A 113,119-nucleotide genomic window follows, 5' to 3' on the forward strand; every position below is an offset into this window, starting at 1 on the left:
TGTGGGACCCAGCGAAAGACTGGATCCGTACGGTGGATTGGGAGAAAGTTCGCTCGGAACAGAGCGGGAAAACCGTCAGGTTTGCCGTAGGCGCTGCCGACCAGGAGTCGGCTGCCGAGGGGCTGAAGCCCTTTGAACAATTGTCGGGCATCAAGGTCGAGCTGGTTCCGATCCCCGACGACAGCTTCTATGACAAGGCGGTTTCCGAATTCATTTCCGGAAACGCATCCTTCGACGCCCTGCAGTTCTTCTCGCCGTGGCTCGGTGATTTCGCCGGCCCAGGCTTCCTCGCCGATCTCAGCGAATATGCGGACAAGTGGAAACTGCCGCTGGACGACTTCTATGATACCTATCGTCTGAACTACGGCTACGTCGGCGGCAAGCTGGTCGGCATCCCGTTCGACTGCGACGTCCAGATGGTGCATCTGCGCAAGTCGATCATGGAGAAGATTCTCGGCGGCCCCATTGATCGAGCCCAATCCGTGCCAAGCTACGACGAGCTCATTCGCGTCACGGCCGAAGCAAACAAGCTGGGCGGCGGCGTAGCGGGTGTTGGCTTGATGGCGGCCCGTGGTTTCTGGGCCACCTACACCTGGGAGCATATCGCGGCGCAAGCTGGCCTTACCTTGTTCGACAGTCAATGGAATCCGCAGCTCACAAGTGATGCCGGGATGAAGGCCATGGATATTATCATGGCTCTGCAGAAAAATGCCATCGAAGGCGTATCCGGCGCCGGCTGGGGTGAAAATCGCGCAGCGTGGCTTGGCGGGCAGGTTGCAGCGAATATCAGCTGGCAGGACAGCGGCACCCAGGCCATGCGGCCCGATCAGTCGAAGATCGTCGATGATTTTGTTACCATCTACGAGCCCCGCATTTCAGGCGGCGTCTTCGCTCCGCCGAATATTGCCGGGTCGACCTCCTGCGTTGCAGCCACATCGCAAAACCCCGAGGGCGCGTTCCTTATGCTCGCATTCCTCACGACTTCGTCTATCATGGCGATGAACGAAGCGAATGCGAATGGTGTTGCTCCGGGGTACCGGTCCGTTCTTGCCAACGAACGTCTCCGTGCTGTCAGCCAGCCCATGAAGGTGTGGGCGGACAGTCTGGAACATGCGTGGTGCGCGCCGCGCATTCCCGGGATGTTCGAGATGGAGCAGGCGCTCGGGAATGAAATCAACCGGGCGGTCACCGGTCAGATTTCAGGGAAAGAAGCCCTCGAGAACGGGCAAAAAGCCTGGAAGAGTATTCTGGAGAAGAATGGCTTCTCCGGTGGAAGCGCCCCGATTGCTTACTCGGACGCGGAGCCAGGCCTCTATGTAGGCAAGGGCAAGGCACTGCCTTTCTAAGATCATGACACATTCAACTCAAAGACTTGAAACGGAGGCGGCGTTCGCCGCCTCCAACGTAAAGTTACCCGCAAGACCTCGTCCCCGTTCGGCTACGGCGAGGAAGGTCTTCCCGTATCTCTTGGTTGGACCTGCTGTAGCCTACCTACTCGCGATCACCCTGTATCCTGGTCTTTTCGCGATGTATCAAAGCCTCTTTGTCGTCAAGTTTGTCACTTGGTCTTGGGTCGGGCTCGGCAACTACACACGGATCATCCAGGATCGTGAATTCTGGGCTGCTTTGGGAAATACCGCTGTCATCGGCGGCATATCCTTGGTCCTGCAGTCGGTGATCGCGATGGCTGTGGCCTTCTTCTGTTACCGGGATCCGTTTGTCCGCGGATGGCGCATCATTTTCCTGATGCCGATGCTGTTCATGCCGTCGGCGGTGGCATTCATCTGGAAACTCGCCTTCAATGATGGCCGGGTGATTTCCGATCTGCTCATGTCGGTTGGAATCGTTTCCAATAATGTCGACTGGCTTGCGTCTATCTGGCTAGCCAGACTTACGCTGATTGTCGCGGACGTGTGGCAGTGGACACCGTTTCTTTTCATCATCTTCGTCGGAGCTCTTCAAGGGCAGGATGAGGAAATAGAGGAAGCGGCCCGGTTGGACGGGGCAAGCTGGAGCAGCATTTTCTGGAACATCTCACTGCCGATGATGAGGCCCATCATCGCGGTCGCCGTAACGCTGCGCGGCATCGATATCACGACGATGTTCACAAACGTCTACATCATGACCCAGGGCACACCGGGCGGTGCAACGGAGACGATGAGCTACTTCATCTACCGTCAGGGCTTCAGGATGTTCAATTTCGGATACGCGTCGGCGGCATCGGTGCTGATGCTGATCTTCACGATCGTCATCGCCCAGACTGTCGTAAAGCGCGCCTTCAAATCCGGGAAATCATGATATGGCCAGCATCCGAAAAAACGGTGGTGAAAGCCTCCTTCTTCGCTACATCATCCTTGTCGCCTGGGCGCTTGTTTGTCTTGTCCCGATCATCTGGTTCCTCACAATAGGGTTCAGACCGAGAACTGAGATCATCGTCCCACGGCCGATCTACTGGCCGACGTGGAGCTTGGACGCCTGGCGCCTGCTCGTCAGCGACTGGCCGATCGCATCATATCTGCGAAACTCGGTCGTTGCCGTGGCGGGCTCGGTCGTCATTGATCTGCTGCTGGCAATTCCCGCAGCCTTCGCGTTGGCTCGTTATGAGTTCCGCGGCCGAGAGGACATTGGTTTTTACATCCTGTCTACGCGTATGATGGCGCCGGCCATCGTTGCGGTGCCGATCTTCTTTCTGTTCAAGAATATGGGTTTGCTGGATTCCGTCTGGGCTTTGATGCTGATTTACGCAGCTATCAATCTCAGCCTCGTCACCTGGATCATTCGCAGCTACATGCTGGATATCCCGAAGGAACTGGAAGACGCGGCACGAACAGACGGCGCCGGAGACCTGACCATTCTTTGGGAGATCATGATCCCTGCTTGCCTGCCCGGTATCATCACTGCGGCGGTAATAGCAGCGATCTTCGCTATCAACGAATTCTTGTTCACCCTTCTCATCGCCTCGACCTCCAAGGCTTACACGATGTCCGTTGCGCTCGCCAACTTCACAGGCGGCTCCGACGGGGTGATTTACAACGCAATCGCACTCGTCTCGTTCCTCGCATTTGCTCCGATCTTGATCCTCGTCATCCTGATCCAGAAGCATCTCTCGCGCGGCCTGACCATGGGCGCTGTGAAAGGATAATTCTATGGCTTCTATTGAACTTAAGAACATCGTGAAGAGCTTTGGCTCCTTCTTTGGAGTCCAGGATGTCACTCTCGATATCGCCGATGAGGAGTTTCTGGTTCTTTTGGGGCCGTCGGGCTGCGGGAAGACCACGACCATGCGCATGATTGCTGGTCTGGAGCACCCGACGGGCGGAGAGATACGTATCGGCGGCAATATTGTGAACGAGATCGATGCCCGCGATCGAGACGTTGCGATGGTTTTCCAGGGCTACGCCCTGTACCCGAATATGTCGATCTACGAGAACATCCGGTTTCCCCTTAGGATGCGGCGCATCCCCAAGGACAAGCATGATAGCCTCGTCCGCCGTGCCGCGGATATGGTTGAACTTGGGGCTTTTCTGGAGCGCAAGCCGGGCGCGCTTTCGGGCGGTCAGAGACAGCGCGCTGCGCTGGCGCGCGCTATCGTCCGCCAGCCGCAAGTCTTTCTCATGGATGAGCCGCTTTCCAACCTCGATGCGAAGCTGCGTGCCAGCATGCGTGTCCAGATCAAGCACATGCAGCGCGACCTGAAGGTGACCACGGTTTACGTGACACACGACCAGATCGAGGCGATGACGCTCGCTGATCGGATCGTGATTATGAACAAGGGCATCATTCAGCAGATCGGCACCCCCGATGAGATCTATTCGAATCCGGCGAATACCTTCGTAGCCGGCTTCATCGGCTCGCCGCCGATGAACCTGGTATCTGGCAGTGCAGATAATGGGGTTTTCTCGGCTGCCGGCCTGAAGGTCGCCTGCCCAGCAAAGCTGTCCGGCCAGATTACCCTCGGCTTCCGGCCGGAGGATTGCGTGATCGGCGGCGAAAATCTCCACGGCACGGTTTTTGGCGTCGAGCCCACCGGTGATATCACCTACCTGTCCGTCCGCACTCCAGAGAAGATCTTCGAAATCAAAGCTGGCCGGGAATTCCGTGCAAAAATAGATTCTTCCGTATCGATCGGGTTTGATCCCAGCCGGCTTTACTTCTTCGACAGTGATGGCAACAGGATCGGAGCCCAGTGATGTCGGCGACCTTTGATTTCAGCTGCGTCGGCTTTTACACCTTCGATGCTCTTTGCCGACCGATCGCGGAAATCCCGGCGGGCGGTCAGACCCTTTTCGTGGAAGACTTTACCTTGGCCGTATCCGGCGCGGCCGGTTCGGCGGCGATCGTGGCCGCCAAGTATGGCCTCTCGGTACAAGCTGTCGGCGGAGTGGGCTATGATGATATGGGCGACTGGGTCCATATGAAGCTGCAGTCTTTCGGCATAGACACCACGATGATGCGGCGCTACGAGGGCTACACGACATCGTCCTCAATTGTGACGACACGGCCGAACGGTCAGCGACCGGCACTTCACAAGCGCGGTGCGACCGACGCATTCTTCGTATCGGATTCGGAAATAGATCGGGTTCTGGACACCAAAATCCTGCATGTGGGCGGTGTCGGCCTGATGAATCGGATGGATGATTCCGGCCGTACCGCGGAACTTATGGCGGAAGCGCGCCGTCGAGGTGTGATCACCACGCTTGACGTCTTCGCTTCAACGCCGGCCGACCTTCCCAAAATCGAAGCTCTGTTGCCTTATACGGATTATTTCCTGCCTTCTGAAGAGGAAGCGCAAGCACTTTCCGGATTGACCCACAACAAGGACCTGGCGACTTTCCTTCTCAGCAGAGGGGCAAAGTGTGTCATTCTGACTTTGGGTGCCGAGGGCGCCTACTATCACGACGAGACGGGCTTGGAATTCCACTCGCCGGCGTTCCAGGTCGATGTAAAGTGCACATGCGGCTGCGGTGACTGCTTCAATGGCGGTTTTGCGAGTGGATTGGTAAAGGGACTGTCGCCTCGTGACGCGGTCGAACTTGGTCAGGCGTCCTCCGCATTGAACGCCACGGGCCTGGGAAGTCAGGCTGGTGTGGCGAGCTATGATGCGACCCGCGCATTTATTAACGCGACACCTAGACGCGAATTGCGATATGATATTGTGGCCTAACAGAGGCGCAATGAGGCAAGAGGGTAGGTTGGCATGTCGCCAGAATTTGCTCCACAAGCGACGCAGCTGAAAGACGTATTGAGGTCGCTGCGCTATACCCTCAAAAAGGGGCGCGACACGGTGAAGGAGACTGCGCCGCGCCGGCTCCCGGCACCGGCATCGGGGATCGCCCTTTCCGCACTGAGCGAGCTCGAAGTCCTTGCCCGGAATGTCGATCATTTCGTCTGCGATTTTGCACATTCCGTCTTGAGTGATCCCGCGACGAACTCCGAAACTATGCGCGAAATCGCTGCCTCTGCGCGGCCCGACCATAAGTTCTCGGCCGCCTATTATCAAACGATGAAACTCGTCTTGAATCGGCTTGGCGCCAAGAGAGCGTTGGTTAGCCAAACTGCCGGCCGCCGTGCCTTCGCACGACTGGGTCATTCACAGGATGTTTTCGAGCTTGCGGCCCAATTGACGTTGCAGTTGGCAGATGACGGCTCGATAACAATCGACCAGTTGGACGAGCAATCACCGGTTACGCACTCCAGGATCATCGTCGTCGCGATTTTTGCAGCAATGCTCTCGTTGCTCGCGGAGTCGGACGACGCCGACAGAGACGCGATCATCTCCGCCGCAACCGATCTTGCAGCCGCTGTTCAAGTGACGATCCAGGATCTCTACCAGAAGAAAGACATCTCGGCTCTGGCGTCGTTTCTGAAACGGTGCGCAAGCCATGTTTGATTTGTCCCGGTCCGTGCACAATCTGCCTGGAACCAACAAGCCGCTAAGGGTGGCGGTCAGGCAGCTACACTGGTTCAACGCAGCCTTCCATAAACACGTCGCGCTCGGCGGCGAAGCAATGGCGTGCGAATTCGCCATTGACGACGTCAAGCTAGCCAGCGCCTTTGTTCGCTGGCTGGATAGTGTCGATCGTCAGAGGCCGAAAGAGAAGGCGGAACGGCGCGAGTTTTTTCAGTTTGCACCTTCTCTGGTATTACGCGAAATCGTAGCCGACATGCCGATCAAGGCGGTTTGCGCTCCCGCCCGCGTCGCCCCGAACTCGCCAGCAGCCTTCTGGCCGGAAGGTTATGTGGCCACGACATTTTGCCTGACTGTCTATGCTGCCACGATGGACCAGGAATTCCACATCGATGTCCCCATCAATCAGATGGTGGATGATCTTCGCAGCTGGTGGTCCTTTCGTGAAAATGCGAACCAGGACTTGGACTACGCAGCCGGCTTTTTCCAGATGTTGCTCGGCAGCCAACCCAATTGGTGGATGCCGAGCAATTTCAGCGCTCGCATGCGCTCGGCAGGCGACGTCGAGGCGTTTGAGCTCGTACCACCACCAGTCTAATGGACGGTGGAAATAGCGTATCCTCACTTGGCGTAGGTACTTAACCGTGCGAGCCGCAAACAACGGCCTCGCCCGGCTTTGAAGAAGTTGTATCCGGGGGCCGGATCTCAGACTGAGTTGGGGAAGGTTTAGCCATTCACCCGCATCAACGTGCGAGCGTCAGCCAATCGCCGATGGTTGTCCCGAAACGTCGCATGGAACGTGTCGCGGGGATGGCCGGGTGCTCGGTTGCTATGGTCTTTCGGACTTCACGCGGGCTGAGGCCGAATTCATGGCTGAACGCGCGCGTGAAATTGGCTGCAACGTCGAAGCCGGCGGCCTCGGCAATCTCCGAGATCGGCCTAATGTCTGTCGGGTTGGTAAGATCCGCATAGGCCTGCAGCAATCGACGTTTGCGAATGTAATTGAAGACGCCCCCGCTCGTTTCGAACAATTGGTAGAGCCGCGTCCGCGAGATGCCCAGTGCACGGCACATGACGTCAGGCGTCAAACTATCTGAATGGAGATTGAGGTGAATATAGCGATGCGCCCGCTCCATCAGCCCCATATTGCTCTGTTCCTGACCGCGATCCAAACTTGTGGATGAGGCAGCGCATGCAACGACCATATCGCCGATCGTCCGTATGATCCGCGGCACCTCCTCCACCGTCAAATTGCTGAGGTTCGCTTCCAGGCCGTTGATGTAGCTGACGAGCAATTCGGCCAGGCTGCCGGAAAGGGCGATGTTGTTGGCGTTCTGCAGAAGAGAGGCATCGCGGGTCAACAGTTCATAGGGTAGGAAGACGAGCACCGCGGCTGAATCGGTTATGCGCCCGCGGTAGGGATAACCAAGAGACCTGAAAAATATCTCACCCGGGCCGGTCTCCGTTACATGCCGATTGGCCTCGGTCCAGGCCCGGCCGCTGCGCAGTACGCCGACGTTCCAATGATCGATCGGGCTCGATCGCAGCATGGCCTGATCGCGAATATAGCTGCAGGCCTGCGTGCGCTGCTGGACGATGAGAATTTCGCCGAGATTCCAGCCGGTCTGTTCCGCAAGAAAACCGTCGTCCTCCGATTTTCCGTCCGGCAGATGAACGTCGACTAGCGGCGCCATGTGTGAGCGCCAGGACTGGAACTGTTCTTTCGGCGGCAGGTCTTGCGTCGAAAATCGCAAGGGCGCCAGTGCAGGCGGAACGTCCGCCCGATGTTCTTTCTGCGGGGACGGTTCACGCGGCCAGCGTCGACGCTCCAGGTGGGCCGGCCATTCCTGTCCGGCAGCGGGCTTATCTCCAGACTCCGTAGCCATCCACTCCTCCAGCACGTGCATAAGCTACTTATCATATTCCCTAACGAGCAGAAATGGACGGACCGATAATTTTCAGGATGCGGCGATAACGACAATTGGCTCCTGCTCCTGTATCTAAATAAGCAATGGTTGTTCCGAAAGACGTTCGGAAATTCCAAAATTCTCACTTGCCGGTGCGATGTAGTTTCAGAGCACTGTCACCGTGAAACGACACTAATCAAAACAAAATATGCAAGCAGAGGAGGATAGTCGTGAACTATCGGGACCATATTCGTGCGCGCTTTGCGCGAGCACCGTCAGGCGCCAGAAAACTCCCAATCGTGCGAGTTCCCCTGCTCACCTTCATGCGAGACGCTCCTGAGGCCGGCATCGGCCAATAAGAGCGCGCGAAGGGTTGCGCGCAGCCGCGGTCATCTGTGTCAATGCGTAATGACCCGGCTTGCGCGCAACCCTAACCATATCCACCCACTGGTGAATTTTGTAACGCTGCCTTTCCAATGGCAGAACGGAGGCTAAGATGACCACCGCATGTGATGAGAAACAAATCGAAATGAAGCCGATTTCGAACTGCAGACGAGAAGTCGAAGTCGCGATGGTGGAAATGCTCGTCAGTTTGCAGAAACGTGGATGGTCGGCTGCGGAATTGGCATTGGAGCTTGCAGATGCCTCCGAAGATCTCGTCATGCTGATCGCGACCAAGAAGCTTCGACCGCATTAATGCATGTCGCCCGGAAGTGAGGGGCGGTTCCGGGCTAACTGATGCGCATCGCATGAAGCAAGTTTCATGCGATGCGCATTAGAAAAGATCGCGGAATTATGCTGTTTCTGTCTCAATGGGGATGGCAGCAGTGTCGCGCCGCACGGTAATTTCCATTACCCCATCCCGTCGGTCGCTGCGCCGCCGATGGCTTGACCATGTTTCCCTGCGCCGCATCGATGCGGTGCCAGACCTGCCGTCGGCGGCGGTTCATCCAGAGCTGAATCGTTTCTGCCGTAGCTTTACGACCATCACTTGTCTATAATTTTCGATGCGCTAAATTACAAGAATGAGTTGCATCCGTTTGTGCCGGCTCGATGGGGACGGATGGCTGCAAAGCGATACCTTCGGATGCCAACATGATCTGGAACCATCGCATCACGCGCATCGTTGTCGGCCTGCTGTTGCTGACACTCGTGGCGGTCGTCTCATTGCCGACGATTACCGGCTTTACCAGCCTTGATGGCACGGTGAATGCGCGGTTTGCTGTCGTTAATGCCCCGATCGACGGCACGATTGCGGAAGAACCCCTCAAGGCCGGCAGCCCGGTCAAAGCGGGACAAGCCCTCGCAGAAATCAGAAATACGCGTGTCAATCGCGCAATCCTCGCTTCGCTCGAGGCAGATCGCAACACGGCGCTTGACCGCGTCGCCGCCCTTAAAAAGGAACGGGAGGAACTCACCGCCCTACGCGAGGAATTGTCTGCCAGATTGGAAGTCTACAAGCAGACCACCATTGCCAATCTCGAACGCGAAGTCGAAATTCTCAGGAAAAAAGTCGAAGTGTCGCAAGCCCAGGATCTGGTCGCGCAGGTCGACCTGAGCCGCCGGGTGCAGCTCGAGTCTAAGGGCATTCTGACGCAGAGGCTGGTTGATGCCGCGCGTGCCGCCGGGGCTGCGACCGGCGGCGAGGTCGAAATCAGCAACTTGACTGTCGATCAATTGGAACAGAGGCTCAATGCGGTTCGCCAGGGTATCTTTGTCTTCGGCGACGGACAGAATGATGTGCCCTATTCGCGGCAGCGTGAGGACGAGGTTGTCGTTCGCATCAACGACTTGAACTCGCGCATAGCGGAAAATGAGACACGAGCGACCGAAGTTCAAAAACAGCTGGTCAAAGAGGCAGACCGTGTCAACAGCCTTGAATCCGCAACGGCAACCGCGCCGTTCGATGGCGTTGTCTGGACCAGGAGTATCGTCAGCGGTTCGAACGTGGTGCTGAATGACGAACTGATGCGCCTCCTCGATTGTCGAGAGCTGTTCGTGGATATCCTTGTTCCCGAGGTCAATTACGACGAGATCTACCCGGGACTTGTTGCGCAGGTGCGCTTGTTTGGCCGCAGCGATATCTTCAAGGGCACGGTCATTTCGGTCAGAGGCAATTCGGCTTCGGTCGAGGCCGATTCCTTTGCCGCCAGTTTGCCGCCGTCGACTCAACGCAATGCCCGCATTCGGGTTCGCCTCGATCCATCCTTCATGAACAACGACTTTGCCAACTCCTGCCAGGTGGGGCGCACAGTGCAGGTACGGTTTTCCAAACGCGGCATCAACCTATCCAACTGGGTCAAAAGCCTGTGGTTCAGTATCTTGTAGCGCTGGTTCCGACCTTTGTCGTTTTGGCCTTCTTTTTCCTGGGGCCGTTCAATTGGTCGCGCGATCACAGCTGGACAAGGGCGGTGACCTGCGCGTTCGTCGCAGCATTCGCATTGCGATACATGTTCTGGCGCTTGACGGAGACAGTGCTTCCCTATCCCAGTGACGGTCCGAGCATCTACTGGGTCTGGATCCTCTTCATCGTCGAGGTTCTGGCCTGCTTCGAAGTCATCCTTTTTCTTATATTGATGAGCCGCTATGTCGACCGGAGCGCCGAAGCGGACAGGCTGGGCCGTGTTTTCTTCGCGCGCGACAAGCGTGAGCTGCCGACCGTCGATGTTTTCATTCCCACCTATAACGAGCCGCTCGACGTGCTCGAGCGAACCATCATCGGTGCCCGCTCGCTGGATTATCCTGCCGACAAATTGAATGTGTATGTGCTTGACGATCAACGCCGCGACTGGCTGAAGGCCTATTGCGAGGAAAAGAACGTCATCCACGTCACGCGCGGCGACAACAGCCATGCCAAAGCAGGCAATATGAACAATGGGCTAAAGGTCAGCTCGGGCGAGTTTATTGCGATCTTCGACGCTGATTTTGTTCCCTATCGACATTTCCTTCGCCGGACGCTGCCCTTCTTTTCCGATGAAAGCATCGGCATCGTTCAGACACCTCAGCATTTCTTCAATGTCGATCCGGTGCAATCAAACCTCGGCCTGGAGAATATCTGGCCGGATGAGCAGCGCTTGTTCTTCGACGAGATCGCCCCCAGCCGAGACGCCTGGGACGTCAGTTTCTGCTGCGGGTCATGCTCGATCGCCCGCCGCAAGGCGATCGACGCAATAGGCGGATTTCCGACGGAGTCGATCACGGAAGACCTGCTGACCACTCTTTCGATGCTCAATAAGGGCTACAAGACCCGCTATCTGAACGAGCGGCTATCGATGGGACTGGCCGCCGAAAACCTGACCGGTTATTTTGTGCAGCGCGAACGGTGGTGTCAGGGGGGTATTCAAACCCTCTACCTGTACAACGGCCCGCTGCGCGGCCCGGGATTGACGCTCTTTCAACGGATCATGTTCCTGCCGGCATCATGGCTGGTGCAGTATCTGGTCCGCTTCACGATCTTGCTCGTCCCCATCGTCTATCTCTGGTTCGGCCTGCTTCCGCTCTATTTCACCGACGTAGCCGATTATGTCTCGCATCAGGTGCCGCTGCTGGCGGCGTATTTTCTGCTTATGCTGTGGATCACGCCGACGCGCTATCTGCCGGTGGTTTCCAGCGCCGTCGGGACCTTTGCGACATTCCGCATGTTGCCGACCGTGGTCTCCAGCCTCGTGAGACCGTTTGGCAAGCCGTTCAGGGTGACGCCAAAGGGCAGTGGCAACGAGGCGAACCATTTTGACCGCTACAGCTTCGCCTGGATCGCAAGCATAATGACGATCACCGTCCTCGGTCTGCTGCTCAACATCGTACCGGAAACGTCGCATGTACAAGGCCAGTTTTCGCCGGTTGCGGCCTGCTGGTCAGGGATCAATATCCTCGTCCTGCTCATCGCGTCGCTCATCTGCTTCGAGAAACCCCGGCGGCTGTTTCATGCGTTCAAGCTCGATGAACCCGCTGTCGTAGACGATGTCCCCGGCCAAATCGTCAGCCTGGCACTGGACAAGGCGGTCGTTGCAGTCCCCAGCATGGCCAGATTTCAATCCAAATCGGTGACGCTGAAATTCGCCGGCTTCGCCCCGATCCAAGCAGAGCTCCGACAGGTCACCCAACGACGGAGTAGCATCAGTCGCAGCGGCGACAAGCAGGCCTATTACCTGCACCTCTATTTCGAACTCAGCGGCGCAGCGCGCGACAGCATGATTATCAAGCTCTACACTGGCCGATATTCGCGGGACATTCGCGACATCGACAAGGTTGCCGTCTCTATCAATCTGCTGTTGCGGTCATTCGGGCGAACGCGCACGTTGTAGCGCGGCTCATGAGAGCGTTCGTCCTGTCTTTACTCAGCGCTTAGTCGCCTGGCCACATTCATAAGCGTGCTATCGCCGCCCCTTACGCCCAATAGGGAAAGCGAACCGTTTCCCGCGCAATTGGCGATTGGAAAGGCCAACTGTGGGCAGCCGCTAAGGCCCGAGAGACACAGAAGCTTGATACAGGCGGAACGAAATGCGGCAAGACTTTCCGGTTCGGCATCGCGATTTGGCGGGCTCATGGCCAAGGTCGGAAGAGCGAGGACTAGATTTTCGCCGAGCAATCGGTCGATCTCTTGGGAAAAGTGCTTGGCAATCGCACGCGCCTCGCGCACTTGCCCGTCGCCGAGGCGAGATCCTGACCAAAGGCGCGCGGCAATATCGGGCGCAATGGCCTCCGGGGCCTGCTCGAAGAGCGTTTTATTGCTTTCCCAGGCCTCACTTTGGAGAATGGTGGTGAACGCCAAAGCAAGATCCGCAAGGCTGAACGAGGAGATCGCACCTGTCCTGCGAATAGGCATGCCCGCCGATCTGAGGCTGGCGACCATTTTGTCGGCGACGCTGCTGTCGATGGTTTCGAAGATATCCTCGGCAATGACAATAGATTGGGGTTGGTCATTTGCCGCTGGCGTGCCGACGACGCTCATGACCTCGGACATTGCTTCCAGGCTTCTCGTCACGAAGCCCGGCGTATCGAAGCTTGGCGCCAGCGGACGCAATGCCTTGTCGTCGAGGCTTCCATGGGTCGGCCGCCAGCCGATGAGGCCATTGACGGCGGCAGGCAGCCGGATGGAGCCGGATGTGTCGGTTCCAAGGCCGATATCCGCAAGGTCAGCGGCGACCGCGACGGCTGAGCCCGACGACGATCCGCCGGGAATGAGGGTGGGATCGCGTGGATTGATCGGCATCCCGAAATGGATGTTGCCGCCGATCAGCGAATAGGCAAGCTCGTCCGTTTTGGTTTTGCCGACGAAACAGGCGCCGGCATCGAGAAGTTTCTGGACCAGGGGCGCCGTCAATGGCTTGATGCCGGAGGCGGCGAGCACCGCGGCACTACCGGCCGCGGTCGGATATCCGGCAACATCGAAAAGGTCCTTGACCGCCAGGCGCAAGTGGGAAAGCGGACCGGTTGCCGCGTGCCCGACATCTGCATCCGGATAGGGCATGAATGCATTCCACCGATCCTGCATTTGCCCCGGCTCCCTAAATCTTCAGATGCTGCAGCACACGAGCGCGGCTCTCTGGACGATTGAGGTTTTCGTCTTCGATTGCCCCGAGTTTGAGAATCGCCCAGCGGTCCGCCACCGAAAGGGCGAAATCCAGGTTCTGTTCGACCAGCAGGATGGTCGTGCCGCGTTTCTCGCGGTCGTCCCTCAACGCCTTGGCGATGTTCTGGACGACGGAGGGCTGCAGGCCTTCGGAGATTTCGTCGATCAGCAGCAGCTTTGGCTGCAGCATCAGCGCCCGGGCGAGGATCAGCATCTTCTGCTCCCCGCCCGAAAGCGTGCCGGCCTTCTGCGCCAGCCGGTCCTTCAGGAACGGGAAATAGCCGTAGACCCGCTCCAGGGCGGGTGCCAGATCCCGATCGCCTTTAAGCGCCAGGCGCAGATTGTCGCGGATCGAAAGATCCTGGAACAGCGGCAGTTCCTGAGGGGCATAGCCAATGCCGGAAGCGATCAGCTCGGCGGGCTTTCTGTCGGTGATAGGGACACCATCGACCTCGATCTTGCCTTTGGCGACACGCAAGAAGCCGAGGATCGTCTTCAGCAGCGTGGTTTTGCCCATGCCGTTTTTGCCCATGAGGGTGAAGATCTCGCCGGGCAGGATGGCGAGCGACACGCCGTTGACGACATCGACCGCGCCATATCCGCTCGATACGCCGCTGAGCTTGAGTTTGAACGCCTCAGCCATGAGCGCCTCCTGCGTAGATGGTGCGAACCGTTTCGGAATTGACCACGTCATTCACCGTGCCATCGAGAACGAGCTTGCCCTGGTGGAGGACCACGATGCGGCTTGATATTTCGCGCACGAAATCCAGATCGTGTTCGACCAGGATGGCGGCGAAACCCATCTGGTCCGTCAGCTTCTTGAGAATGGTGCCGATGGTCATGCGCTCGGTCTTGGTAAGACCTGCGGTCGGCTCGTCGAGAAGAATGATGCGTGGCTCCAGAGCGACGACCATCGCCAGTTCGAGAGCCTGCCTTTGACCATGCGACAGCAGCGAGACCGGCTTTTCCAGCATATCGGCCATGCCGGTCAGCGTCAGGATTTCGGCCGCCGCTGCCGGCAGCATGATCTCGGCAGCCGATCGCATCGGGTTGGGTGTCTCGCGGCTGAGACGCGCCATCTTCAGGCATTCGCCGACGGTCATGCTGTCGAAGATGCTGGCGACCTGGAATTTGCGGCCGACGCCGAGCGCGACGATCCGTTCGGGTGCACGACCGGCGATATTCGTGCCGATGATATCCACTTGACCTTCGATCTGCTCGGTACCGTCCGACAGACAACGCATCAGCGTGGTCTTGCCGGCGCCGTTCGGGCCGACCAGGCTGACCAGTTCTCCAGCGCCGATCTCAAGGTCGATGCCCTTGAGGACGGAGAGGCTGCCATAGGACTTGCCGAGACCGCGGATCGACAGAAGGCTTTTGCCTGCCGAGGCAGCCTCCTTGTTGACGATGCGGGTGGGTAAGGACGTCAGCGTGTTGCTGGAGTTTGCGGACTGCAGGAAACGTCTCACAAGCGAGGCTAGGCCGCCCGGCAAAAGGATGATCATGATGACGAAGAGCGCCCCGACGATCAGTTGCCAGAGGAAGGGCAGATCGCCCGAAAGACTGGCGCTCAGATAATCGATGCCGATTGCACCGAACAAGGGTCCGATAATCGTTCCCCGGCCACCGAGCGCCGTCCAGACGACGAGTTCGGTTCCGAAAACGAAACCGGTATTCTCTGGCGCGACGACACCGGATGCGTTGGCATAGAGGAAGCCCGCCAAGCCGCATACGCCGGCGAGAACGCCGGTCAGGACTATTTTCAACCGGGCCGGGTTCATGCCGAGATAGGCGACGCGGGCTTCGTTGTCGCGGATGGCGATGAGCAGACGGCCGGCGTCCGAGCGGACAAATACGATGGCAAGAGCGGCCAGCACCAGCAGGCAGGCGCCCGACAGGCGGAAATAGCCGGGAAGCCCGAGCGGGAGGGTTTCGTAACCGACAAGGCCGCTCGACGAACCGGTCCAGGTGCCGCCGGAAAAGACGAGTTGGGTGACGACGATCGGCACCACGAGCGAGACCACGGTGGCATAGAGCGGTGTCGATCCGTGATAGAACGACAGCCAGCCGACGGCGAGGCCAAGCAGGAGCGGAACGAAGATGGCGGCGGCAAGAGCGACGATGAAAAGCCCTGGGCTTGCGCCGATATGCGTGAGAACCATGGCCGTGGCATAGGCGCCGACGCCGAAAAATGCCGCCTGCCCGAAGGTGAGAACGCCCGTATAGCCCCAGAGCAAGTCGACGGTGATCGCCAGCATGGCGTAGATCATCGAACGCGTCAGTACGTTGAGGCTGAAGCGGCCGAGAAACATCGGTCCGAAGACGATCAGCAGGAGAGCTGCGAGCGCCAACGCCAGAAGCAGGACAAGCCGGAGTTTCGATCGATTAGGCACGGGCAAATCCTTTCGGACGTATGCGCAGTGTGACGGCGCAGAGGACGGCCACGGTGATGCCGCCGAGAATTGGACTGAGATAGATGCTGACGAGCACCTGAGCGGCCCCGAAGATGAGGCAGGCGGCGGCAAGCGCGGCAAAGGAAGAGCCTGCGACCATCACCAGCATGAAGGCGCCGGTCAGCCAGGCGACGCCCATATTGGGATCGACGCTGGTCAGCGGCGCGAGCAGCACGCCGGCAAGGGCCGCAAGGCCAGTGCCGATCATGAAGGTCGCGAGCCGCACTTTTTCGGTATCGATACCGAGTCCGCGCGCCAGCGTTTCGTTCATGATGACTGCCCGGGCTGAAAGACCAAGCCTTGTGCCATCGAGCAGCAAGGTGAAGCCGAGACCCAGGGCGAGCGCCGCGACGATGGCGAAAAGACGATAGGACGAGTAGCCGGTGCCGAGGAGATCGAAGGTGCCGGGCAAGAGCGCCGGCGTGAACTGCACGTCACGGCCAAACCAGAGCGTGATCAGCTGGCCGATGACGATGCCAAGGCCCCAGGTTGCAAGAATGGCATCGAGCGGGCGGCGATAGAGCGGCCGTACGATGAACCGTTCGGCAACACCGCCGAGGATCGCTCCGACCAGGAAGGCGAAGGGAATGGCAAGCCAAGGATTGAGGCCGAACCCGCTGACCACGACAGCGCAGTAAGCCCCGATCGTCAGCCATGCGCCATGCGCGAAATTGATGATCTTCAGCACGCCGAAGATCGCGAGCAGCCCGGCGGCAACGATGAAGAGAATGGCCGCAGTGCTGACGATATCGAGAAAGAGCGTCATTTCTAGAACTCCGATGCTGGAGGCGGGGCGCCTGCCCCGCCACGCTGGTTTCAGAGATTCGGGCACTGATCGCCGGGATCGACGTCCTTGAAGCTATCGACGACCGCTACGCTGCCGTCGTCCTTCACCTGCCCAAGATACATAGTCAGCGGCGCATGGTGCTGCTTGTTCATCGAGATCTTGCCGCGCGGACCGGTGAAGGAGACGTCGGGAAGGGCTTTGAGCACGTCCGCCGTATCGGTGCTGCCGGCCTTCTCGACGGCTGCCTTGTAAAGGTAGATCGCCTCATATTGCGGCACGGAAAGGTCGTTCGGCGTGCGCAGTTCCTTGCCGAACTTCTTTTCCATGGCCGAGAGAAAGGCCTTGTTCTCGGGGCTATCGATGCCGGTGACGTAGGATGCGGAGAGAAAGATGTCCTTGGCATCCGCGCCCATGCTCTTGGCGGTGCCTTCGTCGACCGCGAGATTGCCGTAAGGCAGGGTGACGCCAGATGAGCGCAGCTGCTTGGTCAAGGTCACGTTCGGTGCGCCGCCGGCCGTTGAGGTGATGATGGCATCGGCGCCGGAGGAGCGGACCTTGGAAATGATGGCCGTCCAGTCGCTGCCGTCCATCGGCAGATATTCTTCGCCGACGACCGCTCCGCCGGCTTTTTCGATATAGGCCTTGGCGAAGGTCAGCATGCCGCGCCCGAAGGCATAATCCGATCCGATCAGGAAGAACTTCTTTGCACCCTGTTTGCCGATGAAATTGTCGACGACAGGCGGCACCTGCTGTTCTGGAACCCAGGCATCGACGAAAAGATTGGCGTTGCAGGATTTGCCTTCGTAGAACGACGTGTAGATGTATGGCACGTCACCTTTGGAAACGATCGGCAGTCCGGCATTGCGCGCAGCGCTCGTCTCCATGGAGATGATGACGTTGACCTCCTTCTGGAAAACCAGGGAATCGAAGGCCTTTTGCGCGCCGGCAGCACCTGATGCGTCGTCGGCGATCTCGAGTTCCAATGGCCGACCGAGAACGCCGCCTTTGGCATTGATTTCTTCGACGGCGAGTTCCGCAGCCTGGACGACGGACGGCGCAACCACGCTGTTTGCGCCCGATAGCCCGACCGGCACGCCGATCTTGATCGGATCCTCGGCGAAAGCTGCCGTGGCGAATGCCGCCGATGCCAGTGTCAGGATGATGGTTTTCATTTGCATTTTTGTTCCCCTTTCTTGAGTGGGTCGATGTTACCCGTAGACATCGGCTCGGCGGTCGCCGAGCAGATGATTGAAGCTGTTGAGCGTGCGGGTCTCCGTCACGCGCGACAGATCGATTTGCGCAAGGAGGATTTCCTCGCGATCGGCGCTGGCCGGACCGGATATCGGCCAGCCTTGCGGGCCGACGATAAGGCTGCGGCCAATGAAGGACTGGCCGCGCTCGACGCCGATCCGGTCGGCGCAGGCGATGTAAAGACCATTGGTATGGGCGGCCGCCTTGTGCAGGATATTCGCCATCGGTTCGGCCGCACTTTCCGCACTCGCCATCGGCACCCAGTTGGTGGGCACGCAGACCAGTTCCGCGCCGGCCAGCGCCAACTCGCGAAATGTTTCCGGAAACCAGCCATCGTAGCAGATGGCGATGCCGATGCGGCCGAAGGGCAGGTCGAATACCGGCAGCCCAAGATCACCTTTTTCGAAGAGACGGTTTTCGTTGTTCCACAGATGGAGCTTGCGGTATTTGCCGATATATCCCTCGGGACCGCAGAGGAGAGCGCTGTTATAAAACCGGTCGCCATCCTGCTCGGCAATGCCGCTGACGAGGTAAAGGCCAAGCTCCTCGGCAAGGCGGCGGAGCGTCTCGGCACTCGGGCCGCCGGGCACCGGGCCGGCCAATGCGGCAACCTCTTCGCTGTCACGGAAGCTGTAGCCGCTATCGGCGAGTTCCGGCAGAACGACGATCTCCGCGCCCTTGGCCTTCGCCGCTCTCGCCAACCGCTCTATGGCCGCAAGATTATGGCCGCGATCACCGACGATCGGTTCGAACTGGACGGTTGCGACGGTTACCGTCCGCGCGGTTGAGGTCTTGACGCTCAATCTAGTCTCCAAACGCAAAAAACCTCTGGCACGGAATTCAATCCGTGGACCAGAGGCTACATAGCCATGATGTGAATGCGGCAGCCCTGCCGCTGAGGAAACCCGCTCGTTATCTTTAGGCTTGCACGAAAGAATGTAACCGTCAAGCCGCTTTAGCAGGCATTTTCGAAGCGTTCAAATGCTGCTACTTAAGGCTGATTTTTTGCACCGATGGAAAGTCCGAGGCTTTTCATCGTGTCTTGCGCGGCAATGATGGATTCGGCGATCGTCGCCATCGGAACGCGCTTCGACGTCGCCTGATCGCGCAAGAGCTTGTAGGCCGCCTCCTCGTCGAGACCGTTCATGGCCCGCAGCGCTGAAACCGCTTTTTCCACAAGCCGACGGCTTTTCAACGTTTCCTCAAGTTTTTGCACCTTGCCGGCGAGGCGTTTTTCGTAGCTTTGGCGATAGCGTGCAAGCGCAAATTGCGTCAGGATGCCGAGTGGCCGCAGCGGTTTGCTGATCACGCCGTGAGCGTTGAGATCGATGATGGCCTGGAGGGCGGTCGGGCTCTCATATGTCACGATGGCGATGATTGCCGTCTGCTGGAGGTCGATGATCTCAAGCGCGTGCTCGACATGCACATCCTCGATATGCAGGAAGACGGTGTCTATGTCGGGAGGCAAGGATGGCGGAAGCGGCCAGGTCGCCCGGACCTCGCAGCCAAGGCGCTTGAGGTGAGCGATCAGCACGTTGCCGTCCTCGTCGCGCGGATGGACGACCAGAACGCGTGCGCGCCGCAGATCCTGAACGATCCTGCTCGGTCCTGCCATCTCAGGCCTCCAACCAAACGTCTTCGAACCGCGACGCCGTCAGATACGGATCCGGCCGGACGGGGCCGGGCGCCTGCCAGGCAATGTCGAAAAGCCCGTCGGCCCGCGCCACGCCGATGCGGGGATGCAGCCAGAGATGACGGGTATCGGTGTCGAAGTTGATCCGGCCCTCTGGAGCAAGAAAGTCTTCCAGGAGAATTTCTTCGGAAATCCGATGGGTATCGAGCGAGCCGGCCCGGGCAAGCGCACGGGCGAAGAGGTGAACTTGAGCATAGGCCGGCTGCGACCAGACGCTCGTGGTGAACTCCTGGCCGAAACGGGCTTTGAATGCGCTTACGAAGCGCTCATTCGCCTCGTTCTCGACCGTCTGGAAATACGTCGCCGAAAGAATATGACCGGTGCAAGCGTCGGCGCCGATCTCACGAATCTCGCTCTCGGCCATGGTCAGGCTGGCGATCGGAACCTTCTTGCGATCGATTCCGGCTTCGGCATACATGCGGTAAAAGCGCTGCGCAGGCCTGCCGACGATCGTCGAGAAAATGGCGTCGGGCTGAAGACGGACGATATCGGAAATAACCGAACGCAAGGTTTGTTCGTCGGCATGAAGAGGAAGGTATCGCTCGCTGACGACTTCGCCGCCCTTTGCTTCTACCACATCGCGCATCACCCGATTGGATTCGCGCGGATAAATATAATCCGCGCCGACGAAGAGGATCCGGCGTCCATGGTGGCGGAGAAGGTATTCTGCGAGCGCGAAAGTATTCTGATTGAGGGTGGCGCCGGTATACACCACATTCTCCGAATATTCGAAACCTTCATACATCGACGGATAAAACAGCAGTCCATTGTGCCGCTCGACGATCGGCAGCACGGCCTTCCGGCTGGCCGACATCGAGCCACCGAAAATGATGTTGACGTCATCGTCCGCCAGCAGGCGCCGTGCCAGATTGCGATAAGCGGTTTGGTCCCCGCCTGGATCATAGGCGATCGGGACAATGGGCTTGCCAAGCACGCCCCCGGCCGCATTGACTTCCTCGATCGCAAGCGCAGTGCCAAGAAAGTGCTCGGTTTCCGTGACTTCGCTAATTCCGCTTCTGGAAAACAGCACTCCCACCCGCCATTCGGAGCTTGTCATCTTTGCCTTTTCCGACATGTTGGAGGTTCGAAAGCGGTGAATGCCTCAGTTCCACGCCTTCGACTTCCATACCCTTAGTGCTTTTTAATGGGATGCTGCAAGCGGGTACCACGCAGGTTGCTGTTCCAATGGACGGAGACGGGACGACATCGGAATCCGGCCCGGAAATCGCGGTACAAATTTTGCTGAGTGCAACCCAACGAATGTCGGAAACCATCGACCCCTATCTATGGCCGGTCCCCATTCTCATACACCTGCATCAAATCCGATATAGGCGAGCGGCGTTATGATGAAAAAGGGCAAGCTGCTCGTCGCCGGTATAGTTCGCCGTGATCACCTTGAAAGCGTCCATGATCTTGTCGTAGCTGCCGAACAGCTTGTCGACCGGGAAGTTCGAAGCGAACATGCACCTCTCGACACCGAACGTTGCAAGCGCCTCCTCCACATAGGGTCTGATGCTTTCGACCGTCCAGGTCCAGTCGCCCATTCCGAGGCCTGAGATTTTGCAGGCCACATTGGGTGCCTGCGCAAGCATGCGCATCCCACTTCGCCACCCCTCGAAATGGCTTGGGCCGTCAACCTGCATGCCTGTGTGGTTCAGGATGATCTGCACGTCGGGAAAGGCGCGGGCGAGATCGAGAAATTCTTCCATCTGCCAGTAGTAGAGCTGGAGGTCGAAACTGAGATCCCGTCGGGCAAGTTCCTTGAAACCCCTGCGCCATTCCGGCGTGCCGCTAACGCCAGGTTCGGTCAGGTAGGTCTTGGCGGGATCCTGGTGATAGTTCATCGACTGCCGGATGCCGCGGAAGTTTGCGTAAGTCATGTGCTCGTCAAGGAGGTCGCCGACGTCGGGTCTGCGGAAATCGGCATATCCGACGATGCCGTGAGGAAAACCGTGCTTGTCGGCCACGCCCTGCAGCCACCGCGTCTCGCCGGCCGGATCCTTCGGATCGTATCCGACGTCGAGGTGGACTGCCTTCACGAGGTTCTGATTCCTGGCGTCCGCCAGGAAGTCGTCGATGAGGTAAGTCTTGTTGATGGCGGTATAGTCGCCGAAGGCAGACGGTTTCACGCCGTCCGACAGCCAGGGATAGTAGTTGTTGTCGAGATCCCACAGATGAAAATGCGGATCGATGATCGGGAGGTCTTTCATGCCTGCTGCCCTTCAAGAGATCGCTGAAAAGGACGCCGGCCAGAACAGCCGGCGTCCGCATCACCTTAGTTGGCGGGCGGGAACACCCGTGCGATGACGGCCTTCGCTTCCGGCGAGTCAACCTTATCGGCCGTCACCAGCGGCATGACGAGAGCGAGGTCTTTCTTGACCGGCGCACCCGAGATTGCGTTGAACACCTGCTGCGTCCCGTCGATTCCTTGTCCGACCGCCTCCTGGAAGAAGATGCCCTGGATGGCGTTCGACTTCAGCAACGAGATCGTCGTCGGGCTACCGTCTGCAACCGCAATGCCGACCTTGCCGGTAAGGCCGCGGGTCTGCAGCACTTTCGCGGCACCTGTGCCGGCCTCATCATACATGCCGTAAATGGCCTTGATGTCAGGATGGGCGGTGAGCATGTCATTGGCCTGCGTGACCGCCTCGTTGACGGTAAGGCCCCTGGTCTCCAGCATCTGCGCCAGATCGCAGCCGCTCGCCTTGAACGCCTCTTCTGCACCCTTCAGATATTTCTGGGCGTTCTCGCGGTCCTGCGGCAATGAGAGCATGCCGACCTGGTTGCCGCCGCGGTCCTTGGCAAGCTTGCAGACGAATTCGCCCTGCGCCTTGCCGGTCTCGTAGTTGTTAGCGGTCACCGACGACGTATAGTCGGTTTGGCCGGGCTGCGGGCCGATGCCGGCGAAGGCGATCGGGATGTTCTGCGATTTCAGATATGCGAGAAGCGGCGGCGTGCTCGTCGAGCTCACGGGGCCGATCACGATCGCGTCGACGCCCTTGGTCACGGCAGTGCGGGCATTGTCCATCTGCTTGGCCGGCGAATTTTCCGACGTGTACTCGACATAGTCCATGCCGAGTTCCTTGGCCTTCTCCTTCACGCCGTAGCCGACCCACTGCCAGTAGGAGATGTCAAGCGACGGCGCGAGGTACGCCACTGTCTTCTTTTCCTCAGCATGGGCGGCAGCCGAAAGTGAAAGGGCCACCATTGCAACGCCGGCAAACAACCTCACTGCGTGTTTCGTGCTTTTCATTTTCATTCCTCCTCCAAAAACCGGCTCTCGGGCCGGGTTGTTGTCAAACGGCCCCCCGCCGCGACTTGCTGAAGCGGTCGATGAGGACCGCGATGAGAATGGCGACGCCGGTGACCGACCCCTGCCAAAAGCTGTTGATGCCGATAAGATTGACGCCATTCTGGATGACGGTAATCATCAGGGCTCCGAGCACCGCGCCGACAGCGGTGCCCGTGCCGCCGAGCAGGCTTGCTCCGCCGATCACGACCGCCGCGATGGCCTGGAGCATCAGGCTCGACCCAGCCGTGGATTCCGCGTTCAGAATGTAGGAGATCGTCAGGAGGCCGGAGAACGATGCCAGCAGCGACGACGCGACATAGGCCATGAATTTTGTGCGCTTGACCGGGATGCCAAGCAGATAGGCAGCCGTCGAACTGCTGCCCACAGCATAGAACCAGCGGCCCGCCACCATCTTCTTCAGGAAGAGCTCGATCGCGATCAAGAGGATTACGCAGAAGAGGATGTAATTCGGAACGCCTGGTATCAGGCTGCCGCTGTTGAGGAGCCAGAAGTCCGGATCGCCAATCGGCATCGAGCGCCCGTTGGTAACGATGAAAGCGAGCGAGCCGGCAACGGCAAAGGTGATGAGGGTTACGACGAACGGCGCCAGACCGGCGATCGTGACGAGGAAGCCGTTGATCGATCCGAAAACAAGTCCGACGCCGAGACCGATCAGGCTTGCCGAGATGCCGCCAAACCCGTTTGCCATCGCCTGCGCGGTCACCATGCCGGTCAAGGAGAAGACCGAGCCGACGGATAGGTCGATACCGCCGGTGATGACGACAAGCAGGACGCCCAGCGACATGATGATAAGAGGTGCACCGGCCTGGGTGATATTGGCGAAGTTGCCCCAGGTGAGCGCCTGCGGAACCTGCGAGCCGACTGCAAGGGCCAGCAGCACGATGGCCAGAGCGATCGCGATCTCGGTCCTGTAGGCGCTAAAGAGGCTTTCCCTCTGCCTGATTTGTGTTGTCGACGCCTCAGTCGGCGCGATATGTGCCCGGGTCCCAGTCATGCGGCCATTCCAGTCAAGGTGACAAGTTTCTCTTCACTGAAGTCGTCGCGATCCATCACGCCGGCACACCGTCCCTCGGTGTCGAAGGCGATGACGCGGTCGCAGACTTCCAGCAGTTCGACATTTTCGGTGGACCACCAGATGATCACTGTCCCGGACGCGGCCATCTGTCTGATGAGTTGATAGATCTCACGCTTGGTTCCGATATCGACGCCTCTGGTCGGTTCCTCGAGGACCAACAGCCGGGAGGGCAAGCCCAGCCAGCGGGCAAGCAGCAGCTTTTGCTGCGTGCCACCGCTCAGAGTGCTCGGCAGATCCCAGACGGAAGCCGCCTTCACCCTCAAGGCCTTCAGCAGATCGAGGCATTCGCCCCCTTCAGAGCCGCCGGCGAGGAGCGCGCCTCTGGTCACACGGCGGGACGCCATCACGTTATCGATGATCGGAAGACTGTGGAGGACTCCCTTGTGTGCCCGATCGCCGGTCACATATCCCGCTCCCAGGCGGGCGGCTTTGCGCGGCGATCGGAGCTGGTCCGGCCATCCCGCACGCGCAACTGTCCATCGCTTCTTCCGGGCGGCGCCTGTCAGCGCTTCGATCAGTGCCGCCGGTCCAGCCGGTGCGCCGGCCACGCCGAGGACGGTGCCCGGCAGCAGTTCCAGCCTGAAACCTGCCTCCTCGATGGTAATAGTGTCCGTCGAAGCGAAGGCGCCCGACCCGTATTCGGCCCGCGGTGCCCGTTCCGGTGCATGAGAGGCTGCCACCTGCCCCATCTTTTCGATGATGCCGGCGTCTGTCAGCTCTGCCATCGGCTGACGATCGGCTACCGTCCGGCCGTCGCGGATGATCGTGCAGACATTGGCGATCTGCCTGATCTCCTTCATCCGGTGCGAGACGAACACGACCGACAGACCGGTATCCCGGGTGAGCCGCCTCAGGACCGCAAACAGCCTCTCCGTCTCAAGAGCTGTGAGATTGGCAGTCGGCTCGTCGAGGAGGATTAATTCCGCACCCGAAGACAGAGCCCGGGCAATTTCGACCATCTGACCTTCGTGGAGGCTCAGGCTGCCCACCAGCCGGTATAGAGACTTGCCGGCGAAATCCTGGTCGATCATCCTCAGCGCATCGTAGGCCTGTCCCGCTGCGGCCGCACGCCGAAACAAGCCCGCACCTCTCCTTTGATGCGGCAGGGCAATGTTTTCGGCGACGGTCAAATGCGGCAGGAGCGCAAGTTCCTGGTGCACGACCGCGACCTTCGCCCTGCCTTCGGCCTCGCTCCGTTCGCTGCCCTCGCTGTCGAAGAAGCGGATCTCTCCATCGTTGCGCGCGGCCGCGCCCGTGATGATCTTGATCATCGTCGACTTGCCGGCCCCGTTGCCGCCAAGCAACGCATGAACCTCCCCTCGCGCAACGGAGAAGTCGACGCCTTTGAGGACCGGGGTCGCACCGTAGGACTTTGTAAGTCCTCGGACGGTGATGACGTTCTTGGACGTTTCGCTCATCGGACGCTCCTCAGTAGATCGTCAGCGCGGGCACGAAGCTGACCGCCAGGAGGAGGAGCATGGCCATGCCGAAAAACGGCCAGAGCTCGTTGGTCGTGGTGCCAAGCGGCGCCTTTGCGATCGACGACGAGATGAACAGGGTCGTGCCGATCGGCGGCGTGTAGAGCCCGATCCCGAGGTTGATCACCATCATCAGGCCAAGCTGGACCCGGTCGAGACCGATGGAATCGGCCAGAGGAACGAAGATCGGTCCGAGCAGGAGGATTGCCGGCGGCATGTCGAGCGGCATGCCGACTACCAGCATGATCAGGTTCATCATGAGAATGATGACGATCGGGCTGGAAATGTGCGTCGAGACCCATTCGGCCATGTGCTGCGGAGCCTGATCGAATGTCAGCACCCAGCCGACCGCCGCGCTGCCCATGATCACGAGCATGACGACGCCCGTCGCGACGCCCGCCTCCACCATGTTTTCGCAGAAGCGTTTCCAGGTCAGGTCACGGTAGAAGAGGATGCTGAGCAGCAGCGAGTAAACGACCGACAGCACCGAGACCTCTGTCGGCGTCGCCAGGCCGGAACGCAGACAGACGATGATCAGGATCGGCAGCAGGATTGCCGGGAAACTTTGCACTGCCAGCCGCGCCAGCTCGCGCTTGTGGACCTTCACGGCCTCAATGGCATACCCTCGCCTTACTGACACGTACCAGCAGACGAACACGAAGCTCGCCGCCATGATCAGCCCCGGAACAATGCCGGAGATGAACAGGTCGCCAACGCTGACGCCGCTGATCAAAGCGTAGAGGATCATCGGGATCGAAGGCGGGATGAGGACGTCGATGACAGCGGAGGTCGCGTTGTTGGCGGCGCAGAGCGCCGGCGGGTACCCATGCTTCTTCTGCCAGGGGATGAGGACGGAGCCGAGCGCACTCGCATTCGCCACGGCCGAACCGGATACACCGCCGAACACGACCGAGGATACGACCGTGGTCGAAAGCGGTCCGCCCCGCCACCGCTGCATCGCGCGAGAGGCGAGTTCCAGCAGCTGACGCCCCAGTTCACCGCCAAGCATCAGCGTGCCGGCAAGCATGAAGAACGGGAGCGCCAGCATCGGGAAAGACTGGGTCTGGTCGTAGACCTGCTGGGCGACGACAGAGAGCGGAACGTAACCGTTGAACAGGACTCCAATTCCCGCTGCAATGATCAGCCCATAGCCGACGGGGACGGCGAGGACCATGAGGATGCAGAAGGAAATAATCATGACGAGTGTCATAGCGCGATCTCCTCGGGCTTGATCTCGAGGCGGTGATCCCAGCCCAAGCGAAGAACGCGGACGGTCGCGGCGATGGTGACGATGGACACCAGCACCGCGCCGATCGACAGCGAGTAATAGCCGATGCTGTTCGGAAGCTGCAGAACGGGGCTGTGTTCTGCCCCGGCGATCTCGGCCACCACGGTCGCCTGATATGCCAGCACCAGAAATGCGGCGACGCTGATCGCGTTCGCCACGATCAGCGCCGTCGTTCGAGCAATGCCGTCGAGCTTTTCGTAGAGCCATTCGACGGCCATATGCCCGCCCGCATGGGCCGCAATGATGATCCCCCCGATGATGAACCATGGAAACATCAGCATCGGCAGCTCCTGGGCGAACGACAGTCCCCCGCTCGCCGAAACGTATCGAGCCACGACGTTGGCCGTGGTGACCACCGTCAGCGCGATGCCGCTGACGATGATGACCAAACGGGCGAATAAGACGATGATACCGGCGACCAGATCGACGGCTGAATAAAACCTGCTCATGGGGCCTCCGGATCGTGAGAGGAGCCTCAGCCCCTCGCAGCCGCTTCCACCTGGGTGACAAAATCGCCGAAAGGCTTCTTCTTCCAGGTGTCCGCGACGGACGCGGTTGCCTTGACGAAAGCGTCGTGGTCGACGTCCACCACCTCGACGGCGGAGTTCTTCTTGAAGTTATCGAGCACTTCAGCGGCCTTCTCGCTCGAGAGCTTCCGCTGCAGAGCACCCGCCTCCTTTGCCGCGGCCTTGACCGCCTCTAAATCAGACCCCAAGCGGGCCTCAGCGATCTTCGACATCAGGAACGGTGTGGATTCCCATTTGTGGGCGGTCAGGCTGATGTATTTGTTGACCTCGTGAAGTTTCGAGCTTTCGATATTGGCGAGCGGATTCTCCTGCCCGTCGACAACGCCCTGCTGCAGGGCGATGTAGAGCTCGCTGAAGGCGATTTGTTCAGTGCCTGCTCCCAATGCCTGGAAGATATCGATGGTCATCGGATCGGCCGGCGTCCTGATTTTCATGCCCGCCAGCTCAGCAGGCGAAGTCACCTTCCGCTTCGAGTTCGTCAGGTGCCGGATGCCGTTGTCCCACCAGTCGAGCGGTACGACTCCGACCGCTTCGAAGCGGCGGTTGAGCTCGGCCCCCACCGGACCGTTCAGGACAGCCACGGCCTTGTCCGTGTTTTCGAACAGGAACGGCAGGCCGAGCGCGCTGAGTTCCGGTACGATCGCCGAAGTTGCGCCCTGGCTGTTGGCGGTGAAATCCAGCGCGCCTGTCCTGAGACTGGTGAGCATCGCGGAGTCGCTGCCAAGCGTCTCGGCGCCTGCGACATTGATCTGGATACGACCTTCGGTCTTCTCTTTGACGAGTTCCGCGAACTTATCCGCGGCCACGGTTCTGGGATTGCCGGGAGCGGCGCCATGGCCGAGCGTCAGGGTCGTGGCGGCAGCGCTGGCGGATCGGCTTGAAAGCACGATTGCCGGGGCTGCAAGCGCAGCAGTGGCGGTCGCCAGGAAAAATCTTCTGTTCATCTGCAAGCTCATTTCATCCTCCATCACAAGCTTGTTTAAACGGCCGGCGTCTCCTCAACCGGCCGACGTCGTCAGGTCGAGAGCCAGGCCTTGACCGCCTCCGTCACCTTGAGGGTCGACAGGCCGTATTGGTCATGGAGCGTCGGCAAGGCGCCCGCCTCCAGGAACTGGTCGGGCAAGCCGATCTGGCGGAAGGCCGGCGGTGCGACGCCGGAACGCAACAGCGTTCCGGCGACTGCCTCTCCAAGGCCGCCAATGACCGTGTGGTTCTCCGCCACGACCACCAGCCTTCCGCCTTTGCGGCACTCGGCGACGATCGTCGCCTCGTCGAGCGGCTTTATGGTCGGGACGTGCAGGACGGCAGCGTCGACGCCGTCGTATCGAAGCTGTGCGGCAGCCTCGAGCGCGCGCATCGTCATCAGGCCCGACGAGATGATGAGCGTGTCCTTGCCATCCCGAAGGAGCTTGGCCTTGCCGAGTTCGAACTTGTAGCCGTATTCGTCCAGGACCAGTGGAACGTTGCCGCGCAGCAGGCGCATGTAGACCGGCCCCTTATGAGCGGCGATCGCCGGAACCGCCTGCTCAATCTCGCTGGCGTCGCACGGATCGACGATCGTCAGGTTCGGCATGCCGCGGAACATTGCGAGATCCTCAGTCGCCTGGTGGCTCGGCCCATATCCCGTCGTCAGGCCCGGAAGGGCGCAGACGATCTTCACATCAAGCATCTCCTCGGCAATCGCCAGGCAAATGAAGTCGTAGGCCCGCCGGGACGCGAAGACGGCGTATGTCGTCACCCAAGGCTGAAAGCCTTCGCGCGCCATGCCCGCCGCCGACATCATCAGCAGCTGTTCCGCCATGCCCATTTGGTAGAAGCGGTCGGGATGGGCAGCGCGGAACACATGAAGGTCGGTGTATTTCGCAAGGTCGGCGGACATGCCGACAACACGCTCGTCCTTCCGCGCCAGGGCGGCAAGCGCGTTGCCGAAGGGTGCCGGTCTCGTCGGCTGATCGGGACCGGCTATCGATGCGATCATCGCCGAAGTCGTGAGCCGGGGCTTGTCGATGCCGCTTTCAAGATGCGCAGGCCGGATGTACTTCGAACGCCTCATGCTTCCGCTCCCGCATCGATGATTCTGAGGGCCTCGGCCCATTCGTGGGGTTCCACGCGCAGGAAGTGGTTTCGATCGCGTGCCTCCAGGAAGGGCACTCCCTTCGCCATTTTCGTGTCGCAGATGATGATGCGAGGCTTCGCCTCGGCGTGGTGACGAGCTGCGTCGAACGCCTTTACGAGCGCATCGAGATCGTTGCCGTTGACCCGCTGGACGAACCAGCCGAAGGCCTCGAATTTGGGGCCGAGCGGTTCGAAATTGAGGACGCCGATCGAGGGCCCGTCGGCCTGCATCTGATTGACGTCGACGATGCCGATCAGATTGTCGAGCTTGTAGGAGCCAGCCGACATCGCGGCCTCCCAAGTGGAACCCTCGTCAAGTTCGCCGTCGGAAAACAGATTATAAACAAAGGAAGAGGACTTCTTCCGCTTCAGCGCCAAGGCCATGCCGACCGCGATCCCAAGTCCGTGTCCGAGCGATCCGCCGGTGATTTCCATGCCAGGCGTGTAGGCGGCCATGCCGGACATCGGCAGCCGGCTGTCATCCGTGCCGTAGGTTTCCAACTCGTCCTCGGGAATGATCTTGGCTTCGATCAGAGCTGCGTAAAGCGCGATCGCATAGTGGCCGATCGACAACAGGAACCTGTCGCGGCCTTCCCATTCCGGATCTTCCGCCCGGTAGTTCGTGGCGTGGAAGTAGGATACGGCAAGGACGTCGGCGACGCCGAGCGCCTGGGCGATGTAACCCTGCCCCTGCACTTCCCCCATGCGCAGTGCGTGACGGCGGATGCGCCGGGCGCGCTCTGTCAGGCTGATATTGTGGCCGATCTGGCTCATGTCGGTGTCTCTCCAGATGGACCTCAGTGGATCAGCATGCCGCCGTTGACGTCGATGACCGCGCCGGTTACGTAGGCCGACAGATCCGAGGCGAGGAACAGGTAGATATTCGCGACGTCGGCGGCGTCTCCGAGCCGGCTCAGTGGGATGCCCTTGATGATGTCGGCGCGCATCTCATCGGTGAGCTTGCCACCGGTGATATCTGTCTGGATGAGGCCAGGCGTGACGGAGTTGACGCGAATGCCGGCTGGACCGAATTCGCGAGCCATCGCTTTGGCGAGGCCGAGCACACCTGCCTTGGCTGCGGAGTAATGTGGCCCGCCGAAGATGCCGCCGCCACGCTGTGCCGAGACAGAGGACATGCAGGCAATCGATCCGCCACCATCGTCGCGCATGTAGGGGATGAAGGCTTGGCTTAGGAAGAGTACGCCGGTCATGTTGACCGCCACGATCCGCTGCCAGTCGGCTTCGGTGATATCGAGCGTGCCGACCGGCTGAGTGATGCCGGCATTGTTGATGAGCGCATTTACCGAACCGAACGAAGCGATCACCTTGGATGCGGCATCGGCGCAGGACGCCTTGTCGGCGACGTCGCAGCGCAGGCCGACATGGTTGCCGGACTTGACGCTCGGCAGCGCCGCGGCGGCGTCCTCAGCGGCGTCGGCATCGATATCGAGGACGGCGACGCGGGCGCCATGCTCGGCGAAAAGCTGCGCCGTTGCACGGCCGATGCCGCGCCTGCTCGCCGCGCCCGAAATGACCGCGGTCTTCCCATTCAGTAGCATGTGATCTCCTCCCGATGCGTCCCGAGCATCTGGCAAATCTTCGACAAGTCAGTTGGCTTGCGGGATCGAAACTGATCGAGTTGACGCCGTTCGACAAACGCGAAGTTTACAACGGTGGGTGAATCTGGTTCACTAATCCGATGTTACAGATGGCCTCACTTTCCGCGGTCCGCATCTTTGAAGCCGCAGCGAGGCTGGCGTCTTTCCGCGCTGCAGCCGAGGAGCTGCACCTGTCGCCCAGCGCCGTAAGTCACGCCATTGCAAAGCTCGAGCGTGACCTTGGCATCTCGCTCTTCGAGCGAAGCACGCGAAAGGTCACCTTGACTCTGGCGGGGCAGACGCTCCTCTCCCATGCCTCCAACGCCTTTGAAGAGCTTCGTCGCGGTGTTGAGATGATTTCATCCAACAAGACCCACCTACTGCGGGTTCACTGCGCGCCGAGCTACGCAGCGCAGGTGCTCTCGGCACGTCTTCCAGACTTCCTGGGCAAGAACGAGGGGGTTGAGGTCCGGGTGGCGGCAAGCACAAACTACGCGCGTTTCGTGGACGGCCTCTTCGATGTCGACATCGTTTACGGCGAACCATCGAACAGAGAAGATTTGATCGTCGTGCCGCTTGGAGAAGAGATCATTTCTCCGCTGTGTTCTCCAAAAATGGCTGAACGACTGAAAAACCCGCGCGACCTGGCGCGTCTTCCCCTCATCCGCAGCGACCTGAAAAGGATTCAGTGGATCGACTGGTTCGAACTCAACAATCTCGGCCCCCCGCCGCTGCCCGCCATGAGCTTCGATAGAAGCTTTCTGGCAGTCGACGCCGCGGCGAACGGGCTGGGGGTGGCGTTGGAGTCCAACACTCTGGCAAGGCGCGAGCTGGACAGCGGGCGTCTGGTCCGCCCGTTCAGCAACAGCCGCGACAACCGCTACATCGGCCATTACCTCGCCTATCCAAAGGCCGGCAGCCAACGGCGGCTGTCAAAGGTGTTCGCCGATTGGTTAACGTCGCAGACCTTTTGAGAAAAATATTTGTTCGTCCCTAAAGAGGCTGAGCGTCAAACCATTTCTCTGGGGAATCAATTGCGGCCGGCGGCGATCAGGGCGTGAGCGGCATCGCGGAGCAAACCCGTCGCCTCGCCGGGTTCGAAGACCTGCATGCTGACAAATGCGCCGTTGATCAGCACCGCGAGTTGCCCGGCAAGCCGGTCGGGCGCAGCAACCGCCAGTCTCCCGGCGATGGCCTTAAGGCGCCGCCGCATTTCGCGCATATGGGCCTCGGCGACCTTGCGGGCGGGGTGACCGGCTTCCGGAAATTCGGCAGCGGTGTTGATCTGCGGGCAGCCTCGGTAATTGTCCCGTCCGACCCTTTCGCCGATCCATTCGAAATGGGCGTCGAGTTCGGCCAAAGCGTCATCCGCATGCCGCTCGGTTACTCGGTCCCAGGTGCTCCAGAAATCCAGGTCCTCGCGCTTGAGAAAGGCGGCAATCAAATCGTCCTTTGTGCCGAAATGGCGGTAGAGACTAGTTTTGGCGACCCCAGATTTTTCCACCACCAAATCGACGCCGACGGCGCGGACGCCGCGCCGGTAGAAGAGTTCCGATGCCGTCTCGAGAATTCTGTCCCGGACCTCGTTCACGGCTGGGGCAGGTGCGTTCGCTGTGCTTTTCGTCATTCGCTTATCTCCAATTCAGCCACACTAGCAGAAAAATGGTTGGCACGCTACAGACCTGTATGTTTTGTAAGGAACAGACAGGTCTGTAGCGAAGGAGAGAACAATGACCATGCATCAAGCCGCCATCATCAGAACACCCCAGGCCGCCGTCGCGGTTTTCGGCGCGAACGGCCATACCGGCCGGTTTGTCGTCACCGAACTGATGCGGCGCGGGTTGAAACCGATTGCGATCGGTCGGACTGCCGGGCGATTGGCGGAAGCGGGTTTTCCGGAACGTGGCGTCGAATGCCGCGAAGCAGCCATAGAGGATGACGCGGCGCTCGACAGGGCACTCGCCGAAGCGGCGGCGGTGATCAACTGCGCCGGCCCGTTCATCGAGACGGCTGACGCGGTCGTGCGTGCCGCGTTGCGCGCCGGCATCCACTATCTCGATATAACGGCTGAACAGCCGAGTGTTCAGGCCACGTTCGACCGGCATGGGGCTGCGGCCGGAAAAGCAGGCGTAGCCGTCATCCCGGCCATGGGATTTTACGGCGGTCTTGCCGATCTGCTGGTGGCAGCCCTGATGGACGAATGGCAGGATGCAGACACTGTCGAAATCCGGGTCGCGCTCGACAGCTGGCTGCCCACGAAAGGCACGCGCGTAACCGGCGAGAAGAACAGGACACAGCGCCTCGCCGTCAGCGGCGGAGAGCTTCGGCCCGTCCAACAGCCACCGGCGGAGAAGGCGGCCGTTTTGCCGGCGCCATTCGGCCGGCAAACATTCGTCGAGCTGCCATTTTCGGAAGTACCGCTCATCGCCCGCCACGTCCGCATCAGGGAGCTGCACACCTTTCTCAGCACGACAGCCCTGCGGGATGTTCGCGATCCGTCAACGCCCCCGCCCCAGGCCATCGATGAAACCGGGCGTTCGGCGCAGCGCTTCGCCGTCGAAGTGATCATCACGCAAGGCGACCTGCGTCGCCGGCTTCTCGCCCAGGGACAGGACATCTATGCGGTCACGGCGCCGATCATCTGCGAAGCGGTCCAGCGCATCCTGTCGGGCGACATCCGCGACACCGGTGCAAAGCCACCGGCTGCCATTTTTGATGCTGGGAGTTTCCTGCAGGCGCTCGGCTCGAATCTGCTGGTTGAGACATCGGAAACCTGAGATTTCCGCATAATCGGGGGCGTTGCTTCACAAATCCTGAGCTTTCCGCGAGAGATCGCTCAAAAGCGGGTGGCGCGCTCAGGCCGCAAAAAATACTTCCGTCCCGCCTGATATTGCGGGACCTCAGAAGCAGAGACAGGTAGATCTGCCGCCATGACCGGAGCCGCCACTCCTAACGAGCTTACTGGCCAGATTGTTCGTCCAGAGTGGAAAGCGCGTCCTGCAGCCTCAGCGCAGCCAGTGCCTTCGTTGCCTCATCAGGGGACCATCCGGCCTCCAGCGCTGCTGAGAGAACGAGCGATTCCGTTTGAAGTTCGAGCTTCTCATACAGCGGTTCAATGGCCTCGCGTGCGGTGACGACGTGCTGGTCGGGCGGCGTGATGGGTGTCGCAGCAACCGTGGGCATAATGCTCCTCCTTTTGAACGCTAAGGTTCGAAACCCAATTGCAGGCATGCTTGTTCCGCTTACATCGCATTTTTAGCCGTATCACGGCTGACGGAAACTGTTGCGAAACTCTGGACGGTCGCAACGTCGTCCGCCTCGGCGTCTCTGGGGCGCAGCGAAAATCTTCGCTCGATGTGAACGAAACTACAGGCTACCGCACAATTGGCGAAAGCGGAAGCGACTTGCGGTAATCATTGAACAAGGGCGCAGCTATGAAGAACGCCGCCATAGCTGGCGAAACCTCCGCCATTTCAGAAAGGCGCGAATGATAATGGCCGGCGGTATCTTCCTGTGGTCGCCGACGGTCCCCTGCCTGGCGATCGGCGCGTTCGGGTCGAGCAGAAAGGCGACCAGGATGCTTGCGCTCTTCGCCTCTGCTTCGATCTTCCCGTCGGACAGATGCAGCCCCTGCTCGCCTTCGGCAAAGGTCTGCCCGTCGGCGATAACGGCGCCGCTGAAGACGTAGAAGTAGAGATCCCTGCCTTGCCTCCGCGGAAATTCCACGCGTGCGCCCGCGTCCAGTCGGATGTCGAAGATGTCGACGGCGCTACGGACATAAAAGGCCGCGCCCTCTCCTTCCGGGCCGACCAGATGTCGCCACACATTTGCCGTGGCCGCGGGGATCGGGCCGTGTTGAATGTTCGGCGAAAGACCGGCGCCGCGGGGACGAACGAGGATCTGCAGCATGCGCAGCGGCGGGTCGGAGACCAGCGTCTCCTCGGAGTGCCAGAAGCCTGTTCCGGCATTCATCACCATCAGATGATCGCCGTCGACCACCAGCCGGCCGGTGGCCTTGTCGTCGTGGCGCATGACACCATCGGGCACCCAGGAGACGATCTCGTCGTCGCGATGCTCATGCATGGCGATCAGGCGGCCGGGGGCAAGGATGGATTCGACGACCATGGCGAGAGGGCCATGGCCGTGATCGCTCGGTTTCGGCTTTAACCATCCCGGCATGTTGACATGCGCGACGAAGCCTCCCGCATCCCGCACCACGAATGTCCGTTCGCCCTTAAGCAGCATCGCGTCCTCCATGCCTGCAAGGCTGTGACGACACCTACTCTCCGCTGGGAAGATGCGTGAGAACGCCTGCTGCCATCAATCGAACAGGTGCGCCGCGGGGGCCAACAGGCAGGTGGTGGCAATCGTCTTGCTGACGATGCCGATGAATGGCCTTAGTGGCAATCTGAAAACATCCGCCGTAATCGATTCGCTGACGGGATCTCCCATGACCATCGACGCCGCCCGAACTCCGCATCCGATCTATTTTGCCGGCGCTTTCGCCACGGGCGGGCTCCTCACCTTCATGGTGCACCTCAACGGCGAGCTGGCACGCTATGGCAATCCGCTGTTTTCCTCCTGGACCGCGCACGGCACCGGCATCGTCGCCGCCGTTATTCTTATCCTGCTGGTCCACCGGCGGCGTAGGCCAAAGCCGCAACAGAGCCCCCGCGCGCCTATATGGGCCTATTTCGGCGGCATTTCCGGCGCGGCAACCGTCATGCTGACTTCGATGACGGTCAACTCGCCTCTCGGGCTGTCCGGCACCCTGGCGCTCGGGCTCGCAGGCCAGGTCGTCTTCAGCGTCGCGGCCGACAGCTGGGGACTGTTCGGCCTGCCCAAGCGCCATCCCGATAGACGCGACATTGCTGCGCTCGGCCTCGTCGTTGCGGGGGCGGCACTGATCATCTTGTTCGGGCGAGGTGCGGCGTGACGCTCTTCATTCTGTTTGCTTGCCTCGGCGGCGTGCTCGTCGGCCTCAGCCGTCAGCTCAATGGACGGTTGAGCATCTCGACGACGCCGCTGATCGCTTCCTTCTGGAATCACGCCGTCGGCTTTGCCGTCCTCACCGGGCTTGGGCTCTTCGTCGGTGGCCTGCTTCCTGCCGGTGCTGCCGAGGCGCCCTGGTATGCCTATCTCGGCGGTTCGCTCGGCGTTGTCTTCGTGGCGGCCGGCAGCTGGGCGATTGCGCGGATCGGCGCCGTCAATTCGGCTCTGCTGATCATCGGCGGGCAGATGGTAACGGGGGTGGCGTTTGATTATATCAGCGCCGTGCCTGGGTCCTTCTGGGCGAATGCCGGCGGAATTCTTCTCATCATCGGCGGAATGGTGGTCAGCCGGGGAAGGCGCAAGGTCGACCGTCCGCAATAGCCGGACACGACATTTGCCGGGCTGGTGCAGCCCGGCGGGACGGCGGGGATGTCTCCCCGCCCCCGTCATGCCGCTGTTTTATCAGGCAAGGTATTTGGTGAACCAGTCGACCGTTCGCTGCCAGGCGAGTTTGGCGGCCGCTTCGTCGTAGCGCGGCGTGGTATCATTGTGGAAGCCGTGATTGACGTCGGGGTAGATATGGGCCTCGTAGGTTTTTCCGGCTGATTTCAGCGCCGCTTCATAGGCCGGCCAGCCTTCGTTGATGCCCTTGTCCAGCCCGGCATAGTGAAGAAGCAGCGGCGCCTTAATCTTCGGCACGTCCTCGGCGCGCGGCTGCCTGCCGTAGAACGGCACGGCGGCGGCAAGCTCGGGATAGGCGACCGCCGCAGCGTTGGCGACACCGCCGCCATAGCAGAAGCCGACGATGCCGACCTTGCCGGTGGTGAGATCATTCTTCATCAGAAACTCGACCGCCGCGAAGAAGTCGTTCATCAGCTTTTCCGGGTCGACCTTCTGCTGCAGTTCCCGCCCTTTTTCGTCATTGCCGGGGTAGCCGCCGACCGAGGTGAGGCCGTCGGGCGCCAGCGCAATGAACCCGGCCTTCGCCACCCGCCGCGCGACATCCTCGATATAGGGGTTGAGGCCCCTGTTCTCGTGCACGACCACCACGGCGGCGACCTTGCCGGTGGCGTTTTTGGGGCGGACGAGATAGCCGCGGACATCACCGTTTCCTTTCGGCGAGGAATAGGTGATGTATTCGGCTGATATATCCGGATCGGTTGCCTCGACCTGGGTCGCCAGCGCATAATTCGGGCTCAGCGACGCCAGAATGGCGGCCGCGGTCACGCCGCCGACGGCGAATTTGCCGGCCCGGTCGAGAAACTCGCGCTTGGTGATCTTCCCGTGCGCGTAATAATCGTAGAGTTCGAGCAGTTCCTGTGGGAAATCCTTGGCTGTCATGCGGGTCATGATGGCTCCTCCTGGCCGCGGGTTCTCACAGCATCCTACACAGGTAAGCTCTCGGCTCGTTTCAACATTTCGCGAGTTTCGCGTGAGCTTGCCGGCACAATTGCCGTCAGTTGCAATCATGGCCCTTCTTCTGCGCCCCGGGCTCCTACGATGCACCTGATCCATTAGGCGCCTCCGCATCCCTGCCGTTGACCGCGCTGATCGAAAGCCGGCTGCCGATTATGAAAATCAATTTCATGCTCGCGGCGCGATGCCCGTTTTCTATTGACGCCTCCGGATTTTTGTCCCAACTTAAAGAAAATAAATTACTTAATCGGGAACCTGATCGGCATGAAAGTGGGAATCATCGGGCTCGGATTCCGGCTCGGCTATCTCGGCTATGTCTTCAAAGCGATCGATAGCAGCTTCGACATCGTCGGCTATGTTGATCCGGATCCCGCCGGCCTTCCCGGTTTGACGGAAAAGGGCATTTCGGCCGGCAAGGCCTATGCTTCGCCGGAAGAGCTCATCGCCTCCGAAAAGCTCGATCTGCTGATGATCGGCTCTCCCAATCATCTGCATCTCGATCATATCAGGCTGGGGCTTCAAGCCGGCCTCAAGGTCTTCTGCGAAAAGCCGATCGTCACGACGATCGCCGAAAGCATCGAGCTTGCCCATCTGATGGCGAAGTTCGGCCATGAGCGGTTGATGGTCGGCCTGGTGCTGCGTTATTCCCCGCTTTATAAGGACCTGCGCGCCATCCAGGCCGAGGGCAAGCTGGGCCAGATCGTCTCGATCGAGGCTTCCGAACATATCGAGCCCTATCACGGTGCCTTCTTCATGCGCGACTGGCGCCGCTACGAGCGCTATTCCGGCAGCTTCATGCTGGAGAAATGCTGCCACGACCTCGACCTTTATAATGGTGTCGTCGGCGCAAGGCCGGAGCGGGTCGCCAGTTTCGGCGGCCGCAAGAGCTTCATTCCGGCCAATGACCCGGCCCGCGAGGGCATCAACGACCTCGAGCTTTTCCACCGCAAGCCGAGCGGCTGGATGGGCTCGGACAAGGTCTTCGACAGCGATGCCGACATCATCGATTACCAGGTGGCGATCGTCGAATATGAAAACGGCGTCGGCATGAACTTCCACACCAATCTCAACGTGCCCGACCAGTTCCGCCGCTTCGCCATCATGGGCTCGCGCGGCATGGCCGAAGGCGATTTCGTCCGCGGCTATCTCGACGTGCACGAACAGCTGACCGGCAAGAAAGTGGTGGAAAACAAATACGCCGCCACCGAACTTTCCCAGCATTACGGCGCCGATGAACAGATGGCGAGCGACCTCTTGGAAAGCGTGCGCACCGGGCTCGAACTGCCCGTGTCCACGCTGAATGCGCTCGAGGCCGGCATCCTGGCGCTGGCGATGGACGAAGCGAGGATGAAGAAAACGGTCGTCGACCTGCGTCCCATCTGGGACCGCTTCGACGAAGCCCTTCACGCAAGAGCGGCTTGAGGATGGCGGCAAGATGAGTGTCCAAAGAAGCGCCTTCATCTTCGCCTGGATCCTCCTCCTTCCGGCCGTTCTCTATGTTCTCGCCATCGTCGCCTATCCCCTCGTCGATACCTTCATTCTCTCCTTCACCGATGCGTCGCTGAGGAAGACCACCAACTGGGTCGGCTGGGTCAACTACGAGAAGATCTTCAACGCCACCTTTGCCGAGGTCATCTTCCGCACCTTCATCTGGACCTTCTTCTCGGTCGCCCTGAAAATGGTGATCGGCACGTTCGGCGCCTGCATGCTGAATGCCGCCGTGCCCGGCCGCTCGCTGTTCCGGCTTTTGACCATGCCGCCATGGATCGTGCCGATGGCAATCGGCATCTTCATGTGGGGCTGGATGTATAATGGCCAGTTCGGGATGATCTCCGGCCTGCTGCAGCGTTTCGGTCTCGTCGACGGCCCGGTCGCGTTCCTCGCCTATGGCAGCACCGCCTTCTGGGCGACCATCGTCACCGACGTCTGGATCGGCGTGCCGCTGGTGACGATCTATTTTCTGGCGGCGATCCAGTCGATCCCGAAGGACCTCTACGAGGCCGCCTGGACCGATGGCGCCGGCCGCTGGTACCGTTTCCGCCGCATCACCCTGCCGCTGATGGTGCCTGCCATCATCACCATGTCGATGCTGTCTTTGATCGCCACCTTCAACTCGTTCGACATCATCTGGATCCTGACGCAGGGCGGACCGAGCGGCGAGACGACGACGATGATCATCGACACCTACCAGACGGCGATCGGCTCGAAGAAATACGGGGAAGGGGCGGCGCGCGCCGTCTTGATCTGCATCTTCCTGTCGCTCTTCTGCTTCGCCTATTTCCGCGTCACCCGCCGCCTCAACCCGGAGAAGCGCGCATGAGCAGTGCTGCCATGATCGACCGTTACCGCTGGTGGGAAATCATCCTGATCTATTGCGGCATCGCCCTGTTCCTGTTCTTCGTGCTGGCGCCTTTCGTCGAGGGCTTCCTGGTGTCGCTGAAGCCGCTCGCCCAGCTTTTCTCGTCGCCCTACCGCTTCTGGCCGGAGAACGGCTCGTTCGAAGCCTACCGGACGATGTGGATCAGCGTGCCGGGCTTCGGGCGCTATATCTTCAATTCCTTCTTCATCTCGATCATCGTCACGCTGATCGTGCTCTGCCTCGTCATTCCGGCGGCTTACGCCTTCGCCAAGTTCGAATTCAGGGGCATGGGCATCCTGCTCGGCGCCTTCCTGACGGTGAATATGTTCTCCGGCGCCGTGCTCCTGATCCCGCTCTTCCGGCTGATGCGCAGCATGGGTGTGCTCAACACCTACCTCGCCATGATCGTGCCGGGAGTCGCCTTCCTCATCCCGTCGGCGATCTGGCTGCTGCGCACCTATATGATCCGCATTCCCCAGGAGCTCAACGAAGCCGCCTACATGGATGGCGCCAGCCACTTCTACACGCTTCGCCGCGTCATCCTGCCTATTGCGATGCCGGGTATCATCGTCGTCGCCATCACCACCTTCATCGGCGCTTACGCCCAGCAATTCATCTTCGCGCTGACCTTCAACTCGAAGACCGAATACATGCCCTTGCCGGTGGGGCTCTTTGCTTACTTCGGCAAGCAGGAGGTCATCTGGAACGAACTGATGGCGGCTTCCTTCGTCGGCATCGCGCCGGCGATGGTCGTCATCTTCTTCCTTCAGCGTTACCTTGTCGGCGGTCTGACCGCCGGTGCGGTGAAACAATAAAAGCAAAAACGAGTGAACAGCTAACCAAGAATGGGAGTCACGACGTGAGCATAACAATCAAGACAGGCCTTATGGCGCTCGCCCTGCTCGGCTCGACGGCACTGACTGCGGTCACTGCTCAAGCCGCCGACAAGGAAATCAGCTGGATCTATTGCGGCGACACGATCGACCCGGTCCACACCAAATACATCAAGCAGTGGGAAGAAAAGAACGCCGGCTGGAAGGTCACGCCTGAAGTCGTCGGCTGGGCGCAGTGCCAGGACAAGGCAACGACGCTGGCCGCCGCCGGCACGCCGGTTGCCATGGCCTATGTCGGCTCGCGCACGCTGAAGGAGTTCGCCCAGAACGACCTCATCGTCCCCGTGCCGATGACCGATGACGAGAAGAAGTCCTATTATCCCAATATCGTCGACACCGTGACCTTCGAGGGCAACCAGTGGGGCGTTCCGATCGCCTTCTCCACCAAGGCGCTCTACTGGAACAAGGACCTGTTCAAGCAGGCCGGCCTCGATCCCGAGAAGCCGCCGAAGACCTGGGCCGAAGAAATCGAGATGGCAAAGACCATCAAGGAAAAGACCGGCATTCCGGGCTTCGGTCTCTCCGCCAAAACCTTCGACAACACCATGCACCAGTTCATGCATTGGGTTTACACCAACAACGGCAAGGTGATCGACGCCGACGGCAAGGTGACGCTCGACAGCCCCGAGATCCTCGCCGCGCTGAAGGCCTATAAGGATATCGTCCCCTACTCCGAAGAAGGCCCGACGGCCTATGAGCAGAACGAAGTCCGCGCCATCTTCCTCGACGGCAAGGTGGCGATGATCCAGGCCGGATCGGGTGCCGCCTCCCGCCTGAAGGAGACGAAGATCAGCTGGGGCATCACGACGCTGCCGCTCGGTCCCAACGCCAAGGGCCCCGGCACGCTTCTGATCACCGACAGCCTGGCGATCTTCAAGGGTTCCGGCGTCGAGGACAAGGCGACCGAATTCGCCAAGTTCATCACCTCGCCGGATGTTCAGTCGGAATACGAATTGCAGGGCGGCGCCGGCCTCACCCCGCTGCGTCCCTCGGCAAAGGTCGACGAATTCGTCGCCAAGGATCCCTACTGGAAGCCGCTCATCGAGGGCATCAGCTATGGTGGTCCCGAGCCGCTCTTCACCGATTATAAGGGCTTCCAGAACTCGATGATCGAGATGATCCAGTCCGTGGTGACGGGCAAGGCCGAACCGGAAGCCGCGCTGAAGAAGGCTGCCGGCGAAATCGAAGCCTTCAAGTAAGCCCCCTGAATCTCCCTGGGCTCGCGGCACAAGTCGCGGCCCTCCCCTCTATTGAATGTGCGACGAAGGCCGCCGGCGGAGACAGATTTTTGGGACAGCTCCTTCTCAACAATGTTCAGAAATTCTACGGCGACTACGAGGTCCTGAAGGGCGTGCAGCTCGAGGTGCGGAACGGCGAGTTCGTCGTCTTCGTCGGGCCGTCGGGCTGCGGCAAGTCCACGCTCTTGCGGATGATCGCCGGCCTCGACGCGACGACGGCAGGCGATATCATCATCAACGGCGTCAGGGTCAACGACCTGCCGCCGGTCAAGCGCGGCATCGCCATGGTGTTCCAGTCCTACGCGCTCTATCCGCACATGACGGTCTTCGAGAACATCGCCTTCCCGCTGCGTGTCGAGAAGATGGAAGAGGCAAAGCTCAAGGCCAAGGTCGAGAACGCCGCCCGCATCCTGCATCTCGACCAGCGGCTGCAGCAGAAACCCGGCATGCTTTCCGGCGGCCAGCGCCAGCGCGTCGCGATCGGCCGCGCCATCGTGCGCGAACCGAAAATCTTCCTGTTCGACGAGCCGCTCTCCAACCTCGATGCGGCGCTGCGCGCCGATATGCGCATCGAGCTTGCCAAGCTGCACAGGCAGCTGAAGGCGACGATGATCTATGTGACGCACGACCAGGTCGAGGCCATGACGATGGCCGACCGCATCGTCGTGCTCGACGCCGGCAATATCTCGCAGACCGGCGCGCCGCTGGAGCTTTACCACAAGCCCGCCAACCAGTTCGTTGCCGGTTTCATCGGCAACCCGAAAATGAATTTTCTCCCCGTCACCTGCAAGGGCGTCAGCGCCGCCGGCGTCGAAGTCGATTATCTCGGCCAGACCGCCGTCCTGCCGGTGACGCCGCGCGACGGCATGGCCGGCAAGACCCTGACGCTCGGCATCCGCCCGGAGCACATCCAGCTCAACGGCGGCGATATCGTCTTCACCGTCACCCCGACCGTCATCGAACGCCTCGGCGCCAACACGGTCGCCTATGCCTCGCTCAACGGCGAGGCCGAGAACTTCTGCGCCATGCTGCCCGGCAGCGTCGGCATCCGCCCCGATGCGCCGGTTGCCACAGGCATCAACGCCGCCGACTGCCATCTCTTCGATGAGGCGGGCATTGCATTTGAGCGGCGCGTGGAATTGACCGAAATCGATATGAATGTGATCAATCCGACGGCGGCATGAGCTGGCTCTGTTCGAGACATCCCGTCGATCATCGCTGCTGCCTATCACGGACATTCGCGAGGATGGCTGCAATGCTCTCTCATCTCGGCCGTTGATTAGCCCGACCTCGATCCAGACATCCTCCACCCAATGCGGCCCATGAATGGGATTTCCGGGAGTACGCAGCCAACGGCCGCCTAAGGAGAAATCACAACAAGAGCGCTGGAAATTTCCTCGCCTTCCCGGCGGTAACTGTGCGGAACGCTTGAGTCAAAATAGATGGCGTCGCCGGCATCCAGCGCCGTCTCCTTGCCGTCCACATTGACGACAAGCCGACCGCTGAGCACGTAGATGAACTCAGCACTGCCATGTTGATGCGGCTCCGAGGGTGGCGAATCGATCGGGAACTCGGCGTAGAACGCCTCCATGCGGCGGTCAGCAGCGGGATAGTCCAGGCTTTCGAAGAAAAAGGCAGGGCGCTTTTCGCCCGGCGGGCTTGGAAGTTTGAGACGCTGCTCCTTTCGAACGACCGCGATGAGCGGCTCCTCCTTGTCGGCTTTGAAGAAGTGATCGAGGCCGACCCCAAAAACCATGGCGATGCGAAGCAGCGTCGGCAACGTAGGAAACATCTGCCCGCGCTCGATCTTCGAAAGCATCGCAGGCGAGAGCCCTGTATGCCCCGCCAGTTGCACCAGCCCCAGCTTCTTTCTCAGGCGCAGTGCTTTGATACGAGGGCCGATCGCGTAGCGCTGAAGCTCGTTGGAGAGCGTGTCGGAAAGCACGTCGTAAACTCCTTTTCGTTTCGGGAAACTAACATGGCGGCAATTTTCACCACAAGAAAATTGTGTTTGTCCTCACGAAAATTTGAGTGGCAATAAAACCGATGTTCTCCAAATGAAAATGGTGAGGTGCAATGGGCACCCGTCATCGAGAGGAGAATGACATGAAAATGAAGAGCCTTTTGTTCGCTGCAGCGATGGTGTTCGGCAGCAGCTTCAGCGCAGTCGCCGCGGAGAAGGATGTTGTCAATACTGCCGTGGAGGCAGGTAAATTCAAGACGTTGGCGACCGCGCTCGAAGCGGCAGGCCTGGTCACCAGTCTCAAAGGAGCAGGTCCGTTCACGGTCTTTGCTCCGACCGATGAAGCCTTCGCCAAGTTGCCGGCCGGTACCGTCGAAAGCCTGTTGAAGCCGGAGAACAAGCAAAAGCTCACCGAGATACTCACTTACCATGTGGTCGCGGGGAAGGTCATGGCTAAGGACGTGGCCGGTATCGATGAAGCGAAGTCGGTCAATGGCAAAATGATCGACATCGACGTCGATGGCTCCACAGTCAAGGTCAATGACGCCGCCGTCACCTCTGCCGACATTGCTGCCTCGAACGGCGTCATCCATGTCATCGACAAGGTGATCATGCCGCCGGAAGGCTGACCGCGTCCTCGATCTGGAGAACAACCATGAAGATCATCAACATTGTCACGCTCACCCTCCTAGTCGTAGGCGGGCTGAACTGGGGTCTGGTCGGGCTATTTGGCTTTGACCTTGTGGCCGCCATCTTCGGGGCTGGCTCGGCTCTCGCCCGGATTGTTTACATCCTGGTGGGGCTATCGGCGGCCTGGCAGGTCATACCCCTGTCTTCTGCAATGGGCTCCGGCGAGTTTGCCGCTCGCCAGAACCGATAGGATGTTCGGAGGGACCCGCTTACAGCGTGGGCGGTTCCCTCCATTTTTTGGCGGATGGACATGCATTCCCTCCTTGTGCTGGTCGCCTTCCAGGTCGCGAGCTTTGCCGCGGCGGCTACCGGTGTGATGTTCCGGCCAGGCGACTGGTACAAGCAGCTCGACAAGCCGGATTGGCGCCCGCCGGATTGGCTGTTCGCCCCGGTCTGGACGGTTCTTTATGCATCGATCGGATTGTCGGGCTGGCTCCTATGGCGAGAGGCAGGCGTTACTGGCGCAGCACTCCCGCTCGGCGTCTATGCAGTCCAACTTCTGCTCAATGCTGCGTGGTCGCCGCTTTTTTTTGGACTTCACCGACCCGGGCTAGCCGCGGCGGAGATCATGCTGCTTTGGGGTGCGATTCTGGCGACAATCATCCTGTTTTACCCGGCGAATGCGGCGGCTGCCTTGTTGCTTGTTCCTTACCTTATGTGGGTGAGTTTTGCAGCGGCACTGAACCTCTCGATCTGGCGGCGCAACCGCTCGAAACCACTATTGGAGGGCGCCCGATGAAGGTGCGGTGGCTCGTCGTGAATGATCGGATGCAGCAAGGCTACCGATACGCTCTCGCTGCACCAATCGGCAGCAAGTTTCATCCCGATTTCCGGCCGGAGCTGACACCCGCCGAGATGCTTGCGCTTGGCGTGTTCGGCGGCAAGTACATGACGGATTGTCGCGACGAATTCCCGGAAAGTTGGTTTGCAGAGGCCCGTCTGTCGTCGCTGCGAAAAGATCCGTCGCTGAATTGCTTCGGTGTCGACGCCAGCCAACCGCTCAGCGTCTGGCGGGCCAAGGGATGGATACACCCCGACGATCCGCGTGGCTGGTTCCAGTGGTACTGCCGCTATTACCAAGGTCGCCGCATGCCCGGCGAGGGCGAGCGGCAGATCGCCCGTTGGAAAGCCATTCGCCGTCATGTCGCTCAGCTTCGCCGAGCCTGCGAGCCTGGAGATTGCTGGTGCCGGCCGCGTCAGCGCCAGGCTCTGATGCATTGGGCATATGACAGCCGCTCGAATTTAATAATCCATTTGCTGCTGCAGGGCATCGCCAGCGACGCGTGCAACTGACCGATATGGACGTGATCAACCCGGCGGCGGTCCGAACGGCTCGTTCGGCGCCGGCGGATCGGCCTGGCCGAATTGACTCGCGTGGCGCTTCCACGGCCAGGACGCCGCCGGCTGCGGACTTCGGTCGTATGGCTGCATTGCGCCGCTCGATCAGTTCTCTACGACGTCGACGCGACGGGTGCTCTAGTACGCCATCTGCGCGCGTAGGCGCGGCACGATCCAGTCGAGGAAGCAGCGCACCTTCTGCGACAGGGGATCGGCTGGCCCATGCATCACGTTCACCGGCAGCGGTTCCGGCGCGAACGCCGTCAGTAATTCCTTCAGAGCGCCGGAGCGCAGCTGATCGGAAATCTGGTAAGATAGGACGCGGATAATGCCGATTCCTGCGAGTGCAGCCTGAACGGCCGCCTCCGTCGTGTTGACAGCGAGTTTGGGGCGCGGCTCGATGCTGAAGGCTGGACCGTCCCGGCGATAGCGCCATTCCGGCGCGGTCGCAAAGCCCTGGAAGCTGATACCGTCATGTCCGACAAGCTCTTCCGGCTGCCGCGGGACGCCTCGGCGCGCGAGATAGTCGGGGCTGGCGCAGATCACCCGGCGGACACTGCCGACGCGCGTTGCGATCAGTGCACTGTCCGTCAGGTGGCCAATTCTAAGAGCCACGTCAACCTGCTCGTCCGCCAGATTGATCTGCCGATCAACCAGCGTCAGGCGCAGATTGATATTGGGTTGCTCCTTCAAGAATTCCAGCGCGATTGGCAGCAGATGACGTTCGCCGAAAGCAACAGGTGCGGTCACATGGAGCCCACCACGCAGCGCGCCATGGTCGCCGCTCGCCTGCCGCTCCGCCGCATCCAGCTCATCAAGGATACGCCGCGAGGCGGCGACGAAGGCGCGCCCCTCCTCGGTCAGCGAGAGGCCCCGGCGAGTGCGCAGCACCAAGGGCACGCCGAGATGCCTTTCAAGATCGGCGACCTTACGGCTGACGGTGGCAAGCGGTGCATGCAGTCGCCGCGCCCCGGCAGAAAGGCTGCCAGCGTCGACCACCGCCAGCAGCACCGTCATCGCGTCAAAACGGTCCATCCAAATCCTTCCGCAATCTGGGAGGAAAGTTCCCAAAATGGCAGGATACCCTACTGTTTGTGGATGTCATAGCTTCACCTTCGTTCAAGGGCGCTGCCCGGTTCCCCATATTCCAAATGATCAGGAAGGACGTCATGCCCAAACTTTCGCGTCGTGCCTTTGCAAGCGCTCTCCCTCTCGGCCTCCTCGGGGGAAGCCTCCTCGGCGGAGGAATGATTGAATGCTCGTCTGCGCTTGCCGCGACACAGGATACCGGTAAAGCGCCGGTCAGTGTTACGCCGCTCGCGCAGATCCGCATCGGTCGTTTCACGGTAACGGCGGTGACGGATGGGTATGCGGATATGCCCTACAATTATTTTCCCGGGCGCACCGCGGCGGAGGTTGAACAGGCGGCAGTCGCGCAGTTCACCGCTCGCCCCAGCGGGGTGCGGTTCCTCTTCAACCAGTATCTCGTCGAGGATGGCGAACGCCGCATCCTCATCGACGCCGGTGCGGCAGGCTCGATCGGGCAAACCGGCCGACTGCCGCAGGCGCTCGCCGCGCTCGGCTTGCAGCGAGACCAAATTGACGCGGTGATCGTGACGCATATGCATCAGGACCACATGGGCGGGCTGATTCTCGGAGGCAAGAACAACTATCCCAACGCGGAACTCTATATAGATCGGCGCGACGTCGCCCATTGGACCGATCCGGCCAAGCGCAACGGCGCGCCCGATTATCTGCAGACCAGTTTCAAGATGGCCGACGAGGTCGTGCGCCTCTACCCCAGACTTCAGGCGATCGACGGAGAGCGAGAAATCGTGCCGGGCGTCTCGATCGTCGACCTGACCGGCCACACACCAGGCCATATCGGCGTGCGGGTCGAGGATGGCGGACAGAGCCTCATCATGGTTTCGGACATGATCTTTCCCGTCGTTCATCCTGGGGCGACCGATGTGTTCTTCCTGTTCGAGCAGGATCCTGCGGCGGCCAAGTCGATGCGCGACCGGTTTTTCCCTCGCGCCGCTTCGGAAGGCGCCCTCATCGCCGCCACGCACATGCCCTTCCCAGGGCTCGGCCGTGTCGTTGCCGACCATGGGCAGATGCGCTGGCAGGTCGCGGACTGGGGTTTGCAGAACTGAGGTCCGCTCCGGCGGTGGTCTCGGCAACGAAGGCTTAGACGGCGGTAGCCGATTGCGGCTTCGAAGCCGCCCCCTCGGATGTCTGCACGCACCAGCGGCCGCCGCCGGTAGCGATTCGACAAGCACCGCGTGCGGCTTGTTGCCGGAGAAATGCGCCGACGGATCCCGTCGCGCGATTGGCGCGGCGCGACTGTTGAACTGCGGTCAGGCGGGCACGGGCGCATTCGCCAAGATGAGTTTGCTTTCGCGCAGTTCATTCCAGAAAGACTTGGGAATGCTGACCTTCATCGGCTGGATATTCGCTTCCATCTGGCCCGGTGGCGGAGACGATCGAGGGTGCGGCGGCAAACTGCAGGGCGGCGGTGCGGATGTCGATGCCATGACGCCTCGCGACTTCGGCGAGGCGCGCACGTTTTTCGACCACGCCAGCAGGCAGGTTCTCGCTGAAGTGATAGCGGTTGCGACCACCGAGAAATCCACCGTTCAAGGGAGTCCCGACGGTGACCGTGATGCCCTTGCTCGCCAGAGCGGGAACGTCTCGGTTAACGCTTCCTCGTGATCGAGGATGCTGTATTGGCAGGCAAGAAGGACAATATCGGGCGTCGCTGGTTGCTGCCATCACCGCTGCTTCCGGAGGATACAGGACGACCGGCGTCGTGCGTGCGCTGGAGTGGCTCAAAGCCAATTACACCAGGCCCTTGCGGGTCGAGAAGCTTGCAGAGCTTGCCGGAATGGCGACCTCTACCTTCCACCATAATTTTCGAAACCTGACAGGGGACAAGCCCGCTTCAGTACAAAAAGACCCTGCGTCTTTATGCAGCCCGCAATGTCATGTTGACCGACCGCATGGACGCCAACAGCGCCGCAATCCGGGTAGGCTATGAGAGCGTTCAACAGTTCAGCCGCGAATATTCCAGGCTGTTCGGCGCCCCGCCGAGGCGCGATGTCGAGAGGCTTCGCCGAAATTGATTGCCTGCATCCAAGTTTGGTGGAGAACGTCGTTCAAGCGCGCTCAGTTGGTCAATGCGGCATCGATCTGTTTGCGCATCTGGCGGATATCGCGGGCGGGCGGCGCGCCGAACTGTCGGAGGTATTCGCGGCTGAATTGGGATGCGCTCTCATAGCCGACCGCGAAGGCGACGGCCGAGGCGTTATAATCGCCTCCCAGCAGCAGCCGGCGGGCCTCCTGCAGGCGAAGTTGCTTCTGGTATTGCAGCGGGCTGAAGCCGGTGATCGCCGAAAAGTGCCGGTGCAGGCTCGCTCGGCTCATGCCGCTCGCCTCGCACACGGCATCAATCCGCAATGGCTGGTCGTGATTGTCCCTGATCCATGCAATGGCGCGGCGGATGCGGGTCAGCGGCCCCTCGGGCTGCGCGATCTGGCGGAGAAGGCGCCCCTGCGGGCCTTGCAGGAGACGATATAACAATTCCCGCTCAACCATCGGCGCGAGAACCGGGATGTCGGCGGGCCTGTCCAGCAGCGAAAGCAACCGGAGCAGCGCATCACGAAGCTCGACCGTCATCGGATTGATCGACAGACCGAGCTGCTCGCCATCGGTTTCCCGCTTGGGCGGCATGGCAGCGGCCAGTTCTGCCAGCAAGGCGGGATCGAGTGTCAATGAGACGGCGACATAAGGGCGATGCTGGCCGGCGTCCAACACCTGCCCCATCAGCGGCAGATCGAGGGCGCTCACCAGATATTGCGAACTGTCGTAGCTCAGAAGGCTGTCGTTGAAGGCGACGCGTTTGGAACCCTGAAGAATGAAGCAAACCATCGACCGATAAAGGCAGGGCGTCTCACCGGTCGGGCGATCGCCGACCAGCAGCTCGACGCGCGGGATCGGCGTGAGCAGAGTATCAGGCTTGGCGTGGCGCAAGGCGATCTCAAGATGCTGTTCGAAGACTTCGGTCATTCCGGGACTATGTCAGTAGCTTTGGCATCGAGCAAGCCGGTTGAGACAATTGGGCAAGATGTTGATCCGATCAGGCGGGTTTGGGTGACGGCTTGTCGCTACCTTTGAGAAGCAGGCGGCGCTCATCGTGAGCGGCCGTTCGCCGAACAATCTCTCTCGAAGGCAGAACATGACCAACAGAATCGCTCTCATCACCGGCGCCAGCCGCGGTCTCGGCCGCGCCATGGCGCTCCACCTCGCCGACCGTGGTGTCGGCATCATCGGCACCTACCGCACGGGCGCCGCCGAAGCCGATGCGTTGAAGAATGAAATCGAAGCAAAGGGCGGCAAGGCCGCCATGATCCCGCTTGATGTGACCGACACGTCGGGCTTTCCGCTTTTTACCGAAGCAGTGGCCACGGCGCTGGACGGCACCTTTGGCCGCCAGCAGTTCGACTATCTCGTCAATAATGCCGGCATCGGCCTCTTCGCCAATTTCGGGGAGACGACGGAAGAACAGTTCGACGCCCTGGTGGCGACACATCTGCGCGGTCCGATCTTCCTCACCCAGAAGCTTTTGCCGCTGATCCAGGACGGCGGCCGTATCCTCAATGTCTCTTCCGGCTTCGTCCGATTCACCCTGCCCGGCTACAGCGTCTATGCGGCAATGAAGGCGGCGACCGAGGTCCTCACGCGCTTCATGGCCGTCGAACTGGGTGAGCGCAGGATCCGGGTGAATGTCATCGCTCCCGGCGCGATCGCCACCGATTTTGGCGGCGGCGCGGTGCGCGATAACGAGGCTGTCAACGCTTTCGTCGCCCAGGGTATCGCGCTCGGCCGGGTCGGTCTGCCGGACGATATCGGCAGCGCTGTCGCCGCAATCCTCTCCGACGACATGGGCTGGGCGAACGGCACCTGCTTCGACATCTCGGGTGGCCAGATGCTGTAACTGCGGCCATGGCTGCGCAAGGAGTGCGTGGAGCGTTCATCGTACCGAGGCTTATTGCCTCGGTACACTGAATTCACGGCGAACCGCAATCCATCAAGCAAGCGTTAGGAATTTGAAAGGTCGAAACGTTTGACGTGATCAATGAAAGCCCGCAGCTTGGGATGAACCTGGGAGCGCTGCGGATAATAGAGATAGACTCCCGAGCTGGTCCCGGTGAACCGGCCGAGGATCACTTCGAGCTTGCCGCTCCTCAGCTTGTCGCTGATCGCCTCTTCGGGACTATACACCACGCCCAGGCCCGCGACAGCCGCGTCGATTGCCTGTAGCACATCATTCAAGATCAGCGGCCCCTTCACCTGGACCTCGAACTCCTTTCCGTCGCTCTCGAATTCCCACCGGTCGTAGACGCGGCTGCCGGCACCCGCACAGATGCACGGATGCCCCAGCAGCTCTTTCGGATGCTCCGGGCGCCCATGTTCCGCGAAGTAGGAGGGTGCGCCGGCAACAACCCAGCGAACGGGACCGAAGAGTTTAACGGCCACCACGTCTTTTGCCAGGATGTCGGAGACGCGGATCCCGGCATCGAAGCCCCTCTCGAAGATGTTGGTGGCAGCGTTTTCGAAGAAGATTTCCACCGTCACATCGGGGTACTTCTTGATGAAGCTCGCGACCGCGGGCTTGAGGAAATTCGGGTAAACCGTCTGCGGGACATTCAACCGTAAACGACCTGCGGGTTTGTCGGCGGCATTTCCCGCGTCGCTCATCGCGGCCAGGATCGTTTCCAGCGCCGGCCCTGCCTGTTCCAGCAACTTCTCCCCGGCTTCCGTCAGGCTCGTCGCTCGCGTGGTTCTTGTCAGCAGGGTGACGCCCACACGCGCCTCCAACTGCCGGATGGTCTTGCTGATGGCCGGCGGAGAGATCCTCAGCGCTTCGGCTGCCGCCGAGAAATTCCGCTTCTCGGCGACAAGGGCGAAGGCCAGCAGACCATCGAGCTGATCCTTATCCATTATGAACTCCTGGTTAATGACGCATCAACCAGACTGCCATTTTTGGAAATTTTAGACCAGCGTAATCTCCCGCCAGTTCTCGGAGGCGTAGCGGCTCAGCGGTGCGCCGAGGCATGTTGCAACCCTACCGGAGGTGCAGACCCATGAAACAGCACACTGACCACGGACTTGAAGCCGATGCTCCCGCAATGCCGGACCGTCGGAAATTATTTGCCGCAGGCCTCGGCATTGCCGCAGTCTCTATGCTGCCGCTGACCGCCGCCAGAGCCCAATCGGCGGCGACGGCAGCCGCTGCAACAGCGGCAAAACCAGCAGGCGTGCAGCGCCGCAAACTCGGTTCACTGGAAGTTTCCGCCCTCGGCATGGGTTGCCAGAACTTTGCCGGCATGTACGGCCCGCCCACCAACAGGCAGGAAGCGGTCCGGATCATCCGCGCGGCTTACGAGCGGGGCGTGACGTTCTTCGACGTCGCAGAAGTCTATGGACCGTTCCTGGGCGAGGAAATTACCGGCGAAGCACTGTCGCCGATCCGTGATCAAGTCGTTATCGCCACCAAGTTCGGGTTTGACATCACGCCGGAAGGTCAGGTTCGCGGCGTCAACAGCCGCCCCGACCATATCAAGCGGGTCACCGAGCAACAGCTTCGCCGGCTGAAGACCGACTACATTGATCTTCAGTACCAGCATCGCGTTGATCCCAGGGTGCCGATCGAGGACGTGGCCGGCGCCGTGCAGGATCTGATCCGCGAAGGCAAGGTCCGGCACTTCGGCCTCTCTGCTGCGGGCGAGGCGACCATTCGCCGGGCGCACAAGGTACAGCCGGTCACAGCGGTGCAGAATGAATATTCCGTCTGGACGCGTGATCCGGAGATGGAAGTTCTCGCCACCTGCGAGGATCTGGGCATCGGCTTCGTGCCGTGGAGCCCGCTCGGGATGGGATATCTGACCGGTACCGTTACCCCGATGATCGTCCACGGCCCTGCCGATCTGAGAGCCAACCTGCCCCGCTTCACGCCAGAGGCGCGCCGCGCCAACTGGCCCGTGGTCGAACTGCTGCAGCGCGTGGGCGCGCGTCATCAGGCTGCGCCCGGACAGGTCGCCCTCGCCTGGCTGCTCGCCCGCAAGCCGTGGATCGTTCCTATCCCCGGGCCGACGACCCAGGACCAGATGGATCAGAACATGGACGCGCTTCAGGTCCAGTTGAGTGCCGCCGACATCAAGGAGATCGATGATGGTTTCGCTCAGATCAAGGTCCAAGGCGCGCGACTGAGCCCGCCGATGCTCGCGATGATCGATACCGGCGCCAAGCTTGGAACGAGCTCCAAGGGCGGAAGCGGGATGTCGCCCCTTCGGTAACAAGCTGAGGAGCCGGTGGGCTTAATGTCTGTCGGTTCCATCCCGGGGCGCTGCAGCTGCGCCGCCGCTTCTGCAGTCGGGCGGTCCGGCATTCCGGATCGGTATCAGGCCAGACAGAGCAGTAAAAGGAACGATATAGCCATGACCAACACCAATCGGGTTGCAGTGGTAACCGGGGCTTCCTCCTGATCGGCGAAGCGCTTGCCCGCCGTTCAGGCGATGTGAGGCGCCTTTCCGTCGGCCGCACAAGCGGCCATGGATGGATAACAAACAACAAAAGGGAATACCCGATGCGTAACGACGTCTGGTTCATCACCGGCGCAGGCCGTGGCCTGGGCCTGGACATTGCAAAGGCCGCACTGGCGGCGGGTCACCGGGTGGTCGCCACCGGGCGCGATCCAGAGAAGGTGACGAAGGCCGTGGGTGTTTCCGAACACCTGCTTGTCGTTAAGCTCGATGTTACAAGCGCCGCCAATGCGGAAGCCGCTGCGCAGGCGACGTTCAAGCGGTTCGGACGGATCGACGTGTTGGTCAACAACGCGGCGAGCTTTTATGCGGGGTATTTTGAGGAGTTGTCTCCCGAACAGATGGAGCTGCAGCTCAGTACCAGCCTTGGTGGCCCCATGAACGTGACTCGCGCCTTTCTGCCGGCCATGCGCAAGCAGCGCTCGGGCAAGATCATTTCCATCTCTTCATCAGCCGGGCTCATGGGCTTCGAGTTTAGCTCCGCCTACTCGGCTTCCAAATTTGCCCTTGAGGGCTGGATGGACGCTCTGCACGCCGAAGTCAGCCCGTTCGGCATCCAGACGATGATCGTCAATCCCGGCTTTTTCCGAACGGAACTGCTCACTGAGGCATCCACCAATTATGCGGCGCCGACGATCGAAGATTATGCCGAACGCCGAAGCCAGCAGACTGCGTTCTATAAAGGACAGAATGGCAAGCAGGGCGGCGATCCCACCAAGCTCGCACGTGCCCTGATCACGCTCTCGGCCCAGGACCAACTCCCACAACGTTTCATCGCGGGTGCTGACGCCATCCAGGTTGCTGAGCAGAGGATAGCCTTCCTGCAGCAGCAAATCGAGACCTACCGCCAGCTGTCGAACTCGCTCGCAATCGGCGAATACAGCAACGGCTAAACCGTCAATCAAACAACCGCAACGGCGTTCGGCACCGCCGGAGCCGCCCCTACCAGACGAGGCCGCGGGCCGCGACCTCCTCGACGCGGGTCACCACGCCGCCGCGATGAAACACCATCGTGTCGAACAGGTTGGAAACCACGCAGGTGTGGTTCGGGATGATGAAGAGCTTTTCGCCGATCTGCGGCCGAGGGCCGGTGCAGGTTGAGAGATCGATGACGCCGTGTTCTTCCGAGAGGCTGGTGATCCGCGCCTGGGGATAGCCGACGATCAGGCCGTAATCGCTGAAGCCCTGGAGGTCCGAGGTCAGCGCCTTCGAGCCGGCGTCGATGACGGCGCGGTCGGCGGTCGGGCGGGAGACGACGGTGGCGAGCACATGCATGGCGCAATCGTCCTCGGTGCAATGGCCCATGCGCACCATCTGGCGGTCGTTATAGATATAGGTGCCGGCGCGGTGTTCGGTGGCGGATTTCACGAGATGCGCCTCGAACAGGCTCGGCGTTCCGCCATTGCTGACGATCGGGCAGGCAATGCCGTCCGATTGCAGGCGCTGCAGCGTCTCGACGATGAAGGCCTCGACGGCGGCGGCCGATTGCGGCTTCGGATAGGTGACGATGCCGCCGAAGGTGAGGCCGTCGGCAGCGGTGATGCGCCTGGCGAGCGAGGCCGCCTCATCCGGCGTCTGCACGCCGCAGCGGCCGCCGCCGGTGTCGCATTCGACCAGCACGGTCAGCGGCTTGTGGCCGGAAAAATGGGCGGCGAGCTCGTCGACCGTCACTTCGCTGTCGGCGACGACCTTGAGGGCTGAAATGCGCGCGTTCAGCCGGGCGAGGCGCTCGAGTTTCTGCTGTCCGAGGATGTTGAATGTGATGAGGATGTCGTTGAAGCCGGCTTCGGCGAAGACTTCCGCTTCGGTGACCTTCTGGCAGTTGATGCCCTTGGCACCGGCGGCGACCTGGGCGACGGCGAGCGCCGGGATCTTGTGCGTCTTGATATGCGGGCGGAAGTTCAGCCCGTACTCGTCCATATAGGATTGGACGCGGGCGATATTGGCGGCCAGCCGGTCTTCGTCGATCACGGGGCGCGGCGTCGAGAGATCGGCGATCCGGTCCCCTGCCCTGGCGACGACGGCAAAGCTGCGATCAGGCATTCAGGCGGCTCCGCGTTTTAACCCATGTGGATCGGCCACGATCGGCCAAATCGTCTTCGGCGCCCGCCGGTACGGCGTCGTCGCCGGATTATTGGGATAGGGCGTTCCGGCGGAGCAGTAAAGGATTTCCGCGGCGATCTTCGAAAAGGAGGCGAAGAAATGATTGGTGGATTTGATCACCAGGATCTTCTGCTTGGTCGGGTCGATGCCCATCACCGAAAACAGGCTCGGATCGAAGCTCTGGGCGCGCGTCGAATTGAGGATGATGTCGATGCCATCGAGAACGATATGGGCGGCATCGCCGAAGGGCGCCAGGCTCTCGCCGAACTGCATCTCGGCATTCCTCACCAGCCTGACGACCTTGACCGTGCCGTCGATCGGATTGCCGGTGCCGGGCGCCGATTTGGCGCCGAAGCGCAGCGGAATATCCGCCCCCTCGCCCGCCGCAAAACAGATCTGCACCGCCATCGGATCCCAGATGGTGCCGATTGCGGCACTCCTGACGCCGCGGGCCATCAGCTCGCCGAGGATGACGGTCGCATCACCCGCTGTGCCGCCGCCCGGATTGTCCCAGACATCGGCGATGACGACGGGCCATGCGGTGGCGGCGATGGCGCGCGAGACGGCTTGCCTCTCGTCGATCTGCGGCACCATGAAGGTGCCGCGCTTGGAAAAGAGTTCGAGGCCGAGCTCGCGCGCTAGGGCGGCGCCCTTTTCCGGCCTGTTGTCGGAGACGACGAGCAGCTTCGTTCCCATTTCGGGAACATCGCCGACCATGAAACCGTGGATCACCGAGATCGACAGGATCTCGGGATCGTCCTTTTCGATCCGCATGATCTTGTCGACGAAGGAGCGCATCGGCTCGCGCGAGGTCGGGAAGACGTCGATCATGCGGCAGTCGAACACTGACATGACAGGCTTGACCCGGCCTTCCAGCGTGTCGACGGCGATGCGCCAGAGATCCTCGGCGCGGTCGACGAAATCGGTATGCGGAAATTCCTTGAAATAGACGGCGAAATCGAGCGCCGCGACGCGCTTGGCGGTGAGATGGCTGTGCGGATCGAGTTCGGCGCAGATGAGGATATCGGGGCCGACGATGTCGCGCATGCGGGAGAGAAGGTCGCCTTCCGTATCCTCGTAGCCGGCCGCCACCATGGCCCCGTGCAGGCCCATGACGACGGCATCGACTGGCATGGCCGCGCGGAGCTGGCCGAGGATTTCGTCGCGCAGCTCCTCATAGGTCGTCCGGTTGACGAGACCCGCGGGATCGGCCCAGGTGGCGGTGCCCTCGATCAGCTCCCAGCCCTTTTCTCTGGCGACGCGCCGGCCGACGGTGATCGGCGCGGTGCAGAGCGTCGGTGTATCAGGATGCTGGCCGGGCGGGGCATAAAGCGAGGCTTCGAATGCGCGGCGATCCACGCAGATCGGGGAGAAGGTGTTGGTCTCGGTCGCCAGTGCTGCCGTGAATATGCGCAAGAAAGTGGCCTTCGTGTTGTCGGCCCCGCTTCACCCCATCGGGTTCGGCAGGTAGCCGGTGAAACCTGAGATCTTCCAGCGTCCCTGCTGCAGCCGGCAATAATAGAGCGTCTGCCATTGCAGGACATCGCGGGTGCCGTCGGCCTTGGTGATGCCGCCGTCGAATTTCTTGCGGACAAGCGCTGTCTCGCCTTCGATCTCGATATCTTCGAGCGTCGTCGTGGTGAAGATCGCCGTGCGCGGATCTTCGGCGAAGCTCTGCCCGGCGAAATCTCTCGCCTGCCTCAGCCACTCCTCGCGATAGGCCGAAAGCGAGGGAAAGGCGAGCCGCCATTTATCGGGGTTCACCTCCTTGCGGCCGTCGATGCCGATGAAGCCCTCTTCGACGAAATCATCCTCGACCATCGACCAGTCGGCGGAAAGAAAAGCATCGATATCGCGCGAAACGAGCATTTCCCAGATCGCCTGCCGGGCGCCGTCGGATGGGAAGGGGTTCTGAAAAGGATCGCGCATGTGTGCCCCGGATTGAAATTCTTTTCATAAATCGCGTTTTTCACTGGTCAAATTCTGCTTTCTATGGTCATTTGTCAACGTATCAAGAAAATAATTTGCAAGGACTTCAGCATGCCCATCAAGCGCTATGGCACGGTTCAAACGGGCGCCGGCGGCAAGACGCTGCCATTCGCGCGTGCGGTCGAAGCCGATGGATGGCTCTATGTTTCCGGGCAGGTTGCGATGGAAGACGGCGAAATCATCGACGGCAATATCATCGCCCAGACCCACAAGACGATCGCCAATGTGCTGGCGATTCTCGATGAGGCCGGCTACGGCGTCGAGCATGTCGTGCGGGTCGGCGTCTGGCTCGACGATCCGCGCGACTTCTGGACCTTCAACAAGATCTATCAGGAGTATTTCGGCGAGCATCCGCCGGCACGCGCCTGTGTGCAATCGTCGATGATGGTCGATTGCAAGGTTGAGATCGACTGCGTGGCCTATAAGAAGAAGGACGCATAGGAAAAATCGGTGGGAGTCGGTTTGGATATCTTTTCGACATTGCAGGAAGATAAGAGCCGGCTTTCTCCTTCGGAAAACCGCATCGCGGAGATCATCGTCAACGATTTCGAGTTTGCGGTGAACGCCTCGATCATCGAGCTCGCCGAACGGGCCGAGGTCTCGCCGCCGACCGTCACCCGCTTTTGCCGGCGGCTCGGCTGCGAGAGCTTTTCCGATTTCAAGGTGCAGCTCGCCCGCACCGCCCATATCGGCGTGCGTTATCTGAAGCCGGAATCGAAAAGCACCGAGCCGGCCGATGTCGCCCAGGATATCATTACCAAGGCGCAGAACGCGCTGTTTCTGCTGCACCGCTCGCTCGATCTGGCGGCGATCGAAGCGGCGGTTTCCCATATCGCCAAGGCCGACATGATCTATGCCTTCGGCTCGGGCGGCAATTCGTCGATGATCGCCGACGAGCTGCAGAACCGGCTCTTCCGTCTCGGGCTGCGCATCACCGCCAGTTCCGATCACAGCATGCAGCTGATGATGGCGGCCGCGGCCCGGCCGGGCGACGTGCTGATCGGCTCGTCCTTCTCCGGGCGCAATCTGGAGCTGGTGCGCGCCTTCGAGCTTGCCCGCGGCGCCAAGGTGAAGACGATCGCGCTCACCCAGACGGCAAGCCCGGTTGCCAAGGCCGCCGAAATCGTCGTGCCGATCGACCTTCCCGAAGGCAACAACATCTACCGTCCGACCTCGACGCGCATTGCCTACATCGCCACGGTCGATATTCTTTCGAGCCTGGTCGCCTACGCCGTCCAGCCAAAGGCGACGACCACGCTTCGGCGCATCAAGCAGCAGCTCGTCATCCACCGCGACGGCGACGACCGGCAATTGCTTGGAGATTGAACCCATGAGCGGGAGCGACGGACAATGACCCAATCGGCAGCCATCGTCACAGGGGCGGCGGGCGATATCGGTGCGGCGATCGCCGTCCGGCTTGCCGATGATCATGACGTCGTGCTGCTCGCCGACATCGATGCCGCGGCTGCGGCCGCCGTCGCCTCGAGGCTCGGGCCGGAGGATCGCTTCGTCGCCGTCGGCTGCGATGTGACCAGCGAGAGGAGCATATCAGAACTGGCAAAACGCGCGGCTGATATCGGCGTGGTGCGAACCCTCGTCAACAATGCCGGTGCGGCCCGCGCCACCAGCCTGCACGACACGACGCCGGAGATCTGGCGGGCGGACAATGCGCTCAATCTCGAAGCCGCCTTCCTGTGTTTCCGCGCCTTCGAGCCGATGCTGAAGGTCTCCAAAGGCTCCGTCGTCAACATCGCCTCGGTCAACGGCATGAACGTTTTCGGCCACCCGGCCTATAGCGCCGCCAAGGCCGGGCTTCTGCATTTCACCCGGCTTGTCGCTGTGGAATACGGCAAGTTCGGCATCCGCTCCAATGCCGTCGCCCCCGGCACCGTGAAGACGCAGGCCTGGGAGGCGCGCGCCGCCGCCAATCCGAATGTCTTCGAGGAGGCGCGCCGCTGGTATCCGCTGCAGCGCGTCGTCGATCCCCGCGATGTCGCCAATGCCGTGGGCTTCCTTGCCGGCCCGCTCGCCGCCGCCATAACAGGGGTCTGCCTGCCCGTCGATTGCGGGCTGACGGCAGGCCAGGCCGAACTGGCGCGGACCTTCTCCCAATCGGAGCATTATTGATATCAGGCGCTCCGATCTGAGCCGACAAGACAGCATAATTTGACCTTTTGGACTGCCCGCCGTGGCCGCGCCTGCCGATTTTCCTGACGATTGATGATCTGATGAGCCGCCTCTTCCCTGAAGTCTTCCGCAATCCGGCGATCCGCGCCAGCATGATCGCCATTTTCACCTTCGGCATGGCCGGGGCGATGACGGCGCCCTATCGTTCGATCGTCGGCATCCGCGAGCTGGGGTTGAGCGACGGGCTCTATTCGTTCCTGAGCTTCGCCTCGGCGGCGGTGAATGTGGTGATCAGCGTCCTGCTCGGCAATCTCGCCGACCGGCTCGGCGAATACCGTTCGGCGATGATCGGCACCTGTCTCTTCGGCATCGTCGGCTACGGCATGGTCTATACGTTTCCGAGCGCGGCCACCTTCGCCGTCAGCGCGCTGCTGCCGATGCCGATCTACGGGGCGCTGAACTCGCTGCTGTTTGCCAATGCGCGCGCGGCGATGCAGGGCATGAGCCGGAACGACGTGGTGACGGCCAATTCAGGCGTGCGGGCGATGATCTCGCTCTCCTGGGTGCTGATCCCCGGCATGACGGGCCTTGTGCTTTCGGGTGCATCGAGCATGCTGCCGGCCTATCTCTTCGCCGCCATCGCGTGCGTTCTATGCCAGGGCATCATCCTCTTCGCTTTGCCGAAGCGGGTCGGAACGGAAATGGCGGCCGTTCACCATCTCACCTATCTCGGTGCGCTCAGGCAGGTGGTATCGCCGCGGATTTCGGCGCACATCGCAGGTGTGGCGCTGATCACCAGCACGCTGCATCTGAACGACGCCCTGCTGCCGCTGATCGCCACCGGCGCGGCGCATGGCCGGCTCAGCGATGTCGGCATCCTCGTCGGCATCGTCGCGCTTCTGGAGGTCGTCTTCATCATCGTCTGGTCGCGGATCGCGCGGAAGACCGGGCAGATGACGGCGCTTGCCGCCGGCACCATCATCTACGCGCTGTTCCTCAGCCTGCTCGGCTTTGCCTCCGCGCCATGGCACCTCTATGCACTGACCCTGATCGCCGGCATCGGTGCTGCGGCGATCATCAGCATTCCGATCACCTATCTGCAGGATCTCATTGCCGATCGGCCGGGGCTCGGCAGCGCCCTGATCTCCGTCAATATTTTTGCGAGCGCGGGGATCGGCGCTCTGGTCTTCGCCGCCGGCACGTGGCTTAGCAATTATTCCGGAACGGCCGTTCTCAGCGCCGTCACCGGATTGTCGGGGATCGCCCTCCTCGGCCTGCTGCAGCGCCGCCCTGCCGTTGCCGCTGCTGACACCGAGGTTCAATAGGCCGAAGGAAGAATGTGGCTTTCATCCCTACCCGTCTTGTGACAAGGGTGGTGAGGCATATCCTCTGAAGGCGACATGAAGGCGATCTCCGGCACGAATCTCGAGCAGGCCAAGTCTCACAATCGGCGGGTGGTGATCGAGTTGATCCGCACGCATGGCTCCCTGTCGCGGGCGGCAATCGCCCGGATGACGGCGCTGACGCCGCAGACCGTGTCGAACATTGTCGAGGAGCTGGAGAGGTCGCATCTGCTTGTCGCCGCCGAGGCGCAGAAGCTGGCGCGCGGCCAGCCGATCATTCCTTATTCCATCAATCCGGCCGGCGCCTATTCGATCGGCCTCGAACTTGGCCGCCAGCGGGCGAGCGGCGTGCTGACCGATCTTGCCGGCGCCGTCTGTGCGCGCGTCGAACGCCAGATCGAACACCCCGATCCGCAGCGGGCGATGCCGGTCCTCCAGTCGATCGTCGAGCATCTCAAACAGGCCTCCGCCTTCGATCAGGAGCGGCTGCTCGGCGTCGGCATCGCTCTGCCCGGCCGCTATGCCGAGGGCGGCACCACCTCTTTGAGCCCGCAGAGCCTGCCCGGCTGGCAGGGGTTTCCCGTCGGCCACGAGCTGAAACAGCGGCTCAACGTGCCGGTGCTGGTCGAGAACGATGCGACGGCGGCTGCGATCGGCGAGCGGCTTCACGGCGTCGCCCGCGGCCTCGCCAGCTTCGTCTACCTGTTTCTGGCCGGCGGCGGCGGTATCGGCGCCGGCATGTTTCTCGACGGCCATCTCTACAAGGGCAGCCGCAACAATGCCGGCGAGATCGGTCACGTCATCGTCGAGCCGCATGGCAGGCTCTGCAGCTGCGGCAAACGCGGCTGCCTGGATCGCTATATCTCGGCGTCGGTTGCCTATGAATTCATGGGCATTGCCAATGCCGGGGAAATGTCTTCAGACGATCTCGATGCGCTGATCGCCAAGGGCGGCGAGGGTCTGGACGCCTGGCTCGATCAGGCCGTCCAGCCGCTGCGGCAGACCGTCGATTTCCTCGAACTTGCCTTCGATCCTCAGACCATCGTGCTCGGCGGCAGCCTGACGACCTCGCTGATGCGCCGGCTTGCCGAACGGCTGGAGCCGCTGCACGATCCGATCGACCCCGCCCGGCAGCGGACGGTGCCCCGCGTGATGATCGGCATGACCGGCAAGGACACCGCCATCCTCGGCGCCGCCGCCCTGCCGATCTTTTCCGAAACAAATCCGCGCTTCGACGTGCTGCAGAAGCCGGTCGGCTAAAAAGGTTGGCCGATATTTTGACGATTTCCCGTTAGCTTAGAGAGTAGGTCAACGGCCACGGGATATGCCCCTCACCCTAGCCCTCTCCCCGTTATGACGGGGAGAGGGGACGTGCCCTGCGAGAGGTTGGCGAGGGACGGAGGGGTTGCGGCATCTTCCCTTCTCCCCGCGGGCGGGGAGAAGGTGGCGGCAGCCGGATGAGGGGCAGCCCTCTTGAGAGGGCGCGCAAAGATGATCACGTTGCCGAGAAGCGTCAGCGCCAGGCCGATCAGGCCGAGACCGCTCCAGTGGTAGCCCTCGAAGACCGTCGACAGCGACAGGGCGACGATCGGGAACAGCACGGTCGCATAGGCAGCCCGTGAGGAGCCGATGCGCGACACCAGCATCAGGTAGGTGGTGAAACCGATCACCGATCCGATCGCCGAGAGATAGAGCAGCGCGGCAAGATAGGTGATGCCTGATGGCGCCACGATCGGCGTCTGCGTCACGGCAATCAGCACGAGGAGGACGATCGTGCCATAGGTCATGCCCCAGGCATTGGCGGTCAGCGGTGAGATGCCGGCCGCGCTGTTGCGGCGCGATGCCATGTTGCCGAGCGAGAAGAACAGCGTGCCGAGCGCTGCGAGCCCGATCCCTTTCAACGTGCCCATATCGAAATCGACGACGACCTCCTCTCCGAACAGCAGGAGAAGGCCGGTGGCGCCGAGCGCCGCGGCGAGCAGCGTGCGGCCGGTAATGCGGTCGCCGAAGAAGAGGCGCGCATTGACGGCATTGTAGATCGTCGCGAGCGAGAAGATCACCGAGATCAGCCCTGAGGGAATCGAGGCGGCGGCATTGTAGAAACAGATGAAATTGAGGCTGAACAGGCAGAGCGCCTGCGCAAGGATGAAGGGTTGATCGCGCAAGGCAGGGAGCTTGAGCCTCCGCATGACGGCCAGGATGGCAACGAGGATCACGGCTGCCAGCGCAAATCGGTAAAAGACCGAGACCAGGACCGGCACCGGACCGACCTGCATCGCTATGGCGATCCAGGTCGTCCCCCATATGAGAACGGTCGCGATGAAAAGAACGGCGTTTGCCATGGAGTAATCCTCGTTTTCTCCACGAATAGGCAAATCGTGAGCAGGTCTCTTGCAGATTCTTGCTATGAAATCGATGTGCCCGGACTTCCCTCTCGCCATATCAGGCGTCTCTTCGTATTGTTCTGAAGGCGTGGCCAGCTGTGGGAAAGAATTGGTGAAAGATAGCCGCCTCTCGGTATTCAGGTTTTTGTCCGCCTCTCCCAAGGCGCGGATGTCACAGTCGATCGATCTCGGTTTCGGGCGATCGGCTGCCATCTGGAGCAATGCGCATGACCGGATGCGCTATGAGCGGCCGGACGGTCATACGTTCAGTCTTTATTTGAGCGGCGGCGCCGGAACGCGTCGGCTGGATGGCGGCCCCGACGCGCGCGGCCGTCCTGGTGTGCTGTGCATCATGCCGCAGGGGCACTCGTCCGAATGGGAGATCACCGACTTCTTCGAATTCGTCCATCTGTATGTTCCCGACGATCAGATGCGCCGGATGTTTGCCGAGACCTTTGACCGCGATGCGCGGTTCATGGCTCTTGCCGAAGTGACCTTCGCCGATGCGCCCGCCTTGGCGCGGAGGCTTCGGCAGATGACGGAAGCGATGTTGGCGGGCGGCCATCTGCTGGCCGAAGAAGCGATGACGCAGGCGATCCACGACCTCTTCGTCGATCCGCGCTATGGAGGCATGCGTGCCCGCGCGATCAGCGGCGGGCTCGCGCCGCATGTGCGGCGCCGAACTCTGGATTATATCGAGGCCCATCTCGGCGAGACGATCCGCTTGCAGGATCTGGCTGATATCGGCCAGCTCAGCGCCTTTCATTTTCAGCGGATGTTCCGGGCAAGCTTTGGCGTGTCGCCGCATGGCTGGGTGGCGCACCGTCGTGTCGAGCGCGCCAAATCGATGTTATCGGGCATGGAGCCGATCGCGCAGATCGCTTCGGCCTGCGGCTTCAGCAGCCAGAGCCACCTGACGCGGGCCTTCAAGCTGGGCACTGGCGTCACACCCTCTGCCTACCGGCAGCGGCAGTGAAGGCCGGCGCTAAAGCGTGTCGCGATCTTTCAGATTCGCTTGTCACGCTTTAGGTCTTTGCTTTTACGCATGTCTTTATCGCAAAACCGCTGCACACTTTTGCGAGACATGCCTTACGACTGTTGCAGCCCGTAAAGCAGCGGCATCAGCCCTGCGAGCGCCTTGAAGCGCTCCCAGGATTTGGCCGGCGGCTTCGTCCAGCCGGTTTCGGCAAGCCCCGAGATACGCGGGAAGACGAGGCGGTCGAAGACGGCGCGGTCGGTCATCGGTTCCGACCATATGCAGGCCTGGATGCCGAGCAGCTGCTGTTTCTGCGCCGCCGTCCAGCCGCCCACCGGATCGAACTTATAGAGCTTTTCCGCGTCCGAATTCCCCGCCCAGCTGGCGCCCGGCTCGTCCCAATCGGGCCTCAGCGCCATGTCGAGGTAGTAGACCTGGCCGGGGCAGACGACCATCTGATAGCCGCGTTCGGCGAGTTCGGCCGAGACCTCGACATTGCGCCAGCTGCAGAGATAGCTCTTCTCCTTGTCGATGACATCGCCGTGTGCCGCTTCTTCCCAGCCGCCGGTGATGCAGCCCTTGCTTGCCAGGAAACGCTGCACGCGCTCCAGGAACTCCGCCTGCAGGATCGCTGCGCCCGAACCGTGAATATCGTCGGCGCCATGGGTATTGGTCACGACATTCAGTCGCTTGGCATGCGCATCGGCGACCGCGTCGCCGGCGACGGCGCGCAGGCGATCGAGTGCTGCCGGCGAACCGGACCATGCCCCGAGCGGCACCTCGTCGGCGCCGAGATGGATGACCTTGAACGGGAAGAGCTCGATCAGTTCGGAAAGGATGGTCTCGACGATCTCGTAGGTCTGCTCGCGGGCCGGATTGATGCAATTGTCGGGAAAGCCCTGGACCGAGTAGTAGCTGCCTTTCTCGGCCGGATCGCGCAGCTCCGGGATCGCCTGCTGCATGGCGTAGCAATGGCCGGGCATATCGATCTCGGGCACGATCTCGATGCCGAAGCTCTTCGCCTGGGCGACGATCTCTCGGATGACGGATTTGGTGTAGTAGCCGCCGGTTCGGGCCGGGCTCGACCCCAGCAGCGGCGGCACGGCAAGACCGTGGCCGCGCCAGGCGCCGATCTCGGTCAGGGCGGGATAGGCGTCGATCTCGACGCGCCAGGCCTCGTCGTCGGAAAGGTGCCAGTGGAAGCGGTTGAGCTTGTTCCAGGCAAGCACCGCCAGCAGCTTCTTGACCTCGGCGGCGCCGTAAAACTGGCGGGCGACATCGAGATGCAGGCCGCGCCAGCCCATCGCCGGCTCGTCGACGATCTCGCCGGCTCCAGGAAACTGGAAGACGCCGGGATGCAGCCTGGCGCCGCGCCAGATCTGGCCGAGCGTGACGAGGCCGTAGAGGAAGCCGGTGCGGCTGCTCGCCTCGACCGTCAGGGTCTCGTCGTCGAAGCTCAGCCGATAGGCTTCGGGGCCGAAGCCGGCGGCATCCTTCAGCATGACCGGGACCGCGCCTTCCGCCGCGCTTCGGACAATGCCCTCGACGGCGAAGAGATGGTCGACCAGCGTCGTGAAGCTTTGCGCCGCCGCCTCCCCTTCGCCGCTCTGCGCCAGCGGGGCAAAGCCGGCCGGCAGCGGCCGGCGCGAGGCGACCGCGACGTGGTTCGGCCAGGGGATGACCGAAATCTGAACGGGCGCGTTGGCGGGAACAGGATAGATCTCGGCGCCGCGCTTCAGCGCTGCATTGCTGACCGATGAGCGCGTCGGCTCGACACCCAGCACGATGGTGCTGCCATCCGAAAGCGCCAGATAGGCGCTAGTCGCGCCGTCCGTCCAGTGTCGGAACTGCCAGCTCAGCGCATAGACGGAGATCGTCCAGGTCTCGCCGGCGCCGAGCACGAAACCGGCCGGCGGCTGGAATTCGGTGAAATTCGAAAGCCGTTGCGAAACCGTCGCGCCTTCGACGCGCCCGGCGGGATCGACACGGCCCGGGCCGCTGACGCAGAGGGAAAAACTCGAAAGCGGTTCGCTGCCGAGGTTCTTGAGGCGCAGGACGTAGGAAAATTCCTTGCCGTCGGCAGGCGGGTTCCAGAGGGTTTCAAGCCGCAGGGTATTCGGTCGCGGTGTCGACATCATCACTCTTCCTTGAGGGGAAAACCAGGTTTTCGAGCGTTCCGGCACAGCGCCGGGATCGGCATGGCGTTGAAGTCAATCAAATTGATTTAATATTGATAGTCGGTTTTTCGCCGGGGCGTCAATCGCCGATGCGGAATTTCTGCGGCCGACCCCAGGGCCAATGCCGGCCGCCGATCGCGGATAATCCTTTTGGCCGAGGTGCATTTCGGGAAAAAATTTCGGCTGGCCGCCGTGCGTTAACCATTAAGGTACCTTTAAGTACAATAATTGATCCAACGATGGCGAATTGACCGCCCCATACGGGTCGATAAGCATGAGGCTGCTCGCCACGGCCCGGATGTTCCCGGGATGCAACCCATCCAACTTCCGAACCAGGCGAATTTCCAATGACGAGCATCAATACGAACAATTCCGCGATGGCTGCCCTCCAGACGCTGCGCAGCATCAACTCTAACCTCGAATCGACCCAGAACAGCGTTTCGACCGGTTATCGCGTCGACACCGCATCCGACAACGCCGCCTACTGGTCCATCGCCACCACGATGCGCTCCGACAACAAGGCGCTTTCGGCCGTCTCCGACGCCCTCGGCCTCGGTGCGGCAAATGTCGATACCGCTTACACGGCAATGGAAAGCGCCATCGACGTCGTCGACGAGATCAAAGCCAAGCTGGTCGCCGCCACCGAAGACGGCGTCGACAAGTCCAAGGTCCAGGAAGAAATCAGCCAGCTGCAGGAGCAGCTGATGAGCATCGCCCAGTCGGCGTCGTTCTCGGGCGAGAACTGGGTCGCCGGCGAGAGCGGCACGAAAAGCGTCGTCTCGTCCTTCATCCGCGACGGCTCCGGCGCCGTGTCCGTCAAGATGACGGAATATGCATTGGACACCAGCTCCGCCGGCAATGTGCTGTTCGGGATGAGCAGCGGGTCGATCGAAACCTCCTCGGGTATTCTCGGAACGGCGGATGCAAACGGCGATTCCGTCTACTCGCTCGACATTACCGACTTTACCACCGGTCAGATCCAGTCGGCGCTGTCGACCATCGAATCGGCGCTGTCGGCGATGACCTCGGCCGGTGCGCAATTGGGTTCGATCTCGACGCGCATCGAACTGCAGGAAGACTTCGTCAGTGCGCTTTCGGATTCGATCGACTCCGGCGTCGGCCGCCTGGTCGATGCCGACATGGAGGAGGAGTCGAGCAAGCTGTCGGCCTTGCAGACCCAGCAGCAGCTGGCGATCCAGTCGCTGTCGATCGCGAATTCGTCGTCCCAGAACATCCTGTCGTTGTTCCGCGGCTAATTCTGGTCGATGCAAAGGGAGCCCGGCGCATAGAACGCCCGGACCACATTCGCTGATCGAACCCCGAGCCTGGCCTTCCGGCCGGGCTCGGTTGCGTTTCGGGCAGGGAGCCGCATGTCACGATCCCTTGTCGATCTGCCGATCACCGGTAAGATTTCCCTCACTCTTTTTGCGCCATCCTCTGATTCCCCTCTGACATCAATTGACGAGATCTCCATGGCCCCCAACCGGACGCGCAGCTTGCAAATGCCACGACGCGAAGAGCTTGGCCTCTTTGCGATCAGCAACGGATCCGGCCTGTCGATATCGGCGCTGCCGAACGGGACGCTGTTTGCCATCGACTATGCCGACGACAAGGGATCGGTGCAGATCAACCAGATCCAGGGCTCGCCGCTCATCGGCGGCATTGGCCGTCTTTATCTGCGCGTCGGCGGCGCTCGCCCCGATGTCGTCGAGATCGTCGGCCGCCGTGCCGATGGCAGTTTCGCCTATGATGCGACGAGCTTCTCGTGGAGCGGCAAGACAGGCGATATCGCCTATGACGTCCGCCTCGCGCTTCACCCCTCCGAAACGGCATGGTTCTGGCGTGCCTCGATCCGGCATCTGAAGGATGGAACGCTGCCGGCGGATCTGGTGCTGATCCAGGATGTCGGCCTCGGCGACCGCGGCTTTCTGATGAACAGCGAGGCCTATGCCTCGCAATATGTCGATCACCACATTGCTGATCACCCGGCCTTTGGCTTCGTGGTGATGAACCGGCAAAATCTTAAACAATCAGGCGGCCGCAATCCGTGGCTGGCGCAAGGCTGCCTCGACGGGGCTGTCGCCTATGCCACCGATGCGATCCAGCTCGTGCAGGCAAAAGATCGGCTCGAGGACCTGCTGGTCGGCCCTTTCGGCACCCGGCTGCCGAGCGAACGGCGGCAGCAGGAGACCGCCTGCCCGGCCGTTCAATCGAGAACGCTGTCGGTCACACCAGATGGCGCGACGGCGACCTTCTTTGCCCTGTTTGCCGCAGACCATCCCGAGGCTTCAAGCGATGCCGACCTTGCGCTGCTCGACGGGATCGAGCTGCCGGAGGAGGCGCCCGCCGATCGAAAGGCGGCAGCACCGGTTCGCAGCCTGCTCCAGGACGCTCCCCTGCTGGAGGTCGAGACGCTCGACAAAAAGACGATCGGCCGGCTCTATCCCGAGCGGAGCCTGGAAGAGCGCGGCCACGGAAAGCTTCTTTCCTTTTTCGTGCCGGACGGAGCTCTCAACCGCCACGTCGTGCTGCGCGACAAGGAGCTCATCGTCGCGCGGCGCCACGGCGCGATCGTCCGAAGCGGTCAGAACATGCTGCTGGATGATGCCACGCTCGCCGCCACCTGCTGGATGCAGGGGATATTCGCCGCGCAGCTGACGATCGGCAACACGTCCTTCCACAAGCTCTTTTCCGTCTCGCGAGATCCCTACAATATGACGCGCGCCAGCGGGCTGCGCATCATGGCCGATCTCGGCATGGGCTGGCAGCTTCTGGCGGTGCCGTCGGCCTTCGAGATGGGTTTGAGCGACTGCCGTTGGATCTATCAATGCCCGGAGCAGACGATCATCGTGACGGCCGTCGCCTCCGGCGAGGATGCGGCGATGCAATGGAGCCTCTCCGTCGAGGGCAAGCCGTGCCGTTTCCTGGTCTTCGGTCATATCGTGCTCGGCGAGCGTGAATATGACGCCGGCGGGCAGATCGACTTCGACCCCGCGCGCAAACGCATCTCCTTCCGGCCCGACCCCGCCTGGCTCTGGGGCGAGCGTTACCCCGATGCCGTCTATTGGCTGGTAAGTTCGACGCCCGACGCCATCGACGAGATCGGCGGCGACGAGCTGCTCTATACCGATGGTCTTGCGCGCAACGGCGCTTTCGTGGCTCTGCGCTCACGGCCGACGCAGGCCCTCTCCTTCGCCGTCGTCGGTTCGATGACCGATGCCGACGACGCCGAGCGGCTGGCGCAACGGTATGAGGCCGGCGTCAACGATGCAGCCATGCTCGCGCCGGCATCGACATTCTGGCGCAACGCCGTGCGCGGCATCGGGATCGACAGCGCGTCGCCCGATCTTGCCGCCCAGGCAACCCTCCTGCCCTGGCTTGCCCATGACGCCATCGTGCATCTGAGCGTGCCGCATGGGCTGGAGCAATATACGGGTGCTGCCTGGGGCACGCGCGACGCCTGCCAGGGGCCGATCGAATTCCTGCTTGCCTATGAGCATGACCGCGAGGCTAGACAAGTGCTGAAGACCGTCTTCAGCGAACAGTACCTGGAAAAAGGCGACTGGCCGCAATGGTTCATGCTGGAGCCCTACGCCAACATCCGGGCGGGCGACAGCCATGGCGACATCATCGTCTGGCCGCTGAAGGCGCTCTGTGATTACATCGAGGCAACCGGCGATCTCGCCATTCTCGATGAGAAGGTGTCCTGGCGCGATGAAAAGACCATGCAGAAGGCGCCGGAAGTCGACACCATCGCCATTCATGTCGAGAAGCTGCTCGATACCGTCCGCGAGCGTTTCATCCCCGGAACCCATCTGATCCGTTATGGTGAGGGAGATTGGAACGATTCGCTGCAGCCGGCCGATCCGCATCTGCGCGACTGGATGGTCAGCAGCTGGACCGTCGCCCTGCTCTACGAGCAGATCGTCCGCTATTCCGCCATCCGCCGCCGCCTCGGTCACAAGGGCAAGGCCAAGGCGCTGAGCAAGATCGCAACGGCGATGCGCCGGGATTTCAATCGCCATCTCGTGCGGGACGGCGTCGTTGCCGGCTACGGCATCTTCGATCCTGCCCATGACAGCGTCGAATTGCTGCTGCATCCGAGCGACACGCGCACCGGCCTCTCCTTCTCGCTGATCGCGATGACGCAGGCGATGCTCGGCAAGCTGTTCACGCCGGCGCAGAGGCGCCATCACATGCAACTGATCGAGGAGCATCTGCTTTTCCCCGACGGCGTGCGGCTGATGGAAAAGCCCGCGACCTACGCCGGCGGGTCTGAAACGCTGTTCCGCCGGGCCGAATCTTCCTCTTTCTTCGGCCGCGAGATCGGGCTGATGTATGTGCATGCGCATCTGCGTTATTGCGAAACGCTTGCCCTGGACGGAGCGGCGGACGCGCTCTGGGAGGCGATCGCCGTCGTCAATCCGATCGCCGTCACGACGGCCTTGCCGCAGGCATCGCTGCGCCAGCGCAACACCTATTTCAGTAGCAGCGACGCGGCCTTCCCTGACCGCTATCAGGCGGCGGATGATTGGGCGCGCGTCAAGGCCGGAAAGGTCGCCGTCGACGGGGGATGGCGCATCTATTCGAGCGGACCCGGCCTCTACACCAGGAGCTTCGTCGAAAATATCCTCGGCTTCAAACGACGCTACGGCCGGCGCAGCCGCAAACCGCTTCTGCCGGCGGCGCACGCCGCCCTCGATCTGTGGACGGATCATGCCGGCTGGCGACGGTTGATGAAGCCGAAGCCGCAGATGTGAATTCAGGATAAGTTGGTCGCGTCGCGCAGCTCTTCGAAGCGCGCCGCACTCTTCGACAAGTGGCTGCGGATCGCGCGGCGCGCGGCCGCTTCGTTGCCGTCGCGGATCGCCGCGAAGATGGCGTGGTGTTCCCGGCGCATGCGGGCGGCATGGCGCTTGCGCTCGAAAGCCGTCGTCTTGTCGAGGCGCGCCCATTGGCGCGGCACCATAATATCGCCGAACGTGTCGAAGAGGCGGCTGTAGTAGGAATTCTGCGTCGCGACCAGGATCGACCGGTGGAAGGCGTAATCCTCCTGCGCGCCGTATCCGCCCTTTTCCAGCGCCTTGTCGAGGGCATCGAGGCGGTCCTGCATGCGCTCGACGTCCTCCGGCGTGCGCCGTAGCGCGGCAAGACCGGCGGCTTCGTATTCGACCCCCATGCGCAGTTCCAGCACACGCAGAACCTCATCGATCGACTGCAGATCGTTGGGAATGATCGAGAAGGATCGCGGGTTGGGATCGTTCGAAACGAAAGCGCCGAGGCCCTGATGCGTGGTGATCAGGCCTTTGGCGCGCAGCGTGGCGAGCGCCTCGCGCACGATTGTCCGGCTGACGCCGGTCGCCGCCATGATCGCCTGTTCGGTCGGCAGGCGCTGGCCGGGCTTCAAGTCGCCGGATTCGATCTGCGCCATCAGCGTATCGGCAAGGCCGCTGCGCAGGTTCGGCTGGCGAATGGTCGTGAAGAGCGCGTTGTCCTTGTCCGTCATCCTGGCTCGATCCTGCCGTCGATCATTTGCTTTTGCTAACGCATGGCGGCTGGAAAGGCAAAAGGACGTGCGCCACAGCAGCACCCGGTCACTGGGTGGCGCGGATCACCGCGCCAGCCAGCCGCCATCGACGGGCAGCACCGTCCCATGCACATAGTCGGATGCCGACGATGCCAGGAAGACGGCCGCACCGCCGAGTTCATCGGGCTTCCCCCAGCGCCCGGCCGGAATGCGGGCGAGGATGGCGGCATTGCGATCCGGATCCTCGCGCAGCGCCGTCGTATTGTTGGTGACGAAGTAACCCGGCGCGATGGCGTTGACGTTGACGCCCTTGCCGGCCCATTCGCAGGCAAGCAGCTTGGTCAGGCCGGCAAGGCCGCTTTTCGAGGCGGTATAGGAGGGGATGCGGATGCCGCCCTGGAAGGACAGCAGCGAAGCGATGTTGATGATCTTGCCCCTGCCCTTGTCGACCATGTGACGGCCGGCCGCCTGCGACAGGAAGAAGGCCGTCTTCAGGTTGACGTCGATCACCGCGTCCCAGTCTTCTTCGGTGAAGTCGAGCGCATCGGCGCGGCGGATGATGCCGGCATTGTTGACGAGGATGTCGAGGCCGCCGAAGGTCTGGATGGCTTCAGTGACGATCCCCTTGACCGGTTCGATCGTGCCGAGATCGGCCTTGATGACGTGGAAGCGGCTGCCCGCTTCCTTCACCAATGCCTCGGTTTCGTCCATCGAGGAGCGCCCGACGGCGACGATCGAGGCGCCGGCCCCGGCGAGCGCGGCCGCGATCGCCTGGCCGATACCGGTATTGGCGCCGGTGACGACGGCCGTCTTGCCGGAAAGATCGAAGGGATTGGCCACGGCGCTCACCTCAGATCCGCAATGGCGATGTGATCCATGTCGGTGAAGCTCTTATTGTCGCCGGCCATCGCCCAGATGAAGCTGTAGTTCTTGGTGCCGGCGCCGGAATGGATCGACCAGGGCGGCGAGATGACCGCCTGCTCGTTGGCGACCAGCATATGCCGGGTCTGCTGCGGCTCGCCCATGAAGTGGAAGACGCGCTGCTCGGCTTCGAGATCGAAATAGAGATAGGCCTCCATGCGCCGGTCATGCGTATGGGCCGGCATGGTGTTCCAGACGCTGCCCGGCTCGATCATGGTCAAGCCGAGGGTGAGCTGGCAGGACTGGCAGACCTCCGGATGGATGAACTGATAGATCGACCGCTTGTTGGCCGTCGCGGCTTCGCCCGGCGTCAGGTGGCGGGCCTTTTCGCGGGTGAGCAGCACGGTCGGATGCGTCTGATGCGCCGGCGTCGAAACCAGATAGAACTTGGCCGGATTGGCGGCATCTGCGCTCTCGAACCTGACATCCTTGGCGCCCTTGCCGGCGTAGAGGCAATCATATTTGGCAAGGTCGTAGCTGGTTCCGTCGACGATGATGCGGCCGGCGCCGCCAATGTTCAGCGCGCCGAGTTCACGTTCGGCAAGGAAGGTTTCCTGTCCGATCGCCGTCGGCGCCGTCAGCGTCAGCACGGTGCCGAGCGGCGTGACGCCGCCGATGACCATGCGGTCGTAATGCGAATAGGTCAGTCGGATCTCGCCGCCTTCGAAGATGGTTTCCACCAGAAAGTGACGCCGCAGCGTTTCGGTGTCGTAACCGCGCACGGCCTCGGGGTGGGAGGCGTGTCTCACGTCGATCTGCATGTCAATTTTCCTTCAGCTTCATTGTCGTCAGGCGGCACCGCTATAGCGGGAAAGCTGGTCATATCAGACGTTTTTCCGCTGCGGTGGTATCCGTCTGGTTACATAGTTGTACGACAAGTTCGGTGTCAACAGCTTTGTCCGCGCTTGGCCGAGCAGAGCCTAGCATTCAAGCAGAGTTGAGAACAGACAGGAGAATTTGGCTGGGATTGGTGACGACATCCCCCCGCAAGCGGCCGCTTTCGGCGTGGTCCGGCGGCCAAAACGAAAAAGCCTGCCGCGGGAGGAGGTGCGGCAGGCTTTTCGAAAAGAACCGAACTACAGCTGGGAGGAGGAGTGCTGTCGTTCCCGCAGGCGACCCTGGGAGGAGGACGGGCGCCTGCATATCGAAGGGATGCGGGAGGAGATGCATCGCTTCGATGGAAATAATCATACTTATTTTGTGCCCAGTTGATAGGCATTTCTTTGCAATGCAGCCATGCATTATGCGAAATGCTCATGGCTACAGGCACCGCAAAAGCAAAGCGCCCGCTCGGGAGAAGCAGGCGCTGGGCAAGGCTCGAAGTTGGTCGTCTGTCAGGCCGTTATCGGCCGATGGCTGCACGAGCGATAGTGCGGATTTCGCCGCGGCCGATGCCGAGGTCGTCCAGTTCGCGCGTGGTCATACGGCCCAGTTCAGCGACCGTCTGACGGTACTTGCGCCAATTGTTGAAAGAGCGTGCTACGTTCATGATGATCCCCTTTCCGTGGGCTTTCGAAGCCTAGCTGCCAGTCCTTGGCGCTTCGTTCGCTTCGATGAGCCGTATATAATTTGGGACCCGCGGTTGTTGCAGCGCCAATGCAACACTGCACCTATGCGGCTCTTGCATGGGTCGTCGCGTCAGATGGGCTCAGGATCTGTAGCGGTCGAAGGCCGTCAGCCGCACGGTCGGCGGATCCGCCTCTCTCCATCGGTAGATTTCCGAGCGCAGATAGGAGAGTTCGTCACCGAGATCATCTTCACCGACTTCGATCCACCAGGACTTCAGGCGGCCGTCGCTTCCGTCAGACCAGCGATAGCCCCTCGCCTTCAGGTGGTCCTTCATTTCGAACGGGCTGTGTTCGGCGAAGATGCGGATGCGCGAGCGCTGGCTGGCCCGGTAGAGCTCGGCAAACGGGCTTTCACCCTCACCTTGCTGCCGGTCGAGGATTTCCAGGAGCGCGTGGCAGTCGTCCACCGCGCGATGGCCCTCATGGAAATAGCCGGCCTGGCCGACGAGGTAACCGAGCTTGGTGCCCTCGAAGCCGCGCGCGCTCCAGTCGATTTCCGACACCGAACATGCCCAGGCCTTGCCGGTGAAGAGCGGCGAGAAGGCCTCGCAGAACGGCCGGTCGAAACCGGCATTGTGGGCGATGATCAGATCGGCCGGCTCGATCAGGGCGCTCAACGACCTCATATCGATGACCTGGCCTTCGACCATCGCATCGGTGATCCCCGTCAGCCGGGTAATCTCCGGCGGTATCGGCCGCGACGGCTGTTGCAGGCCGCCATAGATGCCGACGATATCGCCAATCGCGCCGTCGTCGTCGAATGTAAAGGCGACGGCGCCGATTTCGATGATCTCGTCGCTGCGATGGTTGAGACCTGTGGTCTCCGTGTCGAGAACGACGCCGAGCCGCGGATATTCCGGCCGCCTGACAGGTGCAATCGGCCGGGCGGTCAGTTTCCTGAGGATGCGATAGTTGCCGCTCTCTTCCAGTGCGCGTGCCATGTCTTCATCAGAACGGGCGGCCGGTTGCGACGGCGGCCGGCGCGATGGAGCGCGCGCCTTGGCGACCGCCGGCGACGGCCTGAAAAACATGTCGAGTTGCGAATCTCTCTGCACGCTCATCGGACCTGTATGTCACGTGGACGCGGTTTAATCCATCGCGCGGGGCGCTATCCCCAGCCCTTGTCTTTTATCGAGATGAAAGTTTAGCTGAGCGCGAGCGGCCAAAGGAGAAGACATGTCCGGTGACAATGGCAAGGGCGCCGACGTAGACGTCGTCATCATCGGCGGTGGCGCTGCCGGCATTGCCGCCGCGCGGCGCGTGCAGGCCATCCGTCCGGATCTTTCGATCCTGCTGCTGGAAGCCGGCGACCGTCTCGGCGGCAGGGCCTGGACGGTCGGGCTGCCGGGAGCAGCCGACGCCGTGCTCGATCTCGGCTGCGGCTGGCTGCATGGGGCGCGGACCAATGCCTGGACTGATATTGCCGCGGCGGTCGGACTGACGGTCGACCGCACACCAGCGCCCTGGAGCGGCGGCCGGCGGCTGCAGCGGAACGATGCGGAGACCCAGGCCGCGCAAGAGGCGATCAGCGCCTATTTCGAACGGCTCGACAGCCATGAAGGCGATGATACCGATCTGGCGGCTGCGCTCGAGCCCGGAAATGCCTGGAACGGCCAGATCCGGGCAATCGGCACCTACATCACCGGCGCCGAACTGGAACGGTCTTCCGTCGTCGACTACAACAGATATGATCCAGGCCCTGGTCCCGACTGGCGGGTGCGCCAGGGTTATGGAACCTTGATTTCACTTTATGGCAGGCCGGTTCCGGCAAGGCTCGGCGTCGAGGTCAGGCGCATCGACCACCGTCACGCCGGCCGGGTCGGCATCGTGACCAATCAAGGCATTCTCAGCGCCCGTGCCGTGCTGGTGACCGTTTCGACCAATATGCTTGCGGCTGAAAAGATCGCCTTCGACCCGCCCTTGCCTGATAAAACGCAGGCCGCCGCCCGTTTGCCGCTCGGGCTCGCCGACAAGCTCTTCCTCGGACTTGCGCATCCGCAGGCGCTGCCGGCCGACACCCATATGCTCGGCTCCATCAGCCGCGGTGCAACCGGCACCTATCAGCTCCGGCCACTCGGCACTCCTGTTGTCGAAGCCTATTTTGCCGGTGACCTCGCCCACGATCTGGAGCGAGAGGGCAGCGAGGCTGCCTTTTCCTTCGCCGCCGATGAGCTGGCGGGGCAATTCGGCGGTGATATCCGCAAGGAATTGTCGCTGGCGGCGATCTCGGCCTGGGCCGCTGCACCCCATATCGGCGGCTCCTATTCCTATGCCGAGCCTGGCGCCTCCGATCTGCGCGCTGTGCTCGCAGCACCGCATGACGAGCGGATATTTTTTGCCGGCGAAGCCTGTTCGCGCTCGCGTTACTCGACGGCGCACGGCGCCTACGACACCGGTGTCGCCGCAGCCGATCGGATCGCCGGCTCGTTTTCGAGAAAAGCATGACCAATCCCAACTGCGCGGCAGGCGGGAATATGTTTTCCCACTTGTGGCACGGGGGGGATTGGCTATGCTGCGCCTGCCCCTGCGCCAGATGAGCCCAGGGCGCCAGACGTCATCCGGCGGCAGCGGCCGCCTCAAGCTCGATATTGTCATTAGATTGCGGAAGCCCCGGCTTCTACCCCGACGATTTTTTCGCGTCGGCTGCGGGTATCCGCATGAGGAGGAAGAAATGGATTATCGCAAGCTCGGTCCCAGCGGGGCCGTCGTCACCGCCTATTGCCTGGGCACCATGACCTTTGGTGCGGAGGCCGACGAAGCGGCTTCGCACAAGCTGCTCGACGATTATTTCGCCTGGGGCGGTAATTTCATCGATACCGCTGATGTCTACAGCGCCGGCAAGTCGGAAGAGATCATCGGACGTTGGCTGAAGGCGCGCCCGACCGAGGCCCGCCAGGCGATCGTCGCCACCAAGGGCCGTTTTCCGATGGGCAACGGACCAAACGATATCGGCTTGTCGCGCCGGCATCTCGGCCAGGCGCTCGACGATTCGCTCCGCCGGCTCGGCCTCGAGCAGATCGACCTCTACCAGATGCATGCCTGGGACGCGTTGACGCCGATCGAAGAGACGTTGCGTTTCCTCGACGATGCGGTTTCGTCAGGCAAGATCGGCTATTACGGCTTTTCCAACTATGTCGGTTGGCATATCGCCAAGGCATCGGAGATCGCCAAGGCGCGCGGTTATACGCGTCCGGTGACGCTGCAGCCGCAATATAATCTGCTGGTGCGCGACATTGAGCTCGAAATCGTCGCGGCCTGCCAGGATGCCGGCATGGGTCTGTTGCCGTGGTCGCCGCTCGGCGGCGGCTGGCTGACCGGCAAATATAAGCGCGACGAGATGCCGACCGGCGCCACCCGCCTCGGCGAAAACCCCAATCGCGGCGGCGAATCCTATGCGCCGCGCAATGCCCAGGAGCGCACCTGGGCGATCATCGGCGCTGTGGAGGAGATCGCCCGGGCGCGCGGCGTGAGCATGGCGCAGGTAGCGCTCGCCTGGACGGCGGCGCAACCAGCCGTCACCTCGGTCATTCTCGGCGCCCGCACCCCCGAGCAGCTCGCCGACAATCTCGGCGCCATGAAGCTCGAGCTTTCCAAGGAAGAGATGACCAGGCTCAACGAGGTCAGCGCTCCGCAGCCTCTGGATTACCCCTATGGCAAGGGCGGTATTGCCCAGCGCCACCGCAAGATCGAGGGCGGTCGCTGAGCCTTTCGGCCGGACAGATCGACGCAAAAAGCCGCCATGTTTTCATGGCGGCTCAACCTAGGCTTTTTCGGCATGCCCGGGTTTGACCCACGGCTGTCAGGTTCGTACGGGGCTGTACCGGCGACTGCCCCTCACCCTAGCCCTCTCCCCGTAAACGGGGCGAGGGGACGTGCCACGCGAGAGGCTGGAGAGAGACGGAGATCGCGACTTGTCCCCTTCTCCCCGTTTACGGGGAGAAGGTGGCGGCAGCCGGATGAGGGGCTGCCCTCAGCGATCTCCTGGCGCCAGATGGCCGTCAATACCAGCGTCGTTACCTTCAAGCCGCCTGTACGGCCGCGTTCAGCGGGATTTCGACGTCGATCTCGAGGGTCGAGACATATTCGTTGCGGTCGATCGTCACCTGCACCTTGTCGTGGTCGAGTTCGACGTGCTTGGCGATGACAGCTAGGATTTCCTCGCGCAGCAGGGTGACCAGGTCCGATCCTGCCGAGGCGCGCTCGTGGGCGAGAAGCACCTGCAGGCGTTCACGGGCGGCGGGCGCGGTTCTTTGTTTGTTGAAGAGACGGAAAATATTCATGCCGCCCTCCGTCCGAAGATCTTGTTGAAAATATTGCGCTTTTCCTCGGGGATCGCCATCGGCAGGGTCTCGCCGGCGAGTCGGCGGGCGGCATCGAAATAGGCCATGGCGGCCGGGCTGCGGCTTTCAGCCAGCGTGACCGGCGCCCCGACGTTGGAGGCGCGCAGCACGTCCATGCTTTCGGGCACGATGCCGAGCAGCGGGATGGACAGGATTTCCAGGACGTCATCGACCTTCAGCATGTCGCCGCGCTCTGCGCGGTTGGCGTCGTAACGGGTCAGCAGCAGGTGCTTTTCCATCCGCTCGCCGCGTTCGGCTTTGGCGGTCTTCGCATCGAGCAGGCCGATGATGCGATCGGAATCGCGGACCGACGAGACTTCGGGGTTGGTGACGACAACGGCAACATCGGCGTGACGCATGGCGAGCGTTGCGCCGCGCTCGATGCCGGCCGGGCTGTCGCAGATGATCCAGTCGAAATAACGCTTCAGGTCGTTGATGACGCGCTCGACACCCTCGGCCGTCAGATTGTCCTTGTCGCGGGTCTGCGAGGCCGGCAGCAGGAACAGCGTTTCCAGCCGCTTGTCGCGGATCAGCGCCTGCGTGAGCTTGGCGTCGCCCTGGATGACGTTGATCAGGTCATAGACCACCCGGCGCTCGGCGCCCATCACCAGGTCGAGATTGCGCAAGCCGACGTCGAAATCGACGACGACGACCTTTTCATTGCGTTGCGCCAGCGCCGCGCCCAATGCGGCCGTCGAGGTCGTCTTTCCGACCCCGCCCTTGCCTGACGTGACGACGATCACTTTCCCCATTTCTCTCTCCTTTGCCGTGCCGCAGTAATTCAAAGTGTTGCGCCGCTGCGCCGTAGTCAGCTCAGTTTTTCCGCCATGATCGCATCGTCTTCGAGCCAGAGCTGAACAGCCTGTCCGCGAAGATTGGGGGCCATGTCTTCCGCCATTTTGTAGACGCCGTCGATTGCCACCAGCTCGGCCTCGAGCTTGCGGCAGAAAATCCGCGCCGATGCGTTGCCGATGGATCCTGCCATGGCGCGGCCGCGTAGCGCCCCGTAGATGTGGACCGAGCCGCCGGCGATGACCTCGGCGCCCGAGGCGACCGACCCGACGATGGTGACGTCGCCTTCCGGGAAGATCACCGATTGCCCGGAGCGCACCGGCTCGCGGATGACGATCGATTGCGTCGTTGCCGGGCGGATCTCGGGAGCTGCCGGCTTGCTCGACGCTTCGACAGGCTCGCTCGCCTGAACCTCAATGTCGGAAGCGGAGCGGCCGCCTTTGAGCGCCGGCGGCATGCCGGAGCCTAGAAGGGACGGCCGAGCGCCTTCGATGCCCATGATGCTGACATTGCGCTTGGCAAGCTCGGCAATGAGCTCCTTCAGCTGCGGCTTGTCGATTTGCAGGTCTGACAGGTCGAGCACGACCGGTCGTCCCAGGAAGAAGCCGGCCGAACGCGCGGCCAGATCGTCAAGCCTCGCCAGCCAATCGTCGAAAGGAAGGTCCGGAGACAACATGACGGCCAGGAAGGAGCGGCCCTTGATGCGGATAGAGCGAGCGTCTGTTAGCACTTTGGTCATCTGTGTGAAGAAATCGTTGACCATGTGTACCGCTGACATGGTTAACAAAAAGTTAACGCGGCCTGGAAATTCCCTAACGTGATGTAGCCGATTTCGATCGACAATTTTGTCTATACTGTTGAAAACATGTGGGCTTATTCAAATTATGAATAATCCTCACATGTGACCGGAATGAACATCCGTTGCCGAATATCTCGTCGACGGCCTGGTTGCGGTTCTTGCCGCGGCGTTAACCTCTCGGCGACTCACCCCATGCGTTCGGAGGCGTAGCTTCCGGGGCTTGCCGGGAAGACGACGGTGCGGTTGCCGTTGATGAAGGTGCGGTGGTGGATATAGGCGTGGATGGCCCGCGCCAGCACCTGGCTTTCGACGTCGCGGCCGATCGAGACATAGTCGTCGGCGCTCTGGGCATGGGTGATGCGCGCCGTGTCCTGCTCGATGATCGGGCCTTCGTCGAGATCGGCGGTGACGTAGTGGGCGGTGGCGCCGATCAGTTTGACGCCGCGCTCATAGGCCTGCTTGTAGGGGTTGGCGCCCTTGAAGGACGGCAGGAAGGAATGGTGGATGTTGATGATCCTGCCCGACATCTGCTTGCAGAGCTGGTCGGAGAGGACCTGCATATAGCGGGCGAGCACGATCAGTTCGGTGCCGGTCTGGTTGACGAGCTCGACGAGCTGGGCTTCGGCCTGCGGCTTGTTCTCCTTGGTCACCTTGATGTGGTGGAAGGGGATGTCGTGGTTTACGACGACCTTCTGGTAATCGAAATGGTTGGAGACGACGCCGACGATGTCGATCGGCAGCGCCCCGATCTTCCAGCGGTAGAGCAGGTCGTTGAGACAATGGCCGAAGCGCGACACCATCAGCAGCACCTTCATGCGGCTTTCGCTGTCGTGGAACTCGTAGTCCATTTCGAAAGGTGCGGCGACGGCGGCAAAATCGGTGCTGATCGCCGAGCCGGACAGCCCCTCTTCCGAAATGAAGCTGACGCGCATGAAGAACTTGCCGGTATCAAGATCGTCGAACTGTGAGCTGTCGATGATGTTGCAGCCCTTCTCCGCCAGATAGCTGGAAATCGCCGCAACGATGCCACGCGTCGATTTGCAGGATACGGTGAGTACGACGTTTTTCATGGCTGTCTCTTCCTTGGCCAGATCAGGTGTCCGGGGATGCGACGCCGAAGCTTGTCAGCCCCGGCGTGTCGGTGGTCATTGATGCATGTCGCCGGTACGTGTGCAGCGGTTCCCGGATGACCATGCACAAAAGCAAAGAGCTTTAGGAAATCGGTCGCCCTTCAGATGTCGAGCGTGCTGTCGCGTTCCCACTGGGTGAAATGCGAGCAATAGGCATTCCATTCCCGATGTTTGAGCTTGAGGTAGGCGGCGGAAAATTCCGATCCGATCGCCGCCTTCAGGCCCTCGTCGGCATCATAGGCGCGCAGCGCATCGAGCAGGTTGAGCGGCAGCCGCGGCGCGTCTTTCACCAGATGCCCCTCGGCATACATGTCGATATCGTGGTGCGGGCCAGGGTCGGCTTGGCTGCGGATGCCGTCGAGGCCGGCGGCGATGATGATCGCCTGCAGGAGATACGGGTTGACCGCCCCGTCCGGCAGGCGCAGCTCGAAGCGTCCCGGCCCCGGCACGCGCACCATATGGGTGCGGTTGTTGCCGGTCCAGGTGACGGTGTTCGGCGACCAAGTGGCGCCCGAAGTCGTGCGCGGCGCGTTGATGCGCTTGTAGGAATTGACCGTCGGATTGGTAATGGCGGCGAGCGCCGAGGCATGTTTCATGATGCCGCCGAGGAAGGTCTTGCCCTGCGCGGAGAGACCGAAAGCCATTTCCTTGTCGGCGAAGGCGTTGACCTTGCCGTCGACGTCCCAGACCGAAATATGGGCATGGCAGCCGTTTCCGGTCAGGCCCTTGAAGGGCTTCGGCATGAAGGTGGCGCGAAGCCCGTGTTTTTCAGCGACCGACTTGACCATGAACTTGAAGAAGGAATGCTTGTCCGCCGTCTTCAGAACATCGTCATATTCCCAATTCATCTCGAACTGACCGTTCGCATCCTCATGGTCGTTCTGATAGGGCTTCCAGCCGAGTTCGAGCATGTAGTCGCAAATCTCGGCGATGACGTCATAGCGGCGCATCACCGCCTGCTGATCGTAGCAAGGTTTTTCAGCGGTATCGAACTGATCCGAGATGACAGAACCATCGGCAGAGATGAGAAAGAATTCGGGCTCGACGCCGGTTTTCACCCTGAGCCCCTCTTTCGCAGCCTCAGCGACCAGTCTTTTCAGCAGCACACGCGGCGCCTGTTCGACGGGCAGATCGTCCATGACGCAGTCGGCCGCGACCCATGCGATGTCTTTCTTCCAGGGCAGCTGGATGACGGAGGAAGCATCGGGAACCGCGAAGAGGTCGGGATGAGCGGGCGTCAGATCAAGCCAGGTGGCAAAGCCGGCAAAGCCTGCGCCATCCCTCTGCATATCGGCGATGGCTTCGGCCGGGACCAGCTTGGCGCGCTGGCCGCCGAACAGGTCCGTATAGCTGATCATGAAATATTTGATGCCTCTCTCGGAGGCGTATTGCGAGAGGTCGAGTGTCACGTTTGTCCCCTTATGTTGATCTTAGACACTTGATGATGAAGCCGGCCGCATCCTCCCAAACGCGCCCGGCCGGGTGTTTTTAAAAACCGGTCTTGCCGGGGATCCAGTTGGTGCCGGCGAGCGGCACCTGCGCCATGGCCGATGCCTCGATCGTCAGTGCGACGAGGTCTTCCGGCTCGAGGTTGTGCAGATGGTTCTTGCCGCAGGCACGAGCGATGGTCTGCGCCTCGAGCGTCATCACCTTCAAGTAGTTGGCGAGACGGCGGCCGGCCGCGACCGGGTCAAGGCGCTTTGCCAGCTCCGGGTCCTGGGTGGTGATGCCGGCCGGATCCTTGCCTTCATGCCAATCGTCATAGGCGCCGGCCGTCGTGCCGAGCTTCTGATATTCCTCTTCCCAATGCGGATCGTTATCGCCGATGGCGACGAGGGCTGCCGTGCCGATCGCCACCGCGTCGGCGCCGAGCGCCAGCGCTTTGGCGACGTCGGCGCCTGAGCGGATGCCGCCCGACACGATAAGCTGCACCTTCCGATGCATGCCGAGATCCTGCAGCGCCTGAACAGCGGGGCGAATGCAGGCAAGCGTCGGCATGCCGACATTCTCGATGAAGACATCCTGGGTCGCCGCCGTGCCGCCCTGCATGCCGTCGAGCACGACGACATCGGCGCCAGCCTTCACGGCAAGGGCGGTGTCGTAATAGGGGCGCGCGCCGCCGACCTTGACGTAGATCGGCTTTTCCCAATCGGTGATCTCGCGCAGCTCCATGATCTTGATTTCGAGATCGTCGGGGCCGGTCCAATCCGGATGGCGGCAGGCCGAGCGCTGGTCGATGCCCTTCGGCAGGTTGCGCATATTGGCGACGCGGTCGGAGATCTTCTGGCCGAGCAGCATGCCGCCGCCGCCGGGCTTGGCGCCCTGGCCGACCACGACTTCGATGGCATCGGCGCGGCGCAGATCCCTCGGATTCATGCCGTAGCGGGACGGCAGGTACTGGTAAACAAGCGTCTGCGAATGGCCGCGTTCCTCATCGGTCATGCCGCCGTCGCCCGTTGTGGTCGAGGTGCCTGCAATCGTCGCGCCACGGCCGAGCGCTTCCTTGGCATTGCCGGACAGCGCGCCGAAGCTCATGCCGGCAATGGTGATCGGCGTCTTCAGCGTGATCGGCTTCTTGGCGAAACGCGAGCCGAGTACCACAGTCGTGTCGCACTTCTCGCGATAGCCTTCGAGCGGATAGCGCGAGATGGAGGCGCCGAGAAACAACAGGTCGTCGAAATGCGGAACCTTGCGCTTGGTGCCGGCGCCGCGGATGTCATAGATGCCGGTCGCCGCCGCGCGGCGGATTTCGGCAAGCGTATAGTCGTCGAAGGTCGCAGACTTGCGTGGCGGGGTGTAGGGGTTGTGATAGCTCATGAGTGTCCCTCGCCTTAATACGCGTCGGCGTTGTCGATGTTGAAATTGTAGAGCTTGCGGGCCGAGCCGTAGCGCTTGAACTCTTCGGGCCTGACGTCCGTGACCCCGGCCTTGTCCAGCAGTTCGGCAAGCTTCTCCAGATGCTCGGGCCGCATCTCCTTCTCGATGCAGTCGGCGCCCAGGCTCTTGACCGCGCCCCGGACGAAGAGCTTGGCTTCGTAGAGCGAATCCCCCAGCGCATCGCCGGCGTCACCGAGCACGACGAGATGGCCGGACTGGCCCATGAAGGCCGACATGTGGCCGATGCTGCCATGCACGACGATGTCGATGCCCTTCATCGAAATGCCGCAGCGCGAGGCCGCATTGCCCTTGATGACGAGCAGGCCGCCCTGTCCGGTGGCGCCGGCATACTGGCTGGCGTCGCCTTCGATGACGACGGTGCCGGACATCATGTTTTCGGCAACGCCCGGACCGGCGGACCCATGAACCGTGACCCTGCCTCCGTCATTCATGCCGGCGCAGTAATAGCCGACCGATCCTCTGACGGCGACCGTGACGGGGCTGTCGATGCCGACGGCGACGGCATGGCTGCCGCGCGGGTTGATGACCTCGAATTCAGTATCGTTGGCGCCTTGGGAAAGGGCGTGCAGCGCGCTGTTCAGTTCGCGAAGAGGGGTGTTGGAAAGATCGAATGTCGGCATTGGTTCCTCGTTGATCTGGGAGGCGGGTTCAGCGGCTCCTTGCTTTCAGGTGCCCCTCAGGCGGCCTTGTCGTGATCCCAGAAATAAACGGTTGCCGGCTCCGGCTCCCAGACGCGGGCATTCTCGATGCCGGGAAGGTTGACCAGCGCGCGGTATTCCGAGCCGAAGGCGACATACTGGTCGGTCTCGGCCATGACGGCGGGCTTGCAGGCGATCGGGTCGCGCACCACGCCGAAGCCTGATTTGGTGCCGACGACGAAGGTGAAGAAGCCGTCGAGATCGTCGAGCGCGCCGGTCAGCGCCTGGCCGAGATCCTTGCCCTTGGCCATTTCGGCCGTGAGATAGGCGGCGGCGACTTCGGAATCGTTCTGCGTCTCGAAGGTCATGCCTTCGCGGATGAGTTCGCGGCGCAGATTGTTGTGGTTGGACAGCGAGCCGTTGTGCACGAGGCACTGGTCGGCGCCGGTCGAAAACGGATGGGCGCCGAGCGTGGTGACGGCGGATTCGGTTGCCATGCGGGTATGGCCGATGCCGTGGGTGCCGCCCATGGTGCGGACGTCGAACCGCTTCACGACGTCTTTCGGAAGACCGATTTCCTTATAAATCTCGACGCTTTCGCCCGATCCCACCAGGCGGACCGACGGGCGGATCTCTGCAAGCGCCTTGCGCACGGCGCCAAGCTTGGAGGCATCAAGCTCGATCACCGCATGCGTGCTCTTGATCGATACCTCGGCTCTGATGCCGGACTTCTCCAGGTCGCCGGCGAGGCCTTCGAAATCGACGCCAGGGTTGGCGGACTGGATGGTAATCTTCGCCCTGCCCTCGGCAGAACCGCCATAGATCGCGATGCCGGCCGAGTCCGGGCCGCGATCCGTCATGGTGATCAGCATATCCGAGAGCAGATTTCCCAGTTGGGGTTCAAGGCTCTTGTCCTTGAGGAACAGTCCAACAATGCCGCACATAGCGTGTGCCTCCGTTCATGGTGAGAAAGGAGTAACAGCTCTGTTTGCGGTCTTCAACTGGGAGGAATAAATTTTTCTTTTAAGGCAACATCAGCCTCTGGTGACTTGTTGGGGATAGCTGATGATCGAGAGATACCGGCTCGGCAGTTTCACCAGTTGCTCCGGCCCATGCGGCGCATCGGCGTCAAAGAACAGGCTGTCGCCCGGCTGCATCTGGAAAAGCTGGTCGCCGTGGCGATAGACCACCTCGCCTTCGAGCATGTAGAGAAACTCCATGCCCTCGTGCTGGAAGGTCGGGAAGATGTCGGAATCGGCCGTCAGCGTGATGAGGTAAGGCTCGACGATGACGCCGCTCGAATTGTTGTCGATATGGCCGAGCAGATTATACTGGTGGCCGGCGCGTGTGCCGCGGCGTTCGAGCTCAATGCCCTGCCCCGCCTTGACGAAGACGGCATTGCGCGGTTCCTCAAAGCGGCGGAAGAAAGCGGTCATCGGCACGCCAAGCGCCCGCGACAGCGATTGCAGCGTCGTCAGCGACGGCGAGATGTTGCCGTTCTCGATCTTCGACAGCATGCCGAGCGAAATGCCGGTCGCGGCGGCGAGATCGGTGACCGTGATGCCGAGTTTCTTGCGATAGGCCCGCACCTCATGGCCGATCGCCATTTCCAGGTTGTTTTCCTTCGGCTCCCGAACGGCGTGCGGGTCCTGGGAAAAGGGCGCGCGTGCGCCATGTTCCGCTTGCTCTGCCGTTTCACGCTTGGTTTTCATGAATGTCCCGCCGCCTGGTTTTTCCCGATGGCAACCTATCGCCCTGGTGAAAGTTCCTCAACCGTGGAGAAAGCTAATCCCGCCTCGCCTGCCGCGGCGCCATGCCATAGAGGGCGCGAAACATCCGGGAAAAGTGGCTCAGACTGGAAAAGCCGGTGGCGACGGCGATCTCGGAGACGGAAAGCGGGCTCTGTTTCAAGAGGCGATGGGCATGCTGAAGCCGAATCCGGTGATATTGATCGAGGAAGGTGATCCCGAGATGGGCTGCAAACAGCCGGTCGAGATGACGGGCAGAAACACCGGCGATGCGCGCCATGGTAGCGCGGCCGAGCGGCATCTCGATCGTCTCCTCCATACGTTCCAGAACGTTCAGCAGGCCGGGATGGTGGACGCCGTAGCGTTCGGCGAGCGAGGCGCGCTGGGGTGCGGCGGGCTCGTTGACCTCGGTATGAAGATACCAATCGCTGACGCGGCGGGCGAAATCCGGCCCCATACGCTCGGCGATCAGCACATGCATCATGTCGAGCGGCGCGATGCCGCCGCCGCAGGTGATGCGGTTGCCGTCGATCATGAAGCGCGCCTGGCGCGGCGTGAGATCCGGGAAGGCTTCGAGAAGGGCGGCCGCATGTTCCCAATGGATGGTGAAGTCGCGGCCGGCAAGCAGCCCAGCCGCGGCCATCAGATAGGGGCCGCCTGAAATGCCGCCGATCCTCACACCCTCGCGCGACAGCTGCCTGAGGCAGGCAAGCACGCCGGGATAACGCCAGTCGCGCGGCGAACCGCCGGCGCAGACGAAGGCCATGCCGAGATCGGAGCCCCTGGCGGGAAGAGGTTCGGCCGGCACAAGCACGCCCGAGGAGGAGAGCACCGGCGCGCCATCCGGCGAGAAGATCGACAGGCGATAGATTTCTCGCCCGGCCAGAAGGTTTGCCGCCCGCAACGGCTCGGTCGCCGAGGCATAGGACATTAGGGCGAATCCTGGGATCAGGATGAAGGCGACCTCCTGGACATTTCTGCTATCGGATGAGGACATGTCTCTTTTCTAACCATTCTTGTCCCTATTGTGCAAGTCGCGCGTCGCCTTTCTGGCATCATGCGGACGTTCCATTCGGATTGACCCATGCGCTATTCCGCTCTTTCGATTTTCCTCAACGGCCTTCGCGGCAATAAAAGCTGGGCGCCCGCCTGGCGCGACCCCGCGCCGAAGCCGCATTACGACGTCATCATCGTCGGCGGCGGCGGTCACGGCCTTGCCACCGCCTATTATCTCGCCAAGGAATTCGGCGTCACCAATGTCGCCGTGCTCGAAAAGGGTTATCTCGGCTCCGGCAATATCGGCAGGAATACGACGATCATCCGCTCGAACTACCTGCTGGCCGGCAACAATCCCTTCTACGAACTGTCGATGAAGCTTTGGGAAGGGCTGGAGCAGGACTTCAACTTCAACGCCATGGTCTCGCAGCGCGGCGTGCTCAACCTCTTTCACTCCGATGCGCAGCGCGATGCCTATACGCGCCGCGGCAACGCCATGCGGCTGCACGGCGTCGATGCCGAGCTTCTCGACCGGCAGGCGGTGCGCTGGAAATTGCCCTTCCTCGATTTCGACAATGCGCGTTTCCCCATCATGGGGGGCCTGTTCCATCCGCGCGGCGGTACGGTGCGCCACGATGCGGTCGCCTGGGGTTATGCGCGCGGCGCAGACAGCCGCGGCGTCGACATCATCACCCAGTGCGAAGTGACCGGCATCCGCACAGAAAACGGTGAGGTGACCGGCGTCGAGACCAGTAGGGGCTTCATCGGCTGCGGCAAACTGGCGCTGGCGGCGGCCGGCAATTCCACCACGGTCGCCGAAATGGCCGGTCTTCGCCTGCCGATCGAAAGCCACGTGCTGCAGGCCTTCGTCTCCGAGGGGCTGAAACCCTTCATCGACAATGTCGTCACCTTCGGCGCCGGACATTTCTACGTCTCTCAGTCGGACAAGGGCGGCCTCGTCTTCGGCGGCGATATCGACGGCTATAATTCCTATGCCCAGCGCGGCAACCTGGCGACGGTCGAACATGTCGCCGAAGCCGGCGTGGCGATGATCCCGTCGCTGTCGCGGGTGCGTTTCCTCCGTTCCTGGGGCGGGGTGATGGATATGAGCATGGACGGCTCGCCGATCATCGACCGCACCCACATCGACAATCTCTATCTCAACGCCGGCTGGTGTTACGGCGGCTTCAAGGCGACGCCCGCCTCCGGCTTCTGCTACGCCCATCTGATCGCCCGCAACACGCCGCACCAGACGGCCCGCGCCTTCCGGCTCGACCGTTTCGCACGCGGCTATCCGATCGACGAAAAGGGCGTCGGCGCCCAGCCCAATCTGCACTGAGGACATTTGACCATGGCGAGCCTGATTTCCTGTCCCCATTGCGGCGCCCGGCCAAAGGAGGAATTCGCGATCCGCGGCGATGCCGGCCTTATCAGGCCAGCGCCGGACGCCGGCGCGGAGGCCTGGTTCGACTATGTCTATCTGCGCGGCAATCCGCGCGGCCGCCACAGCGAATACTGGCACCATTCCTCCGGATGCCGCCGCTGGCTGATCGTCGAACGCGATACCGCCACCCATGCGGTCCATGGCGTCAAAGACGCCGCCCTTGCGAAGCTCGGCGGAGAACCGGCATGAGCTTCCGTCTTTCCTCGGGCGGCCGCATCGACCGCGCCAAGACCCTCGGTTTCAGCTTCGACGGCAAGGCGCTGGAAGGCTATCCGGGTGATACGCTCGCCTCGGCGCTGCTTGCCAACGGCGTCCAGCTCGTCGGCCGCAGTTTCAAATATCACCGACCGCGCGGCATCCTGACGGCGGGTGCTGCCGAACCGAACGCGCTGGTGACGACAGGCAGCGGCGGGCGCACCGAACCGAATACGCGCGCGACGATGATCGAGCTCTACGAGGGGCTGACAGCCAGGAGCCAGAACCGCTGGCCCTCGCTCGGCTTCGATATCGGCGCGGTCAACGGCCTGCTCTCGCCTTTCCTCAGCGCCGGTTTCTACTACAAGACCTTCATGTGGCCGGCAGCGCTCTGGGAAAAGCTCTACGAGCCGGTGATCCGCAAGGCAGCGGGCCTCGGCAGAGCCTCCTACGAGGCCGATCCCGACACCTATGAGAAATGCTGGGCGCATTGCGATTTGCTGGTGATCGGCGCGGGCCCTGCCGGTCTTGCCGCAGCACTGACCGCCGGCCGCGCCGGCGCCCGCGTCATTCTGGCCGACGAAGGCTTCGAGCTTGGCGGCAGCCTGCTTTCCGAGAGCGGCACGATCGACGGCAAGCCGGCCGACACCTTCCTCGGCGAGCTGCTGGCCGAACTTGGGGGGCTAGCGAATGTGCGCCGCCTGCCGCGCATGACCGTCTTCGGCTGGTACGACGACAATGTTTTCGGCGCCGTCGAGCGTGTGCAGAAGCATGTGGCGATGCCCGATCCGGACCGCCCGGTCGAACGCTTGTGGCGCATCGTCGCCCGCCAGGCGATCCTGGCGACGGGCGCCGAGGAGCGGCCGCTCGTCTTCGGCGGCAACGATATTCCGGGCGTGATGATGGCGGGCGCCATGCGCAGCTATCTCAACCGGCAGGCTGTCGCGCCGGGCAGAAGCACGGTGGTCTTCACCACCAATGATGCCGGTTACCGCACCGCCGCCGATCTTGAGGCCGCCGGCCTCGCCATCACGGCGATCGTCGACAGCCGCGCAGACGGGGGAAAGACTTGGGAGGGTCGCGCCGAGGTGCTGAAGAGCGCCCGGGTGATCGATGCGCTCGGCGGCCAGCACCTGCGTGGCGTCAGCGTCGAAACCGCAAGCGGCACTCGCCGCATCGAAGCTGATGCGCTTGCCATGTCGGGCGGCTGGAGCCCGATCATCCACCTTGCCTGCCACCGCGGCGGCAAGCCGCAATGGTCGGACGAGGTCGCGGCCTTTCTGGCGCCGGCCGCGCAGGGCGGTCTTACCGTTGCCGGCTCGGCGGCCGGCCTCCAGGAAATCACGGCCTGCCTGGGCGATGGCGCCGCAAAGGCGGCCGTCGCCCTGAAGGCGATCGGCTTTGCAGCGGCGGAGCCGGCCTTTGCCGCTGCCTCGGAGATCGCGGCACCGACAAAACCGCTCTGGTCCGTCAAGGGCTCGAAAGGCAAGGCTTTTGTCGACTATCAGAACGACGTCCATCTCAAGGATCTCGGTCTTGCCGTGCGCGAAGGCTATGGCCATGTCGAGCTTGCCAAGCGTTATACGACATCAGGCATGGCGACCGACCAGGGCAAGCTTTCCAACATCAACGCCATCGGCATTCTGGCCGAGGCGCGCGGCGTGTCGCCGGCCGAAGTGGGAACGACGACCTTCCGGCCTTTCTATACGCCGGTCTCTTTCGGCGCTCTGACGGGGGCGTCGCGCGGCAAAGATTTCCAGCCGGCGCGCAAATCACCGCTGCATGGCTGGGCGAAAAAGAACGGCGCGGTCTTCGTCGAAACCGGCTTGTGGTACCGTTCCTCCTGGTTTCCGCGCGCCGGCGAGACGACGTGGCGCGACAGCGTCGACCGCGAGGTGCTGAATATCCGTAGGAATGCCGGCCTCTGCGACGTCTCGACGCTCGGCAAGATCGAAATCTTCGGCCGCGATGCCGCGACCTTCCTCGACCGGATCTATTGCAACGGCTTCGCCAAGCTTGCCGTCGGCAAGGCGCGTTACGGCATCATGCTGCGTGAGGACGGCTTCATCTATGACGACGGCACCACCAGCCGCTTCAGCGACGAGCACTTCTTCATGACGACGACGACGGCGCTTGCCGCCGGCGTGCTGACCCATCTCGAATTCTGCGCCCAGACACTCTGGCCGGAGCTCGACGTCTGCTTCGCCTCCTCGACCGATCAATGGGCGCAGATGGCCGTGGCCGGGCCGAAGTCCCGCGCCATCCTTGCCGAAATCGTCGACGAGGATATCTCCGATGCCGCCTTCCCTTTCATGAGCGCCCGCAAGGTTTCGCTATTCGGCGGCCGTCTCGAAGGCCGGCTGTTCCGCATCTCCTTCTCCGGCGAACGCGCCTACGAGCTGGCAGTGCCGGCCGGCTATGGCGAAAGCGTTGCCGACGCCATCATGGCATCAGGCGAAAAACACGGCATCTGCGCCTACGGCGCCGAAGCGCTCGGCGTCCTGCGCATCGAGAAGGGCCATGTCACCCACGCCGAGATCAACGGCACGGTCACCCCAGGCGATCTCGGTTTCGGCCGCATGGTGTCATCGACCAAGCCGGATTTCATCGGCAAGGCGATGCTCGCCCGCGAAGGCCTGCAGGATCCAGATCGGCCGCGCCTCGTCGGCGTCAAGCCGCTGAACCCGGCCAGCGGCTTCCGCACCGGCTCGCATATCCTTGCCGAGGGTGCGGCGGCGACGCTCGAAAACGATCAGGGCTATGTCACCTCAAGCGCCTTTTCGCCGACGCTCGGCCATAAGATCGGTCTGGCGCTCGTCCGGCGCGGGCCGGAGCGTCTCGGTGAGAAGGTGACGGTCTGGAACGGGCTGCACAATGAATTCACCGAGGCGGTGCTCTGCCATCCCGTCTTCATCGATCCCGAAAACGAGAAGCTCCATGCCTGATCTTCCCCAGCACAGACCGGTTCTCGCCGGCGCTAGATATAACGGCATGACAGCGGCCGCCATCCGGCTGGAAGCCCTGCAGGAAGGCCATCTGCTGCACGTGCTCGGCGCGATCGAACCGGCGGCACTGGCCGCCGAGCTGGTCAAAGCCGGCCTCGCGAACAGTTCGATCCGCAAGGCCGGCTTCCGCCAATGGTTCGTCGCCGGCGACGAGCCGCTTTCCTCAGCCGCTCTCGAAGCCCTAGCGGCAGCGCTTGCCGGGAAAGCCGTCGTCATGGACCAGAGCCATGGACGCGTCCGCATCGGCATTTCCGGCCGATCCTCGCGGCTGCTTCTGTCAAAAGGCACAGCCGTCGATCTCGATCCCGCCGTCTTTCCGGAAGGCGGTTCGGCGATGACGATGATCGGCCATATCTCCGTGCAGATCGTCCGAACTGGCGATGACAGTTTCGAACTGACGGTCCTGCGCAGCTTCGCCGAAAGCCTGTGGGACGAACTCAGGCATATGGCGGCGAGCGCCGAAAAGGATAGCGTGTAAAGGCTACCGCCATGGGTTTGTCCTATCAGCGAAAGTCGTTCACGCGCAGCACATAGCCTTTATCCCGTTTTCCTGATGTCCTCGAATCTGAGACTGAAGCGCGCGAGATACTTACTCAGGCGATCGGCGTCGTTGCTGCTCTTTTTCTCCGTTCGCGAGATCGCAAACAAGGCCCTGCCCGCAGCACTTGCCGTGGCGTGTTGACGGCACGTATGAAGAACGGTGGCAAGCTGGGCTGCGTCAAAGCGATCGAGGCGAGTAGCAGCGTCTGCACCGAGCACTTCTTCAATGATCAGATCCACCCTGCCGTCCTCACTCGAACTGCGCCAGAACGCATTCAACCGTCGGACTTCATCATCGACGACGTCGGTCGTGATGCGTCCATGCGGCGCGAGGGTCGCCATGCGGGTCACCGAAGCCGACAGGTCGCGAAAGTTGGCACTCCAGAGGGCTTGCGGGCCGGTTGCGAAAGTCAGGTAGCGTTCGCGTGCTTCCTTGTTGAACGTAACATTTTCGCCTTCTCGTTCCAGATAGCGCCGGAGCTCGAAGTCGAGATTGGGTTCTATGTCCTCCTTGCGCTCGCGCAGGGCCGGCAGTTGGAATGTCCAGAGGTTCAGGCGGGCATAGAGATCTTCGCGGAACCTGCCTTTGCGGACATCCTCGCCAAGATCGCGGTTGGTGCCGGCAAGCAGCTGGAAGTCCGCGGACGCCTCCCGATCAGCGCCCACGGGCAGGAACTTCTTTTCCTCGATCGCGCGCAGGCACATGGCCTGTTCGTCAAGGCCGAGTTCGCCGATCTCGTCGAGGAACAGCACGCCTTTGTCGGCGGATTTGAGCAAACCGGCACGCTCGCCGGCAGCGCCGGTAAAGGCGCCTTTCACATGGCCGAACAGGGTGGACATGGCTTGGTCGCCGCGCAGGGTCGCGCAGTTGACCTCGATGAACGGACCGCTGACCTTGCGCTGGCTCTTCTTCAGCTCGTAAATCCTGCGGGCAAGTTGCGACTTGCCGGCACCGGTCGGTCCCGTCAGGAGAACGGGCGCGGTCGAGCGGATCACCACCCTCTCGATCTCGTCGATCATTCTGTTGAAGGCGGCGCTGCGGGTCGAAATCCCCGATTTCAGGAAGGAGGCGGCGTCTTCGCGCTCGGAGGCGAAGCGCTTGGCGATCTCGTCATAGCGGGACAGGTCGAGGTCGATGATCCGATGCGTGCCGGCGAAATCCTGCTCCGGCTCGCGGTCGCGCGGCGGCGAGAGCTGCAGCAGCTGGCCGGGAATGATGCGGGCTTCGGTCAGCAGGAACCAGCAGATTTGCGCGACATGGGTGCCGGTGGTGATGTTGACGAGATAGTCTTCCGTTTCGGGGTCGAAGTTGTAGTTGCGGGCAAAGTCCCGAAGGTGCGTGTAGACCTCCGAAAAATCCCAGGGATCCCGGAAGTTGATGATATTGCACCGCACCTCCGTTGCCGGAGCCACGGTTTCGATGTCGGCAACGATACGGTGACAGAGGGCTTGCGAGTGGTTGTCGAGGATCAGCTCCACCCGGTCGATGAACAGGCCCGGCTGCTGGCAGAGTGCAACATTGGGCCGCCAGCGGCTCCAGCGATTTTCCCATTTCCCTGCGTCCAGGGTGGTTCCCAATATGCTGATGGCGACACGGCGCTTCATGACTTATCCAAAATTATAAAGCTATATAGCTTACGATAATATAACCGGGGCATAGATTTTCGCAATTCCTGATTGTGCGTAAAAGCTTCGAAAAATTTGTTGTTTAAACACAAAGCGTTAAAACAAAAAATCAGGCCGGACGTGTTCTTTTCTCCAAGCTGGCACGCGTCTTGAAAGGTATCTGGCACGAACACACAAGAGGGGCTGTCATGGTCAACAAGGCGATCTTCAAAACCTACCTCGGAAAACTGCTTCCGGGAACGGACACAAAAAATCATGAAGCAGCCCCGGCCTACCAGCTGACGCCGCGCGAGGCGCTGGCGCAATATGCCGTGACCGGCACCTTCAACGGCACCTTCTATGCCGAAGGAGCTGAGCAGCTGGACGCGGTAAAGACGCTTGCCCTTCAGGTCGAGCCGGAATTTCTCGCCAAGCTGGCTGTTTACGCCGCTGAAAAGGGTCACATGAAGGACATGCCGGTGACGCTGCTCGCCATGCTCTCCGGCCTTCAGAGCGATGCCTTCGTCCGTGCATTCCCGCGGGTGGTGAAGAGCGGCAAGATGCTGCGCGGCTTCGTGCAGGTCATGCGCTCCGGCGCCACGGGTCGAAAGTCGCTCGGCACACGCCCGAAGAAGCTGGTGCAGGCGTGGCTCGAACGAGCGAGCACCGAGCAGATCCTGCGTGCGATGGTCGGAAACGATCCTTCGCTTGCCGACGTCATCCGCATGGTGCATCCGAAGCCGGCCACAGGGGAGCGCAAGGCGCTTTATGCCTGGGCGATCGGCAAGCCGCACGACTACGCGGCACTGCCTGAGCTCGTCAAGGCATTGGAAGCGTTCCGGCGTGACCAGACAGCGCCGGTGCCGGATGTCCCGTTCCAGATGCTGACCTCGCTGCCGCTGACGCGGGAGCATTGGGTCGAGATCGCCCGCAAGGGCGGCTGGCAGATGGTGCGGCAGAACCTCAACACCTTTGCACGCAACGGCGTGTTCGAGGTCGAGGGTTTTGCCGAGGCGCTGGCGGCGCGGCTTGCCGATCCGGAGGAAATCCGCAAGGCAAAGGTCTTCCCCTATCAGTTGATGATGGCGTGGAGGATGGTCGACGGCCAAGTTCCGGATGTCGTGCGGGATGCGCTTCAGGACGCTATGGATATCGCAATCGCCAATGTGCCGTCCCTGATGGGCAATGTGGTGCTTTGCCCCGACGTATCGGGCTCCATGGGTTCGCCCGTGACCGGTTACCGGAAGGGTGCGACGTCTTCGGTTCGTTGCATCGACGTCGCCGGTCTGATGACCGCGGCGTTCCTGCAGCGCAACCCGAAGGCGCGGGTGCTGCCGTTCGAGAATGACGTGGTGCGCGTCAGCCTCAACAAACGGGATTCGGTGATGACCAATGCCGGTAAGCTGGCGAAAATCGGTGGCGGCGGAACCAACTGCTCCGCACCGCTGAAGATGCTGGCAAAAGAGAGGGCCAAGGTCGATCTCGTCGTGTTCATCTCGGACAATGAGTCCTGGGTGGATGCGCGCGGCAGCGGAAAGCCGACGGCGGTAATGACGGAATGGGCCAGGATCAAGCGGGTCAACCCGGCTGCAAAGCTGGTCTGCCTCGACATCCAGCCCCACGCCTCGACGCAGGCGCCGACACGGGAAGACGTGCTCAACATCGGTGGCTTCTCGGATGCCGTCTACGGGGTGATCACGGCTTTCGCGGCCAATAGCAAAGGAGCGGATGGCTGGGTGAAAGCCATCGAAGCAATCGAGCTCTGACGGGCTCACAGGAAGCAATATCCTCGCGCCGCCGTGAACGGCGCGGGGAGCCGTGACGAATGCCGGATGAAACTACAGATCGTCAATCTCCAGGTCGCGGGTTCGAATCCCGTCGGGTCCTCCAGTTTATGGACCCGTAGCTCAGCGGATAGAGCAGGACGTTTCACCACACCTCGTCGTCACGGACGAATGGAATGACATGGCGAATGCATGGGGAACTACATCTGTGTCGCGAGTTCGATTCTCGCCAGGGCCTGGTCCTGTAGCTCAGTTGGTAGAGCAAGCTGTTCCTCGCACACTTGTCGCCATGACGAAGATTGCAGTGGCGAATGCCGGACGGAACTACAGCCTCCAAAGTTGGATGGTCTGGCAGGTTCGACTCCTCCTGGGCATACGCTCTCTGGCACGAGCGGGGCCATCCGGTTTCGTCCATCCTCGTCGCCGCTGCGACCCTCCTGCCATGCAGGAAACTACCCCGGCGAATGCCGGCAGGACTACAGGTAGAGCGGCCCGTCGGATTTCCGGCGGGCAGGTCGGATGTTCAAATCATCCCGTGTTTCCGAAGGGAGCACGTAGCTCAGTAAACCGTCCTGCCAAATCTCGTCGCCGGGACGATGGTAAGGCTCTGGGCGAATGCCGCCGGTGATTACAGGGGCCGCATCGCGCCATGATCATGGAATGCGTGCGGTGAGATAGATCTCCGGCAATGCTCGTCGCTCAGGCGGTGTGAAGAGAAGCAACTGAACAAGAAGGACTGCAGACGCAGAAAAGACAATGATAGCGGTAATGAGCGGATAGGATTTGATCGATGCCGGCATGAGCCAGGGGAAGTGGTTTCGCCCGGCTCTCAACGCGGCCAACGCGGTTTTGAGCCAGGGTGGCTCGGCGACCGATGCGCTGGAGGCGGCAAGGGCCTTCCAGCCCGGGCCGACGCTTGCCTTGAAAGCCGATAACGATATCGAGATCTATTCCAACATCCGCGCCGAGAATGCCTTCGAGCAAGATAATGTCGAGAAGGTCAACGCGACGATGCGGGCGCTGGTGCGCACACCGGTCGTCCGTTCCGCGGCGATCATGCCGGACGCCTGCCCGGCGGGTCCGGTCGGAACGATCCCGGTCGGTGGCGTGGTGGCATCCGAAGCGATCCATCCCGGCATGCACTCGGCCGATATCTGCTGCTCCATGGCGATCTCGATCTTTCCTGGCGTGGATCCGAAGTCGCTTCTGGATGCCGTGCACGGCGTGACGCATTTCGGTCCCGGCGGTCGGCCCCGCGGCGCGCAGCTGAAGCCTTCCGAGGCGACGCTTTCGGCCTTCGAGCAGAATCCCTATCTGCGCGACGGCGTGCTGAGCGCTGGCATCGAGCATTTCGCCACCCAGGGCGACGGCAATCATTTCGCCTATGTCGGAACGATGAAATCGACCGGCGAAACCGCGCTTGTGACCCACCACGGATCGCGGGCACCGGGGGCGCGGCTATACGACAAGGGCATGAAGGTCGCCAACCGGTTTCGGGAGCGCATTTCGCCCGAGACGCATCGGGAAAATGCCTGGATTCCGGCAGATACCGAGGAAGGTGACTTTTACTGGTCGGCGCTGCAGACGATCCGCCAGTGGACGAAAGAAAACCACTATGTCCTTCACGACATGGCGGCGGAAAAACTCTCGGCCAAGGTCGCGGACCGCTTCTGGAACGAGCATAATTTCGTCTTCCGGAAGTCGGACGGGCTGTTTTACCACGGAAAGGGTGCCACCCCTGCCTTCGACAACTGGGCGCATGACGCGACCGATCTGACCATCATTCCGCTCAATATGGCGGAACCGATCCTGATCGTCCGCGGCTCGAACGCTGCCCATGGCCTCGGCTTCTCGCCGCATGGCGCCGGCCGCAACTTTTCGCGCAGCGCGCATATGCGGCAGCTGTCCGCGGAATATGGGGCGGATTCGCGAGGTCTGAGCCCGAACAACATCGCGGCTATTCTGGAGAAGGAAACAAGCGGTCTCGACGCGCGGTTCTTCTCCGGTTTCGCCGATGTGTCGGAACTGCCGAGTGCCTACAAGAGCGCCGCGAACGTGCGCGCGAAGATCGAGCACTACGGTCTCGCCGAAGTGGTCGACCAGGTGATCCCATACGGGAGCATCATGGCCGGCGACTGGCAGCAGAATGCGCCCTGGCGCAAAAAGCGCCGGTAAACACCGGGGAAGGCAACCAGGCTTGCCTTCCCTTAAATGCAGGCTCAGGCATATGACGCAGCACGAGCTTCCCGAGATCCAGTCGGATTGCGACGTGACCTTCCTTGCATGGCGTCCTTTTCGATAGGCGTGGCGCTTGTGCCAAGGCCGTGATTAGCTGGTTATCCGAGGCGCGCTGACGATCTTCAGGAATAAGGCCTTCATTGCCGCTTCAATGCCTTCGGTTGGACTAACTGCGAAATAGAACCCGGGGGTTGCGCACTCTTCCATTTTTGCGGCGATTTTCGTCTCGAACGGCTTGACCCAATCCTTATAAAAACCGTTGTCGGGCAAGGGTAGATATGTCGTATAGAGGACGGCGACTTTGATGCCGCGATCTTTGAGTTTCTTGCAATAAGTGGTGTCAATCGGTTCGATACATCGTCCGCCGTTTGCTCCCTTCGGGCTGGTGCAGCCGGACGGCTTATAGCTATCGGCAACACCGTCGGCGACAAAAAACACGATCTTCTGGCGATCGGCATTGCTCGTGCCCTTGCCGATGTTGCCCGTGATTTCCCCTTCTATACCTTTCAACGCTTCGTCAAAGCTCGTCTGCTGGTCGTTGTAGTAGTTCTGATAGGGAATGCTCATCAGATTTATCGTGTTCGTCGCGACTGCCACGGCGCCAAGATCGTAATCCAGGCCGGAGACCTTAAAGAGCTTCGCAGCTTTGGCGTCCTGAGCAGTCTTGCCGAACGTGTATGCGGCGACCCGGAATTGGCTCGGCATGGACTGCGTGTCCTTTGCTTTGGCCATCAAAGCTTTAACGGCAGCGGCTACAACATCGATGCGGATGGTTACCCCATTATTGCGCGCGACATTGTAGTAGCTATTCTTATCCTCTACGCCCTTTTCAGAAACGATATGGCATGCAAACGCGCAGTTTTTATCTTTGCCGCCATCGTGGCCCTGAGCTGTCGCTTTTTTCATGGCGGTTATGTCATCTGCGGTGGCTCCAACGCCCATTGATGGCGTATTGTCCAACAGCATGAAGAAATCCATGTAAGACGGCGTCTCGTATTGCGCTGTTGCCGTTCCGGAAACATCGAGTTGATGAAATCCCATCACCTGCATGAATGTCGTGGACATCGTTGCGCTGAAAGATACGGTCGAGCTGAGAGTGCTGCCCTGTTTTTGAACGCTGATGTTGACGGAAACGGGCACTTCGGCCTGATTTATCGACATCTGCGAAAAGAAGATCTTCTGGGCTTCGGATGTTCCGAGCGTGAGTGAGCCATCGCCTGACATCGTGGCTGCTTGCTTTGCCGCGTCTGAAGTCTGTGAGATGGATCCCACGGCTGCCGCGTCCGCCGCGGCATAGAGTTCGGTCCGAAGCGAAAGGGCTCTGCCGAAATCTATGGCTGTGCCCGCCGCACCCAGTAGGGGTACGACAAGGAGCGCCGTCATAATTCCGAAGTTGCCGGATCGGTCAAAAACGAAACGATGCAACATGCGAAGGCTGCCTTCCCGGTGTCCGTAGGTAGTGGCCGGTTCCCAACCAGGTGGCCACAACGATGACAAGTAGCAGCGGAACATCAACCAAAGGCAAAGACGTATGGTTGTGTTCTCGTTAAAGCTGGATAATTCGCTAGCGGAGGAAGGTCTGTCACAGGCCGGTGAGCAGCACAGCCTGGGCACGCTCACCAGTTGCTGAACTAAGGGAAATGAGTTGTTTGGAGACGTGCCGCTCCAGCGGGGGCGTCTCCCCCTGCAAATCCCTGTCAGCTTGCCGGATTGCGCGCGGTGACGATCCATGCCGCGCCGTCGATCATCACCGACCGCTCACCGGGGCAGCCCGCGAAGACGGCACGAACCGCAGCCGAGGCGCGGGCGCGGATATCGTCGGGCTGATCAGCGAGAGCGCGCGACAGCGGGCCGACCTCGAGTGTCATCTTCACCGCGTCGTCGAGCGCTGCATCCCGCGTCTCCCCCTTGCCGAACGGGATGGAGGCATCGAATGGCGCGATAGCGACATCGGTGAAGCCGGCGGCCGTCAGGACACGCGTCACCCGCCCCTGGTCGCCGAACGAGAACGGGCCGGGCGCCTCGGGACCGGGCGGCGTCGTCGGCGGGAGGATGCCCTTGATCGCGCCCATCGGCAGGCGCACCCAATCGTTCTCGGCCATGCCGCGCCAGCAGACGAAAGCGACCCGCGCGCCCGGCTTGAGCGCACGGCGCATATGCGCGAACGCCGCCGTAGGATCGTCAAAGAACATCACTCCAAAGCGCGAGAACAGGATGTCGAACGCGCCCTCGGGGAACTCGGCGCTGCTGGCGTCGGCCACCTTGAACACGGCCGGCGTATCCTGCGGCGCCAGCGCGCGCGCTCTATCGATCAGTGGTTCGGATATGTCCACGCCCAGCACATGCCCTCCCGCACCGACGCGGGCGGCCAGATCCAGACTGGACGCCCCCGCGCCGCAGCCGACGTCCAGCACGCGTTCGCCCGTGGCGGGCGCAGCGGCTTCGATCGCGGCCTGGCCGAACACCGCCATCATGGCGTCGAGCCGGGCCTGATAAGCGACCCAGCGCTCCCCGCTTTGGCCTTTCCAGTCGGCGACCTGAGAAACATTTTCCTCTGTCATACTTTGTCCTTCGTCTGGTCTGTTCCGACCCAGCTATCCGCCTTCGCGTTGTTGCCACCGTGAGCGGCGATGAACATGGCGACGGCCGACCGGCAATAGGATTCGATTTCGTTATCGTCCGCTGCTCTCGCCTCATCGAAGCGGGCGATAATCAGGAGATCGGAGCCTTTGAAAAGCGCGGCAAACAAGCGGGCGGACTGGCGAGGATCGGGTACGTTCAGAACCGCATTCGCATGCAGCTGACGTAAAAGGTCCTCTATCTGGGCGATGACATGGACGGGGCCGCCTTCGTAAAAGAGCTTGCTTAACGATCTTTGATTCGTCTTGTCGGCCATGACCATGGCTTCGACATTGCGGACGTCCGGGTTCAGCAGCGTGCGAAGCAGGGATGATCCCACCGCCATTAGCTGATCTTCGGCCGAACCGTCGACGCCTTCAAAAAGGGCCTGTGATGTAAACTGATGGCAGTGGGCCGCGATCGCCGCGCCGAACAGTGCCTCCTTGTTCTCGAAGTGCCGATAGATGCTGAGCTTGGATATCCTCGCTCTCTGGGCGACCTTGTCCAATGTCGTCGCTTGAAAACCCAATTCCACAAAGAGTTCGTATGCGGCGTCGACTATGGTTTGGCCAAGCGCCTCGTTGGCGGGCCGGCCGCGCCGGACTTGACTAATTTCGTTCACGACAATTCTAGTCCTTGACAGTATCCTAAGTCCTGAATTAGGATACCATGACGTATCGGAAATATGCAAGCCAAAGAATGAATTTAAAACACGAGGGTGCCATGCAACGACGAACACTGCTGAAGCTGGCCGTGCTTACCGCCATCGGCCTCCCCCCGTGCCCAGGCCACCGCTACCCCAACCTCCTCTATCCGCAACACGGAGCCCCTCACCATGGATGACGTCATCATCATCGGCGGCAGCTTTGCCGGTCTCGCCGCCGCCCTGCAGCTCGGCCGTGCCCGCCGCAAGGTCACCGTTCTCGACACCGGCCTGCCGCGCAATCGCTTCGCTGGCCACTCGCATGGTCTGCTCGGCCACGATCACAAGCCACCGCTGGACATCCTGGCCGAGGCGCGGCAGCAGCTGACGCGTTATCCCACGATAAGGCTGATCAATGCCCGGGCCGACAGCATCTCCGGCACTATCGACAATTTCTCCGTCCTTACTGGCGACGGCGAGAGCCTTGGCGCGCGACGCCTGATCCTGAGCTATGGCGTTGTTGATCAGATGCCTGCTGTTCCGGGCTTTGCGGAAAGCTGGGGCACATCCATTGTGCCCTGCCCCTATTGCGATGGCTTTGAAGTCGCTGGCCAGCATTGGGGCCTCGTCTGGTCCGGCCCGCAGTCGATGAATCAGGTCAGGCTGTTCCACGACTGGACCGACAGGTTGACGGTCTTCGCCGATGGTCACGACATTGCACCCGATATCCGGGCCGATCTGGCGGGCCGCCACGTACCTGTCGTTGATGGCCGGATCACCGAGATCGCCCGTCATGGAGCCCATAACGCCATCGTCAAGCGCGATACCGGCCCCGATGTCGCGGTCGACATCCTGTTCGCGCATCCGCGCAACAAGCCGTCCGCAAGCCTGCATGAATCGCTGGGCCTCGCCACGGTCGATACGCCCCTCGGCATCATCCTCAAGGTTGACGAGCGCCGTCAAACCAGCATGCCCGGCATCTACGCCGCCGGCGACCTCGCCAACCCCCTCACGCCGCCATCGGTCACCCTGGCATCGTCGCATGGCGCGATGGCGGGCATCTTCGCGCAGCAGTCGATGCTGGTTTGAGAGCAGAATTTGCGTTCTCCGGTCCCAATTAGCCAACCCGACCGGCGGCGCTCCAATCTAAAGCAAGAAGGGAAGTGATCCTCATGAATACGACCAGTCCTGGGATGAGCGTCAAACTTTATGGGACGGCAGGTAGTCCCAACGTGCGGGGGGCGATGCTTGGCCTCGCCGAGAAAGGTGTGGAATACGAGTTCGTCAGCTTGATGCCGCCGGCATGGAAAACGCCGGAGCATCTTGCGCGGAATCCGTTCGGCAAGGTTCCGGTGCTTGAGCATGATGGCTTCGAAGTCTTCGAAACCCAGGCCATCTTGCGCTATCTGGACCAGACGTTTCCTGGTCCGGCGCTCCAGCCGACGAACGCGCGCGAAGGGGCGCGTATGAATCAGATCATCGGCATTATCGACTGCTACCTGGGGCCATCCTGGGGCGGTATTGGGTTCGAGCGAGTGGTCGCGCCAACCTTCCTCGGCCAGCCGACCAACATGGAACGGGTCAACGCGGCCGTGCCCATGGCACGTAGCTGCGCTGAGGCGCTTGAGCCTCTGATTGCGGCACCCTACCTCACCGGCGAAACCTTTAGTCTGGCCGACATCCGCCTCATGCCGCATTTCGACCGGCTGCGTATAACGCCAGAGGGCGACGCGATCCTCGATGGCAAGAACAAGCTCGTCCAGTGGTTCGCCCATGTGAGCGGACGCCCGAGCGCCAAACAAGTCCTGCGGTAGTAATTCGAGGCGTTGTTTCTGGGGCCGCCGTTTTGAGAGCACAGATTGGAGATGAGCATGGCCGTCGAACCGGACAGCGCGGGTGTGCGCTTCCCACCGCCCTTTATCTATCTGGGAGCGCTGCTGTTGGGGCTGGCGGCGGAGCAGTTCGTCACCCTGCGCTCTTTCGGCATCGACTGGCGATTGCTGGTCGCGGCGGGCGCGCTGCTGTTCGTTGCCGGCGCGGCGATGATGCTTGCGGCGGCGGGGCTGTTCCGGCGGCTGGGCACCAACATTCCGCCGTCGCAGCCAGCGACCCTCATCGCAACGACAGGTCCGTATCGGTGGACCCGCAACCCCATGTATCTCGGCATGGCGCTTATCTATGCCGGTCTTGCGATCGGCTTCGACGGGCCGATCGCCTTCGCCTTGCTCCCGTTGGTGCTGATCGTGATCCAGACGCAGGTGATCGCCCGCGAGGAGCGCTATCTCGAAGCGAAGTTCGGCGACGACTACCGCCGCTACAAGGCCGAGGTTCGCCGCTGGCTCTGACTATTCCGCCGCTGCCGCTGCGGGGCCTTCTGATAAACCAGCACCGGCTTCCTTGCCGCTAGCGTTTCGTCGAGCATCGCCGGGGCGCGTGGACTGAACCGCTTCACGGTGATCTCGCTAGGCCGGGTGTATGTCGCAGTCTGGCGCGGACGAGCGCGCCGCCGGCGCGGGTTCCTCAGCCTTGAAACATATAGCTGCTGATCGAAGCCGGTTTCATCTCGATGGAGAAGCCCGGCAGGGTGGGCGGCATATAGGCGGCGTTCTCGATCCGGCAGGGGTCGAGGAAGTGTTCGTGCAGGTGATCGACATACTCGATGACGCGGCCGTCCTTGGTGCCTGACACCGCGACGTAATCGATCATCGACAGGTGCTGCACATATTCGCAGAGGCCGACGCCGCCGGCATGCGGCCAGACCGGCAGGCCGAACTTGGCGGCGATCAGCAGCACCGACAGGACCTCGTTCAGCCCGCCCATGCGGCAGGAATCGATCTGGACGATGTCGATCGCGCCCTCGGCGATGAACTGCTTGAACATGATGCGGTTCTGGCACATCTCGCCGGTCGCGACCTTCACCGGCGCGATCGCCTGGCGGATCTTGCGGTGGCCGGCGACGTCATCGGGGCTGGTGGGCTCCTCGATGAAGAAAGGCTTGGCGAAAGCAAGCGCCCTGACCCAGTCGATCGCCTGGCCGACATCCCAGACCTGGTTGGCGTCGATCATCAGGTAGCGGTCGGGGCCGATCACCTCGCGGGCGATCCTCAAGCGGCGGATATCGTCATCCAGATCGCGGCCGACCTTCATCTTGATATGGTTGAAGCCGGCGTCGATCGCCTCCCGGCAGAGACGACGCAGTTTCTCGTCTTCATAACCGAGCCACCCGGCCGAGGTCGTGTAGCAGGCATAGCCCTCCTTTTCGAGGAGAGCGATGCGTTCGGCCTTGCCGGCTTCTGCCTTCTTGAGAATAGCGATCGCTTCATCGCGCGTCAGGACGTCGGTGAGGTAGCGGTAATCGACGATATCGGCGACTTCTTCCGGCGACATTTCGGCGACCAGCCGCCAGACGGGTTTACCCGCCTGCTTGGCGAGCAGATCCCAGACGGCGTTGACGACGGCGCCGGTCGCCAGATGAATGGCGCCCTTTTCCGGGCCGATCCAGCGCAGCTGGCTGTCGCTGGTCAGATGCCGCCAGAATTTGCCGGGATGGGCGAGCACCTCACTGAGCTCGGTGCCGACGACGAGGTGGCGCATCGCTTCGATCGCCATGCAGCAAATGTCGTTGCCGCGGCCGATGGTGAAGGTCAGGCCATGGCCGGCAAGATCAGGCGCATCCGTGTCGAGAATGACATAGGCGGCCGAATAGTCCGGATCGGGATTCATCGCGTCGGATCCATCCAGGCTTTGCGACGTGGGAAAGCGGAGATCGAAGACGCGAAGGTCGGTGATGCGGGTCATGTTGTTCCTCCCAATTGTGATAGCCGGATCGGCCGGCAGCCTGCCGGCGCCTCATCGGCTCAAGCGCGTTGCGATCTTTCCGATTCGCTTCTCGCGCTTTAGGTCTTTGTTTTACCTATGCCGTCGTCGCAAACCGCTGCACAGTTTTGCGCGACATGCGCCGGGTCAGATCGTCCAGCCGCCGTCAATGGCGATCGCCTGGCCCGAAGTATAGGTAGCGCCGGCGAGATAGACGGCGAGATCGGCGATCTCCTCCGGCGAACCGAGCCGGCCCATCGGCTGGCGGGCGATGAAGGCGGCGCGGGCCGCATCGTAGTCGCCGCCGGCGCGCATGCGGTCCTGCAGCGACGGGCTTTCCACCGTGCCGGGGCAGATGGCGTTGCAGCGGATGCCTTCGGCGACATAATCGGCGGCGACGGATTTGGTCAGGCCGATGACGGCGGCCTTGGTGACGCCATAGGCGAAGCGGTTCGGCACGCCCTTGATGCTGGAAGCGACGGAGGCCATGTTGATGATCGCCCCGTCCTTGCGCTCCAGCATGCCGGGCAGCACGGCCCGGATCGTGCGGATCATCGCCTTGACGTTGAGATCGAGGGCAAATTCGAAATCGGAATCCTTCATCTCCAGGATCGAGCCCGCATGGACGAAGCCGGCGCAGTTGAACAGCACGTCAACAGCGCCGATCTCGGCGACGAGGGCCTTGACCGCATCGTCGTCGAGCACGTTGAGTTTATGGGTGGATACCCCGGTTTCCGCCGCAAGCGTCGCCAGCGCCTCGGTGTTGATGTCGGTGGCGTGGACCTTGGCGCCGGTCGCGGCAAAGGCTGCCGCCGTCGCCCGGCCAATGCCCTGGCCGGCGGCGGTGATGAGAACGGTTTTGCCGGAAAGTCTGTTTGTCATGTCACGGGCCTTTTCTGGAATTGTCTACGCGGGACGGTACATGCGGTCATATCTTGGCGAAGGCCGGGCTGAGATGGAATAGCTTGTCCATCAGCGCCTGCCATTTTCCTTCTTTGCGCGTTGCGGCCCGCCTGAGGCAAGGCGCGATGCCAGCCTCCTGTCGTTCCCGCTGATCCGCTGTCTTCAACAGTGATTTGTCTGTTTATAGACAAACAGACGATTGACCAAGGGTCAAGCGCGAAGTTTTGCTTTTCCGGCCGCGGTTCTGCGTATATGCAGAATACTATTCACAGGAGGATGGAATGGAGCCCGACGAGTCAGACCGCTACCGCGCTCCTGCCCTCGACAAGGGCCTCGACATCCTGGAACTGCTTGCCGGCGTCGACAGCGGCCTTACTCAGGCGGAAATCGCCAAGCGGCTCGACCGCAGCCCCAACGAATTCTACCGCATGCTCGACCGGCTGGTCCGTCGCGGCTACGTCACCCGGCTGGACGGCGATCGCTATTCGCTGACGCTCAAGCTTTTCGGGCTTGCGCAACTGCATGCGCCGGTGCGCCGGCTCGCCTCCTACGCCACTCCGCTGATGCGCGATCTCGCCCAACGCGCGCGTCAGGCCAATCACCTCGCCGTCTTCGATCGCGGCGCCGCCGTTGTCATCGCCCAGCAGGAAGCGCCGGATTATTGGGGATTTTCGATCCGCATCGGCGCCCATATTAGCCTCTTCGACACCGGTTCCGGGCATGTGCTGCTCGCCTTCCGCAGTAACGAGGAGCGGGAGATGATGATATCGGAACATGTGCGCAATCGCGCCGATATCGAGCTCGGCGGCGAATTCTACGATCGCCTCGATCAGATCCGCGAGCGCGGCTACGAGATGATGGCGAGCGCCCAGACATCCGGCGTCTACAATCTGTCGGCGCCGGTGCTCGGACCGGATCGGCGCTGCATCGCCGCGCTGACCTGTCCGTTCATAGCGCTCGTCAATGCGCCGTCGGCGCCCGACATCACCCAGACGATCATGCTGGTGCAAAAGACCGCCGCCGAACTCTCGCAGCTTGCCGGCGCCGACGTCACCATCCCGGCCTGAGCTGACGAATTTCTATTTGAACAATCCATTCACTGGGGATAGCTTGCCGCAAGCCAGCCTTGGAGGAAAACGTGCTTATCGACACCCATCTGCATGTCATCGATCGCTCGGCGCTCCCCTACCCCTGGCTCTCCGGCGTGCCAGCTCTCGACCAGGATTTTCTTTACGAGACCTATGCAGCCGAAGCGCGCCGCTGCGGCATTACCACGGCGCTGCATATGGAAGTCGATGTCGATCCGGCCGCCATCCAGGCCGAGACCGACCACATCGCCGCTATCGCCCAAAAGCCCGGCAGCCTGATTGCCGGCGCCATCGTCTCCTGCCGGCCGGAGGATAATGGCTTTGCCGCCTATCTCGAGCGGCAGAGGGCCAATCCCTTCGTCAAGGGCTTCCGCCGCGTGCTGCATGTCGTACCCGACGACGTCTCGGAAGGCGCGCTGTTTCGCGAAAACATCAGGCGCATCGGCGGCAGTGGCCTGACCTTCGACCTCTGCACATTGCCGCATCAAGCCGGCCGCGTCGCTGCTCTCGTCGATCTCGCGCCGGATGTGCAATTCGTCCTCGACCATTGCGGCGTGCCCGATATCCGCTCGGATGCCTTCCAGCCGTGGAAGGCGGGCATATCGGAGATCGCCCGGCGGCCGAACGTCATCTGCAAGGTCTCCGGCGTCGTCGCCTATGCCGATGCCGAGACATGGACGGCGCAGACGCTGCGGCCCTATATCGAACATGTCATCGCAAGTTTCGGCTGGGACCGTATCGTCTGGGGCAGCGATTGGCCGGTGTGCACGCTTGGCGGCGGCCTTTCCACCTGGGTTGCAGCGACCCATGCCGTGCTCTCCGGCAGCAGCGAGGCGGAGCGCTCCAAGCTGCTCTTCGCCAATGCCCAGCGCCTCTGGTCGTTGTAACATTTCGTTTACGCCGTTTCCGGTTGCTTTGCTTGGGGAGTTCGCCGCAAACTTGCGTGCACCATGTTCAGCACCCTGAAATCGGATGATGTACCCCCCAAAAGTGCTACTTTGGCATGCTTTTTGCTGCTGCTAATATGAAGCGACGCAATGTTTCGGTTTGGGACACCTACTGCCGGACAATTGCTAGCTTTGCGTAACTCAGGTAAAAGTTGTCAGACACGGATATGGCGAATAACCTCATCTCCGTGTCCTCAGGAGGGAAAACAAAATGAAAGAAGAACCGCACGCAGTGGATGTTCATGTCGGGAAGACCATCCGCATACAGCGTCTGCTGCGGAAAGTTTCGCAGACGGAATTGGGCGATCGCGTCGGCGTGACATTCCAGCAGATCCAAAAATACGAAAAAGGCTCCAACCGCGTTTCCGCCAGCATGCTGGTTGAAATCGCCGGCGCGCTGAAGGTCGACGTCAGGACGTTCTTCGACGACCTGTCCACTCCTGATACTGCCAACGACAACCCCGCTCCCAGCGAGGAATTCGTTATTTCGCGCGAGGGCGTCCTTCTCAACGCGGCGTTCTTCTCGATCAAGAACGAAGCGCTTCGCAAGAAGATCCTGAAGCTTGTCCAGGCAATCGCCCACACCGAACAGATGGACGGTGAAGCGGCCGAATAGGCCGGATCCCTTCACGCGATCCGAACGGATGCATGAAGGTCAATGGCGATCGATCAGGATCAGATTATCGCTGGCGTCCTTCATTGCGATCTTGGCCTTGCTGCCGAGCAGTTTCTCGAGGTTGACGTCTAGCTCCCTGTCCGGATCTATGCCGTCCCAATCGATGACGACCTGCAGCAGCGCCATGTTCGTCAGGTGCATCAGATTACGCAGCTGAAGCTTTTCAGCCTCCTCCTTGGCTGCCGACAGCAGCCGGAAGATCCTTGCGTATTCACTGCCTGTACCTTCGTTATGTTGTTCAAACATTGTCCCGCCCCTTTGGCCGTGGAGGCCTCAGATTCCATCACCACTGCATCTTTTCGCCGTGACCGTTATACAAGCGTTACAGGAGTCGCATTGCGCGTGACTTCGGCGTGCAAAAGCTCCCAGTGAGAGGTCGCGGCAAAGTGCCAGTCACGGTTGACAGGCAGGAATTCGTCACGGCGCAGCCATTCCAGCACCAGTCGCGCGTCGTCCCGCTTGCGTTCGACCCGGTTCTTGCGCAGGGCGGCGAGCAGATAGTCGCGGCGCGCCTTGCGGAAATGGCACTCGTCCACCACCCTCGCATAGGTGCGCTCGGAGAAATGCAGGAAACGACCGGAGAGCAGCAGTTTCTTGCGCTCGCCCGACGAAATCTCTCCGCCGGCATGAAGCGCGTTGATCGTCGGTTCGAAATCGACCCAGGGCACCGAAAGCGGCAGCCAGCCGAGCGCCTGCGGCGCATGCACCAGTGCAACGGCCTCGTCGTCGAGCAGTCGCCCGGACTGGTAATCTTCGAAGATCGAGCCGAGCCCGACCATGCCGAAAGGCGCGCACTCGGCCGCCCGCAATGCGCCCATGCTGGCGCCGCCGGCAACGGCGACATCCTGTTCGAGCGCGTAGAGAATCTCCTTGTGCCAGACCGACGGCAGCTCACCGAAATAGCCGTCGACCAGGCCGATCGCGGTGGCCCCGTCTTCCACCGCCTTGAGAATGTCGCCGCAGGCGGCAGGCGGTCGGAAATCGATGCAGGGGGACATGTTTCTCGCTGCGGCAAGACCGCCACCAAGGCTCGGACCGACGAATAGAACCTTCATGATTGGGCTCCTCTCATGGTGTTGACGGCGCGCATGCCGAGCTGGATGTACTGACCTGATATATCGACCTCCAGGCCGGGTACGATCACCCTGACGACTGAGACAGGCAGAGCCTGATAATGCGGGAACGGCACGACGACGATCTGCTCGACCCCGGTCGCCGTCAGCCGGTCGGCAATATGGCCGATGGTCTCCTGGATGGTTGCGGGACGGTGATGGCCGGGCTGGAAGGCGCGCATTCGGCTATTGCCCTCGCAGAGTTCGACCACCTGCTGCATCGCCGCACTCTTGTCGAGCCGCTGATAGATGCGCGGCGAGAAATCATCGCGGCTGCCGGCGATCGCCGTCAGCCGGCTCTGCGCCGCCTCCGTGATGGCGCGCAGTACGGCGCGCACGGGATCGGGGTGGCAGCCGCAGCCGCCGCAGACATGGGTCCAGCGTGCATCGACGCGGTCGGACAGATTGCCCGGCATGATGACGGCCAGAAACGCCGGAACGCCGATATCCGTGGTCATGTCGAGCAGCAGCAGCCGCATGCCGGCGCGCGTGATCCGGTCGGTCATGACATCGATGATCGCATCGCCGAAGGAGGCGGGGTCGATGCGGCTCTCCTTGAGGCGCTGCGGCGATTTCAGCTGCGTCAGGGCCCAGGCGTCGCGCTCTACCAGCTCGCAAAGCCCGTGCAGGACCGCTTCGGACGGCGTGTTGCCGGAGGCCAGCCCGTCGCTCGACTGCTCGAAGCCTGACGGACGCTCGCCGCGATGGTCAAGGCCGACGAGCCACCAGGGAACGAAGACGCTGCTGCCGGAGAGGATGTCGAGGCCGGAGCACCAGGGGATGGGGCCGCCGCCGATGTCATCGGGTGCGCAACGCGCAACATTGTCGAGATCGATCATGGCGGCGCCTTCCGCCCGCATGCTCTCGACGGTCGCCTGTGTCAGGTCGGCTGGGGCAATTTCCGCGATCCGCGTCTCGATCGCCTCCATGGCGGCCGATGCCATGGCGGCATCATTGTCGATGCCTTTGCCCTGGAAGACCGAAAGCGTATGGCTGTTCGGCCTCGTCGCGAAGGCGACGGGGATGTTCAGCACGTCGAGGGCGGTCAGCAGGCCGACGCGCGTAATGCCGAATTCGCGCAGATGCGGCCTGACGGCGGCCAATGTCTGCGCCGGCGTGACCGCACGGTCATGATAGTCGCTGACGCCGGCCGATGATCGTTCGAGGTCATCGGCTAGCGTTTCAAGGTCGGCGAAGGCGGACATACCTATTTGTTCCTCAGCGGAACTTCAGGGCGTGTGTCAGATTTTCCAGCGCATTCGCAGTGATGTTGAGTTCGTCCTGCTTCATCGCTGCCTTGGCTGCAGCGGAGAAACGCGGCTGGGAGGGGATTGCGGCATTGGTTTCAACAGTGGCTTTCATTTTCCATCTCCAATGACATAGGGCAGCCGGGCTGCCGTTAACCATTGGAGGGGAACACCACCTGCGTCATTTAAGCGTTACAGGCTTCGTTAAAAGGCCTTTAATCAGGGAAGTCCGGCCAGTTGCAGGCCATGAATCAGCGTTTCGGTGTACCGGGGATCGCGATCGGGCACGAAATGGCGGATGTCTTCGCTGCGGAAATCCGGGAAATTTTCCAGAACGACGCCGGCATAAGTGCCGGCCTTTTTCACGTCACCCGCCATAGCATGGGCGGCGGCGAGCAGTCGGGCGGTAGCCTGCTTGGACTTCACCGGCTCAAGCGCTTCGATCGTCTGCTGGTATTCTCCGCGATCGAAATGAATGCCGCCGCGATTCCAGTAGTAATAATCGGGGGGCAAGGGATTAAGCTTGAAAGCGGCCTTGTTCAGATCCAGCGCTTTGTCAAAGTCACCGTAGTGGCAGAGCGCATCGGCATAATCGGCGAGGATATCGGCATCGTTGGGATTGAGATCCTGGGCCTGCTGGAAATATTCCAGGCTTTCGTCGAAACGGCGGCGGTACAGCGCCACGAAGCCGAGCTCGCGGAAGGCGCGGCCGCTGTTCGGGTCGGACTGCTGGGCGAGCCGCGCGGCACCATTGGCCTCGTCGAGCAGATCGGTGTCCTGCATGCCGCGGATCAGCCATTCCATGCCGAGCGCGCGCGACACGCCGGCATGAGCGGCCGAGAAGTGTTCATAACGATTGAGCGAGGATTTGAACCATTTGCGCGCCTGGCGCAGATGCTGCAGATCAGTCTGGGCGATCAGCCGCTTGCCTTCGAGATAGAGACGGTAGGCCGACGGCGGCGCGTCGCCGATCGGCATCGCCAGTTCGTGGCGCTCGATGGTGTCGGCGAGCGTGGAAACGATCCGCCGTGTCAGATGCGCGAAGGATTCGCTGATCTTCTGCATGACCAGCGGCAGTTCCAGCGCCCAGATAACCTCCGACGTCGTCGTCCGCGTCAGCCGGCAGGTTGCGTAGACATCCTCGTCGCGGCCCTGGATGGTCACGTAGACCGCATAATCGAAGTTGAGATCGAGCGGCCCGGGGACGGCGCGCGCCGGATCGGCTGAGCGACTGAGAATCTCGAGGCTCGTATGGGCTGCGATCACCTTGAAGCCGCGCTGCTGGCTGAGGCCGATGGTGACATCTTCGAGAAGAGCCCTGCCGACGCGCTCCATCAGCGGAT

At 61.5% G+C, this 113,119-nt stretch carries 110 protein-coding genes (2 of these 110 only partly in view); 50 read left to right on the forward strand and 60 right to left on the reverse strand.

Going from position 1 to position 113,119, the window contains the following annotated elements; genetic code table 11:
* The 7 genes from C4N04_RS08280 to C4N04_RS08310 all read left to right on the forward strand — a co-directional run.
* On the forward strand, positions 1-1,346 hold the 3' portion of the coding sequence (locus C4N04_RS08280) for an extracellular solute-binding protein (protein WP_106795789.1). The gene continues 211 nt to the left of window position 1, outside the view; the window shows 1,346 of its 1,557 coding nt (coding positions 212-1,557); its start codon lies beyond the left edge, outside the window; its stop codon occupies positions 1,344-1,346.
* Positions 1,347-1,527: 181 nt separating this feature from the next.
* A complete protein-coding gene (locus C4N04_RS08285; protein ID WP_245425551.1) occupies positions 1,528-2,298 on the forward strand; it encodes a sugar ABC transporter permease in 771 nt (256 codons plus the stop codon).
* Between the two features lie 238 nt (positions 2,299-2,536).
* On the forward strand, positions 2,537-3,142 hold the full coding sequence (locus tag C4N04_RS08290; RefSeq protein ID WP_245425553.1) for a carbohydrate ABC transporter permease: 606 nt from the start codon (positions 2,537-2,539) through the stop codon (positions 3,140-3,142).
* A gap of 4 nt (positions 3,143-3,146) precedes the next feature.
* Entirely contained in the window at positions 3,147-4,190 is a 1,044-nt protein-coding gene (locus tag C4N04_RS08295) for an ABC transporter ATP-binding protein (RefSeq protein ID WP_106795791.1), read from the forward strand.
* On the forward strand, positions 4,190-5,164 hold the full coding sequence (locus C4N04_RS08300; RefSeq protein WP_106795792.1) for a sugar kinase: 975 nt from the start codon (positions 4,190-4,192) through the stop codon (positions 5,162-5,164). Before C4N04_RS08295 ends, C4N04_RS08300 begins: the two co-directional genes overlap by 1 nt.
* A gap of 33 nt (positions 5,165-5,197) precedes the next feature.
* A complete protein-coding gene (locus C4N04_RS08305) occupies positions 5,198-5,890 on the forward strand; it encodes a hypothetical protein (RefSeq protein WP_106795793.1) in 693 nt (230 codons plus the stop codon).
* Positions 5,883-6,506, forward strand: coding sequence for a hypothetical protein (locus C4N04_RS08310; RefSeq protein WP_106795794.1), 624 nt, complete (start codon positions 5,883-5,885; stop codon positions 6,504-6,506). The genes C4N04_RS08305 and C4N04_RS08310 overlap by 8 nt, the downstream gene beginning before the upstream one ends.
* Before the next feature lie 145 nt (positions 6,507-6,651).
* Here the strand turns inward: C4N04_RS08310 and C4N04_RS08315 are convergent, their stop codons facing one another.
* Complete coding sequence (locus tag C4N04_RS08315; protein ID WP_106795795.1) at positions 6,652-7,794, reverse strand: AraC family transcriptional regulator; 1,143 nt, start codon at positions 7,792-7,794, stop codon at positions 6,652-6,654.
* A gap of 517 nt (positions 7,795-8,311) precedes the next feature.
* Between C4N04_RS08315 and C4N04_RS08320 the strand changes: the two genes are divergently transcribed.
* The 3 genes from C4N04_RS08320 to C4N04_RS08330 all read left to right on the forward strand — a co-directional run bounded on the left by C4N04_RS08320 (position 8,312) and on the right by C4N04_RS08330 (position 12,119).
* Positions 8,312-8,512: a hypothetical protein gene (locus C4N04_RS08320; protein WP_040111531.1), complete on the forward strand. Its 201-nt coding sequence runs from the start codon at positions 8,312-8,314 to the stop codon at positions 8,510-8,512.
* A gap of 398 nt (positions 8,513-8,910) precedes the next feature.
* Entirely contained in the window at positions 8,911-10,143 is a 1,233-nt protein-coding gene (locus tag C4N04_RS08325; protein ID WP_077989626.1) for an HlyD family efflux transporter periplasmic adaptor subunit, read from the forward strand.
* Positions 10,125-12,119 carry a glycosyltransferase gene (locus C4N04_RS08330; protein ID WP_077989625.1) on the forward strand — a complete coding sequence of 665 codons (1,995 nt, stop codon included), beginning with the start codon at positions 10,125-10,127 and terminating at the stop codon, positions 12,117-12,119. Before C4N04_RS08325 ends, C4N04_RS08330 begins: the two co-directional genes overlap by 19 nt.
* Before the next feature lie 29 nt (positions 12,120-12,148).
* Here C4N04_RS08330 and C4N04_RS08335 read toward each other — a convergent pair whose 3' ends face one another.
* The 18 genes from C4N04_RS08335 to C4N04_RS08420 form a co-directional block, all read right to left on the reverse strand.
* Positions 12,149-13,309 carry an amidase family protein gene (locus C4N04_RS08335; RefSeq protein ID WP_106795796.1) on the reverse strand — a complete coding sequence of 387 codons (1,161 nt, stop codon included), beginning with the start codon at positions 13,307-13,309 and terminating at the stop codon, positions 12,149-12,151.
* Positions 13,310-13,322: 13 nt separating this feature from the next.
* Positions 13,323-14,030, reverse strand: a complete 708-nt coding sequence (locus C4N04_RS08340; RefSeq protein WP_106795797.1) for an ABC transporter ATP-binding protein — start codon at positions 14,028-14,030, stop codon at positions 13,323-13,325.
* Positions 14,023-15,780, reverse strand: coding sequence for an ATP-binding cassette domain-containing protein (locus tag C4N04_RS08345; RefSeq protein WP_245345093.1), 1,758 nt, complete (start codon positions 15,778-15,780; stop codon positions 14,023-14,025). Before C4N04_RS08345 ends, C4N04_RS08340 begins: the two co-directional genes overlap by 8 nt.
* Positions 15,773-16,606, reverse strand: coding sequence for a branched-chain amino acid ABC transporter permease (locus tag C4N04_RS08350; protein ID WP_077989620.1), 834 nt, complete (start codon positions 16,604-16,606; stop codon positions 15,773-15,775). The genes C4N04_RS08345 and C4N04_RS08350 overlap by 8 nt, the downstream gene beginning before the upstream one ends.
* A 50-nt stretch (positions 16,607-16,656) precedes the next feature.
* Positions 16,657-17,805, reverse strand: a complete 1,149-nt coding sequence (locus C4N04_RS08355) for a substrate-binding protein (protein ID WP_106795798.1) — start codon at positions 17,803-17,805, stop codon at positions 16,657-16,659.
* Positions 17,806-17,835: 30 nt separating this feature from the next.
* Complete coding sequence (locus tag C4N04_RS08360; protein ID WP_106795799.1) at positions 17,836-18,681, reverse strand: nitrilase family protein; 846 nt, start codon at positions 18,679-18,681, stop codon at positions 17,836-17,838.
* 188 nt (positions 18,682-18,869) lie between these two features.
* Positions 18,870-19,493, reverse strand: coding sequence for an ANTAR domain-containing protein (locus C4N04_RS08365; RefSeq protein ID WP_077989617.1), 624 nt, complete (start codon positions 19,491-19,493; stop codon positions 18,870-18,872).
* A 1-nt stretch (position 19,494) separates the two neighbouring features.
* A complete protein-coding gene (locus C4N04_RS08370; protein WP_077989770.1) occupies positions 19,495-20,628 on the reverse strand; it encodes a transporter substrate-binding domain-containing protein in 1,134 nt (377 codons plus the stop codon).
* A 259-nt stretch (positions 20,629-20,887) separates the two neighbouring features.
* Complete coding sequence (locus tag C4N04_RS08375; protein WP_106795800.1) at positions 20,888-21,781, reverse strand: amidohydrolase; 894 nt, start codon at positions 21,779-21,781, stop codon at positions 20,888-20,890.
* 65 nt (positions 21,782-21,846) lie between these two features.
* On the reverse strand, positions 21,847-22,824 hold the full coding sequence (locus C4N04_RS08380) for a substrate-binding domain-containing protein (protein WP_106795871.1): 978 nt from the start codon (positions 22,822-22,824) through the stop codon (positions 21,847-21,849).
* Positions 22,825-22,867: 43 nt separating this feature from the next.
* Entirely contained in the window at positions 22,868-23,878 is a 1,011-nt protein-coding gene (locus C4N04_RS08385; protein ID WP_106795801.1) for an ABC transporter permease, read from the reverse strand.
* Positions 23,875-25,377 carry a sugar ABC transporter ATP-binding protein gene (locus C4N04_RS08390; RefSeq protein WP_106795802.1) on the reverse strand — a complete coding sequence of 501 codons (1,503 nt, stop codon included), beginning with the start codon at positions 25,375-25,377 and terminating at the stop codon, positions 23,875-23,877. The genes C4N04_RS08385 and C4N04_RS08390 overlap by 4 nt, the downstream gene beginning before the upstream one ends.
* A 10-nt stretch (positions 25,378-25,387) precedes the next feature.
* Positions 25,388-26,647: a TRAP transporter large permease subunit gene (locus C4N04_RS08395; protein ID WP_106795803.1), complete on the reverse strand. Its 1,260-nt coding sequence runs from the start codon at positions 26,645-26,647 to the stop codon at positions 25,388-25,390.
* Positions 26,644-27,174 carry a TRAP transporter small permease subunit gene (locus C4N04_RS08400; protein ID WP_096763566.1) on the reverse strand — a complete coding sequence of 177 codons (531 nt, stop codon included), beginning with the start codon at positions 27,172-27,174 and terminating at the stop codon, positions 26,644-26,646. The genes C4N04_RS08395 and C4N04_RS08400 overlap by 4 nt, the downstream gene beginning before the upstream one ends.
* 26 nt (positions 27,175-27,200) lie before the next feature.
* Positions 27,201-28,208: a TRAP transporter substrate-binding protein gene (locus tag C4N04_RS08405; protein ID WP_106795804.1), complete on the reverse strand. Its 1,008-nt coding sequence runs from the start codon at positions 28,206-28,208 to the stop codon at positions 27,201-27,203.
* A gap of 59 nt (positions 28,209-28,267) precedes the next feature.
* The gene (locus tag C4N04_RS08410) at positions 28,268-29,305 is read right to left on the reverse strand and encodes a transketolase family protein (RefSeq protein WP_096763568.1); all 1,038 of its coding nucleotides are present in this window, start codon (positions 29,303-29,305) and stop codon (positions 28,268-28,270) included.
* Positions 29,302-30,141: a transketolase gene (locus tag C4N04_RS08415; protein WP_106795805.1), complete on the reverse strand. Its 840-nt coding sequence runs from the start codon at positions 30,139-30,141 to the stop codon at positions 29,302-29,304. The genes C4N04_RS08410 and C4N04_RS08415 overlap by 4 nt, the downstream gene beginning before the upstream one ends.
* Before the next feature lie 23 nt (positions 30,142-30,164).
* Positions 30,165-30,926 carry a glucose 1-dehydrogenase gene (locus tag C4N04_RS08420; RefSeq protein WP_106795806.1) on the reverse strand — a complete coding sequence of 254 codons (762 nt, stop codon included), beginning with the start codon at positions 30,924-30,926 and terminating at the stop codon, positions 30,165-30,167.
* A gap of 140 nt (positions 30,927-31,066) precedes the next feature.
* On the opposite strand from C4N04_RS08420, the gene C4N04_RS08425 reads away from it, so the two are divergent.
* Positions 31,067-31,939 carry a LysR substrate-binding domain-containing protein gene (locus C4N04_RS08425; RefSeq protein WP_040111550.1) on the forward strand — a complete coding sequence of 291 codons (873 nt, stop codon included), beginning with the start codon at positions 31,067-31,069 and terminating at the stop codon, positions 31,937-31,939.
* Positions 31,940-31,995: 56 nt separating this feature from the next.
* Here the strand turns inward: C4N04_RS08425 and C4N04_RS08430 are convergent, their stop codons facing one another.
* The gene (locus C4N04_RS08430) at positions 31,996-32,592 is read right to left on the reverse strand and encodes a TetR/AcrR family transcriptional regulator (RefSeq protein WP_040141290.1); all 597 of its coding nucleotides are present in this window, start codon (positions 32,590-32,592) and stop codon (positions 31,996-31,998) included.
* Between the two features lie 103 nt (positions 32,593-32,695).
* On the opposite strand from C4N04_RS08430, the gene C4N04_RS08435 reads away from it, so the two are divergent.
* Positions 32,696-33,742: a saccharopine dehydrogenase NADP-binding domain-containing protein gene (locus tag C4N04_RS08435; RefSeq protein ID WP_106795807.1), complete on the forward strand. Its 1,047-nt coding sequence runs from the start codon at positions 32,696-32,698 to the stop codon at positions 33,740-33,742.
* A 181-nt stretch (positions 33,743-33,923) separates the two neighbouring features.
* Here C4N04_RS08435 and C4N04_RS08440 read toward each other — a convergent pair whose 3' ends face one another.
* The 3 genes from C4N04_RS08440 to C4N04_RS32475 form a co-directional block, all read right to left on the reverse strand.
* Positions 33,924-34,148 (reverse strand): hypothetical protein, encoded by a 225-nt coding sequence (locus C4N04_RS08440; protein ID WP_010058730.1) that lies wholly within the window; start codon positions 34,146-34,148, stop codon positions 33,924-33,926.
* Positions 34,149-34,397: 249 nt separating this feature from the next.
* The gene (locus tag C4N04_RS08445) at positions 34,398-35,210 is read right to left on the reverse strand and encodes a pirin family protein (RefSeq protein ID WP_106795872.1); all 813 of its coding nucleotides are present in this window, start codon (positions 35,208-35,210) and stop codon (positions 34,398-34,400) included.
* Positions 35,211-35,285: 75 nt separating this feature from the next.
* Positions 35,286-35,417 (reverse strand): hypothetical protein, encoded by a 132-nt coding sequence (locus C4N04_RS32475; protein WP_280954334.1) that lies wholly within the window; start codon positions 35,415-35,417, stop codon positions 35,286-35,288.
* Here C4N04_RS32475 and C4N04_RS08450 point away from each other — a divergent pair.
* Positions 35,416-35,901 carry a DMT family transporter gene (locus C4N04_RS08450; protein ID WP_106795873.1) on the forward strand — a complete coding sequence of 162 codons (486 nt, stop codon included), beginning with the start codon at positions 35,416-35,418 and terminating at the stop codon, positions 35,899-35,901. The genes C4N04_RS32475 and C4N04_RS08450 overlap by 2 nt on opposite strands.
* Positions 35,898-36,338, forward strand: coding sequence for a DMT family transporter (locus C4N04_RS08455; protein WP_106795808.1), 441 nt, complete (start codon positions 35,898-35,900; stop codon positions 36,336-36,338). The genes C4N04_RS08450 and C4N04_RS08455 overlap by 4 nt, the downstream gene beginning before the upstream one ends.
* 81 nt (positions 36,339-36,419) lie before the next feature.
* On the opposite strand, the gene yghX is transcribed toward C4N04_RS08455, so the two are convergent.
* Entirely contained in the window at positions 36,420-37,307 is an 888-nt protein-coding gene (yghX, locus tag C4N04_RS08460) for a YghX family hydrolase (protein WP_106795809.1), read from the reverse strand.
* Positions 37,308-37,637: 330 nt separating this feature from the next.
* Here yghX and C4N04_RS08465 point away from each other — a divergent pair, with 330 nt between their 5' ends.
* The 5 genes from C4N04_RS08465 (at position 37,638) to ugpC (ending at position 43,047) form a co-directional block, all read left to right on the forward strand.
* The gene (locus C4N04_RS08465; RefSeq protein WP_106795810.1) at positions 37,638-38,795 is read left to right on the forward strand and encodes a Gfo/Idh/MocA family oxidoreductase; all 1,158 of its coding nucleotides are present in this window, start codon (positions 37,638-37,640) and stop codon (positions 38,793-38,795) included.
* 13 nt (positions 38,796-38,808) lie between these two features.
* Positions 38,809-39,693: a sugar ABC transporter permease gene (locus C4N04_RS08470; RefSeq protein WP_106795811.1), complete on the forward strand. Its 885-nt coding sequence runs from the start codon at positions 38,809-38,811 to the stop codon at positions 39,691-39,693.
* Positions 39,690-40,547: a carbohydrate ABC transporter permease gene (locus C4N04_RS08475; protein ID WP_106795812.1), complete on the forward strand. Its 858-nt coding sequence runs from the start codon at positions 39,690-39,692 to the stop codon at positions 40,545-40,547. Before C4N04_RS08470 ends, C4N04_RS08475 begins: the two co-directional genes overlap by 4 nt.
* 71 nt (positions 40,548-40,618) lie before the next feature.
* Positions 40,619-41,824 (forward strand): ABC transporter substrate-binding protein, encoded by a 1,206-nt coding sequence (locus tag C4N04_RS08480; protein ID WP_106795813.1) that lies wholly within the window; start codon positions 40,619-40,621, stop codon positions 41,822-41,824.
* Between the two features lie 89 nt (positions 41,825-41,913).
* Positions 41,914-43,047 (forward strand): sn-glycerol-3-phosphate ABC transporter ATP-binding protein UgpC, encoded by a 1,134-nt coding sequence (gene ugpC / locus C4N04_RS08485; protein WP_106795814.1) that lies wholly within the window; start codon positions 41,914-41,916, stop codon positions 43,045-43,047.
* Positions 43,048-43,223: 176 nt separating this feature from the next.
* Here ugpC and C4N04_RS08490 read toward each other — a convergent pair whose 3' ends face one another.
* Positions 43,224-43,808 (reverse strand): XRE family transcriptional regulator, encoded by a 585-nt coding sequence (locus tag C4N04_RS08490; protein ID WP_040111560.1) that lies wholly within the window; start codon positions 43,806-43,808, stop codon positions 43,224-43,226.
* Between the two features lie 161 nt (positions 43,809-43,969).
* On the opposite strand from C4N04_RS08490, the gene C4N04_RS08495 reads away from it, so the two are divergent.
* From C4N04_RS08495 to C4N04_RS08510, 4 genes are read left to right on the forward strand one after another with little or no spacing between them, the layout of a single operon-like run.
* Complete coding sequence (locus C4N04_RS08495) at positions 43,970-44,455, forward strand: fasciclin domain-containing protein (RefSeq protein WP_106795815.1); 486 nt, start codon at positions 43,970-43,972, stop codon at positions 44,453-44,455.
* A 26-nt stretch (positions 44,456-44,481) separates the two neighbouring features.
* Positions 44,482-44,706 carry a DUF378 domain-containing protein gene (locus C4N04_RS08500; protein ID WP_009990023.1) on the forward strand — a complete coding sequence of 75 codons (225 nt, stop codon included), beginning with the start codon at positions 44,482-44,484 and terminating at the stop codon, positions 44,704-44,706.
* A gap of 60 nt (positions 44,707-44,766) precedes the next feature.
* A complete protein-coding gene (locus C4N04_RS08505; protein WP_106795816.1) occupies positions 44,767-45,255 on the forward strand; it encodes a TspO/MBR family protein in 489 nt (162 codons plus the stop codon).
* On the forward strand, positions 45,252-45,809 hold the full coding sequence (locus C4N04_RS08510) for a hypothetical protein (protein WP_106795817.1): 558 nt from the start codon (positions 45,252-45,254) through the stop codon (positions 45,807-45,809). The genes C4N04_RS08505 and C4N04_RS08510 overlap by 4 nt, the downstream gene beginning before the upstream one ends.
* A gap of 183 nt (positions 45,810-45,992) precedes the next feature.
* On the opposite strand, the gene C4N04_RS08515 is transcribed toward C4N04_RS08510, so the two are convergent.
* Entirely contained in the window at positions 45,993-46,889 is an 897-nt protein-coding gene (locus C4N04_RS08515; RefSeq protein ID WP_106795818.1) for a LysR family transcriptional regulator, read from the reverse strand.
* Positions 46,890-47,023: 134 nt separating this feature from the next.
* Between C4N04_RS08515 and C4N04_RS08520 the strand changes: the two genes are divergently transcribed.
* Positions 47,024-48,010 (forward strand): MBL fold metallo-hydrolase, encoded by a 987-nt coding sequence (locus tag C4N04_RS08520; RefSeq protein ID WP_106795819.1) that lies wholly within the window; start codon positions 47,024-47,026, stop codon positions 48,008-48,010.
* A gap of 253 nt (positions 48,011-48,263) precedes the next feature.
* Here C4N04_RS08520 and C4N04_RS31560 read toward each other — a convergent pair whose 3' ends face one another.
* Positions 48,264-48,629, reverse strand: a complete 366-nt coding sequence (locus C4N04_RS31560) for a hypothetical protein (RefSeq protein ID WP_199852455.1) — start codon at positions 48,627-48,629, stop codon at positions 48,264-48,266.
* Between the two features lie 212 nt (positions 48,630-48,841).
* Between C4N04_RS31560 and C4N04_RS32105 the strand changes: the two genes are divergently transcribed.
* A complete protein-coding gene (locus C4N04_RS32105) occupies positions 48,842-48,979 on the forward strand; it encodes a hypothetical protein (RefSeq protein WP_245425555.1) in 138 nt (45 codons plus the stop codon).
* Between the two features lie 43 nt (positions 48,980-49,022).
* On the opposite strand, the gene C4N04_RS08535 is transcribed toward C4N04_RS32105, so the two are convergent.
* The gene (locus C4N04_RS08535) at positions 49,023-49,922 is read right to left on the reverse strand and encodes an AraC family transcriptional regulator (RefSeq protein WP_096763581.1); all 900 of its coding nucleotides are present in this window, start codon (positions 49,920-49,922) and stop codon (positions 49,023-49,025) included.
* 169 nt (positions 49,923-50,091) lie between these two features.
* Between C4N04_RS08535 and C4N04_RS08540 the strand changes: the two genes are divergently transcribed.
* Positions 50,092-50,850 carry an SDR family oxidoreductase gene (locus tag C4N04_RS08540; protein ID WP_096763582.1) on the forward strand — a complete coding sequence of 253 codons (759 nt, stop codon included), beginning with the start codon at positions 50,092-50,094 and terminating at the stop codon, positions 50,848-50,850.
* Positions 50,851-50,954: 104 nt separating this feature from the next.
* On the opposite strand, the gene C4N04_RS08545 is transcribed toward C4N04_RS08540, so the two are convergent.
* Positions 50,955-51,857: a LysR family transcriptional regulator gene (locus tag C4N04_RS08545; protein WP_096763583.1), complete on the reverse strand. Its 903-nt coding sequence runs from the start codon at positions 51,855-51,857 to the stop codon at positions 50,955-50,957.
* 317 nt (positions 51,858-52,174) lie between these two features.
* Between C4N04_RS08545 and C4N04_RS08550 the strand changes: the two genes are divergently transcribed.
* Both C4N04_RS08550 and C4N04_RS08555 read left to right on the forward strand, forming a co-directional pair.
* On the forward strand, positions 52,175-53,212 hold the full coding sequence (locus C4N04_RS08550) for an aldo/keto reductase (RefSeq protein WP_106795874.1): 1,038 nt from the start codon (positions 52,175-52,177) through the stop codon (positions 53,210-53,212).
* 290 nt (positions 53,213-53,502) lie between these two features.
* Positions 53,503-54,351, forward strand: a complete 849-nt coding sequence (locus tag C4N04_RS08555; protein WP_106795821.1) for an SDR family oxidoreductase — start codon at positions 53,503-53,505, stop codon at positions 54,349-54,351.
* Positions 54,352-54,400: 49 nt separating this feature from the next.
* Here C4N04_RS08555 and C4N04_RS08560 read toward each other — a convergent pair whose 3' ends face one another.
* From C4N04_RS08560 to C4N04_RS08570, 3 genes are read right to left on the reverse strand one after another with little or no spacing between them, the layout of a single operon-like run.
* Positions 54,401-55,501: a D-TA family PLP-dependent enzyme gene (locus tag C4N04_RS08560; protein ID WP_106795822.1), complete on the reverse strand. Its 1,101-nt coding sequence runs from the start codon at positions 55,499-55,501 to the stop codon at positions 54,401-54,403.
* Entirely contained in the window at positions 55,502-56,977 is a 1,476-nt protein-coding gene (locus tag C4N04_RS08565) for a M81 family metallopeptidase (protein ID WP_106795823.1), read from the reverse strand.
* A gap of 30 nt (positions 56,978-57,007) precedes the next feature.
* Positions 57,008-57,490 (reverse strand): hypothetical protein, encoded by a 483-nt coding sequence (locus C4N04_RS08570; RefSeq protein WP_106795824.1) that lies wholly within the window; start codon positions 57,488-57,490, stop codon positions 57,008-57,010.
* A gap of 111 nt (positions 57,491-57,601) precedes the next feature.
* Between C4N04_RS08570 and C4N04_RS08575 the strand changes: the two genes are divergently transcribed.
* The 5 genes from C4N04_RS08575 (at position 57,602) to C4N04_RS08595 (ending at position 62,280) form a co-directional block, all read left to right on the forward strand.
* Entirely contained in the window at positions 57,602-57,991 is a 390-nt protein-coding gene (locus C4N04_RS08575) for a RidA family protein (protein ID WP_106795825.1), read from the forward strand.
* A 21-nt stretch (positions 57,992-58,012) separates the two neighbouring features.
* Complete coding sequence (locus C4N04_RS08580) at positions 58,013-58,876, forward strand: MurR/RpiR family transcriptional regulator (RefSeq protein ID WP_106795826.1); 864 nt, start codon at positions 58,013-58,015, stop codon at positions 58,874-58,876.
* A 24-nt stretch (positions 58,877-58,900) separates the two neighbouring features.
* Positions 58,901-59,677 carry an SDR family oxidoreductase gene (locus C4N04_RS08585; RefSeq protein WP_106795827.1) on the forward strand — a complete coding sequence of 259 codons (777 nt, stop codon included), beginning with the start codon at positions 58,901-58,903 and terminating at the stop codon, positions 59,675-59,677.
* A gap of 101 nt (positions 59,678-59,778) precedes the next feature.
* Positions 59,779-61,002 (forward strand): MFS transporter, encoded by a 1,224-nt coding sequence (locus C4N04_RS08590; RefSeq protein WP_106795875.1) that lies wholly within the window; start codon positions 59,779-59,781, stop codon positions 61,000-61,002.
* 75 nt (positions 61,003-61,077) lie between these two features.
* Positions 61,078-62,280 carry an ROK family transcriptional regulator gene (locus C4N04_RS08595; protein ID WP_077989585.1) on the forward strand — a complete coding sequence of 401 codons (1,203 nt, stop codon included), beginning with the start codon at positions 61,078-61,080 and terminating at the stop codon, positions 62,278-62,280.
* Between the two features lie 71 nt (positions 62,281-62,351).
* Here C4N04_RS08595 and C4N04_RS08600 read toward each other — a convergent pair whose 3' ends face one another.
* Positions 62,352-63,362 (reverse strand): DMT family transporter, encoded by a 1,011-nt coding sequence (locus C4N04_RS08600; RefSeq protein WP_106795828.1) that lies wholly within the window; start codon positions 63,360-63,362, stop codon positions 62,352-62,354.
* A 277-nt stretch (positions 63,363-63,639) separates the two neighbouring features.
* Here C4N04_RS08600 and C4N04_RS08605 point away from each other — a divergent pair, with 277 nt between their 5' ends.
* A complete protein-coding gene (locus C4N04_RS08605; RefSeq protein WP_077989765.1) occupies positions 63,640-64,380 on the forward strand; it encodes an AraC family transcriptional regulator in 741 nt (246 codons plus the stop codon).
* A gap of 113 nt (positions 64,381-64,493) precedes the next feature.
* Here C4N04_RS08605 and C4N04_RS08610 read toward each other — a convergent pair whose 3' ends face one another.
* Positions 64,494-66,515, reverse strand: coding sequence for a beta-N-acetylhexosaminidase (locus tag C4N04_RS08610; RefSeq protein ID WP_106795876.1), 2,022 nt, complete (start codon positions 66,513-66,515; stop codon positions 64,494-64,496).
* A 389-nt stretch (positions 66,516-66,904) separates the two neighbouring features.
* Between C4N04_RS08610 and C4N04_RS08615 the strand changes: the two genes are divergently transcribed.
* Positions 66,905-67,813, forward strand: coding sequence for a flagellin (locus tag C4N04_RS08615; RefSeq protein ID WP_106795829.1), 909 nt, complete (start codon positions 66,905-66,907; stop codon positions 67,811-67,813).
* Between the two features lie 216 nt (positions 67,814-68,029).
* On the forward strand, positions 68,030-71,317 hold the full coding sequence (locus C4N04_RS08620) for a cellobiose phosphorylase (protein ID WP_106795830.1): 3,288 nt from the start codon (positions 68,030-68,032) through the stop codon (positions 71,315-71,317).
* Between the two features lie 2 nt (positions 71,318-71,319).
* Here the strand turns inward: C4N04_RS08620 and C4N04_RS08625 are convergent, their stop codons facing one another.
* From C4N04_RS08625 to C4N04_RS08650, 5 genes are all read right to left on the reverse strand, one after another.
* Positions 71,320-72,063: a FadR/GntR family transcriptional regulator gene (locus tag C4N04_RS08625; protein ID WP_106795831.1), complete on the reverse strand. Its 744-nt coding sequence runs from the start codon at positions 72,061-72,063 to the stop codon at positions 71,320-71,322.
* A gap of 105 nt (positions 72,064-72,168) precedes the next feature.
* A complete protein-coding gene (kduD, locus tag C4N04_RS08630; protein WP_280954335.1) occupies positions 72,169-72,933 on the reverse strand; it encodes a 2-dehydro-3-deoxy-D-gluconate 5-dehydrogenase KduD in 765 nt (254 codons plus the stop codon).
* Positions 72,930-73,766, reverse strand: a complete 837-nt coding sequence (gene kduI / locus C4N04_RS08635) for a 5-dehydro-4-deoxy-D-glucuronate isomerase (protein ID WP_106795832.1) — start codon at positions 73,764-73,766, stop codon at positions 72,930-72,932. Before kduI ends, kduD begins: the two co-directional genes overlap by 4 nt.
* Positions 73,767-74,347: 581 nt before the next feature.
* Complete coding sequence (locus tag C4N04_RS08645) at positions 74,348-74,494, reverse strand: DUF1127 domain-containing protein (RefSeq protein WP_009982429.1); 147 nt, start codon at positions 74,492-74,494, stop codon at positions 74,348-74,350.
* Between the two features lie 159 nt (positions 74,495-74,653).
* Positions 74,654-75,634, reverse strand: coding sequence for a 3'-5' exonuclease (locus C4N04_RS08650; protein WP_106795833.1), 981 nt, complete (start codon positions 75,632-75,634; stop codon positions 74,654-74,656).
* A 115-nt stretch (positions 75,635-75,749) separates the two neighbouring features.
* Here C4N04_RS08650 and C4N04_RS08655 point away from each other — a divergent pair, with 115 nt between their 5' ends.
* Both C4N04_RS08655 and C4N04_RS08660 read left to right on the forward strand, forming a co-directional pair.
* Positions 75,750-77,018 (forward strand): NAD(P)/FAD-dependent oxidoreductase, encoded by a 1,269-nt coding sequence (locus C4N04_RS08655; RefSeq protein WP_106795834.1) that lies wholly within the window; start codon positions 75,750-75,752, stop codon positions 77,016-77,018.
* A 226-nt stretch (positions 77,019-77,244) separates the two neighbouring features.
* Complete coding sequence (locus C4N04_RS08660; RefSeq protein WP_040141314.1) at positions 77,245-78,276, forward strand: aldo/keto reductase; 1,032 nt, start codon at positions 77,245-77,247, stop codon at positions 78,274-78,276.
* Positions 78,277-78,592: 316 nt separating this feature from the next.
* On the opposite strand, the gene minE is transcribed toward C4N04_RS08660, so the two are convergent.
* The 10 genes from minE to C4N04_RS08710 all read right to left on the reverse strand — a co-directional run bounded on the left by minE (position 78,593) and on the right by C4N04_RS08710 (position 87,915).
* Positions 78,593-78,853, reverse strand: coding sequence for a cell division topological specificity factor MinE (gene minE, locus C4N04_RS08665; protein WP_004674690.1), 261 nt, complete (start codon positions 78,851-78,853; stop codon positions 78,593-78,595).
* Positions 78,850-79,665, reverse strand: coding sequence for a septum site-determining protein MinD (gene minD, locus C4N04_RS08670; protein WP_040141316.1), 816 nt, complete (start codon positions 79,663-79,665; stop codon positions 78,850-78,852). The genes minE and minD overlap by 4 nt, the downstream gene beginning before the upstream one ends.
* 56 nt (positions 79,666-79,721) lie before the next feature.
* Positions 79,722-80,444, reverse strand: coding sequence for a septum site-determining protein MinC (gene minC, locus C4N04_RS08675; RefSeq protein WP_096765140.1), 723 nt, complete (start codon positions 80,442-80,444; stop codon positions 79,722-79,724).
* A 245-nt stretch (positions 80,445-80,689) separates the two neighbouring features.
* Positions 80,690-81,574 carry a formyltetrahydrofolate deformylase gene (purU, locus tag C4N04_RS08680; RefSeq protein WP_106795835.1) on the reverse strand — a complete coding sequence of 295 codons (885 nt, stop codon included), beginning with the start codon at positions 81,572-81,574 and terminating at the stop codon, positions 80,690-80,692.
* 161 nt (positions 81,575-81,735) lie between these two features.
* Complete coding sequence (glnT, locus tag C4N04_RS08685) at positions 81,736-83,043, reverse strand: type III glutamate--ammonia ligase (RefSeq protein ID WP_106795836.1); 1,308 nt, start codon at positions 83,041-83,043, stop codon at positions 81,736-81,738.
* 79 nt (positions 83,044-83,122) lie between these two features.
* Positions 83,123-84,451 (reverse strand): FMN-binding glutamate synthase family protein, encoded by a 1,329-nt coding sequence (locus C4N04_RS08690; protein ID WP_088689884.1) that lies wholly within the window; start codon positions 84,449-84,451, stop codon positions 83,123-83,125.
* A 14-nt stretch (positions 84,452-84,465) separates the two neighbouring features.
* Positions 84,466-85,152: a GXGXG domain-containing protein gene (locus tag C4N04_RS08695; RefSeq protein WP_106795837.1), complete on the reverse strand. Its 687-nt coding sequence runs from the start codon at positions 85,150-85,152 to the stop codon at positions 84,466-84,468.
* A 56-nt stretch (positions 85,153-85,208) separates the two neighbouring features.
* Positions 85,209-86,114: a glutamine amidotransferase family protein gene (locus C4N04_RS08700; protein ID WP_106795838.1), complete on the reverse strand. Its 906-nt coding sequence runs from the start codon at positions 86,112-86,114 to the stop codon at positions 85,209-85,211.
* Positions 86,115-86,204: 90 nt separating this feature from the next.
* Positions 86,205-86,882 (reverse strand): helix-turn-helix domain-containing protein, encoded by a 678-nt coding sequence (locus C4N04_RS08705; RefSeq protein WP_106795839.1) that lies wholly within the window; start codon positions 86,880-86,882, stop codon positions 86,205-86,207.
* A 73-nt stretch (positions 86,883-86,955) separates the two neighbouring features.
* A complete protein-coding gene (locus tag C4N04_RS08710) occupies positions 86,956-87,915 on the reverse strand; it encodes a GlxA family transcriptional regulator (protein ID WP_106795840.1) in 960 nt (319 codons plus the stop codon).
* Between the two features lie 87 nt (positions 87,916-88,002).
* Here C4N04_RS08710 and C4N04_RS08715 point away from each other — a divergent pair, with 87 nt between their 5' ends.
* The 4 genes from C4N04_RS08715 to C4N04_RS08730 are packed head-to-tail and all read left to right on the forward strand — an operon-like array spanning position 88,003 to position 93,036.
* On the forward strand, positions 88,003-89,253 hold the full coding sequence (locus tag C4N04_RS08715; protein ID WP_106795841.1) for a sarcosine oxidase subunit beta family protein: 1,251 nt from the start codon (positions 88,003-88,005) through the stop codon (positions 89,251-89,253).
* A 12-nt stretch (positions 89,254-89,265) separates the two neighbouring features.
* Positions 89,266-89,547 carry a sarcosine oxidase subunit delta gene (locus C4N04_RS08720; RefSeq protein ID WP_106795842.1) on the forward strand — a complete coding sequence of 94 codons (282 nt, stop codon included), beginning with the start codon at positions 89,266-89,268 and terminating at the stop codon, positions 89,545-89,547.
* Positions 89,544-92,498 carry a sarcosine oxidase subunit alpha family protein gene (locus C4N04_RS08725; RefSeq protein ID WP_106795843.1) on the forward strand — a complete coding sequence of 985 codons (2,955 nt, stop codon included), beginning with the start codon at positions 89,544-89,546 and terminating at the stop codon, positions 92,496-92,498. The genes C4N04_RS08720 and C4N04_RS08725 overlap by 4 nt, the downstream gene beginning before the upstream one ends.
* Entirely contained in the window at positions 92,491-93,036 is a 546-nt protein-coding gene (locus C4N04_RS08730) for a sarcosine oxidase subunit gamma family protein (protein WP_077989568.1), read from the forward strand. Before C4N04_RS08725 ends, C4N04_RS08730 begins: the two co-directional genes overlap by 8 nt.
* 59 nt (positions 93,037-93,095) lie before the next feature.
* Here C4N04_RS08730 and rtcR read toward each other — a convergent pair whose 3' ends face one another.
* A complete protein-coding gene (gene rtcR, locus C4N04_RS08735; RefSeq protein ID WP_106795844.1) occupies positions 93,096-94,703 on the reverse strand; it encodes an RNA repair transcriptional activator RtcR in 1,608 nt (535 codons plus the stop codon).
* Positions 94,704-94,912: 209 nt separating this feature from the next.
* On the opposite strand from rtcR, the gene C4N04_RS08740 reads away from it, so the two are divergent.
* On the forward strand, positions 94,913-96,469 hold the full coding sequence (locus C4N04_RS08740; protein ID WP_106795845.1) for an RNA-binding protein: 1,557 nt from the start codon (positions 94,913-94,915) through the stop codon (positions 96,467-96,469).
* Positions 96,470-97,285: 816 nt separating this feature from the next.
* Positions 97,286-98,662 carry an RtcB family protein gene (locus tag C4N04_RS08745; protein WP_199852451.1) on the forward strand — a complete coding sequence of 459 codons (1,377 nt, stop codon included), beginning with the start codon at positions 97,286-97,288 and terminating at the stop codon, positions 98,660-98,662.
* Between the two features lie 153 nt (positions 98,663-98,815).
* Here C4N04_RS08745 and C4N04_RS08750 read toward each other — a convergent pair whose 3' ends face one another.
* The 3 genes from C4N04_RS08750 to C4N04_RS08760 all read right to left on the reverse strand — a co-directional run bounded on the left by C4N04_RS08750 (position 98,816) and on the right by C4N04_RS08760 (position 101,966).
* Positions 98,816-100,153 carry a TadE/TadG family type IV pilus assembly protein gene (locus C4N04_RS08750; RefSeq protein WP_106795846.1) on the reverse strand — a complete coding sequence of 446 codons (1,338 nt, stop codon included), beginning with the start codon at positions 100,151-100,153 and terminating at the stop codon, positions 98,816-98,818.
* Positions 100,154-100,422: 269 nt separating this feature from the next.
* Positions 100,423-101,286, reverse strand: a complete 864-nt coding sequence (locus C4N04_RS08755; RefSeq protein ID WP_106795847.1) for a class I SAM-dependent methyltransferase — start codon at positions 101,284-101,286, stop codon at positions 100,423-100,425.
* Positions 101,283-101,966, reverse strand: a complete 684-nt coding sequence (locus C4N04_RS08760; RefSeq protein WP_106795848.1) for a TetR/AcrR family transcriptional regulator — start codon at positions 101,964-101,966, stop codon at positions 101,283-101,285. The genes C4N04_RS08755 and C4N04_RS08760 overlap by 4 nt, the downstream gene beginning before the upstream one ends.
* A 213-nt stretch (positions 101,967-102,179) precedes the next feature.
* Between C4N04_RS08760 and C4N04_RS08765 the strand changes: the two genes are divergently transcribed.
* The 3 genes from C4N04_RS08765 to C4N04_RS08775 all read left to right on the forward strand — a co-directional run bounded on the left by C4N04_RS08765 (position 102,180) and on the right by C4N04_RS08775 (position 104,332).
* Positions 102,180-103,076: an NAD(P)/FAD-dependent oxidoreductase gene (locus C4N04_RS08765; protein ID WP_077989563.1), complete on the forward strand. Its 897-nt coding sequence runs from the start codon at positions 102,180-102,182 to the stop codon at positions 103,074-103,076.
* An 83-nt stretch (positions 103,077-103,159) separates the two neighbouring features.
* Positions 103,160-103,801, forward strand: coding sequence for a glutathione S-transferase family protein (locus tag C4N04_RS08770; RefSeq protein WP_086156579.1), 642 nt, complete (start codon positions 103,160-103,162; stop codon positions 103,799-103,801).
* A gap of 57 nt (positions 103,802-103,858) precedes the next feature.
* Positions 103,859-104,332 (forward strand): isoprenylcysteine carboxylmethyltransferase family protein, encoded by a 474-nt coding sequence (locus tag C4N04_RS08775; RefSeq protein ID WP_086156580.1) that lies wholly within the window; start codon positions 103,859-103,861, stop codon positions 104,330-104,332.
* A gap of 175 nt (positions 104,333-104,507) precedes the next feature.
* On the opposite strand, the gene C4N04_RS08780 is transcribed toward C4N04_RS08775, so the two are convergent.
* Together C4N04_RS08780 and C4N04_RS08785 are read right to left on the reverse strand one after the other, a co-directional pair.
* Positions 104,508-105,785, reverse strand: a complete 1,278-nt coding sequence (locus C4N04_RS08780) for an L-fuconate dehydratase (RefSeq protein ID WP_077989561.1) — start codon at positions 105,783-105,785, stop codon at positions 104,508-104,510.
* 165 nt (positions 105,786-105,950) lie between these two features.
* Positions 105,951-106,685 (reverse strand): SDR family oxidoreductase, encoded by a 735-nt coding sequence (locus tag C4N04_RS08785; RefSeq protein WP_077989560.1) that lies wholly within the window; start codon positions 106,683-106,685, stop codon positions 105,951-105,953.
* A 302-nt stretch (positions 106,686-106,987) separates the two neighbouring features.
* Between C4N04_RS08785 and C4N04_RS08790 the strand changes: the two genes are divergently transcribed.
* From C4N04_RS08790 to C4N04_RS08800, 3 genes are all read left to right on the forward strand, one after another.
* Positions 106,988-107,773, forward strand: a complete 786-nt coding sequence (locus C4N04_RS08790) for an IclR family transcriptional regulator (protein ID WP_009991484.1) — start codon at positions 106,988-106,990, stop codon at positions 107,771-107,773.
* 71 nt (positions 107,774-107,844) lie between these two features.
* The gene (locus tag C4N04_RS08795) at positions 107,845-108,681 is read left to right on the forward strand and encodes an amidohydrolase (protein WP_077989559.1); all 837 of its coding nucleotides are present in this window, start codon (positions 107,845-107,847) and stop codon (positions 108,679-108,681) included.
* Positions 108,682-108,952: 271 nt separating this feature from the next.
* Complete coding sequence (locus C4N04_RS08800) at positions 108,953-109,357, forward strand: helix-turn-helix transcriptional regulator (RefSeq protein WP_004668301.1); 405 nt, start codon at positions 108,953-108,955, stop codon at positions 109,355-109,357.
* Positions 109,358-109,396: 39 nt separating this feature from the next.
* Here the strand turns inward: C4N04_RS08800 and C4N04_RS08805 are convergent, their stop codons facing one another.
* From C4N04_RS08805 to C4N04_RS08820, 5 genes are all read right to left on the reverse strand, one after another.
* The gene (locus tag C4N04_RS08805; RefSeq protein WP_040111606.1) at positions 109,397-109,663 is read right to left on the reverse strand and encodes a hypothetical protein; all 267 of its coding nucleotides are present in this window, start codon (positions 109,661-109,663) and stop codon (positions 109,397-109,399) included.
* Positions 109,664-109,728: 65 nt separating this feature from the next.
* Positions 109,729-110,472 (reverse strand): TfuA-like protein, encoded by a 744-nt coding sequence (locus tag C4N04_RS08810; protein WP_077989558.1) that lies wholly within the window; start codon positions 110,470-110,472, stop codon positions 109,729-109,731.
* On the reverse strand, positions 110,469-111,734 hold the full coding sequence (locus C4N04_RS08815; protein ID WP_106795849.1) for a YcaO-like family protein: 1,266 nt from the start codon (positions 111,732-111,734) through the stop codon (positions 110,469-110,471). The genes C4N04_RS08810 and C4N04_RS08815 overlap by 4 nt, the downstream gene beginning before the upstream one ends.
* Positions 111,735-111,747: 13 nt before the next feature.
* Entirely contained in the window at positions 111,748-111,891 is a 144-nt protein-coding gene (locus C4N04_RS31800; RefSeq protein ID WP_010041717.1) for a hypothetical protein, read from the reverse strand.
* A gap of 104 nt (positions 111,892-111,995) precedes the next feature.
* A protein-coding gene (locus C4N04_RS08820; protein ID WP_077989557.1) for a BTAD domain-containing putative transcriptional regulator crosses the window boundary here: on the reverse strand, positions 111,996-113,119 show its 3' portion. Its footprint extends 829 nt past the window's final position; only the last 1,124 of its 1,953 coding nucleotides appear in the window; its start codon lies beyond the right edge, outside the window — the gene reads right to left on this strand; it ends in the stop codon at positions 111,996-111,998.

Origin of the sequence: Rhizobium sp. H4, assembly GCF_003013335.1 — a bacterium.
GTDB classification, from domain to species: Bacteria; Pseudomonadota; Alphaproteobacteria; order Rhizobiales; family Rhizobiaceae; genus Rhizobium; species Rhizobium sophoriradicis.

Bases quoted from the DNA above. Each gene is read 5' to 3' on its own strand.
- C4N04_RS08285 (WP_245425551.1), top strand. From the start codon at position 1,528: ATGTATCAAAGCCTCTTTGTCGTCAAGTTTGTCACTTGGTCTTGGGTC.
- C4N04_RS08295 (WP_106795791.1), top strand. From the start codon at position 3,147: ATGGCTTCTATTGAACTTAAGAACATCGTGAAGAGCTTTGGCTCCTTC.
- C4N04_RS08300 (WP_106795792.1), top strand. From the start codon at position 4,190: ATGTCGGCGACCTTTGATTTCAGCTGCGTCGGCTTTTACACCTTCGAT.
- C4N04_RS08305 (WP_106795793.1), top strand. From the start codon at position 5,198: ATGTCGCCAGAATTTGCTCCACAAGCGACGCAGCTGAAAGACGTATTG.
- C4N04_RS08310 (WP_106795794.1), top strand. From the start codon at position 5,883: ATGTTTGATTTGTCCCGGTCCGTGCACAATCTGCCTGGAACCAACAAG.
- C4N04_RS08315 (WP_106795795.1), bottom strand. From the start codon at position 7,794: ATGGCTACGGAGTCTGGAGATAAGCCCGCTGCCGGACAGGAATGGCCG.
- C4N04_RS08320 (WP_040111531.1), top strand. From the start codon at position 8,312: ATGACCACCGCATGTGATGAGAAACAAATCGAAATGAAGCCGATTTCG.
- C4N04_RS08325 (WP_077989626.1), top strand. From the start codon at position 8,911: ATGATCTGGAACCATCGCATCACGCGCATCGTTGTCGGCCTGCTGTTG.
- C4N04_RS08335 (WP_106795796.1), bottom strand. From the start codon at position 13,309: ATGCAGGATCGGTGGAATGCATTCATGCCCTATCCGGATGCAGATGTC.
- C4N04_RS08340 (WP_106795797.1), bottom strand. From the start codon at position 14,030: ATGGCTGAGGCGTTCAAACTCAAGCTCAGCGGCGTATCGAGCGGATAT.
- C4N04_RS08350 (WP_077989620.1), bottom strand. From the start codon at position 16,606: ATGACGCTCTTTCTCGATATCGTCAGCACTGCGGCCATTCTCTTCATC.
- C4N04_RS08355 (WP_106795798.1), bottom strand. From the start codon at position 17,805: ATGCAAATGAAAACCATCATCCTGACACTGGCATCGGCGGCATTCGCC.
- C4N04_RS08365 (WP_077989617.1), bottom strand. From the start codon at position 19,493: ATGGCAGGACCGAGCAGGATCGTTCAGGATCTGCGGCGCGCACGCGTT.
- C4N04_RS08370 (WP_077989770.1), bottom strand. From the start codon at position 20,628: ATGACAAGCTCCGAATGGCGGGTGGGAGTGCTGTTTTCCAGAAGCGGA.
- C4N04_RS08375 (WP_106795800.1), bottom strand. From the start codon at position 21,781: ATGAAAGACCTCCCGATCATCGATCCGCATTTTCATCTGTGGGATCTC.
- C4N04_RS08380 (WP_106795871.1), bottom strand. From the start codon at position 22,824: ATGAAAAGCACGAAACACGCAGTGAGGTTGTTTGCCGGCGTTGCAATG.
- C4N04_RS08385 (WP_106795801.1), bottom strand. From the start codon at position 23,878: ATGACTGGGACCCGGGCACATATCGCGCCGACTGAGGCGTCGACAACA.
- C4N04_RS08390 (WP_106795802.1), bottom strand. From the start codon at position 25,377: ATGAGCGAAACGTCCAAGAACGTCATCACCGTCCGAGGACTTACAAAG.
- C4N04_RS08395 (WP_106795803.1), bottom strand. From the start codon at position 26,647: ATGACACTCGTCATGATTATTTCCTTCTGCATCCTCATGGTCCTCGCC.
- C4N04_RS08400 (WP_096763566.1), bottom strand. From the start codon at position 27,174: ATGAGCAGGTTTTATTCAGCCGTCGATCTGGTCGCCGGTATCATCGTC.
- C4N04_RS08405 (WP_106795804.1), bottom strand. From the start codon at position 28,208: ATGAGCTTGCAGATGAACAGAAGATTTTTCCTGGCGACCGCCACTGCT.
- C4N04_RS08410 (WP_096763568.1), bottom strand. From the start codon at position 29,305: ATGAGGCGTTCGAAGTACATCCGGCCTGCGCATCTTGAAAGCGGCATC.
- C4N04_RS08415 (WP_106795805.1), bottom strand. From the start codon at position 30,141: ATGAGCCAGATCGGCCACAATATCAGCCTGACAGAGCGCGCCCGGCGC.
- C4N04_RS08420 (WP_106795806.1), bottom strand. From the start codon at position 30,926: ATGCTACTGAATGGGAAGACCGCGGTCATTTCGGGCGCGGCGAGCAGG.
- C4N04_RS08425 (WP_040111550.1), top strand. From the start codon at position 31,067: ATGTTACAGATGGCCTCACTTTCCGCGGTCCGCATCTTTGAAGCCGCA.
- C4N04_RS08430 (WP_040141290.1), bottom strand. From the start codon at position 32,592: ATGACGAAAAGCACAGCGAACGCACCTGCCCCAGCCGTGAACGAGGTC.
- C4N04_RS08435 (WP_106795807.1), top strand. From the start codon at position 32,696: ATGACCATGCATCAAGCCGCCATCATCAGAACACCCCAGGCCGCCGTC.
- C4N04_RS08440 (WP_010058730.1), bottom strand. From the start codon at position 34,148: ATGCCCACGGTTGCTGCGACACCCATCACGCCGCCCGACCAGCACGTC.
- C4N04_RS08445 (WP_106795872.1), bottom strand. From the start codon at position 35,210: ATGCTGCTTAAGGGCGAACGGACATTCGTGGTGCGGGATGCGGGAGGC.
- C4N04_RS08450 (WP_106795873.1), top strand. From the start codon at position 35,416: ATGACCATCGACGCCGCCCGAACTCCGCATCCGATCTATTTTGCCGGC.
- C4N04_RS32475 (WP_280954334.1), bottom strand. From the start codon at position 35,417: ATGGGAGATCCCGTCAGCGAATCGATTACGGCGGATGTTTTCAGATTG.
- yghX (WP_106795809.1), bottom strand. From the start codon at position 37,307: ATGACCCGCATGACAGCCAAGGATTTCCCACAGGAACTGCTCGAACTC.
- C4N04_RS08465 (WP_106795810.1), top strand. From the start codon at position 37,638: ATGAAAGTGGGAATCATCGGGCTCGGATTCCGGCTCGGCTATCTCGGC.
- C4N04_RS08470 (WP_106795811.1), top strand. From the start codon at position 38,809: ATGAGTGTCCAAAGAAGCGCCTTCATCTTCGCCTGGATCCTCCTCCTT.
- C4N04_RS08475 (WP_106795812.1), top strand. From the start codon at position 39,690: ATGAGCAGTGCTGCCATGATCGACCGTTACCGCTGGTGGGAAATCATC.
- C4N04_RS08480 (WP_106795813.1), top strand. From the start codon at position 40,619: ATGGCGCTCGCCCTGCTCGGCTCGACGGCACTGACTGCGGTCACTGCT.
- C4N04_RS08495 (WP_106795815.1), top strand. From the start codon at position 43,970: ATGAAAATGAAGAGCCTTTTGTTCGCTGCAGCGATGGTGTTCGGCAGC.
- C4N04_RS08500 (WP_009990023.1), top strand. From the start codon at position 44,482: ATGAAGATCATCAACATTGTCACGCTCACCCTCCTAGTCGTAGGCGGG.
- C4N04_RS08505 (WP_106795816.1), top strand. From the start codon at position 44,767: ATGCATTCCCTCCTTGTGCTGGTCGCCTTCCAGGTCGCGAGCTTTGCC.
- C4N04_RS08510 (WP_106795817.1), top strand. From the start codon at position 45,252: ATGAAGGTGCGGTGGCTCGTCGTGAATGATCGGATGCAGCAAGGCTAC.
- C4N04_RS08515 (WP_106795818.1), bottom strand. From the start codon at position 46,889: ATGGACCGTTTTGACGCGATGACGGTGCTGCTGGCGGTGGTCGACGCT.
- C4N04_RS08520 (WP_106795819.1), top strand. From the start codon at position 47,024: ATGCCCAAACTTTCGCGTCGTGCCTTTGCAAGCGCTCTCCCTCTCGGC.
- C4N04_RS31560 (WP_199852455.1), bottom strand. From the start codon at position 48,629: ATGGCAGCAACCAGCGACGCCCGATATTGTCCTTCTTGCCTGCCAATA.
- C4N04_RS32105 (WP_245425555.1), top strand. From the start codon at position 48,842: ATGTTGACCGACCGCATGGACGCCAACAGCGCCGCAATCCGGGTAGGC.
- C4N04_RS08535 (WP_096763581.1), bottom strand. From the start codon at position 49,922: ATGACCGAAGTCTTCGAACAGCATCTTGAGATCGCCTTGCGCCACGCC.
- C4N04_RS08540 (WP_096763582.1), top strand. From the start codon at position 50,092: ATGACCAACAGAATCGCTCTCATCACCGGCGCCAGCCGCGGTCTCGGC.
- C4N04_RS08545 (WP_096763583.1), bottom strand. From the start codon at position 51,857: ATGGATAAGGATCAGCTCGATGGTCTGCTGGCCTTCGCCCTTGTCGCC.
- C4N04_RS08555 (WP_106795821.1), top strand. From the start codon at position 53,503: ATGCGTAACGACGTCTGGTTCATCACCGGCGCAGGCCGTGGCCTGGGC.
- C4N04_RS08560 (WP_106795822.1), bottom strand. From the start codon at position 55,501: ATGCCTGATCGCAGCTTTGCCGTCGTCGCCAGGGCAGGGGACCGGATC.
- C4N04_RS08570 (WP_106795824.1), bottom strand. From the start codon at position 57,490: ATGCGCGATCCTTTTCAGAACCCCTTCCCATCCGACGGCGCCCGGCAG.
- C4N04_RS08575 (WP_106795825.1), top strand. From the start codon at position 57,602: ATGCCCATCAAGCGCTATGGCACGGTTCAAACGGGCGCCGGCGGCAAG.
- C4N04_RS08585 (WP_106795827.1), top strand. From the start codon at position 58,901: ATGACCCAATCGGCAGCCATCGTCACAGGGGCGGCGGGCGATATCGGT.
- C4N04_RS08590 (WP_106795875.1), top strand. From the start codon at position 59,779: ATGAGCCGCCTCTTCCCTGAAGTCTTCCGCAATCCGGCGATCCGCGCC.
- C4N04_RS08595 (WP_077989585.1), top strand. From the start codon at position 61,078: ATGAAGGCGATCTCCGGCACGAATCTCGAGCAGGCCAAGTCTCACAAT.
- C4N04_RS08600 (WP_106795828.1), bottom strand. From the start codon at position 63,362: ATGGCAAACGCCGTTCTTTTCATCGCGACCGTTCTCATATGGGGGACG.
- C4N04_RS08605 (WP_077989765.1), top strand. From the start codon at position 63,640: ATGCGCTATGAGCGGCCGGACGGTCATACGTTCAGTCTTTATTTGAGC.
- C4N04_RS08610 (WP_106795876.1), bottom strand. From the start codon at position 66,515: ATGTCGACACCGCGACCGAATACCCTGCGGCTTGAAACCCTCTGGAAC.
- C4N04_RS08615 (WP_106795829.1), top strand. From the start codon at position 66,905: ATGACGAGCATCAATACGAACAATTCCGCGATGGCTGCCCTCCAGACG.
- C4N04_RS08620 (WP_106795830.1), top strand. From the start codon at position 68,030: ATGGCCCCCAACCGGACGCGCAGCTTGCAAATGCCACGACGCGAAGAG.
- C4N04_RS08625 (WP_106795831.1), bottom strand. From the start codon at position 72,063: ATGACGGACAAGGACAACGCGCTCTTCACGACCATTCGCCAGCCGAAC.
- kduI (WP_106795832.1), bottom strand. From the start codon at position 73,766: ATGCAGATCGACGTGAGACACGCCTCCCACCCCGAGGCCGTGCGCGGT.
- C4N04_RS08645 (WP_009982429.1), bottom strand. From the start codon at position 74,494: ATGAACGTAGCACGCTCTTTCAACAATTGGCGCAAGTACCGTCAGACG.
- C4N04_RS08650 (WP_106795833.1), bottom strand. From the start codon at position 75,634: ATGAGCGTGCAGAGAGATTCGCAACTCGACATGTTTTTCAGGCCGTCG.
- C4N04_RS08655 (WP_106795834.1), top strand. From the start codon at position 75,750: ATGTCCGGTGACAATGGCAAGGGCGCCGACGTAGACGTCGTCATCATC.
- C4N04_RS08660 (WP_040141314.1), top strand. From the start codon at position 77,245: ATGGATTATCGCAAGCTCGGTCCCAGCGGGGCCGTCGTCACCGCCTAT.
- minE (WP_004674690.1), bottom strand. From the start codon at position 78,853: ATGAATATTTTCCGTCTCTTCAACAAACAAAGAACCGCGCCCGCCGCC.
- minD (WP_040141316.1), bottom strand. From the start codon at position 79,665: ATGGGGAAAGTGATCGTCGTCACGTCAGGCAAGGGCGGGGTCGGAAAG.
- minC (WP_096765140.1), bottom strand. From the start codon at position 80,444: ATGACCAAAGTGCTAACAGACGCTCGCTCTATCCGCATCAAGGGCCGC.
- purU (WP_106795835.1), bottom strand. From the start codon at position 81,574: ATGAAAAACGTCGTACTCACCGTATCCTGCAAATCGACGCGTGGCATC.
- C4N04_RS08690 (WP_088689884.1), bottom strand. From the start codon at position 84,451: ATGAGCTATCACAACCCCTACACCCCGCCACGCAAGTCTGCGACCTTC.
- C4N04_RS08695 (WP_106795837.1), bottom strand. From the start codon at position 85,152: ATGCCGACATTCGATCTTTCCAACACCCCTCTTCGCGAACTGAACAGC.
- C4N04_RS08700 (WP_106795838.1), bottom strand. From the start codon at position 86,114: ATGTGCGGCATTGTTGGACTGTTCCTCAAGGACAAGAGCCTTGAACCC.
- C4N04_RS08705 (WP_106795839.1), bottom strand. From the start codon at position 86,882: ATGAAAACCAAGCGTGAAACGGCAGAGCAAGCGGAACATGGCGCACGC.
- C4N04_RS08710 (WP_106795840.1), bottom strand. From the start codon at position 87,915: ATGTCCTCATCCGATAGCAGAAATGTCCAGGAGGTCGCCTTCATCCTG.
- C4N04_RS08715 (WP_106795841.1), top strand. From the start codon at position 88,003: ATGCGCTATTCCGCTCTTTCGATTTTCCTCAACGGCCTTCGCGGCAAT.
- C4N04_RS08720 (WP_106795842.1), top strand. From the start codon at position 89,266: ATGGCGAGCCTGATTTCCTGTCCCCATTGCGGCGCCCGGCCAAAGGAG.
- C4N04_RS08725 (WP_106795843.1), top strand. From the start codon at position 89,544: ATGAGCTTCCGTCTTTCCTCGGGCGGCCGCATCGACCGCGCCAAGACC.
- C4N04_RS08730 (WP_077989568.1), top strand. From the start codon at position 92,491: ATGCCTGATCTTCCCCAGCACAGACCGGTTCTCGCCGGCGCTAGATAT.
- rtcR (WP_106795844.1), bottom strand. From the start codon at position 94,703: ATGAAGCGCCGTGTCGCCATCAGCATATTGGGAACCACCCTGGACGCA.
- C4N04_RS08740 (WP_106795845.1), top strand. From the start codon at position 94,913: ATGGTCAACAAGGCGATCTTCAAAACCTACCTCGGAAAACTGCTTCCG.
- C4N04_RS08745 (WP_199852451.1), top strand. From the start codon at position 97,286: ATGAGCCAGGGGAAGTGGTTTCGCCCGGCTCTCAACGCGGCCAACGCG.
- C4N04_RS08750 (WP_106795846.1), bottom strand. From the start codon at position 100,153: ATGTTGCATCGTTTCGTTTTTGACCGATCCGGCAACTTCGGAATTATG.
- C4N04_RS08755 (WP_106795847.1), bottom strand. From the start codon at position 101,286: ATGACAGAGGAAAATGTTTCTCAGGTCGCCGACTGGAAAGGCCAAAGC.
- C4N04_RS08765 (WP_077989563.1), top strand. From the start codon at position 102,180: ATGGATGACGTCATCATCATCGGCGGCAGCTTTGCCGGTCTCGCCGCC.
- C4N04_RS08770 (WP_086156579.1), top strand. From the start codon at position 103,160: ATGAATACGACCAGTCCTGGGATGAGCGTCAAACTTTATGGGACGGCA.
- C4N04_RS08775 (WP_086156580.1), top strand. From the start codon at position 103,859: ATGGCCGTCGAACCGGACAGCGCGGGTGTGCGCTTCCCACCGCCCTTT.
- C4N04_RS08780 (WP_077989561.1), bottom strand. From the start codon at position 105,785: ATGACCCGCATCACCGACCTTCGCGTCTTCGATCTCCGCTTTCCCACG.
- C4N04_RS08785 (WP_077989560.1), bottom strand. From the start codon at position 106,685: ATGACAAACAGACTTTCCGGCAAAACCGTTCTCATCACCGCCGCCGGC.
- C4N04_RS08790 (WP_009991484.1), top strand. From the start codon at position 106,988: ATGGAGCCCGACGAGTCAGACCGCTACCGCGCTCCTGCCCTCGACAAG.
- C4N04_RS08800 (WP_004668301.1), top strand. From the start codon at position 108,953: ATGAAAGAAGAACCGCACGCAGTGGATGTTCATGTCGGGAAGACCATC.
- C4N04_RS08805 (WP_040111606.1), bottom strand. From the start codon at position 109,663: ATGTTTGAACAACATAACGAAGGTACAGGCAGTGAATACGCAAGGATC.
- C4N04_RS08810 (WP_077989558.1), bottom strand. From the start codon at position 110,472: ATGAAGGTTCTATTCGTCGGTCCGAGCCTTGGTGGCGGTCTTGCCGCA.
- C4N04_RS08815 (WP_106795849.1), bottom strand. From the start codon at position 111,734: ATGTCCGCCTTCGCCGACCTTGAAACGCTAGCCGATGACCTCGAACGA.
- C4N04_RS31800 (WP_010041717.1), bottom strand. From the start codon at position 111,891: ATGAAAGCCACTGTTGAAACCAATGCCGCAATCCCCTCCCAGCCGCGT.